We start from the raw sequence: 115,343 nt of genomic DNA on the forward strand, positions 1-115,343 counted from the left end.
TATTTTCAAATGATTCTAAGCCAGGTGGTAGCTGCAGCCAGTAATAATGCAATCGGAAAAAATAATCAGTTGCTTTGGACTTTGCCCAACGATATGAAATTTTTTAAAAATACCACCTGGGGTATGCCAGTGATTATGGGAAGAAAAACGTTTGAATCTCTCGGCAAACCGTTGGCAGGAAGAACCAATATCATTATCACCCGTCAACAGTATCAGGCAGCTGACGGAGTTTTTGTGGTGCACGATATCAAGGAAGCAATGGCTGCTGCAGCCGGAACCGATGCCAAAGAAGCATTTGTAATCGGCGGCGGAGAAATTTACCGTCAAACCCTTCCGTTAACACAACGCATTTACCTTACCCGCGTACATACTACGATAGAAGGCGATACTTATTTTCCTGAAATAAGCGAATCAGAATGGCAATTATTATCACAACTCGATTTTAATGCCGACGAAAAACATGCCTATGCGTATAGTTTTCAGGTGTGGCAGAGAAAGAATATCGAATATCGAATGTAGAATTTTGAATATTGAAATCTATTATTTGGTATTCAAGCGATTTTTACTTCGATATTCAACATTTATCATTCAATATTCAATATTTCCCAGTGTACTCCTCTTTTCACCTAACAAAAAAATATTGCACGTATTATCTCACGGCTTCCAATGGAAAGGGGCATGGCATTCATTCTCCGTTTGTATACGACTTTGTACGAAACGTCTTAAACGACAGGCGAAACTTTTATGCCTACAGTCTGGTAGAGGCTTTGCGAAAACAACTACTGCACGATAAATCGGTGATTGAAGTGGAGGATTTTGGTGCAGGATCAACAGTTAGTAAAACAAACCAGCGATCCATTGCTTCTATAGCTCGTTATGCCGCCAAATCAAAAAAATGGGCACAGTTGTTATTTCGCATCGTGAATTATTACCAGCCACAAAGTATTCTTGAGTTGGGTACTTCGCTTGGCATTAGTACTTCCTATATGGCTATGGCCAATCCTAATGCCCGCATTGTTACTGCCGAAGGCAGTGCTGCTATTGCCGCAAGGGCGCAAAAAAATTTCAGGGCATTACAATTGTCATCCATTCAGCAGGTAACCGGAAATTTCGATGAAACATTGCCTGGCATTATCGCAGCAGAGCCAAAGCTTGATCTGGCTTTTATCGACGGTAATCACCGCTATGAGCCTACCGTGCGTTATTTTAACCAGCTGTTGCCTTCACTGCACGCCAATTCAATGGTAATTTTCGACGATATACACTGGAGTGCCGATATGGAAAAGGCCTGGGATGAGGTAAAGGAACATAAATCGGTACGGTTATCGATCGATCTGTTTTTTATCGGACTGGTTTTTTTTAGCGATCAGTTTAAAGTAAAACAGCATTTTACCATCCGGTTTTAGGTTAAATGAATGTTAACCGTGGCGGTGGTGAACAGAATGGAAATCAGAAGCTGCGATCCTGCACCTCAGTGTCGCTGTGCACTCCGGCGTTTCAACGCTCAGCATCTCTGCGGTAAAATTGACACACAATAAAATCGCCGTTTGTACGTAGCACCTTTCATAACTTAAATTTTTCTTACCTTGAATCATCTAACTACTACCTGATTATGACGATTGGAGTTTTAAAAGAACCAACCGACGAAACCCGTGTATCATTTTTGCCCGAAGTTGTAACTGCCCTCACCAAAAAAGGGATTACTATTTTTGTTGAACAGGGCGCCGGTGAAAGAGCATTCAGTTCTGACCAGGATTATATCAATGCCGGTGCAGTCATTAAAAGCAGGGGCGAGGTTTTACAATCATCCGACATACTCGCATCTATTCAGCATTTTCCCGAAGCAGGTAGCCTGTCGTCAAAAATCATTATCGGCATTTATCAGCCTTTATATAATGTGCCATTGATGCAGCAATGGGCCAAACAGGGCGTTACTACCTTTAGTTTGGATATGCTGCCCCGCACTACCCGTGCGCAAAGCATGGATGTATTGAGCTCGCAGGCCAATATCGCCGGTTATAAGGCCGTATTGCTGGCAGCCAATACCTACAGCCGGTATTTCCCCATGTTTATGACAGCTGCCGGTAGCATTGCTCCGGCTAAATTGCTGATATTAGGTGCCGGCGTTGCAGGTTTGCAGGCGATTGCAACAGCACGCAGATTGGGCGCCGTGGTGGAAGTATTTGATACGCGTCCTGCTGTTAAGGAAGAAGTAATGAGTTTGGGTGCAAAGTTTGTTGAAGTCGAAGGTGCCGCCGATGCATCGAAGGCAGGCGGTTATGCGGTTGAGCAATCGGCCGATTATCAGCAACGCCAGCAGCAACGCATTGCCGAAAGCATTGCCAAAGCCGATATTGTAATTACAACCGCTCAGATCCCGGGTAAAAAAGCGCCGATATTAATTACTGAGCAAATGCTGCAGTCGATGCGCAAAGGATCGGTGATCATTGATATTGCGGCCGCAACGGGAGGCAATACGCCCTTTACAAAAAATAATGAAACCGTTCACTACAAGGGTGTAAATATTGTGGGCAATGGAAACCTGTCGGCCACCATGCCATCCGATGCCAGTAAACTGTATGGTAAAAACCTGTTGAACTTTTTACAACTGATCATTGATAAAGAAGGAAAGATCAACCTCAACTGGGAAGATGACCTGGTGAAAGGTTGTTGTATTACGTTTAACGGCACAGTAATGCATGAAAGAGTGAAATAATTTGAAAATTTGAAAATGTGCAAATTTGAAAATGTGAAAACGATGAACCCGGCTGCAGGAATACTATATGGCTTCAGTTGCGTCGCACACTTGTACTGCTGTACTCTTATTCAACTAATGAAACCTGTATTGTTACAATTAAATTGATTTATGGAAACTGTTTTAAACTGGATTGCCGAAAATCAGCAAATGATCTACATCGTTATACTCATGATTTTTGTGGGTATTGAGGTGATCGGCCGTGTTCCCAGCGTATTGCATACGCCGCTGATGAGTGGCGCCAATGCCATTCATGGCGTGGTGATCATCGGCGCCATTATTGTTATGGGCAAGGCAGAACACAGTAACTATGTTGCTTTAACACTCGGATTTCTGGCAGTGGTATTGGGAACGCTGAATGTGGTTGGCGGCTTTGTTGTGACCGATAGAATGTTGGAAATGTTTAAATCAAAAAAGAAGACTTCAAAATAGAGTAACCGTGCCACGGCTCAAGGCCGTGGCACGGTTTGTTTTCTTCGGAAAAAAATATTTATGCAGTTAAGTATACTCACCCTTTGCTATTTAATAGGTTCCGTTACATTTATCCTCGGCTTAAAAATGTTATCGAACCCTGCCACGGCACGAAATGGAAACCTCATTGCCGCCGCAGGAATGATCATCGCCATAATCGGAACCATTTTTTTGTATGAAGAAGATGGTAAAAAGCTGGGCAATTATCCCTGGATATTTGGTGGTTTGCTGATCGGCGGTGTTATTGGAACACTGGCCGCAAAAAAAGTGAAGATGACCGCCATGCCCGAAATGGTGAGCATGTTCAATGGTATGGGAGGCGCCTGCGCTGCATTGATCTCTATCGTGGAATTTGATCATATTTATCAATCGTACAAAGCTGATGGCAGCGCGCTGAGTGAACTTATTCAGCCCGGTCATTATTTAACCATCATCGCCGGCGCTATCATTGGTAGTGTGTCGTTTGCCGGTAGTATGATTGCCTGGGGCAAACTGAGCGGAAAAGTTAAAGATTTTTCCTTCCGTGGACAGCATATTGTGAACCTGCTGATGCTGCTGGTTGTATTGGCGGCAGCCGTGTTTACTTTTCAATATAACATCGGTTATTCTCATATCTTGTTTTATACCACCGTTGGTATGGCGTTGATTTATGGAGTACTGTTTGTAATGCCTATCGGTGGCGCCGATATGCCGGTGGTTATTTCGTTATTGAACTCATTTACCGGTGTGGCGGCAGCCTGCGGTGGCTTTTTATACAACAACAAAGTAATGTTAACAGGCGGTATTCTGGTTGGCGCTGCCGGTACATTGCTTACTATACTCATGTGTAAGGCCATGAACCGGTCGCTGAAAAATGTATTGATCGGGTCATTCGGAGGCGGTGCAACGGCAGCCGGCGTCAAAAAAGAACAGGGCGCTTACAAAGAAATTACATTGAGCGATACTGCCGTAGTTATGAGCTATGCCCATAAAGTGATGATTGTTCCGGGGTACGGACTGGCAGTAGCGCAGGCGCAACATGCCTGTCATGAACTCGAAAAATTACTCGAAAGCAAAGGTGTAACCGTAAAATATGCCATTCATCCCGTGGCCGGTCGTATGCCTGGGCATATGAATGTGCTGCTGGCCGAAGCCGATGTGAGCTACGATAAGCTGCTCGAAATGGAACAGGCTAATGATGAATTTTCAACTACCGATGTTGTGCTGATATTAGGAGCAAACGATGTGGTGAACCCCGCTGCCAAAACCGATCCCGCATCGCCCATATATGGTATGCCCATCCTCGATGTGGAGCTGGCTAAAAATGTAATCGTAAACAAACGCAGTATGAAGCCCGGTTATGCCGGTATCGAAAACGAGCTCTTCTTTCGACCCAAAACATCTATGCTGTTTGGCGATGCTAAAAAAGTATTGCAGGATTTGATTGGGGAAATTAAAAATCTTTAATTGTAAAACCGGCGCCGCAGTCGGGGTTTTGATAAATCCTGTTTGTATCATATCTTACTGGTATGAAGCCAAAGCCCTTTCTTGCTCCTGTATGGTTATTGTCGCTCGTTGGTTTATTTCAATGTATTTTAAATGTCATTGTTTTTAAAGTTCAATTAAAAGGGATTGTTTATACACCTGAATTAATATTTTTCCTGGTACTTTGGCCGTCCATTCTTTTCATTGAAGCGTTCGTGTACTGGCTCATCAGAAAAAGAATAACCGAACGAAGATGGGTGTGGACACATGTTGTTTTTTATTTTTTGCTTTTGTGGTGCTGAGGTTTCTGATTGCAGTAATTGTAGTTGTTGCTGGTTACAAAGAAAACGCTGTAGCAGTATTACGGTTAAGGAATAATTTAAATATTTATCTTTTTTGGGCATGCGTAATAATTGGTCACATTTTCTTTGTTGTTGCACTCGTAAAGAACCTCTCTGCCAAAAAAAATCCGCCCGATGATGAATTGTTTTTGGATATTCCGCATTAGTTTACAGTTTTATTCCCCTGATTGAATTGATTGCCCCCCATAATAAATAATGAATGACGAATAAAGAATATTGAATTTCGATATTCGATATTACTTAAAGGATAAAATACAGCACATGAGAAAATCCATTCTTTCACTATCGGTGATATTATCTGTTATTACCGGAGCAAAGGCCCAGAAGATCATGGGGTTTGCCGATTCCAGCGCTGCCCGGCAGCTTGGCTGGGAAAAACAATTCGATGCACAAATAAAAGCATCAAACATGGATGAATGGATGAAGTCGCTTACCGCGCATCCGCACCATGTAGGCTCACCGCACGACAAGGCCAATGCCGAATACATGGCCAACCTGTTTAAGCAATGGGGTTATCAAACCGAAATCGTTACCTATTACCCGTTATTCCCTACACCCAAAATAAGAGTGCTCGAACTGCTGGGCAGTAAGCCTTACAAAGCCAAACTCGAAGAGCCGGCTTTGAAAGAAGACAAAACTTCAGGCCAAAAAGCCGAACAATTGCCCACTTACAATGCTTATTCTGCCGATGGCGATGTTACGGCTGAACTGGTATTTGTAAACCGCGGTATTCCCGCCGATTATGAAGAGCTGGAACGCATGGGCATTAGCGTGAAAGGAAAAATTGTAATCGCCCGCTATGGTGGTTCATGGCGTGGTATTAAACCAAAAGTGGCAGCCGAACATGGTGCAATTGGCTGCCTTATATACTCCGACCCCCAGGATGATGGCTATGCACAGGGCGATGTATATCCCCAGGGCCCTTTTCGCCGCAGTGATGGCGTGCAGCGTGGATCAGTAATGGATATGCCGGTATATCCCGGCGACCCGCTTACACCGAACATCGGCGCCACCAAAGACGCGAAGCGGGTTGATAGAAAGGATGCCGTGACCATTATGAAAATACCGGTTCTGCCTGTTTCATACGAAGATGCATTGCCGTTATTGCAATCATTGGGCGGCCCAGTAGCCCCGCAAAGCTGGAGAGGTGCTTTGCCGATCACTTACCACGTTGGTCCGGGTAAAGAAAAAGTGCATTTGCAACTGGTGTTTAACTGGGACCTGAAACCTTTATATAATGTAATTGCCAAACTGCCCGGTTCGCAATATCCCGATGAATGGGTAATTCGTGGCAATCATCACGATGGATGGGTAAATGGCGCTGCCGATCCCATCAGCGGTATGGTGGCCGAACTGGAAGAAGCGCGTGCTATTGGCGAACTGGCCAAAAAAGGATTTCGTAACAAACGCACATTGGTGTATTGCGCCTGGGATGGTGAAGAGCCGGCTTTGTTAGGTTCTACCGAGTGGGTTGAAGATCATGCCGACGAATTAAAACAAAAAGCAGTAGCCTATATCAATTCAGATGGCAATAGTCGGGGTTTTATTGGCGCCGGCGGGTCGCATGCGCTGGAACCGTTTTTTAACGAAGTGATGAATGAAGTGATCGATCCGCAAACAGGTGTTACCATTAGTGAGCGCCGGTATGCGCAATCACTGGTTACGTCGCCCGAAGCTAATCGCAGTAAATTGATCGGCAATAAGAGCATCAAATTATCGGCGCTGGGATCGGGTTCAGACTATACACCTTTCTTACAGCATCTGGGCATCACCACGCTCGATCTGGGTTTTGGTGGTGAAGGAAGCGGCGGTGAATATCATTCTATTTTTGATTCATACGATTTGTTCACCCGTTTCAAAGACCCCGGTTTTCAATATGGTATGGCTTTATCAAAAACAGCAGGCAGGGCTACCATGCGACTGGCGAATGCCGATGTATTGCCGGTTGACTACAACAGTTTTTATAAAACCGTTGCCGATTACGCCGTCGAAATAAAAACGATGATCGAAAGCATGCGTACGCAAACAGAAATTCAAAATCGCATGATCAAAGAAAAAATGTTCGATCTGGCTAAGGATCCCCTAAAAACCTATCATGCACCAGCTGCCAGAGAGGAGGTGCCCTTTTTAAATTTCAGCGATCTGGAAAATGCATTGGTGCAATTAAAAAGCAGTGTTGAAGAATTTCAGAAACTATATGCGGGTGCAACCAAATTGCCTGCAGCCAAACAGCAGCAGCTGAATGCGATTTTATATAAATCAGAAAGAAAATTATTAAATGATAAAGGATTGCCGCGCCGCCCCTGGTACCAGCACCAGATTTATGCACCCGGATTTTATACCGGCTATGGTGTAAAAACATTGCCCGGCATTCGGGAGGGTATCGAAGAAAGGCACTGGCAGGAAGCGCAGGAAAATATTGAAAGTACAACACAGTCGTTGCAGGCTTACACACAACAGGTAAATGAAGCGATCGGTTTGCTAAAATAATCGAATAGATGGGTGCCCATTCGTTCATCACGCATGGGCACTCTTATTTTATAAAGTCAATGAACAACAATGGGGGCAATGCTTCAGGTAGCAGAAATTCCGTACGACACCGGTGAAATACAGTACAGATATATGAGATATTTATCACAGGATAAAACACAATGGATACGACATGGGCTGTTTTGCCGTTATCATAGAAACGGGAACCTGGCAAGCGAAGGTAATTATGAACATGGGGCCGAAGAGGGCCTGTGGATTGATTATCATGAAAATGGTGTAAAAGCGGCAGAAGGGCATTTTCGTAATGGCATCGAAACAGGTACCTGGAACTATTGGGGATCAGATGGTTCGGCCGAAGAACCGGAGATTTTTGAATAATTCCCCCAACTTGCATACACAAAAAAATGCTCTTATATTAGCGCAATTATCCGTTATACTATGATAGTAAAAACCACTTACTCAACACTGCTTATTGCAGTAGTTCTTCTTATTAGCTGCCAGATCACCAAAGGCCAGGGCGGTTCGATTCAGAAAGTCGACGACGCATCGAAGCCCAAACTGAACTTAACCTATGAGTATCAGTTTACTAATGCCGACTCCAGCGAAGGAGTTGAAAAAGCCTTCAAAGACGGCAAATTATATGTTGAAACTTTTTTTAAGAATAAGGGAGAATCACAATTTGTAAAACGATACAGTACCAAAACAGGTATTTTATTACAAACCGACTCTGTTGTTGATTTCAAAAAAATGGTAGGTAACAGTACCGTTTATTATCCCAACGGAAATATTAAGGAAATCACTCATCGCGATACGAGCGGGGATGTTGATATGTACAAAGGTTTTTTTGAAGGCGGCGGCACAAAAGTGGTGATTGCATACCGTGATGGAAAACGGAATGGTTTATATACGGAATACAATCCGAATGGTACCGTTAAGGAAACCGGCCGGTACCTGACTGATAAAAGAGAAGGGGAGTTTAAGTTTTATGATGTACGCGGTAATTTAATTACTAAAAGAAAATTCAAACAGGATAAAGTAATAAAATAAACAGCGTTACTGATAATGTAAACCCGCTCATATGAAAAACCTTCTTTTAGCACTGCTGTTTGCAGCAGGGCTGGTGCCTGCTAATGGCCAAACGCAGCTAAGTAACAAGTGGTATACTTTTTCGTTCGACCCCATTCTGGTTGTTGAATACAATTTCAGCAATAATATTTTTTCGAATAAGAAGTTAGACTATGCTTTGCACGATTTAACTTATGCCGATACCGCAACGGTTTTAAAGGTTATAAACAGGAACAACGCACTGTATTATATCTCGCAAAACAAGGATAATCCCGAAACAGTATCAGTTAATATATTTTATACGCTGCAACCTGGTGTATCGTTTGCCGAGCCCGATATGGCAGATGCAAATAGTCAATATGCTAACCTGAATGCAGCCCTGAAGTTTGTTGAAGGCGATACCATCAAAAGGCCGGGGTTAACTTATTTCTCGGCCAAAGAGCTTGACAGAATGAAATTGTTGCCGAATGTAAAAACCATCACAAAAGACAACTACAAAAAATATTTATTAACGGTAATTAAGTGCCGGGACCAGTTTGAACTGTATGCGCAGGCACACAAAAATGATTTCGGCGTAATGTTTCTGATGTCGTTTTTGAATAATCAAACAAGGGTTACGCTTGCACAACTGGGTTACAATCCATTAATACCCGATAATGAACTCGAAGACCTCGATAAAAAGTTTGCTGATGATGCCGAGCTGAAGAAATTGCGCAAACAGGCGTTTGAATTAGATTAAATACCTGTTTGTGGTTTGAGGTTTGTAGTTTGTGGTTCTTTCTGTGAATCTTCTTGTGTAATTTTAATCCTGTTAAACAGGTAAGGTGTTTGATCTTAATAATGAATTTCCAAAGCGCGGCAGCAACCACAAACCTCAAACTACAAACTACAAACCACAAACTGCTTTATTGTTTCGCCGCAACACCGCCGAACAGCGTATCGGCCAAAAAACTTAATTGATTTGCAGATAAACTGAATTCTTCTTCTGAAAAGATTTTATTTCCCATAGACCTCAAAATGAGGTTTACCATTTTGGCCCACAAGCTCATTTCGGCATTGTTCATCATTTTTACTTCATGCCGGCTGATGCCCAGTATAAGAATATCTTTTAAAAGTTCCTCAACGTATGAATCGCGTTGCTTAAGAATACTTTCAATCAGGAAATGGGTTTCGGTAATTTCGGCTTTCATAATGGAGAATTTGTTAGCCTTTTGTTTAATCCCCTCGAGCATGCTGATAATCAGCACACGAAACTTATCTGATGCCGATTCTTCTTTTTTCACTACTTCAACTGCCTGGGCCCGCTGGTCATCTACCTCATTCAGTACAACCGCCTCAAAAATATCTTCCTTTGTTTTATAATAATAGTATAAAGCACTTTTCGATTTGCCTATCTGGCGGGCAATATCTTCCATAGTGGTTTTTTTAAAACCAAAGCGCTCGAATAAATCCCTGGCGCCATTTAGTATCTCTTCTTTAATAGGGTCTTTCAAATCTTGACTATTCGACATATATGGTCGATTTTTTGTGTTTATACAAATATATGCAATCCTTCCGGGCCGACATACCCGGAAACCCCGGGCATTAATATCGTTTCAGGCGTATTGATAAGTATTTTATTATTTATCAGTTGTTTATGATGTATCTCGCTGCTCTCTTTTTATAAAACACCGGAATAACGCGACCCGCTTTCACAATTCTTTAACACTATTTTTCGACCAATTGTATTGTTTGGTCTAAAAGTCGCATTACTTTTGACCAATAAACCAAAATGGTCGAAAATTTAATGAGCGAAATCATTTTAAATACGGTCTTCGGGTTATTCACCAGCCAGGGCATTCAGCCATTTACCATGGATGACATTGCAGCCCGGATGGCGGTATCAAAGAAAACCTTATACCGCTTTTTCGATTCACGCCATCACCTGGTACAGCATGTATGTGAGCGGGTGGCGCACCAGTTCACCATCGATATGGCTAACGCTGATCATGGCGCCACAGACAACCTGCAACGGGTGCTTGCATACATGAACGTCAACATACACTTCTGCAAAAACATCAATCCGGTTTTTTTCACAGATCTGAATAAACATTACCCGGTTGATTACGCATACATACTGAATTCACTCAACAGCGTTATGCGGCAAAAACTGCTTGCAGTTCTTGAGCAGGGCATAGTAGAAGGAATTTTTCGCGGAAGTCTTCATCCGCAACTAATAGTGACCCTTTTACTACAACACATACAAAAGGATTTTGAATTCGCCGCCGAACTGGTGAACGATTACTCAAAAGATGAAGTGTTCAGGCAGGCAATGTACATGTTCTTATATGGAATTATCGCCCCCGGCGCCATTCCGCAGCTTGAAAATGAACTGAAGAAATACAGTTTTTCTACAGCCGAAAAAAACACACTGGTATAAACAAGTTAAACAGCTCAATAAAATTCTCAAATTCATGAAACACATTCAATCGCTTAGCAGTTTGACCAAACGTTTGGTTTTGCTTGTGGCGGGAGTAGGCGTTTTGTCGGTGACAAAAGCACAAACAGCGCCGCTTTCTCTGAAAGAAGCACTGCAATATGCGCTGAAAAACAAAGCAGCAGCCGTTAAGGCAAGGCTTGATGAAGAAAACAGTCAGAATAAAATTGACGAGGCCAAATCGCAGGCGCTTCCTCAAATAAACGGCAATGGCGGCCTTGCTTATAATCCTATTTTACAAAAAAGCGCTTTACCGGGCGAAATCGTAGGGCAGCCGGGCAAAACCCTTATGGTAGCATTCGGACAAAAATGGAACGCCTCTGCTTCGGTTTCAGTGTCGCAGACCCTGTTCGATAAATCGGTTTTCACCGCTTTGAAAGCCTCGAAAACCACGCAGCAATATTATCAGTTAGTAACTGGCTTAACCAATGAACAGGTAATTGAACAGGTGGCTACTCAATACTATGAGGTGTTGGTACAACGGCAGAAACTAACTGTTACCGACAGCAATATTGCCACCACTACCCGCATCAGAAATGTAATTGAAGGGCAATATAAAAACGGGTTGGCGAAAAAGATCGATCTCGACCGAACAACCGTAAACCTCTCTAACCTGCAGGCGCAACACCAGCAACTGATCAATGCAGTTGAGTTGCAGGAAAACACACTGAAGTTTTACATGGGTTTACCCATTGAAACGCCCATAACTATTCCGGTTTCGGTATTGGAAAGCATTCGTCCGCAGTTGTCGCTGGATGATCATGTTCCCGATGTAAAGAACCTGAGCGATTACAAAGTGCTGAAAAAACAGGAAGAGCTGTTGGTATTGCAGAAAGAAGCTACCCGCGCCGCTTATTATCCATCACTGTCGTTGAGCGGCAATTATGGTTACCAGGGAATCAGCAATTCTTTCCCTACCGGCAAAGCCGCTAACTGGTTCGATTACGCGAATGTTGGGTTGAACCTGAAAATTCCCCTGTTCAACGGGTTTTCGACCCGATCGAAAGTACGGCAGAACGAAATTGATATCAAAAAGCTTCATGAAGACATAAAGAATACCGAGCTGTCGCTGAACCTTACTTATCAAAATGCCCGAACACAGCTTCGCAACAGCATTATTACACTGAACAGTCAGAAAGATAATGTGGGACTGGCCGAAGAGGTATATCGCAATACACAAAATAACTATAACCAGGGGTTGGCTCCGTTAACCGACCTGCTCGATGCCGAAAACTCATTAACCACCGCTCAAAATAACTATTCCTCTGCTTTGCTTGATTATCGTTTGGCCGAAATTCAATTGATAAAAGCACAGGGGAATTTAAAATCACTCTTAAACTAACATACAATGAAATGAGACATAAAATTTTCGAGCTATTATCTGTGCAGCGATGAAAATTTTATGTCGAATTCCATGTGGCTAAAAAACAATAAAAATTAACACATGAAAAAGATCATCAGGATCATTGTAACAATCGTAGTAGTAATCGCCTCTTTCGGAGCTATCGCCATGGTGCTTTCGAACAACAAAAAGAAATCAGAAGAAAAAACAAAGATCGTAGCTCAAACAAACGCAACCGTTGCAGTTCGAATTGATACAACCATACGCGCCGTACCCGATCTGGATGTAGTAGCCAACGGAAATTTTGTGCCTGACCAGGAACTGAGCCTCGCTGCTGAAAAAGCGGGCCGCATTGTACAGGTATTGGCCGATGAAGGTACCTATGTGCAAAAAGGACAAACAGTAGCCACTATTCGTGTTGACCAATTATCTGTTGATATGCGCAATGCCGAAGCCGGTTATCAAACAGCGCAGGCCGATGTGCAACGATATGAAAATGCCTATAAAACCGGAGGTGTAACGCAGCAGCAGTTAGATCAGGCACGTTTGAACCTCGAAAATGCAAAGGCCAAGCTTGAGCAATCGCGCATCAACCTTGGCGATGCCAATATCAGGGCTACCATTAGCGGCATTGTAAACAAACGCCATATTGAGCCGGGAACTGTTGTGGCAGCCGGCACTGCTTTATTCGATATTGTAAATGTGTCGTCGCTTAAGCTCAATGTGACTGTGAACGAAGCGCAGGTACCTTACCTGCAAATCGGTAAAACGGTACAGGTAAAGGCAAGCGTATTTCCTGATAAAATATTTACAGGCAAAATCACCTTTATTGCACCGAAAGCCGATGAAGCATTGAACTTCCCTGTAGAAATTCTGATAACAAATAACAAGGCGAATCAACTGAAAGCCGGTATGTACGGAACGGCCGTATTTGATTTTCCCAATCAGAATGCTGTTATTATGGTGCCCCGTACCGCTTTTGTGGGTAGTGTAAACAGCAGGCAGGTATTTGTGAATGAAAGCGGTGTTGCCCGGTTAAAAATGGTTACCCCCGGCCGTGTTTTAGGCGAAAAGGTAGAAGTGCTGAATGGTTTGAACGAAGGTGAGCTGGTGATCACCAGTGGTCAGATTAATCTTGTTGACGGCAATAATGTGAGTGTAATTAAATAGTGCCCGAACACACATCAAAATTATTCAAAATGAAATTAGCTGAAATTTCCATAAAACGGCCATCCCTCGTGATCGTACTGTTTACGGTACTTATACTGGGCGGTTTGTTTAGTTATACTTTACTGGGGTATGAACTGATACCTAAGTTCGACAGCAATGCGGTAACCATTACCACGGTGTATCCGGGCGCTTCGCCGTCGGAAGTAGAAAATACCGTTACCAAAAAAATTGAAGATGCGGTGGCTTCGCTTGAGAATGTCAAAAAACTGGAATCGAAATCAATGGAAAATATTTCATTGGTTACGATTAATCTGAACAGCGGCGCCGATGCCGATTATGCGCTGAACGATGCACAACGCAAGATCAATGCGGTTTTAAAAGACCTGCCCGATGATATTGATCCGCCATCGCTGAATAAATTTTCGCTGAGCGATTTGCCTATATTAACGCTTTCTGCTTCGGCTAAAATGGATGAAACTTCTTTTTACGACCTTGTAGATAAACGCATCAGTCCGGCTTTATCGAGGGTAAACGGTGTGGCACAGGTGAACCTTGTAGGTGGTCAGGAAAGAGAGATACAGGTTAGTCTCGATGCCGACAAGCTCAAAGGATATGGTTTATCGGTTCCACAGGCCCAGCAAATGATCCTTGGTTCGAACCTCGATTTTCCTACCGGTAATGTACAAACACGGGAGCAAAATATTACGGTTCGTTTATCGGGCAAATATAAAAATGTAAACGAGCTACGAAACCTGGTGCTTACTTCACGTAACGGAATTTCCGTTCGGTTGTCGGATGTGGCTGATGTGCAGGATGCGCAAAAAGAGGTAGAGAAAATATCGCGTGTGAATCAAAAGAACTCTATTGCCATACAGATCGTAAAGCAATCTGATGCCAATGCGGTGGCAGTGGCCGAACAAATTAAAAAGAAGATACAAACCCTTGAAAAAGATTATGCGGCCAGTGATTTAAAGCTCGACATTGCGAATGACAGCACTGTATTTACACTCGAGGCCGCCGATTCAGTGGTGCACGACCTGTTGCTGGCGGTAGTGCTGGTGGCTTTTGTGATGCTGTTCTTTTTGCACAGCGTAAGAAACTCATTAATTGTAATGGTTTCTATTCCGGCTTCACTGATCGCTACATTTATTGGTATGGCGCTATTGGGTTACACGCTTAACCTGATGAGTTTGCTGGGGCTTTCGCTGGTGGTAGGTATTCTTGTAGACGATGCCATTGTGGTGCTCGAAAACATTTACCGCCATATGGAAATGGGTAAAAACCGGGTGCGCGCCGCTTACGACGCTACCAAAGAAATAGGATTTACCGTTACTGCCATCACCATGGTGATTGTGGTGGTGTTTTTGCCGATCGCTATGAGTACCGGCTTAGTATCGAACATCATTAAACAGTTTTGTGTAACCGTAATCATCGCCACGCTTCTTTCGTTGTTGTCGTCGTTCACTATTGTGCCCTGGCTTTCATCACGTTTCGGAAAACTGGAACACCTTACTTCAAAAAGCCTGTTTGGCAGAATTATTCTGGGTTTTGAAAAAGGGCTTACCTCTTTTACACACTGGATCAGCAGCATATTGGAGTGGTCGCTGAAACATAAACGCATCACATTGGCTATTGTGGTTGTACTGTTTGCAGGTTCGTTGTACATGCTGGCAGGCGGTTTTATTGGCGGTGAATTTTTTGCCAAGAGCGACAGGGGCGAATTTCTGGTGCAAATGGAGCTGCCAAAAGACGCCTCGATTGAACAAACAAATCAGATAACACAAAAAGCCGAAGCCTACCTGCGTAAAAAGCCCGAGGTGGTTGATATGATCACTACCGTAGGACAAACAAGTGATGGTATGGCTGGTAGTCAAAGCACCGCTTACAAATCGGAAATACGAATAAAGCTGGTCGACAGAAAATATCGTACAGACGATTCATACGTGTATGCAGCCAAAGTAAAAAGGGAATTGCAAAACGTATTGGTGGGCGCCAAAGTAAAAACAACACCGATCAACATATTAGGTACGGCCGATAACGCGCCGCTGGCCCTGGTAGTTATGGCGCCTGATTTAGACAGCGCGATGGCTTTTGCCAATGCAGCGCACGACGAGTTGAAAAAGATCAGAGGCGCTTCTGAAACAAAGCTCACCGTTGAATCGGGCAATCCCGAAATCAATGTGCAGGTCGACAGAGATAAAATGGCCAGTTTGGGTTTAACGCTTCAAACCGTAGGGGCTACCATGCAAACGGCTTTCAATGGTAATACCGATGGCAAGTACAGAGCAGGCGAATACGAATACGACATCAATATTCGCTATAATAGTTTCAACCGCTCGAACATTGATGATGTGCGAAACCTTGAATTTGTAAATGATAAGGGAGAAAATATCAAATTATCGCAGTTTGCCGACATTAAAGAATCATCGGGCCCAAGCCAGTTGGAGCGTAGAGATAAAAGTCCTTCGGTAACTATTCAGGGGCAAACAGTAGGCCGCCCTTCGGGTACCGTAGCTTCAGAATGGCAGGCCGCTTTTGAAAAATTACGCAAACCGGCCGGTGTAAGTTATGTGTGGAGCGGCGATATGGAAAATCAAAGCGAAGGGTTTGGTACGTTAGGCGTTGCGCTGCTGGCCGCCATTTTACTGGTATACCTCGTGATGGTGATATTGTACGACAGTTTTGTGTATCCTTTGGTGGTGTTGTTTTCAGTTCCGCTGTCGTTTATCGGCGCCCTGCTGGCACTGGCATTAACTGCCAACTCATTGAACATTTTTACCATTCTGGGTATCATCATGCTTATCGGGTTGGTGTGTAAGAATGCCATCATGCTGGTTGATTTTACCAACCACCGCAAAGCCGCCGGCGAATCAACTTTTAAAGCGCTTATACAGGCAAACCATGCAAGGCTTCGTCCGATTTTAATGACAACCATAGCGATGGTGTTTGGTATGCTGCCCATTGCGCTTGCTTCGGGTCCCGGTGCAGAATGGAAGAATGGTCTTGCCTGGGTAATTATCGGCGGATTGATCAGTTCGCTGTTCCTTACCCTGATCATTGTTCCTGTGATCTATGCCATTTTTGATCGCTGGATCGAACGGTCAAAACGCAGAAAAGAACAAAAAGGAACAATAGAAGAATTAATGGTAGAAAAATATGTTCCGGCCCTGAGCGAAGATGGATTTACGCCGGTACATGCAATTTAGTTTACAGGTTAATAAGTTTACAGGTTAACAAGTTTACAGGTTAACAAGTTAACTGATCAACTGGTCGACTTGTAAACTGAAAACAGGGTTAGTTACATTAGGTTGGTTATGTTCATGAATGGGGCAGGGCAGAGGAAAATAATCCTTTGTTCTGCCATTTTTTATGTTTATGGTTTGTAGTTGCTGCCGCGCTAAATTGTGTTTCTGGTTTGTAGTTTTTGGTTTATTGTTGCTGCCGCGATTTGGAGTTTCATTATTAAGATCAAACACCTTAATTGTTTAACAGGATCAAAACTGCACGACAAGATTCACCTAAAGAACCACAAACCACAAACCACAAACTTCAAACTGCAAACAGATATTACTTAGCTTTGCGCCGTGCAACTTCCTCAAAAATTTCTTGTTTCATTAACCGGCGTCAAAGGCTTTTCAAAAGAAGCATTTGTACAGGTGCATGAAAACGCAGAACAGGTGACCTCAGTTCGAATGAACCCGTTTAAGTCAATAGACAATAAGCAATTGACAACAGGCAATACTTCATTGCCAATTGCCCATTGCCAATTGCCCATTGATAAAAAAATCCCCTGGTCATCTTACGGCTACTACCTCACCGAACGTCCTTCGTTTATATTCGATCCTTTGTTACATGCCGGCGCCTATTATGTGCAGGAAGCATCGGGCATGTTTGTAGAGCAGGCGCTGAAGCAAACCGTTGATACAACCCAGCCGCTGCGCGTGCTTGATTTGTGTGCAGCGCCGGGAGGTAAATCGACCCTGCTGCAATCGCTCATCAGCGCCGATAGTCTGCTGGTGAGTAACGAAGTGATCAAGTCAAGGGCTGCCATACTCGAAGAAAATACCGTAAAATGGGGCGGTACCAATGTAATTGTTACTAATACCGATCCGGCATCTTTTGCACGCCTGCCCGGTTTTTTTGATGTGATTGTTATCGATGCGCCCTGTTCGGGATCGGGCCTGTTTCGCCGCGAGCCCGAAGCCATTGGTGAATGGAGTGAACAGAATGTGCAATTATGCTACCAGCGGCAACAACGCATACTCGCCGATGTTTGGCCTGCTTTAAAACAAGGTGGGATACTTATTTATTCTACCTGTTCCTATTCAAAAGAAGAAGACGAAGATATAGCCGACTGGCTGATGGAGACATTTGATACCGAAAGCATACAGCTAACAACCGATTCATCGTGGAATATTGTAGAAACGATCAGCCCTAAACGCCAGGCATTCGGCTATCGCTTTTTTCCTGATAAAATAAAGGGCGAAGGCTTTTTTATCAGCTGCTTTCGCAAACAGGAGGGAGATATTGCGGCTTTACGGCCTCCTAAAAAATCATTATTGCAAAAGATTTCAAAAAATGAAGCGGCCATTGTTCACCCCTGGTTGCAACAAACAAAACCGGTACAATTATGGAAGCAGCAGGATGAATTGCTGGCTTTTCCGGCCGCTTTGGAAAAAGAGTTGTTAACAATTGCAGATACAATTTATGTACGGCGGGCGGGAACTACCTTAGGCAAAATTGCCGGAAACGACCTGATACCCGATCATGCGCTGGCTGTAAGCAACATTATCAGCGATTCAATTGTTGCAGTATCGTTAAAAAAGGAACAGGCTATACAATATTTACGGAAAGACGAAGTTACCGTATCAACTGACCATAAGGGATGGACTTTAGTGCAGTACGGGCCTTATAACCTGGGATGGATAAAGGTGCTGCAGAACAGGATCAATAATTATTATCCGGCAGGCTGGCGGATACTGAAAAGGGCCACTGATAGCAATGAATAATCGTTGCTGCGTCCCGCCACAGGCGGGACCACTGATTACACAGATGAACACAGATGAAATACATTATTTTCGATGTTCAAAACTAATTTCTGTACAACTATGCATAAATGAATGACAGCTATTGGTTTTGGTGTCAAAACCGGAACTTATCTGTGTTCATCTGTGCAATCTGTGGCAAAAAAACTGGCCTGAGCGAAGCGAAGGCTTCTGTGGCCATCAATTAAAATATATTTTACATCTTTGCATCGAATAAGAAATGCATTACCTATGTTGAAGATCAAAGGCGTTTTTTTTACCGCGTTTATATTGCTCACACAATTCGTGTGGTCGCAATCTGACCTGACTGTGCAGGGAGCTTCTCCTGATCTTTACCTGATACATACAGTGCAACCCAAAGAAACCTGGTATTCAGTAGGGCGCATTTACAATGCGGCCCCAAAAGATATAGCCGCCCTGAGCAATGTGAAAATGGATAAGATGTACGTGGGGCAACAATTAAAAGTGCCCCTGAATGCATTGAATTTTTCGCAGGACGGAAAAGGAAAGCCCGATGAGGTTTTTGTTCCGGTGTATCACATTGTGCAGGAAAAGGAATGGATGTACCGCATCAGCCAGAACCATAATAAAATACCGGTTGAAACACTTGAAAAATGGAATAATGTCACCAACGACCAGTTGCAGCCGGGTATGAAGCTGATTGTAGGATACCTGAAAGTAAAAACCATGCATTCGCCGCTGGCTGCCAACGGATTAAAGAAAATAATCCCGGCTACCGGCACCCCGGTGGCTGTTACCGGTACCACTACACCGGCCAATTCCACAACGGCTCCTGTGGCTAAAAATGAAAAGCCGGCCGAAACCAAAGTCGAAAAGCCGGCTGAAACCAAAACCGATAAAGCGGTAGAAGCCAAAAAAGAGGAGCTGAAAAAAGAAGAGCCCAAAAAAGAAGAGGTTAAAAAAGATATAAATACACCTCCGCCCGCTACCGAAGAAATGCCCAAAACATCGTCAAAAACGTCAACAGCGGTCATTCAAACCAGTGCCGATGGAAATTATGGCGGTTATAAGGGTGGTTATTTCAAAACCATGTATGGCAGTACCGGTAAAAGCACCGCCGGTAATGCAGGTGTTTTCAGAAGCACCAGCGGATGGAAAGACGGTAAGTATTATGCCCTGATGAATAATGTTCCGGTGGGCACCATTGTAAAAGTTACGTACAGCTCTACCAATAAAAGCGTTTTTGCCAAAGTACTGGGCCAGTTGCCCGAAATGCGCGAAAGCGTTGGATTAACCGTTCGCCTCAGCGATGCTGCCGCTGCTGAACTGGGCGCAGAAACGGGGAAGTTTTATGTAGATGTTACTTATTGATGGGCGATTTTGCTAAATGGTAAATTAAGTAATTCCAATAAATTGTTACCGGTTACCAGGTACCGGATCCCGGCAACTGGTAACCGGCAACCGGTAACTGGCAACCTGCCTTACGGCCGGTATCCCTTCAAAAACTCCTCTACCGCCATCTTCTTTTTTCCTTCGAGTTGTAATTCGGTAATGTGAATATACCCGTTGGCGCAGGCGAGCTTCAGATATGTTTTTTTATCGGTATCGATGGTACCCGGTTCCTTTGATGTAGCCGTTTCTTCTTTTTTCGCTTTGTATATTTTAAGCACTTTATCGTTCAGATAAGTAAACGCGGCAGGGTAGGGCGATAACCCCCTGATCAGATTATAAATTTCTGCGGCCTGTTTATTCCAATTTATTTTACAGGTTTCGGTAAAGATCTTGGGCGCATGTTGTATTGTTTGCTCATTGCTTATTGCCGATTGCGGTATTTCCTTTAACGTACCATTCGCCAGGCCTTCTACTGTTTTTACCAGTAATTGTGCCCCGATCTCTTTCATGTTATCGTGTACTTCGCCGGCTGTTTCATCATCACCAATTGTAAAGCTTTCCTGCATCAGAATATCGCCGGTATCAATTTCGTGTTTCAGTTTAAAAGTGGTAACGCCGGTTTCTTTTTCGCCATTGATCACCGCCCAGTTGATAGGCGCTGCGCCCCGGTATTGCGGTAATAATGATCCATGCAAATTAATGGTTCCCATGGGCGGCATATCCCATACCACTTCGGGCAACATACGAAATGCAACTACTATCTGCAGATCGGCCTGTAATGCTTTTAGTGCTGATATAAACTCAGGGTCTTTCAGTTTTACCGGTTGCAATACCGGCAGCCCTTTTTCAACGGCATACTTCTTTACAGCGCTTTCGGTCATTTTCATGCCCCGGCCTGCCGGTTTATCGGCTGCAGTAACTACCGATACAATGTTACAGCCTGCATTTACCAATGCATTGAGCGATGCAACGGCAAATTCGGGGGTTCCCATGAATATAATACGTGGTTTGTTGTTTGTGGTTTGTTGTTTGTGGTTTTCTGACATTGTTAGGTTGCTGTTTGTTTTTTCTGAATCTCTAAAAATCGGAATACAATAAATACTTCTTCCTTTTCATCTTAAAATTACCAAGGGCCGGTTCCCAGCTTTTGCGTATGGCATCTTCACTCAATCCCTGTTTAATTTGTTTTATCAGCACATCATTGCCGGCAAGGCGATTGAACGAAGCGCCGTCTTTCAAAAAAAATGAATCCTTTTGCGGAAACAGGCGGTAGGCTTCGAGAATATACTTCAGCTGAATTTTGCCATCTGTTGTTTTCAATACTTCATCCGGTGTGCCGCTAACATCCCATCCGTAGCAAAGCTGGTCTTTTAATTTCGGATTGGTAGCTCCGGGTACACTATGCGGTGTAAAGGAAATTAATTGTTTTGGTAATAACGGATGTCCGAATAGCTGAAATGGTTTTGGCGTACCGCGGCCCTCGCTTAAAATGGTGCCTTCGAACCAGCAGGTGGATGGGTACCAGTAAACAGATTGTATGTTGGGCAGGTTGGGGCTGGGTTTTACCGGTAATAGGTATTTGCTTTTGTGGGTGTAGTTGGCGCATTTAACAATAGTGAGTGAAAATTGTTGCGGGGTAAACGTAGCCTTACTCACTCCGGCAATTTGCACAACCTGATTTTTGGTTTTTTTTGCCAGCCATCCTTCTTTTAATAACATGGTGGCGTATTCGCCCATCGTCATGCCATACACAATTGGTATAGGCTGCATGCCTACAAACGATTTGAATTTAGGGTCAAGCACGGGGCCATCAACATAAAAACCATTGGGGTTGGGCCGGTCGAGCAGCATCAGCGGTTTGTTATTTTCGATGGCTGCTTCCATATATTCCTGCATCGAGGAAATATAAGTATAAAAACGGGTGCCTACGTCCTGTATATCGAACAGCAGCACATCTACCTCTTTCAGGTCATCGGCCGATGGCTTGCGTTTGCTTCCGTATAACGATACTACCTGAATGCCTGTTTTGTCGTCGATGTAATTGCCCACTTTTTCGCCTGCATCGGCAGTGCCGCGAAAACCATGTTCGGGCCCGAAGATCACTTTAACGGCAATGCCTTTCTTTACCAGCGTGTCAACAAGGTTTACTGAATCTACCACCGATGTTTGATTGGCGAATATGCCTACACGTTTTCCCTTCAGCAACGGTAAATACACATCCATTCGTTCGGCGCCTGTAATGATCGGCATTCTGAATATCTTAGCCTTTGCATATGTTTTATCTAAATCCTGAGGCCTGGTCTTTTTTGGCTGTGTATAACCGGTAAAAGCAACAACCAATGCAACTGTTAATAACCATGGTAATTTGTACATAATGTGTTTTTTCTGTTGGGTAAAAAAATGGACAAAATCCCTCAGGGTTTATTACAATTTGACGGCAAATTTCACAAAAAAGTTTTATTGGTTGCCCCAAATTATTAATGTTACTTTGCAGCAACAGGGAATTGGGCTTCTTTTTCATCTCATTTATTCATTTTTTTCACGAAAGAAATGCCGTGATTTCCTCCCTAATTTTTTATATTTAAAACGTTTGTATGCAACAAGTAAAAAGCGGCGATACAGTAAAAGTTCATTATAGCGGCCGTTTAACTGATGGCACTTTGTTCGATTCATCTGCCGGCCGCGAGCCGTTACAATTTGAGGTAGGAAGCGGAATGGTGATTGCCGGTTTCGATAATGGCGTGATGGGTATGGTAGTGGGTGATAAAAAAACAATTCAGATTCCCGTAGCAGAAGCTTATGGTCCTAAAAATCCCGAAATGATCGTTGCCTTCCCTACCAGTGAATTTCCTGAAGATATGGAACTGGAAGTTGGTCAGCGTTTAAATATGACGAACTCTGAAGGACATGTTATTCCGGTTGTGATCACTGAAATCGGTGAAGAAACGGTGATGCTCGATGCCAATCATCCGCTCGCCGGCGAAGACCTCGTTTTTGATATTGAACTGGTTGAAATTGGCGCACCCGCTTCGCGGATTATTATGCCATAAAGTAGAATTTATAGCAGTTTTATAATATCTATACATACCTTTTTTCAAGTTGGCAGTTTGCAGTTGGCAGTTTCCATGGCCACCTGTTAGCTGCCAATTGCTTTTTAGCCCATTACAATTCAGATCCCCTTTTTAAATGTCAATTGCTACCTTTTTGCAGGTTTCTGCTGCCCATTCACCACTGCCTGCTGCCTATTTAGTAGTTTACCCGTATTGACCTGCCGCCAATTTTTTTTATTTTGTGCGCAAAGTCTATACCTTATGATAATAACCCCCAAACGCACTGTTGGGTGCGCACTATTTATTTGTTTGTTTGGAATAGTTCATGCTCAGGATCAGTCTGCAACAGGTTCTTCACAGGTACAAACCACAACGGCGCCTGCTCAGGAGCAGCCTTTACCCGAATCGGATTCAGCCATTGCAACAAAACAGGCGTTGAAATTTGCCGACAGTTTATTAAAAGCAAATTTTTATGCCGATTGGCCAACGTACATGGGCTTAACCTGCCCAAGCGCTATTAAGTATTATGGCGGAAAGAATGGTTTTCAGGAACACGTGACAACAATTCACTTCCACAATGAGCCTAAACCTGATGAACGGCCCGAAAAAACGGCCATGGTTACCCTACAGAATAAGGTTGATACATGGCAATGCGTAATTGAAAAAGTTCGGGAAACTTTTACAGAAGATCGCGGCAGAGCAAAAAGCTATTCGTATCTCGTAGGTGAATCAACCGACAACGGACTTACATGGAAGTTTATAGATGTAAGCCAAAATTCATTGGAAAATGTAATTAATATTTTACCAACCATTTTCGGCGACCTGCCTATTCCGGAAGCAAAAACAGTATATCCGGATGAAGTAGCTGCGCAGGAAGTTCAGCAACCGGCTGTAAAAAAGAAACCGGTGGCGAAGAAGCACGTTAAATGATGGTTATATGGTTAAATTGTTTGATGGTTGGGGCGTTGATTTTTGAACCTGTCGATTAAATATTAATAGGTTCAAAGTTCGGGATTCCAACCATCAAACAATCAAACCATCGGGCCATCAAACTTTCTTTCTGCTATACCACCATCCCAGCCATATTCCCACCAGGCCCCACGACACCAGGCTATCGATGAAATAAGCCATTAAATCGAAACCACGGAACCATATGTGGTTGGTGTAGGGCACGTTGAAGAAAACGATCATGCCCACGAATAAGGAAGAAATAAGTATAGCCGTAAAGTTCAATGCATTCATGCGGCTGATGATGGCGCAAAAAAAGGCTATTATCAGCATATCTACTATCAATCCACGTATAATGTTAGAGCCCATGTTATAGTTCATCGATGCATGATACATGACCACCGCGTTCGGTTTTCCCTGGGCTGCTTTCATGGCAGCTTCGTGTTCTTCGGAAGTGGAATTAGGAGGAAGGCTCGGCATAATATATTGCCCGTCTTTTTCAATTTGTGAGCTTAAAAAACTTAAAATGGCATCCTGCTTTGGAGTGTACTGATAGGCGTTGTTGTGAAGATTCATGACCGTCCATGAAAGAAATTGCCATAAAAACATAAGAATGCCGCCCACGAGGGCGCCGATAATTAATTTTTTCATGTAAGCAAAGCTTTAGTTAATTAAAAAGGTAGAAAGAATTAGCGGAATTTACAAATATGTTATTGTGTGTCAGCCACCGGTTTACCGTATTGCGCAGTATAAACGGTATAAAGAAGTACCAGCGACAGCATTAATAAACAGGTAGCAATGAACGAGCCTTCAAAGCCAAACGACCCACCGGTTAACCACCACGGGCCTTTCAGTTCGGGCTGTAATATACTTCGCAGGGGTAATCCGCTTACTTCGTAACCCAGTACAGGGCCCTGAAAAAAATTCCAGCCGAAATGAAAAAGAATGGCAAACCATAAATTACGGGTATAGATGTAGTTAATACCTAATAACAAACCGGCCAGAAACAAATTAATCACTGCAACCGAAGTGAAGCCCGGGTTGCTGCCATGGGCCACCGCAAAAAGCGCGGCAGAACAGGTGAGGGCCGGCCATGGATGCATGGATTGCATCAGGTTATTTAAAATATAACCCCTGAAAACCATTTCTTCGGCCAGGGCGATCAGACCCATTAAAACCAGTGCAATAAAAATATCCGAAGCAGGAAAACCAATATTGTTCCACTCAAGATTACCGGTAGCAAACAATACCAACGAGCCGGCGCCCAGCAGGGCCACTCCTAAACAAATGCCGGTTAATGCATGGTGCCGGTTGCCGCCCCATCGAAACCCCAGGCTGCTTACCGGTTGTTTGTTGATGGTTTTTGTAAATACAATGGTTAACAGAATGGCCGTTATAGCGGTAATGAACAACGAAATAATAACGGTGGACGAAGCAGGCGACCCCGTCAGCACTGTTACATAACCGGCAATAAATGCCGCCAGCAGCGCACACGCAAAAAAGGCCGGTAAAAAGATCACCGCACGCAGCCAGCCCTGTTTAACAAGCGGTGAAGTATTGGTTAATGCCATGCTGGTTTATTGTTTCTGGTTATTGTTTCCTTTTTAGGCTTAACGTTGAACGCTTAATGCTGAACGCACGCTAAACGCTGAACGCTTAATGCTTAACGCAGAATACCCATGCTAAGGGGTTTTGCGTTTTGCGTTCCGCGTTCAGCGTTGGGCATTCCGTGTTCCGCGTTTTGCGTTCAGCTTTTTTAGGCTAAACGCTGAACGCTTAATGCTTAACGCTTAACGCCAAATACCCATGCTAAGGAGTTCTGCGTTCCGCGTTCCGCTTTCAGCGTTGGGCGTTCCGCGTTCCGCGTTTTGCGTTCAGCTTTATAGTATATTGCCAAAAATACTGTTTACATGTTTACCAATTATAGTTTTACCGTAAAGGAAAGGTTTTTACGATATGTGCAAATAGATACGCAAAGCGATCCGCAATCGACCAGTTTTCCTTCTACTGAAAAACAAAAAGATTTAAGCCGTGTGCTGGTGCAGGAGTTACTGAATATGGGCATTGCCGATGCGCATTTGGATGAGTATGGTTATATATATGCTACCATACCTGCAAATACCGGCAAAAAAGTACCTGTTATTTGTTTTTGTTCGCATGTTGATACTGCTCCCGATTGTACCGGTACCGGTGTAAAACCGCTGGTGCATCATAAATACGATGGCGGCGATATTGTGTTGCCCGATGATCCCACACAGATCATTTCACCGGTTGATCATCCTTATTTGCGCAAAAAAGCAGGGGATGATATTATTACGGCATCGGGCACTACTTTACTGGGGGCCGATGATAAAGCCGGCGTGGCCGTGATCATGGACATGGCGAATTATTTTGTATCGAATCCCGATGTACCGCATGGCACTATAAAAATTTTGTTCACGCCAGATGAAGAGATCGGCAGAGGCGTTGATAAAGTTGACATCAAAAAACTGGGTGCCGATTTTGGTTATACGCTCGATGCCGGTGAGTTGGGAGCATATGAAGATGAAACATTTTCGGCCGATGGTGTAAAGATTACTTTTCATGGTGTTGCTGCCCATCCGGGTTATGCAAAGGATAAACTGGTTAATGCTATTAAAGTAGCCGCCGCTTTTCTGGATTCATTGCCAAAAGAATTGTCGCCCGAAACCACTGAAAAACGAAATGGTTTTGTGCATCCGGTTCGTATGGCAGGCATACCTGAAAAAATAACGGTTGAATTTATCATCCGCGATTTTATAACTGCAAAGCTTGCTGAATATGAAAACCTGCTTCGCGAAAAACTCGAAGCGGCGCTGAAGCGTTTTCCCGGCGCCAGGGCCGATTTTGAAGTGCGCGAGCAATACCGTAACATGAAAGAAGTGCTGGATAAATACCCGCATGTATCGGCCTATGCCAAGGAAGCTATAGCCCGGGCCGGTGTGCCGTTGGTTGAAATGAGCGCCCGTGGCGGAACCGACGGATCACGCTTATCGTTCATGGGATTGCCTTGTCCGAATGTTTTTACCGGCGAAATGGCCTTTCATGGCAAGCACGAATATGTAAGCGTACAGGATATGCAGAAGAGTGTGCAAACTATTGTGCATCTTGCCTGTGTTTGGGAGCAGAAAAGCTGAAAACTGAAGTCTGAAGTCGGAGGTCAGATGTCAGAAGATAGTAATTGAAGGGGGAAAGAAATAATTATTAGTTAAGAAAATCGGGTTCTTCCGACTTCCGACTTCAGGCTTCCGACTTCAGTTTTCCGACTTCCGACTTCGGTTTCAGTAATAACCGGTATTGAAAATGAAACTTATCCTTCTTAGTTGCATATTACTGCTGGGCCACATTGCTACCAATTCCCAAAACCTGCTTCCCAACAGCGGTTTTGAAGATGAAAACATATGCACCGAGTACACCAAAAACTGTGCGCCCGAAGCATGGATCGCTACCTCATTATACGCGAATTATTATTTTGATGCTACGTTAGGCGGCGCTGCCAAAGCGCATGAAGGAACGCATTTTATCGGGTTAACAGCCGGCAATCTTACTGTGCCCAATATTCGCAATTTTTTGCGCACACAATTGTTGTGCTCAATGCGAAAAGGCCACCAGTACCAACTGGAATTTTATGTTCGTTCGCTTCATCCCATACTCGACAGCATAGGCATTTATTTTTCAGCACAGGATTTTTTGTATGAAAGGAGATACTTTAAATTGCTTTCACCGCAATTATGGTCAATAAATGGTTTAGACAAGGGTATTGATCCTTCGGTTTGGCAAAAAGTGCATTTGATTTATACGGCCGATGGTACCGAAAATTTTATGACCATTGGTAATTTTAAAAAGAACGATTACACCGGTATTCAAAAGGGAGAATACAGGAATGATTATTATTTCTTTTTAGATGATGTATCGCTGGTTCCGGTTGATCCGAAAGAAAAAATATGTTCGCAGGCCGATAGCGTTCGCAAAGAGATCTATAGTCAGAATGAACGCCATTCGTATCTTGAGCGAAAAGTTTATTTATATCGCCGCAACCCGCCACCGGTAAAACCTTTGCCGGCAACCGAACAGGAAAAGAAACAGCGCATCGACACGCTTATTATTCCCGATATATTTTTTGCAACCGCCAGTTATGAATTGAGTAAAACGAGTTTTAATCTGCTCGACAGCTTTGCCAATAAAATTTCGATGGCTGCAGTAGATTCTATGATCGTGGAGGGACATACCGACAGCATCGGCAAGCTGGCCTACAATGAAGTGCTGTCATTAAATCGCGCGCAGTCGGTAAAGAATTATTTATCGGGTAAAGTAGCTGGTTTAGATGAAAAGTCTGTCACTCGTGGTTTTGCCTGGCATCGCCCCATAGCAAGTAACAAAACGCCTCATGGCAGGCAGCTTAACCGCAGGGTCGAAATCTTCCTATATAGGAGAGAGTAAAAAAAGTTACCTGTTACCAGTTACCAGTTACCGGAAACCGGAAACCGGGAACCGGCAACGAAAAAAAGCCATCGGAACGTATCCCGATGGCCTTTTTCATCCAATTCAAAATGCTGCTACGGCTTATTGTTTTAATACCGTTTTAGTGAATACATCCGAGCCGTTTCTGAAAATTACATGATACATTCCATTAGCTAATCCGCTCATGTCGATCGTAGAAATAACTGTGCTGGCAGGCACCCGAACATCTTTTATATACTGGCCACTGGCATTTACGATTTGTATATGGCCTTCGTTAATTACTTTGGGATGCTGAATTAACAGTCTGTCTTTAACCGGGTTGGGCGACAGTGAAATATTCAGACTCAGCTTGCTTTTCAGGCTTACGATATAGCTGTATTTGAATGATCCGTCGGTTTCCATCATTTTCAATCTGTAGTAGGAATAGTCTGAACCCGATTGAACATCTGTGAAGCTATAAGTTTTTTGATTGGCGGCAGTTACAGTTCCAATCGCATTGAAAGTTCTTCCATCAGCGCTTTTTTCTACCACATAACCAGTTATTCCGCTTTCTTCTGCAGTATTCCAAATCAGTTTAATGTTCAGGCCATCCTGTGCGGCATTAAAGCTGGTGAGTTGAACGGGGAGTGTTGTTTGAGAAGGGGCAAGGTTGCTCCAGGCTGTTGCTGAATTAGCACCCCAGGCCACACGAAATCCATCATAAGCTGCAATGGGAGATCCGGTACCGCTTTGAGAAATTTGTAATGCATCTATTGATGAACCATATGCCTGTTCGGTTCCGCTCAAATCCTGCGCGCCTGAGTTGCCGGTGGCAGAAGAAGTTGACGGTTCAGATGTAGTACTGGGATTTACCCATAAGTATGCATTGTCGTTGCTGGTGCCTCCGGTTGTTATGTCGTATCTTATTACAATAAGATAAGTTGTATTGGGTAAGAAAACTTCGTTTGTATACGCAGGAGTATTGGTTGAACCTACCGATACGCCGAACGCCAGATTGGTAGAACTACCATTTTTTTCTGCTATATAAAACCTCATAGGGGTAGTGCCTGTAGTGGTATCAAGCAGCGAAAGACAGTATACCGCATTATTCATTTTTGCTGCATTCGACACTCTTACAACAAACGACATATAAATAGATGCGTTCGATGTTGTGGGAATACCTGCAACTGTTGAAAAAGGTTTAAAGGGATCTGTACCGTTGGTTTGAGCAACTGTAATATATTCGGCGCCGCTGTTATAGGTGGGGCTGAATATAAGAAGCGGAGATGTATTGCTTACCTGTACATCAGTACCTGAACCGCGTTGCACCCAACCGCCTTTGGTACCCAGGCTACCTGTAGTATAACCTGTAAAATTTTCATTAATTACTAATTGTGCCTGAGAGGTTAGGGCAATAGCAGCCGCCATGAAGAGAGTGTAAATCTTTTTCATTTTCTTTTTGTTTGTGGATGAAAAATAAAGGGGTTGGCCCGCAGAGGATTTGGACAGATTGCTTTTCGTTAAACACTTTTAGAAAAGGCTAATCAACGCGGTCTTCAAAAGGATGAATGAAAAAGGAAATATTTTTATAATAGTAGCTATGAAAAATGGTGTGGAGATTTTCGAAGGATTATCAGAAGTAAGCTGGGGTAAAAGTATATACAAAAATTTCTATATGCAATAGGGTGAATTATTTGTTGATATAAATCAATTCAAGACTAATGTGTTTGGTTTGATGTTCTGCATATAAGATAACCGATCCTTATGACTACGCAAGGCTTTTTTAATTATCTTTAAAAGCCTACCTTATTAAGGATGGCTTGATGGCTATAACCGTCAAACCATTATTGTAGCAGGCATCCTTAACTATGAAATATATAAATAGATTCGTTCCCATTCTTTGTATACTGCTTTTTCAACATTTAACCGGGCATTCACAAAGCCTTGTAGCCAATGGCAGCTTCGAAGATGCCAATTTATGCACCGAATTTCATAAGTACTGTGCGCCTGAAGCCTGGGTGGCCACATCGGGGCAGGCCAATTATTATTTCGGCGATTTATCAATAGCATACGACGGCTATCATTATGTTGGTTTAACCGCTGGTAATGTAAACAAACGCGGCGTGCGCAATTTCATCCGAAGCCGTTTGTTATGCGGTTTGCGAAAAGGCTATCAATACAACATCGATTTTTATGTATCAGCCACTAACAAAGTGCTCGACAGCATTGGAGTTTATTTTTCAACCATTGATTTTTTATACGAAAAAAGAAATTTCAAAGATATACAGCCGGTATACTGGTATACGCGTAGCGGTAACAATGCTGCACAGGATAACCGTAAATGGCAAAAAGTACATTTTGTATATACGGCAACCGGTAATGAAAATTTTATAGTGATCGGATTATTTAAAAGAACAGATTACACAGGCAATATCAAACCCGATTTTCAGGATGATTATTTTTTTCTGCTCGATAAAGTATCATTAACACCCGTTGACCCCAATGAAAAGATCTGTTCTGATGCAGATCGCCAGAAATTGGAGATATACAACGAAGACGACCGCCATAATCAGTTAGATAAGCAGATTGCATACTATCAAAAAAATCCGCCTCCGCGTATACAGCTTCCATTAACGCGCATTCCGTATGTAAGGCATGTAGACACGCTCATCATACCCGATATTTATTTTGTGTCGGCCAGTTTTGAATTATCGAAAAAAAGCTTTGCACTGCTCGATAGCTTTTCACGGCAGTTAACCGGCCAAATGGATTCAGTTGTTGTGAATGGCCATACCGATAGTGTTGGCAATCTCGATTACAATAAGGAGTTGTCGTTAAACAGAGCAGTATCGGTTAAACAATACCTGATGACGAAGGTGGCCTCGCTGAACGTGAATTTTATTGCCCGCGGTTATGCATACCTGCAACCCATTGCCAGCAACCGTACTCCCTCGGGCAGGCGGCGGAATCGGAGGGTGGAGATCTTTGTTTATAGGAGGGAATAGTAATAGGCAATTGGCAATGGACAATAGGCAACAAGTAGGGGTTGCATATTGCATATTGTCTATTGCCTATTGCACATTGTTTGCTGCCTTTTTCTTCACCGACTTCATGATCAGCTCTGCATGTTCACGTGAGTTTTCGATAAACCAAACATGTGTATTCATGCCACCGCAAACTACACCGGCGAGGTATACATTGGGTAAATTGGTTTCCATGGTTTCGGGATTATAGGTCGGCTGCCGAACCTCATCGGTCGACAAATGCAAACCAATTTGTTCCAGAAAACTGAAGTTGGGTTTATAACCCGTCATGGCAATTACGTAATCATTGGGAATGGTTACTGGTCCGTCGGGTGTTTGAATATCTACTTCTTTTTCGCGAATGGCGGTCACCGTTGAATGCACATAAGCTTTAATGCTGCCTTCTTTAATCCGGTTTTCGATATCGGGTTTTACCCAGTATTTCACCCGTTCGCCGATACCGTTTTCGCGTATTACCATATGCACTTCGGCCCCTTTGCGCCAGGTTTCAAGGGCAGCATCAACCGCAGAGTTATTGGCGCCCACCACCACCACTTTTTGCATGGCATAAAAATGCGGGTCTTTATAATAGTGGGTTACTTTGGGCAGGTCTTCGCCGGGAATATTCATTTTTACCGGTATATCGTAAAAACCGGTTGCAATTACTATAAAGGTGGCTGTATACGATTGCTTATCGGTAGTAACCGTGTATTTGCCATTGATGGCGTTGATGGTTTTTACTTCTTCCTGCAGGTGAATATTCAGTTTATTGCTGGTAGCCACGCGGCGGTAATATTCAAGCGCTTCGGGCCTTGTGGGTTTTATATTGTTCGAAACAAAGGGAATGCCGCCGATTTCGAGTTTATCGGAGGTTGAAAAAAAGGTCATATTCAACGGGTAATTGTACAGGGAATTTACCAGACAGCCTTTTTCCAGTATGCAATAGTGTAAACCTGCTTTTTTCGCTTCCAGGGCGCAGGCCAGGCCAATAGGCCCGCCGCCTGCAATAATGATGTCGTATTGGTTGGGAGTACTCATTCTGTCAAAGTTAAGTAGTTACCAGTTACCGGTTACCAGTTACCGGTTACCAGTTACCGGTTACCAGGTACCCGGCAACCGGTAACATCATCCCATCATAAATCTCATGCCCCCTTGAATCCTGTGCCTTGTGCCTTGAGTCTTGTGCCTTGTTCCTTGTTCCCTGAGTCTTGTGCCTTGCTTTCTTTTCCGTACATTCATCATAAAATTATCAGTTATGGATTTGTTAGCGCATTATTGGTATGTAATAGTTATCATACTGTTTTTGTTTGCCGGTTTAAAAACTATTAATCAGGGATTTGTTGGCGTTGTTACCATGTTTGGTAAATACCGCCGCGTGCTGAACCCTGGCCTGAATTTTTTAGTACCCTTCCTGGAAACAATCAGCCGGAAGGTAAGTATACAGAACCGTTCGGTTGAAATGGAGTTTCAGGCAGTAACAGCCGACCAGGCGAATGTATATTTTAAAAGCATGCTGTTATACGCGGTTCAGAATGCCGATGAGGAAACCATTAAAAAAGTTGCGTTTAAGTTTTTAAGCGAACGCGATCTGATGCAGGCGCTTACGCGTACCATTGAAGGCACCATCCGTTCGTTTGTGGCTACTAAACGGCAGGCAGAAATATTGGCTCTGCGCAAAGAAATTGTGGAATATGTAAAAGAGCAGATAGATGTTTTACTGGAAACCTGGGGTTATCATTTGCTCGACCTGCAGATCAATGATATTACTTTTGATAAGGTTATTCTGGATAGCATGAGTAAAGTGGTAGCCAGTAATAACCTGAAGGCAGCTGCTGAAAACGAAGGACAGGCATTGCTGATCACAAAAACAAAAGCAGCCGAGGCCGAAGGAAATGCCATTAAAATTGCTGCTGAAGCAGAGCGTGTCGCTGCTCAGTTGCGCGGTCAGGGGGTAGCGTTGTTCCGTGAAGAAGTGGCCCATGGTATGAGCCAGGCAGCCGAGCAAATGAAACAGGCTAACCTCGATACCAACGTGATTTTATTCAGTATGTGGACGGAGGCCATTAAAAATTTTGCCGAAGTAGGAAAAGGCAATGTTATTTTTCTCGATGGCAGCAGTGAAAGCATGATGCGCAACATGCAGCAGATAATGGGCATGATGCAGATGACGAAGAACCCAAATTAGTCACCAGTTACCTGTTTCCGGTTTCCGGTAACTGGCAACCGGTAACTGGTAACAGATAACCTTGTAATTCGTAACAAACTTTTAAGAAATAATAAATCATTCGAAACGTTTTAGGCACACATTTGACTACATTTACACCATTAAAATAACTCCTGGATGAATTGGTTTTTTTTACAGGTTACCAATCCTGCCACTACCGCTGATACGCTGCAGAAAGCCACAACAACCGCTGCTCCCGGCGGTCAAACCATGAATATGATGGATTTGCTGGCCAATGGTGGTCCGCTGATGATTCCGCTTGGTTTGCTTTTTGTGCTGGCTGTATTTTTCTTTTTCGAGCGGCTTATTGCCATTAGCAGGGCCAGTAAAATTGATGCTAATTTTATGTACATGATACGCGATAATGTTATCAGCGGAAATGTATCGGCAGCCCGTTCACTGGCTAAAAATACACCCAATCCGGTGGCGCGCATCATCGACAAAGGATTGCAACGTATAGGCAAACCTATTGAAGCCATTGAAAGAAGCATGGAAAATGTGGGCAAGCTCGAAGTGTATAAAATGGAGCGTAACCTGTCGGTTTTGTCGCTGGTATATGGTATTGCACCGATGTTTGGTTTTTTGGGAACCATCTTTGGTATGCTGCAATTGTTTTATAACATCAACGCATCGGGCGAGTTTACACCGGCGCAGATAGCGGGTGGTATTTATACCAAAATGATTACCTCTGCATCGGGTTTGATCATCGGTTTGCTGGCCTATGTAGGATATAATTTTCTGAATGCGCAAATCGACAAAACCGTGAACCGCATGGAAGCCGCCAGCGCTGAGTTCCTTGATATTTTACAGGAGCCTACACGATAAACGTTACCAGTCACCAGTTACCGGTAACCGGTAACTGGCAACCGGGAACACCAACTTCTATTAAGATCATCATAAATAATCAGGTAAAATGAACCTCCGGAGAAGATTGAAAGCCCATCAGGAATTACATGCAGGAGCATTAAACGATATCCTGTTCATCCTGCTGTTCTTCTTCCTGATTGTATCTACACTGGCCAATCCCAATGTAATTAAACTATCGCAGCCCAAGGCCAAAAGCGATACCAAGGCCAAGCAAACGGTTATAGTGAATATTAAACCTTCGGGCGAATACATCATCAATGGCAAGCAAATTTCTATCGAAGAAATGAAGGCGTTTATTGAGCCTTATGTGCATAAAGATTCAACCCAGGCTACTGTGGCCATCAATGCCGATAAAACTGTTCCGCTCGAAAATGTAGTAGCTGTTATGCGCGTAGCCCGTGACCTGGGGGCAAGAAGTACGTTGCTGGTTGATACGAAAGTGCAGTAAAGTTCTAAGTTTTAAGTAATAAGTTTTAAGTTGCCCGCGATTCGAAAACGCTTACTATGACTTATTCCTGGATTTCATTTCTACATTCTACATTTAATATTCGATATTCAATATTGAGGAGGCTTCACTTTTTCATTTTTCATTTAACATTTCTCATTTTTAATTTCTAAATGCTTTAACCATCCGTTCCTTCCCCTGCATATCTTTTTTTAATTCTACTGAGGAAAACCCTTTCTCTATAAACAACGTTTTGGTTTGTTCGCCCAGGTCTTCATGAATTTCTGCAAAGATGCATCCGCCCGGTAGTAGTTTTTGTTGTGCAAAACCGGCTATGGCATTATAAAATAATAAGGGATCATTATCGGGTACAAACAGGGCCAGATGCGGTTCGTGTTCCAGCACATTCGGTTGCATGGACTGTTTATTGTTTTGCGGTATGTAAGGTGGATTGCTCACAATAATATCCACTGCAGGTAACTGTTGCCACGAAGCTGTATTCAGAAAGTCAACCTGAATAAAATGCACCGGGGTTTGCAACAGGGCGTTCGCATTTTTTGCAGCTACTGCCAGTGCCGCTTCACTTACATCGCAGGCATACACTTCGGCCTGTGGTAATTTCTTTTTGAGAGATATGGGAATGCATCCGCTTCCGGTGCCTATGTCGAGAATACTGAAGCCTGAGGTCTGAGGTCTGAGAATACTGAAGCCTGAGGTCTGAGGTCTGAGAATACTGAAGTCTGAAGTCNTGCCCGGTAGCTGAAACCGGCAACCCGGTAAAAGCCTTTTCCCGCTTGTCAAAAGGTACTTCCTGCCGGGTGTTTGACTTCGCCTGCCCGGTAGCTGAAACCGCTAACCGGGTAAAAGCCTTTTCCCGCTTGTCAAAAGATACTTCCTGCCGGATGTTTGACTTCACCTGCCTGGTAGCTGAAACCGCAAGCCGGTTTTATGGCGTCGCCTGCCTGGCAGTTGACTCCGTAAGTGCGGTAGCTGAAACCGCCAACCGGGTATTTGACTCCGCCAGCATAGTAAACGCTTCATCCCGTTCGGCAGTAACTTCAATCAGGGCGGCAAACACTTCAATTCGTGTGGCAAAAGCTTCAATCTGCATGGCGGCCATCGTAATTCATGTATCAGTCATTAAAACGGAGATGGTGAATGCCTCCCTTCATTTGGCGAACAGGGCAACGCAGGTTGCATAGCCGGAAAAACGCAAAACCTTGCCACTTTCCGCTCATGCACCGTGAATAAACATAAGGGAATTACGCTCCATTCGCCATTCCGGAATCAACTATATTTGCGGCCTTATTCACCATTTAGGATTCACCATTGACAATAACCCACCAACCATATATGCATCGGTGTCTGGAGCTGGCAAAAGCCGGAGCCGGTTTTGTGGCGCCAAACCCCATGGTGGGAGCCGTACTGGTATTTGAAAACCGTATCATTGGTGAGGGCTATCACCGGCAGTACGGCGGTCCGCATGCCGAGGTGAATTGTGTTAATTCGGTCAAAGACGAGCACAGGCATTTGATCGAACAATCAACGATGTATGTTTCGCTGGAGCCTTGTGCGCATTTTGGCAAAACGCCACCCTGTGCCGACCTCATCATCGAACAAAAAATTCCTCATGTGGTGATCGCCTGCCGCGATCCGTTTAAGCAGGTAGATGGAAAAGGAGTAGAAAAATTACAGGCTGCCGGTGTGCAGGTTACCATGGGAGTGCTTGAGCACGAAGCCCTGCATTTAAACAAACGCTTTATTACTTTTTTTACACAGCACCGTCCGTATATTATTTTAAAATGGGCGCAAACAGCCAATGGAAAAATAGCTCATGAAGCAGGGGGGAACCGTTTGCTGATCAGCAATGAATTTACCAACCGGCAGGTGCATAAATGGCGAAGTGAAGAAGCCGCAATTCTGGTAGGCACCAACACCGCCCTGTTCGATGATCCTTCATTAACTACCCGCTTATGGAATGGCCCCGATCCGGTACGGCTGGTCATTGATATGAACCTGCGATTGCCGGCGGAGCTGCAGTTGTTTAACCGGAAGGTAAAAACAATTGTGTTTAATAGTTTGCGTCACGAAGAACAGGAAAACCTGTTGTATTACCAGGTTACACACGATGTAAACATTGTTCACCAGGTAGTGCATGTATTGTATCAGTTAAAAATTCAAAGTGTGCTGGTCGAAGGCGGGGCGCAACTGCTGCAATCATTTATTGATGAAGGATTGTGGGATGAAATTCGAACGATCACCAATAACGAACTGATCGTTTCATCCGGTTTGGCTGCACCTCAAATAGCTGCCGGCCGGTTGCAAAAACAGGAGTCAATATTTTCCGACACCATCAACTATTTTGTGAACCCGCAAACCCAGGTGCATTGAGCAGTTTATTATTACTCATTGCCAGTATCTTCCTCACTGCCTGGCTTACCATTGCATTTAAGATCGCAGGCCGGTTGGGCATTAGCAACCTACAGGCAATAGTGTTTAATTATATGGTTTGTGTTATCACCGGATCGATCGTGAATGGAAGTTTTCCGGTGCAATCATCATTGTTGCAGCAACCCTGGCTGCCCTGGGCATTGGTTATGGGTTGTTGCTTTATTTCGTTGTTTAACCTGGCCGCATTCGTTGTACAAAAAATCGGTGTGGCGGTAACAACGGTAGCCTATAAATTATCACTGGTAATTCCGTTTGTATTTTCCATTTACCTGTATCACGAAAAAGCAACGACCTTAAAGATTGGTGGGGTAGGGCTGGCCCTGCTGGCAGTTTGGTTTACCACAAGACCGTCAAAAAATGCGCTGAAGAGCAAACATGTGTCGTGGACGTTGTGGTTAATGCCATTGTTATTATTTATAGGTAGTGGATTGCTCGATACCATGATAAAATATGTTGAGCAGGGTTTTATCAGTCAGGCTAACCAGGATGCTTATCTGATCACGGCGTTTTGTGTAGCAGCAACAGTAGGACTGCTGATCCTGTTATTCAGGCTCATCAGCGGTCGTGAGCAATTTTTGGGTAAAGCTGTTGTGGCCGGTATTGCCATAGGCGTGCCGAATTATTTTTCTATCTGGTGTTTGATGGGAGCATTAAAGGGATATGCCGGTAATAGTTCGGCTATTATTCCCATTAACAATATGGGCATTGTATTGGTAAGCGCCATAGTTGCCCTTTTCATATTTAAAGAAAAATTATCACCCACCAATTGGGTGGGAATAGTATTATCGCTGATTGCCATTGCATTGATTGCGTATGGATGAACATCCTGAACGTCCTGAGCGAAGTCGAAGGATGCTGTTAAAGCATCGAGCGAAGTCGAGATGCGATTAAAAGTTAAAACTCATGCCCGACCCCGAATTTTTTTATACAATCGACCGCACTACAACCGCAGAATTTAAAGACCGTGGCAGTAAATTTATTGCCTATACTTTTCCTATTGAATCTGCCGATGATTTCAAAAAGAATCTCGAAGCCATAAAGAAAGAACATCCAAAAGCAACCCATCATTGTTTTGCCTACCGCATCGGGTTAGATAATAATACTTTTCGGGTAAGCGACGACGGTGAACCATCGGGTACTGCCGGCAAACCCATATTGGGACAAATTGATAGCAAAAAGCTCACGAATGTACTGGTGATTGTAGTGCGTTATTTTGGAGGAACTTTATTGGGGGTGCCCGGTTTGATCAATGCCTACAAATCGGCCGCGGCTCTTGCGCTGCAGGTAACGCCTGTAATTCAAAAGCCTATTACTGTGTCCTATACATTGCAGTTTGATTATACCCAAATGAATGAAGTGATGATAGTGGTTAAACAATTAAACTGCACCATTCTTGAAAAAGATATGAATTTATTCTGCCATCTGGTGATCGGTATTCCCAAAGGCCGGGTCGACGAAGCGCTGTATAAGTTTAGGGAGATCAGGAATGTTGAAATTGTTAAGAATAGTTTATAGATTGGCTATTACAGGGGCTTAGAAAAGGAAAAAGCCATTTATTTGGGAGAGCATTGTGATGGCTTTTTTGGAAAATTCACCTGGAAAGATGGAAAACTGGTAAAGCAGGAAGAATATCTTTCAATTCCATGGATGCAACCCGATTCTGTAGTATCGAAGCCTACGCATAATATTTACCGCAATGGTAAAAAGATATCTTCAATAACATCTCCACGGGTTTCCCTGCCTGAAAAATGGGAAAAACAGTTTGGCTGGGCTGATTAGTTTAGAAAAATATCTTATATGAAAAAATTACCCAATCACAGGGTGGCTGTTTAATTGATAAAAAACTGTTATTTTGGAAAGCAGAAGTCCGAAGTCGGAAATCGGAAGTCCGAAGATTTTAATAGAAGGGGAAAAGAAATAGTCATGGGCCCGGCAATTCGGGTTCTTCAGACCTCAGACTTCAGACTTCAGACATCGGACCTCTGACCTCAGACCTCAGACCTCGATTTGATAGCGTATGAAACTTCTTATACCATTAATCATCCCTGTGATCGTGCTCATGGCCTGCAATTCGGAAAGCGGGCCCTGGGGCAAAAGCAAAGTGAAAGACACCTTGTCGGTACACGCTGTTCCGTATGAGGTTTTGTTAGATAGGGCAATGGATAGTACTGAAGAAATTGCGTTTTTAAAAGACTACTGTATTCGCAAACTCAATGGCCATAAAACTGAAAACCGCTTTTACACCCTCGCAGTTTTCGATGGCGATACCACCAAAATACAATTCTACCAGGGAAATATTTGTAGCGATCAAAAACAACACGCGCTGGCCGGTATTGAAAATAAAAACCTGTTTTTCTTCTTTTTAAAAGATAATGACTGGAACCTGAGGCAGGTAATGAAGGGATACGGCGTAATCAAAGACAGCGCTGTTCAGTTCTGCGATGTGAACTTCGACGGATATAAAGATGTATCCATCATCTGGAATTATTCTGCCGGCACCTGCAACTGCTCCGGTGCAGGCTGCAGGGATATCTATTTGTATAAAAACGATTCTGATAACCTGGTACAGGTACCCGAAATCAGATCGTTTTTTGATTTTGGTATTTCAGCCGAAGAAAAAGCAATTTACCTCGGTGAGCATTGCAAAGGCTTTTACGGTAAGTTTATATGGGAAGATGGACGATTGCAATTACAGGAAGAATTTGCATCGAATCAATGGAGTGAGCCCGATTCATCGCGGTGGCACCTTGAACATTTTATTTACTGCGATGGCGAAAAAGTTCCTGCCTATACAATACCCAATTTGCCTTTACCCGAAAAATGGCAGAAACAGTTTGGGTGGTAATAGGCTGAACGCTGAACGCTGAAGGCTTAACGCTGAACGCCCAATGCTTAACGCTGAACGCTGAAGGCTTAACGCTGAACGCCGAATGCTTAACGCTGAATACCCCCCAATTAAAGCGTTTTGCGTTAGGCGTTTCGCGTTCAGTGTTAAGGCGTTTTGCATTGAGCGTTTCGCGTTAGGCGTTTTGCGTTTCGCGTTTTGCGTTTTGCATTCAGCATTTCGCATTTTACGTTTATTTTTGTGTCTGATTGATTTAAATCTGACCCCTGAAAATGTTTTCTTTATATAAACGCCTTATTGTAACTATTGCTGCTGCGTTGCATCATTCCTGCCCGGCCATTTGTTTTATTTTTCTGTTAAATAGCTTCATCTTTTCTCAAGCCATAGCACAGGAATACAGCTATAAACATTATGACGTAAAAGACGGTCTGGCTGGTTCAACCGTTTATTGTATACACCAGGACAAAGAAGGATTTATATGGTTTGCTACAGAAACAGGATTAAGCCGTTTTGACGGAACTCATTTCACAAACTTTACTACCAAAGATGGTTTGCCCGATAATACCATTATTCGTATATATGAAGATTCTCAGGGACGGGTATGGTTTGTACCATTCAAAAATGCCATTTGCTATTACCGGAAAGGCAAAATATATAACAGGCAAAACGATTCGTTGCTGAAAAAAATACAACCAGAGGATGTTGTTTCAGGAATAGCGGAAAATAAAAAGGGAGAGATTTTATTTGCAGATCCTTCGCATCTATATTTAATCAATCCTTCCGGTGCAGTAACTACTATCGGGCAGGAAATAGTTCGTAAAAATTCCATAGTAAAAATAGGTACAATCGACTCTGGAAAATTCTTTATCCTCAATACTTACAAAATATATAACACAGATACAAAATCTTTCGTTCTGAAGGATACTTTAAATGTAGATAAAGGCGGAGCAGAGCATTTTATTATAAACGACCGTGTATTGTGCTGGATGAATATAGATAACACTATAAATGTAAAGTCTGCTTTCTACCACCTTGCATATTCGCGTACTGTACCTGCCATGAATACCATGTGTTACTTAAACGATTCCATTATTTGCCTGAATACAACAAATGGCACTTTGCTGTTTAATTTCCTCCGTGGCACCATAGAAAAACGTTTCCTCGAAAATAGTAATGTCAGCAGTTTTCTGGTCGATGAAGAAGGAGGCTATTGGTTTGCTACTTTAAATAACGGTGTATACAGGCTGAATTCTGCCGCTTTTAAAAATTTTAAAACGTCAACTGCCGGTGGGCAAAACCTGGGTGTGTACGATTTTCAAAAGGCGGCCAACGGTGATATTTGGGCAGCTTCCGACATGGGATACCTGCAGCACATAACCAGTAACTCTGTGCAATTGATTTCTTTGGGTAATGATGCTGTTGCAGAAAGCAGAGCCGCAGTTACCTCATTGCAAAAAAGAGGCAATCTGCTGGTAGCCGGATGTGGGCATCGTGTATATCTGAAACGGCTTTCTTCTTCATTCAGTTCATTTTCGGGATATGCCGGATATAATTCAATTAAACAGGTTGCATTTAAGAACGACAGCGAGCTGATCGTTGCAGGCTCCAATGCTTTATATACATCCAGGCTAACACAATTAGAACAGCACAAAATATTGTGGAAAGGCAGAACAACCTGTTTGCTTTACCGGAAGGGCGAAACGTATTTTGGAACATTGAATGGTGTTTATGTGCTAAAACCCGATACAACGGTTTACTACCTGGGTAATATCAGTGAGCTTTTACGAACACGAATAACGGCCATTAAAGAAGACAACAACGGAATTATTTGGGTTGTAACCGGTAGCGAAGGTGTGATTGGCTTAAAGGACAACCAGCTTAAATGGCATTTTGACGAAAGCAATGGCCTTAACAGTAATACCGGCCGATGCGTGACCATTGATACAGGTTGCATTTGGGTTGGCACCGATAAGGGGCTGAACAGGATAAGCATTCACAACAATGCCGCTTCCATAACGCAATATTCATCGTCGGATGGGCTGATTGCAGACATGATCAATACCGTATTAATTGATGGCAATATGGTATATGCCGGCACTCCGGAAGGCATTTCATATTTTGATAAAACGGTACAAACACCTTCATCGGTGTGCAAATTAAAATTGTTAAGTATTGCAATCAATGGAAAGAATACAGAAGCAGCCAATGCAATAAACTTACATTACGGAAATAACAGCATTCGCCTTGATTATGTAGCCATTTCCTATAAATCGGCAGGCAACAATGTATATTACTACCGGTTAAAAGGGTTCGACACAACCTGGAAAACTACTTCTCAAACATCCCTTGAACTCATTTCATTACCACCCGGACAATATAAACTGGAACTATTTGCCGTTAACAAATTCGGCGTCAAAAGCGGAGTGTATACCCTGCAACTATTGGTTCCTGCACCATACTGGCAAACAACCTGGTTTATTGTTGGATGTATATTGGTAAGTATGTTGGCTACCGCCTTTATCATTACACGAAGAAACCGGGTGATACGAAGCAGGGAGCTGGCCAGGCAACGGATAGAACAGCAATTACTGGAACTGGAACAAAAGGCTTTGCGCGCCCAAATGAATCCACACTTTATTTTTAATTGCATGAACTCTATACAGGCATTTATATTGGATCAGGATATTGTGAACGCCAATAAATATATCAGTAAATTTGCCAGTTTAATACGGCAAACGCTCAATAATTCTTTTCAGCCTTTTATATCTGTATCGAATGAAGTAAAATACATAACTACTTACGTGAACCTGGAGCAAATGCGATATAATAATATGTTTGGTTATGTCATACATGTTGACCAGGATATTATACAGGATGAAGTATTTATACCAGGCATGATGCTGCAGCCGTATATTGAAAATGCCATCCGGCATGGCATTCAACACCGGCAAGACGATCGTGGGCGCATTGATATCAGTTTAATCAAAAAAGAAAATTATATCATTTGTACTATCCGGGATAATGGCATCGGACGAAAAAATGCACAGATAATAAAATCAAGCCAACCACGCGAATACCAGTCGCATGGTATGCAATTAACTCAGGAAAGAATTGATTTAATAAATAAAAATGCGAAGCATAAAATAACCGTAGCAATAACCGATCATACCGATAATGAAGGAATGGCTGCCGGCACCGGGATAGTGATCCATTTCCCTATCTTTAATGCCGATAAACAGGAACTAAAGTTATGATACAATGTAATATTATAGACGACGAACCTAAAAATATTACCATTTTAAAAGAATTACTGAAAAAGCATTGCCCCGATGTAACGGTTACGGCAGAGGCAATGAACGCGACAGAAGCGATACAGGTGATCAGAAAAACGCAGCCGCATCTGGTATTCATGGATGTTGAAATGCCCGGAACAAATGCTTTTGAACTTTTAAACCAGTTGCTTCCTATAAATTTTGAAATCATATTTGTAACTGCTTTCGAAACCTATGCTGTTCAGGCTTTCAAATACAGCGCCCTTGATTACCTGTTAAAACCAATAGATATTGATGATCTTACCTTCGCAGTAGAAAAGGCAGTTACCCGCATCCGGGAAAAAAATACCAGCCGCAAGCCCGATTTCTTCCATAACCAGTTGCCTGGATATACTTTTTCTAAAATAGCGTTGTCTACTGCAGATGGATTAATCTTTTATCCCATTACCGATATAATCTGCTGCACGGCGAAAGGAGGATGTACAGAGATTGATTTTGTAAAAGATAAAAGCCTGGTAACTACAGGTACGCTCAAGGATTTTGAAGAAATGCTGCCGGCCGATGTTTTTTGCAGGGTACATCATTCGTACCTGGTGAACCTCAATTATATTAAAAAGTATTATAGGGGAAAAGGAGGATATATTGAATTGGTCAACGGCCAAACCATCGAAGTATCACAACGCAAACGGGATGAATTCCTCAGCCGTTTGGGTCATTAGCAACAATATATTTAAGGCGATGCTTCCCGCTTTTCTATTGCAGTTATTTGCAAAAACGCCGCAGTTATTACATAAAAGCATGCACCTGTTATTTTTCGGTTTACCAGATAAAGTTGTGTTTCTATTTTCATGAAGTAATAGGAATAAAAACTATTAAACCAAACACACTTTATGAAAAAAAGTACACTTTTTATTACAAGCTTATGCCTTGGCCTTTCAGTGATCAGCAGCCGATCACTTTTTGCACAAAGCTGGTCATTAACAGGAAATGCCGGCACCAATCCGTCTACCAATTTTTTAGGCACTACGGATAATAATTCACTAATATTCAGGACCAACAATCTGCAACGTATTGCGATTACATCGGGTACGTACGGCGGACTGGAAGCAGGTACGAGTAGCCAGCCAGGTTATATCGCTATTTCAGGCAGGGATGTGGTAGGTACGGTGATCCCGTTTACGATTACAGGGAATATACAATCTCAATCCTGGGGAAATAGCTCGGGGCAAACAATGGGCCGGCTGATCAGGTTAAACCAGGGGCCGTCGATTGCCAATGGAGGTGTAAACTGGTATGATATCGGTATTGGACAGGATACCTGCTTTTTTATTACTAATCAAAGCGTTCCACCCGCTTCAGGAAACGGTGCAATACGCAAAAGAATGATTGTAATAAGTCCGCAGGACCGTGTTGGCATTAACCTGCCCGGCAATGACAACATCGGCACAGGAGCTGTGCCAACAGCAAATTTTCATACCAATGGTACTGTAAGACTTCAGAACCTTCCATCCGGCGCCGGAAATGTACTGGTAATTGACAGTGCCGGCAATGTTTATCGCGGCGCTTCAACAGGCCGTGCAGCTTCCGACGTTGATCCCGAACTGGAAAAATTAAAAAATGAAGTAGCAGAATTAAAGTCAATGATCACTGCTTTGAAACAGGGATATATTCGAATATCGACTACTGCTGAAAAACAATTATTACAAAATTCACCCAATCCGTTCGCAGGCAGCACTACCATAAAATATTATCTGCCGTCTTCTTTTCAATCGGCCTTCATGTCTATTAAAGACCTGAACGGCAAGGTGGTTAAAACTTATAATTTATCATCACAAAACGGTAACGTTGTAATCAACGGAGGGGAATTGGCTGCCGGTGCTTATTTCTACAGCCTGGTTGTTGACGGAAAAACAATTGATACCAAAAAGATGGTGTTAAGCAAATAAACCTGCATCGATAACTTTAATGTTACACCCCATGGATTACTTACCCATGGGGTTGTTTTTTTATGATTATTATAAAAACCGCTCACTCACCACTAAATCTTTACTCCCCGCTTCATACTTATAAAATCCTTCACCGGTTTTTACACCGAGGTAACCGGCGGTGACCATATTGGTGAGCAGCGGACAGGGCGCATACTTGGGATTGCCGAAACCATCGTGCAATACATTCAAAATAGCATAGCAGGTATCCAAACCAATAAAATCGGCCAGCTGCAGCGGGCCCATCGGGTGGGCCATGCCCAGCTTCATAATGGTATCTATTTCTGCAACTCCGGCAATGCCTTCGTATAAACTGTATATGGCCTCATTGATCATCGGCATCAGAATACGGTTGGCTATAAAACCGGGATAATCGTTCACCACACAGGGAACTTTGCCCAGTTGTTTGCTTAAGGTAACAATTGTGTCGGTAACTGATTTCGAGGTGGCGTATCCGTTAATGATTTCAACGAGCTTCATTACCGGTACCGGGTTCATAAAATGCATGCCGATCACCTGGCTGGCGCGTTTGGTAACTGCCGCAATGCGGGTGATGGAGATGGAAGAGGTATTGGTGGCTAATATAGCATCGGCCGGAGCCAGTGCATCGAGTTGTTTAAAGATGTTTAGTTTCAGCTCAATATTTTCAGTAGCCGCTTCTACAATCAATGAAGTGTTTTTTACTCCCTGGCCGGGATCGGTAAATGTGGTAAGCTGTGCAAGTGCGTTTTTTTTCTGTTCTTCGGTAGCTAAGCCTTTGGCAATCTGACGGTCGAAGTTTTTTTGTATGGTTTGCAGTGCTTTTTCAAGCTGGGCGGCACTTACATCTATCAGGTTAACCGAATAACCATTTTGTGCAAAAACATGCGCAATGCCATTGCCCATGGTGCCCGCGCCGATAACGGCAACGTTTTTTAAATCCATAATCAGTAGTTTAAGAAAGCAATATGCTAATTAGCTAATGTGCTAATTAGCTGATGAAGATACGTACCTGAAAATAAAATATAAAAATTTTGAATATTGTGCCAATTTGATTTCGGGGGGTGGCCGCCATCAGCACATTAGCAAATTATCACATTAATTCTTGTTCTTAAAATCACCCCGTTTCCAGGCCTGAATAAACTCTGCCCAGGCTGCAGGGTTGAAGATATTCTGGGGAGGAGCCTGCCCGTTGTAATAATATCTTTGAGCATTATTACGTAAAAACATATTTGAGCTTTCGGTACCATCTCTGGGCAAGGTGCGGGCTAATACCCTGCGTTTTGATTCATCGGTATTTTTGCGGGCTATTTCAAGAGCATCGTCGGGAATAGCGGTATTCACAAAGTCGCGTTCAAACTGTTCTTTGGTGGGGCGGGGCCTGATGATGGTCGCCGGCAGGTAAACCGTGTCGGTCACCAGCAGTTGAATGAGGCTGTATTGATTGCCATCGATGTTGCGGGGAATTTCGGCTAATTTGGGTTTGTAACCGATCGACGAAAACTCAATAATATCACCTTTCATCACCACGATCGAAAAAACACCATGATCATTTGACATGGTACCACGATTTTGACCTTTTACCATTACGGTTACAGAGGGGATGGCTTTCAGGCTGTCGGCCGTCATTACAACACCATATAACTGCACAACGGAGTCTTTCAGCTTTTCAAACTGAGCTTTAGATGCATAGGGGATGGCAACCGCCAGCAAAAACAAAAAAAGTAAACGTCTTTTCATGCCCGTCAAATATATATATAAAGCCCAAAATACTTCAACAAAATACTCATGCCAATGGTTAATTTTGTGGACAAACTAATCTTTTTAACAAAACTCTTAGATGAATGACCCCTGAGAAAGTATTAGATGCATTGAGGAACGTACAGGAACCTGACTTGGGAAAGGATATTGTTACCCTGAACATGGTAAAAGATATAGTGATCGACGGAAATACCGTGTCTTTCACCGTAGTGCTTACTACACCTGCCTGTCCGTTAAAAGATATGATAGGCCGGGCATGCGAAAACGCAGTTCAGTTACTGGTTAATAAAGAGGCTGTTGTAAAGGTGAATTTTACAGCAAATACAAGCACCAATCGTAAAGATGCGGGCGCTGTATTGCCGAAAGTAAAAAATATAATTGCTGTCATAAGCGGAAAGGGTGGTGTTGGCAAAAGCACTGTGGCCGCCAATCTGGCACTTGCTTTTGCGCAGGGTGGGGCCAAAGTGGGGCTTATGGATGCTGATATTTATGGTCCCAGCGTTCCTATTATGTTCGGCGTTCGTGGCGAACGCCCCATGATGAAGAGTGTTGGTGAAAAAGGAATGATTGTACCGCTTGAGCGCTTTGGTATAAAACTGATGAGCATCGGCTTACTGGTAGATGAAAAAAATGCAGTTATCTGGCGCGGCCCCATGGCCAGCAGCGCCATTCGCCAGTTTGTGACCGATGTATTGTGGGATGAGCTCGATTATCTCGTAATTGATATGCCGCCCGGCACCGGCGATATACATTTAACACTTGTTCAAACAGTACCGGTAACCGGCGCAGTCATTGTTTCAACTCCCCAGGATGTGGCGCTGGCTGATGCTAAAAAAGCCATTGCCATGTTTAGCCAGGCACAGATAAAAGTGCCCATTGTGGGGCTGGTTGAAAATATGAGTTATTTTGTTCCTGCCGAATTGCCTGATAATAAGTATTATATATTTGGAAAAGAAGGTGGCAAGCGCCTTGCTGAAGAATATGATCTTCCGTTTCTGGGGCAAATTCCTTTGGTTCAATCTATTCGTGAAGGTGGCGATATCGGTGTTCCTATTATGATAAGTGACGATATGATCACAAAGAAAGCCTTTGAAGAATTTGCCGGAAATACCGCCCGCAGTATTGCCATGCGCAATGCCGAGTTAAGTGCAGCGAAAGTAGCAGAAGTGATTGAGTAAAGTTGACAGGTTAATAAAGTTGACAGGTTAACAGGTTAACAAGTTAACTGGTTAACTTGTCAACTGATCAACTTGTCAACCGATCAACATATCAACTGATCAACTATGATTAAAGTAAGGGAAGTAATAGAACTGGTTTTAATTGTTGGTCTGGTATTAGCATGTCATGTAGCCAAAAAAACAGAAGATCCATTGTTGCCTGCATTTGATATCGAAGGTCACCGCGGATGCCGGGGATTAATGCCCGAAAATACCGTTCCTGCCATGATGAAGGCCCTTGAACTGGGCGTCACCACGCTTGAAATGGATGCCGTGATCACTAAAGACAAACAGGTGATTCTGTCGCACGAACCCTTTTTTAATCATGAAATCACTACCAAACCAAACGGCGACTCTGTAACGGAACAGGAAGAACGAAACCTGAACATTTACCGCATGACGTATGCCGAAACGCAAACGTACGATGTTGGATTGAAGCCACACCCGCGGTTTCCCAACCAGCGCCGGTTAAAAGCTACCAAACCTTTATTGCGCGAAGTGATTGAGAATGCTGAAGCATATCGCAAATTAAAATCAGGCGTTTCTTTTTTTTATAATATTGAAACGAAAACGCAGCCCACAACCGATCATGTGTATCATCCTGCACCCGAAGAGTTTGTAAACGTGCTGATGAAGGTGATCAACAATGCGAAGATCACCAACCGGGTTATTATTCAGTCGTTCGATTTTCGCACCCTGCAGATATTGCATAAAAAATATCCGGCTGTTAAAACAGCTGCTTTAATTGAGGATGATGATAAACGCTCTATTGAAGAGCAGCTTCAGGTGTTAGGGTTTATGCCAACTATTTACAGTCCGGCTTATAGCCTTGTTACCAGAGAGCTGGTTGAAAAATGTCACGAAAGCAAAATAAAAATTATTCCCTGGACGGTAAATGACAAGGCCACTATTGATCAAATGAAAGCGATGGGGGTAGATGGTATTATTACCGATTATCCCGACATAATTAAATAGTTTGAGGTTTGTGGTTTATTGTTTCTTGTTCTTTAGTTCGGAAATGGTTCATGTTTGGCGACATACCTAACTTTAAAATGAAAGAAAGATAGATATACAAAACACTTTACAAATTTCAACGAAACCTCAAACTATAAACCAAAAACTATAAACATGCATCTTTCACTGGAAGGCAAAAACGCCCTTGTTTGCGGAAGCACACAGGGCATTGGACTGGCAATAGCCGAAGAGCTGGCTTTATTGGGCGCAAACTGTACACTGATCGCCAGAAATGAAGAGGCATTAAAAGCGGCTGTTCAAAATCTTGATATTGCATTACGTCAGCAACATAGTTACCTCGTAGCTGATTTTAGTGATGCACAGCAGGTAAAAAATATTGTTACACAACATGTACAGCAACATCCGGTTCATATACTGATCAATAACACCGGCGGCCCTGCGCCGGGTTCGGTGCTGGATGCAACGGAAGAAGAATTTTTAAAGGCATTCAATCAGCATCTTATCGTTAATCAGATACTCGCCAAAGCCGTTATTCCTTCTATGCAGGAGGCGCAATATGGCCGCATCATCAATGTTATTTCTACTTCTATACGTATACCCATTACCAATCTGGCTGTTTCGGGCACCGTGCGCGGAGCAGTGGCTATGTGGTCGAAGATCCTTGCCAACGAAGTTGGCCGGTTTAATATTACGGTAAATAATATATTGCCGGGTTTCACCAAAACACAGCGGTTGCAAAGCCTGATTCAGAACAATGCTCAAAAAAGAGGTGTTGCAACCGATGTGATTGAACAGGAAATGACGAAAGAAATTCCTATGAAAAGATTTGGCGATGCGTCGGAGCTGGCAGCAGTTGCTGCTTTTCTGGCTTCACCTGCTGCCTCTTACGTAAACGGGGTTAGCATTCCTGTAGATGGGGGTAAAACGGGTTCATTGTAATATTAAAAAACGTACTAATCATTTAATCCCATTCCATCGAGTATTTGCTGCATACATTTTTCAACCCTCGACTCCCGGGTTTTGGATTGTTTAGGGGCAGAAAAATAAAGAAGGTATGCCCTTTGCCGTCCCGGCGTCAATGCATCAAAAGCAGTTTTTAATGCAGGCATTTTATCTAATTTCTTTTGAAATTCTTCTGGAATGTTGAATGCTGTACTCTTTTTAAAATTTACTTTCAAGCCGGCTTTTTCCACTTCAATGGCTTCATAAATATAGGCCTTGATGATTGCCTGCTTCTTGACTATTTCCTGAAGTTGGGTGAACCTGATCTGGCGCGCCGCCTGCACATTTTCTGTTTGCTGAATCAGAATACCTTCGGGATCACTTAGCAAGGCGCCTTTGAAAAACAGTATCGCACAGTATTCTTTAAACACATGTATCAAAACCAGGTTACTGTTCTGAAACGTGTAACAGGGAACACCCCACTTCAATTCTTCAGTAAGCCCACAGTCAAGAACGATCGATCTCAATTTCTCTATTTCTTTCTGCCTCTTTTCGTTTTTATCGAAATACCAGTCAACTTCAGGATTCATGTTATTCATTTATTGATTAACTGAAATGATTTTTCTATCCGCTGGTCGCAAATACCACGACACTAAAGTTAGGATCAGTAATAATACCGGTCCAAAAAAATCTTTGGCGTCACTGCCACTGGCAAAGTGTGAAAATACAGCACCCGACATGGCAAAAAAGAAACCCGCATAAGCCCATTCTTTTAGTAAAGGAAATTTAGGAAGAAGCACGGTTACAACGCCCAACATTTTCCAGATGCCCAGTATGGTCAGGATATAGATCGGATAACCCAGATGTATCATCCTGGCAATTTCCTCTTTCGATTTTAATAATTGCACAATTCCCGTTGCCGTCATTCCCAATGAAAGCCAGATAGTAGCGATCCAATAAATAATTTTATTTCTCTTTTTCATGAAGTGTTATTTTAATTTGCTTACGATTTCCTGTAATCGGTTATGTGCCATGTTTATGCCCTGAGCAAAGGGCAGCTTCAGTAGCTGGTCTCTGAGTTCAACTGACTTGTATATTACATGCATTATGAGTTTGCTGGTGTCGTCGGTAAGTTTTTCAAATTGCAAAAACTCAAGCTGAGCGTCAAAAGGCGCATTCTCCATTTCGAACGTGCGGGTGATTTTCAGGTCAGGAACAAATTCATGAATGACCCCATTGGCCCTGAATACCACGTTTCCCTGATCATCTTTTGTTTCAAACTGCCAGCCGCCGTGCTTTTTATTTTCAAGTTTAAGCACTTTCGTTCCCATCCATTGCTCAACAATTTCGGGCTCAGCATACGCTTTAAAAAGTAATTCAACCGGCAAATCAAATTCCCTTGTTATCCACATTTCCTGCTTGCCGTCTTCGGCATTGATTTTTGTCTTTAGTCCCATATTTTTCTATTTATTGGATTTGTATTTTTTCATGATGCTTTCCAATTTATTGAATCTGTCATCCCACATTTTGCGGAATGGTTCAATGAAGTCTGCTATTTCTTTCATCTTTTTGGGATTTAAGTGATAGTAAATTTCTCTGCCGTTTTGCTCCTGTTCAAGCAGTTCGCATTCGGTGAGTATTTGCAAATGCTTTGAAACTGTGGGTCTGGCAGTGTCGAAGTTGGAGGCTATGGCCCCGGCCGTCATAGCCTGAGCAGCAACCAACAGAAGTATAGCCCTTCTTGTAGGGTCTGCTATGGCCTGAAATACGTCGCGTCTTAAATTCATTGCGTAGCTATTTGACTACAAATTTAAATGTAGTTATTTAACTACGCAAATTTTTGTGCGATTTTTTTTAAAAGGCCCCTTTTATGAGCAAAAAAGCCGGAATATATTGACTGTGGATGACTTTAAATTTTCCAAAATCACTAAATTTTATACTTTGTGGCTTTGTGCCTTTCCGGTGCCGCCGTGGCGGGGCACGGGCTTTGCGTAAAATTGCTCATTCCTAAAATAACCCGATGCATTTTGAAAACACCCTAACCTTTGCCTGTTCATTAGACAAAGAAGACGAACTACAGTCATTCCGCGATCAGTTTATCAAGCCTGTTATAGACGGCCGACAGCAAATTTATTTTTTGGGCAACTCGCTCGGATTGCAGCCTGTTCGCACAAAAGATTATTTGCAGCAGGTATTGAATAAATGGGCAAACTATGGTGTTGAAGGCTTTTTTATGGGCGAACAACCCTGGCTGCATTACCACGATCAGTTGATTCATCCGCTGGCGAAAATAACCGGTGCATTGCCACACGAAGTGGTGGCCATGAACCAGCTTACGGTAAATCTTCATTTGCTGCTGGTTACATTTTACCGGCCGAACCGCCGGCAAAATAAGATCATATGCGAAGCAAAGGCATTTCCCAGTGATCAGTACATGCTCGAAACACATGTAAAATACTATGGGCTTAATCCCAAAGAAGTGATCATTGAAGTGGCGCCGCGGCCGGGTGAACATACCATCAGGCAGGAAGATATTCTGCAAACTATTGAGCAGCATAAAGAGGAGCTGGCGCTGGTGCTGTGGGGCGGTGTAAACTATTACACCGGGCAGGTTTTTGATATGGAGGCTATTACCAAAGCGGCGCAGGCAGCAGGCGCCAAAGTAGGTTTCGACCTGGCCCATGCTGCCGGTAATATTCCTTTGCAATTACATGAATGGAATGTTGATTTTGCTGCCTGGTGCAGCTACAAATACCTGAACTCGGGCCCAGGTGGTATTGGCGGTGCCTTTATACATGAACGTTATCATAACGATGCTTCATTGCCCCGTTTTGCCGGCTGGTGGGGATACGATAAAAGCACCCGGTTTTTGATGCAGAAAGGATTTAATCCTATTCGTTCGGCCGAAGGATGGCAGTTGAGCACGCCTTCGCCGCTCATGTATGCCGCACACAGGGCGGCGCTTGAAATTGTTGAAGAAGCCGGGTTTGAAAGGATACAAAAAAAGAGAAAACTGTTAAACAGCTGGTTATGGTTTTTGCTCGATGAACTGAATATTAACCGGCAAAAGCCGGTAATCGAGTTTATAACTCCCCGCGGAGAAGCCGAAAAAGGATGCCAGGTATCGATGCTGATGCTGCAACATGGCAAAATGGTTTTCGACGAGCTGGCAAAGGCCGGTGTAATCGTTGACTGGCGCGAACCGAATGTGATCAGGCTGGCCCCGGTACCTTTGTACAATACTTTTGAGGAAGTATGGCAATTCACTAATATCTTGCGGCAAATTTTACAACTTCAACAAGCATGACACGTCAGCAACTGGTTGAGCAAATTCGCAGTAAACAATCGTACCTGATTGTAGGACTGGATACAGATATCACTAAGATCCCGAAACATTTGTTATCGGGCCCCGATCCGGTATTTGAATTTAATAAACAGATCATCGATGCTACCAAAGATTACTGCGTAGGTTATAAAGTGAATACTGCTTTTTATGAAGCTATGGGAAAGCAGGGGTGGGAGATCATGGAAAAAACAGCATTGTATATTCCTGATACACATTTTAAGATAGCCGATGCAAAACGCGGCGATATAGGCAATACTTCTTCACAATATGCCAAAGCGTTTTTTGAAGCTCTGCAGTTCGATGCCATTACAGTGGCGCCTTACATGGGGGCCGACAGTGTATTACCCTTCCTTGAATATAAAAATAAATGGACGATCGTATTGGGATTAACTTCCAATTCAGGTGCACGTGATTTTGAATTACAGCCCGCTGGGAATGAGTTATTGTACGAAAAAGTGTTACGAACCGCTGCACAATGGGGAACGGCCGATCAGCTGATGTTCGTTGTAGGCGCCACACAGGCCAATGAGTTTGTAAACATTCGTTCTATCACACCCAATCATTTTTATCTTGTTCCCGGAGTAGGGGCGCAGGGAGGCAGCCTGAAAGAAATTTCAGAAAAAGCAATGAATAAAGAAATTGGCTTACTGGTAAATGCCAGCCGGGCAATTATTTATGCTTCGAACGGTGAAGATTTTGCTGATAAAGCAATGCTGATTGCAAAAGAATACCAGCAGGAGATGGCGCTGTATTTGTAAGAAGTTATATAAATTCTTTTGCTCTTTTTGTCCCGCTTTGCGGGACTTCTTTTTTGGGGGCAGTCATGAATGGTTGGCTGCAAAGCGAAGGCCACTGTAAAAATATCATGAGCGGTAATGTAACGGAAATGGGTGTTGGCCGGGATGGCAATTACTGGACACAAATTTTTGCAACTAAATATTAGCCGCGAACTTCGCCATCTGCACACGCAACTGGTTAGCAATAATAGCATATTGTTTAACGTTTATTAGAAACCGTTGTATGTATTTTAAATGGTGATTTAGTTATATATAATAATTCTTATATCCTGTAGAAATTCAAATCCAATAATCTGCTATGCAAAAAAAATTGCGCGGCTTCGTATTTCCTAAAGCATTCCTGTTCATCCTATGTTTTGGTTTGTTTTTCTATACAACATGTGCGCAGGTCAGTGGTACCTTCACCATTAATTCGGCTTTGCCTGCAAGCGAATCAAATTTCCGAACGTTTAATGATGCGGTTGCTTTTTTGGCAGGTGGTGTAAAAGGCCCTGTTGTATTTAATGTTGCACCAGGAAGCGGCCCTTATAATGAGCAGGTTATCATTAATAGTATAACCGGTACCAGCGCCACCAATACAATTACCTTTAATGGCAATGGCGATACACTTGCTTTTGAAGCGACCGATATTTATGAAAGTGCAGTGTTGAAACTGAATGGTGCACACTATGTAACCATCGATAGTTTAAATGTAAAAGTGCTCGGCACTTCCTTTGGCTTTGGTATACAAATGATCAACGATGCCGATCACAATACGGTAAAACGTTGTAAAATTATTTCAACTACTTCATCTGTTGCAAACGGGTATGCCGGTATCGTTATTAATGGAAGTGCCAATGATCCCAGGGATTATATTTTTCCGAGTTACTGCGATAGTAATACCATTACCCATAATACCGTTATCGGTGGTTTTAGCGGTATTACCTGTACGTCATGGGCAACTGATACCTCTGGTAGTCCGGGAGTAACCTGGTGTGATGGAAATATTATTACAAATAATGTTATTGAAGATGCCTGTGCATATGGTATTTATGTTACAGGTTCCACAAATACTTTAATCGAATATAACGATATCAGTCAGCCTACACGTACAGCTGTTGTTGTTTTTTATGGCGTGTACTCATTTTATTCAAATTATGGCTTACGGATTTCAAAAAATAAGATCCATAATTTATTAGATAAAACCAGGCTAACCAATGTGCAGTTAAACGGAATATATATTGAAAAAACTTTTTGTTTGGCCGGTACTCCAAATATGGTTTGTAATAATCTGATGTATAATTTTTATGGAACTGGTTATCAGTATGGAATTTATTCCATTACGTCGAATTATGTGAAGTTTTATCACAATACGGTTTTGCTCGAAGATACTGCCTCTAAAGCCACATCCGCAATCATTACACGCGGATTTGGTTTGTTCGGAGTAGAACCAACCGGCACTGAATTTAAAAACAACAATGTTATTATCAGAAGAGGCGGCGACGGTACGCGCACCTGCATTTATTTAGGTATTAACAACAGTGCAATGGTTTCGGATTATAACAATTTGCTCATTGAAGGGTCAACCGGTACCATTTACACTGGCCACAGGGGCACATCGAGTGGTTCTAATAATTATAACACTTTGGCCAGTTGGGTAAGTACCGGAAAGGATTTGAACTCGATATCAATGGACCCTGTGTATAAAGACCCGTTGAATGCCGATTTTACGCCCACGCGAATTCCATTCGATAACAAAGGCACAGGTGTAGGCATTACCAGTGATATTCTCGATGAAAGCCGCGATGCTTCCAGGCCCGATATCGGCGCTTTTGAATTTACCATATGTAAAGAACTTAACACCCCCGTTTTGTCGGTTGATTCGTCAGGATCGTATATGGTACGCTTTGCCTGGACGGCAGTGCCCAATACACCTGCCTATCTTGTTTCGCGCGATGGTGTTAACTGGATAACTCCCTCTTCGGGCCCGCTTGGTCTTACTCATACGGTTACCGGTTTAAATGCCCGCGATACGGTTGGCCTTATGGTTAAAGCAATCGGTACAAGATGGGATTGTCCGGTTGTTTATTCAAACAGGCTGAAAGTACAAACCGTATCGGATCAGGTATTTATTCCCAACACCTTTACACCCAATGGCAACGGACAGAATGATGTATTCATGGTGTACAGTAACATTGTGAAAAGCCTTCATTTAATGGTATTCAACCAGTGGGGTGAAAAAGTGTTTGAAACCACCGATGTAAAGGGCCGCTGGGATGGAATGTATAAGGGCAAGCCGCAGCCGGTAGGGGTATACGTTTATGTAGCATCTATGGAACTGGCCGATAAAAGTAAAGTAACACATAAGGGAACATTTAATCTTATAAGGTAATGTTGTACGTTGTTTATCAATACTTAAGCAAATTTTTAATGAGAAATTTTTCCCCATAAGTGTATAAGTATATTATGTAAACTGTTTCATTTCAACACAATTGGATTACCGGTAAAGCGTTTCTATGTAAGACGAAAACTTTACCGGCACGTATCAGAAAAATTGTTGATACAACGCAATAATACGGTAGGGTTTAACGTTTGGCGGATTGTAAATTCACGATGCATGTACTGCCCGACCCTGTTTGGATAACATCCTGGCATGGGTCGTTGTGCCGGATGCAAACCATTAACCAATAACCCACGAATAGTGGTAATTGGTTTTTAATCGTAATTCTGAACCCTATAGAAATTTAAAATCCAATAATCTGCTATGCGAAAAATTTTACGCGGGCACGTAATTGATAAAGCATTTCTGTTTATCCTTTGTTTTGGTTTGTCTTTCTATACAACACAGGGGCAAATGAACGGTACATACACCATTAATTCGGCCCTGCCCACAAGTGGTTCAAATTTCCAGACATTTTCCGCAGCAGTATCTTCTTTAAGCAGTAGCGGCATAAACGGCGCCGTAACTTTTAATGTGGCAGCCGGCAGCGGCCCCTACAATGAGCAGGTTATCATTAATAGTATTACAGGATCAAGCGCTGTTAACACCATTACCTTTAATGGCAATGGCGTAACCCTTCGCTATTTAAGTACCAGCAACACCCAGCGCGCCTGTATTAAACTGAATAATGCCGATTATATAACATTTAATAACCTCACTGTTACACCGCTTGCGGTAAATAACGGTGAATATGGATACGGTTTTCAATTGATCAATGATGCTGATAATAATACCATCAGCAATTGCACCATTACTGTTCAATCTAATATGAACACCGCCGGAAATAACGAGGGCATCGTTATTAACGGCGCTGATGACAATGCCCTTACACCGGGATACAGCTATTGCGATAACAACCTGATTCAGCAATGTGTTATCTCGGGTGGCAACGACGGAATTTCCATAACCTCTGTACCGGTTACAGGCAATCCTATAAGATATATAAGTGGTAACAGAATTTTGAATAACACCATTTCCGATGCATACAATGCCGGTATTCAGTTGTATTATAACGACGGCACTGTTGTAGATGGCAACGATATCTCAGGCGGTGCGCACGCCATTACCAATGTGTTTGGTATATACATGGGCGAATATAACCAGGATGTTAAGATCACCAATAATAAGATACATCACTTTGTAATTCCTAATTCGATTACCGGCAGTATCGTTTATGGCATTATGAATTCGTCGCTGGGTACGTCGGGAAAAGTGAACCTGTTGGCGAACAACCTCATTTATGCATTTAGCTCAAACAACAGCCAGTATGGTATTGCATCGAGGTATGCACCGGCTTCGTATTTTAATATCTATCATAATACCATTTCGCTCGATGATCAAAGCATTCCGGGCACAGAAACAAACGGTTTTTATTTTGAAAATATCAGCGATGTAAATGTGCTGAATAACATTGTTACAGTTACGCGTTTAACAAGCGACTGGAACTATGGTATCAACTTCGAACAACAACCAACCCGGTTTGCCGGCAACCGAAATGTTTATTACGTACCAACCACTACTGCGTATATCTGTGCGGTTGGATATTATGCAACAAATCCGTACTACACCATCAATGCATGGAAAAAAGGTACCGGGTTTGATTATCACTCCGTTTCGTTGGATCCCGGCTACACCAATATAGCAGCCTTTAATTTTAAACCAACTACACAGGCCATCGATAATATGGGTTTGCCTGTAAATATCACTACCGATATAGCAGGGGTTATACGCAGCACGCTTAACCCCGATCCCGGCGTATTGGAATTTGTATCGGCTGCCTGTCAAACACCGGTAACACCCGGTGCTACGGAGGTATTACCCGATACCGTATTGTGTTATGGTCCGCAGATTGCCTTAGGTTTAACCGGCAACTCATGGGGAGTAGGGCAAACCTATGTATGGCAATCGTCGACGAGTTTAAGCGGCCCTTATACCGATATCAGTACAGCCGAGGCGTATCCTGCGTTTGATGTAACACCGAATACCACCTTGTATTACAGGGCATCTGTAACCTGTATTACCAATACAGCTTATTCAACACCGCAACGGGTTATCATTCACACCATGTTACCCGCCGGAACCTATACTATTAATAAGGCGCAGGCTACAGGCGGTACAAATTTCGCATCCTTTAGCGATGCTGTACTGGCCATGCAATGCGGTATCACCGGCAATGTGGTGTTTAATGTAACGCCCGGCAGCGGTCCTTATAACGAACAGGTAACCATACCGGCATTAAATACATCGCCCACCCGAACAATCACTTTTAACGGCAATGGCGATACGCTGGCTTACGCAGTTACCGATAATGATGAAAGAGCGCTCATAAAACTGAATGGTGCCGATTATGTTACCATCGATAGCCTAAACATGAAGGTGCAGGGCGCATCATTTGGCTATGGCATACAAATGATCAACGATGCCGACTACAATACCGTAAAGCGTTGTACCATTATATCAAGCAATACCGTTACCACACCGGGCTATGCAGGCATAGTGATCAACCCTTCGACCAGTGATGCAAAAGCATATACTACACCAAGTTATTGCGATAGCAACCTCATTACCAATAACACCATTAAAGGTGGTTATTATGGCATTACCTGTACTTCAACCTCGGGCTTTGTGGGAGCTTCGTCGGCTGTAGGCAATATCATTTCGCACAATACCATACTCGATCCCTGCGCGTTCGGCATTTATGTGGCAGGTACTGCAAATACCCTGGTCGACAGTAACGATATCAGTCAGCCAACCCGTACCAATTACCTTACATTTTATGGTATTTATTCATGGCAGTCGAACTTTGGTTTAACCGTTTCAAAAAATAAGATCCATAATTTATTAGATAGCAACAAGGTGAGCACGGTTCAAATTGAAGGCATTCACTTTGAAAAGACCACCGCCTTGATCAGTGCGCCAAATATCGTTTGCAACAACCTGATGTATAATTTCAAAGGCGACGGATGGCAATACGGGTTATACACCATTACGTCGAATTACCTGAAATTTTATCACAACACGGTTTCGCTCGAAGATTCTGCCTCTAAAGCCACCGCCTCAGTGGTTACGCGCGGATTTGGTTTATTCGGCGTGGCTTCTACCGGAACTGAATTCAGAAACAACAATATTATCATTAGAAGAAGCGGAGCAGGGGTGCGCCACTGTATATTTTTGAATATTATTGACAATAACCTGATTTCGAACAATAATAACTTATTGATTGTAGCCTCAACCGGTACCAGTTACACCGGCCGTATGGGAGCAACGAATTATGCCACATTAAGCAACTGGCAAGGTACCGGAAAAGATGCCGCTTCAATATCTATGGACCCGGTGTATAAAGATCCCCTGAACGCCGACTTTACACCTACCAGAATACCATTCGATAACAAGGGTACAGGCGTAGGCGTTGCCAGGGATATTATAGATACAAGCCGCAGTGCTACAACACCCGATATCGGCGCTTTTGAATTTACTATATGTAAAGATCTTAACACCCCCGTTCTGTCGATTGATTCGGTGGGATCGTATACAGTACGGTTTACCTGGACGGCAGTACCCAACACACCCGCTTATCTCGTTTCGCGCGATGGCGTTACCTGGGTAACTCCTTCATCGGGACCGCTTGGCCTTACCCATACCATCAACGGTTTAAATGCCCGCGATACGGTTGGCCTGATGGTTAAAGCAATTGGTACAAGGTATGATTGCCCGCCGGTGTATTCAAATTGGGTAACCGCAACAACCGTTACCGATCAGATATTTATTCCAAACACCTTTAGCCCCAATGGCAACGGACAAAATGAAGTATTCAGAGTATACAGCAACATCGTGAAGAGCCTTCATTTAATGGTGTTCAATCAATGGGGTGAAAAAGTGTATGAAACAACCGAAGTAAACGGCGCCTGGGATGGCTCGTATAAAGGCAAGCCGCAACCGGTTGGTGTATACGTTTATGTAGCGGTTATGGAACTGGCCGATAAAAGTAAAGTAACCCATAAAGGAACATTTAACCTTATCCGTTAATCAAATCCCTAAAACTGTTTGTAATGAGAAATATTCTAAAAGCTGGTTTTTTACTGCTGGCATTGATGGCTGGAGTAGCGGGACATTCTCAAACAGACCCTCATTTTTCTCAATATTATTCGTATCCGTTATGGTTGAATCCTGCTTTAACAGGCGCCATTGATGGTAATTACCGCGTTACTGCAATGTATCGCAGCCAGTGGGGGGGCATCAGTAATCCTTTTTCAACAGCAGGCGTTTCGGCCGATATCATCACCAATAAAAATGTAAGCCTTGGATTGAACATTATGAACCAGCGGGCCGGCAATATTGGCTATAATTATTTAACCGGATATGCTTCCATGGCCTATAATGGCGTACGGTTCGGATATCACCAGATATCGATGGGTATGGCCTTTGGTGTAATTAACCGCCGTTTTGATCCGTCGAAGTTTCAGGGAGGCGATCAATGGAACGGTACTACAGGAATCGATCCAAACAGCACCTTCACCGAAGGCTTAACCAAAACATCGGCCATTGCATTCGATGCAGGCGCCGGTGCTGTGTATTATGATGGAACTCCCGGTAAAAAAGCCAATTTGTTTTTGGGAATTTCAGCCTATCATTTAACACAACCGCAGGACCCGTTTATATCGGGTGGCGACGCCAAAAGCAAAATGCCCATGCGTTTAACGGCGCACGGTGGTTTGAAATTAACAGTTAACGAAGACCTGAGCATTACGCCTAACGTGTTGTACATGCAGCAGGGCAAATCGCAGGAAAAAATGGCCGGCGCCTATGCCCAGATGCGGGTGAATGATATGACCGACTTTATGCTCGGAGCCAACTACCGGTTTAAGGACGCCGTATCGCCGTATGCCGCTGTTTACTATAAAAATTTTATGATTGGTGTAAGCTATGATGTGAATATGTCGGAGCTGGGAAAGGTGGCCGGCAACGCCAATAACTTTGAAATATCATTAACCCTGTTCGGCCGCAAACCGATTCAGGCCGAAAATATGCCGTTTGTGTGTCCGAGATTGTAGGAGCAGGAATTAAGAAGTACGAATTAAGAATTACGAATTAAGGAGGAGAAAGCAAGAGGGCGATTGACCATTCACTACTGACCATTCACCACTGACCATTTGAACCATTCACCAAATTTTTTGCAATGATCAAGCATCTTATAATAATTGCCGGTTTAATAATAATGATGCCAGCTGCGCATGCCCAGGGGGTTACCAACTATAAAAGGGTAGCCGAACAGTTTTATGCCAAAGGCGATTATTATTCTGCCACACAATATTATGAAAGGTACTTAAGCGGAAAAACGCCGCCGCACTCGGGATATAATGCCTATATCATACAAAAACAGGGAACCGGTGTTGCCAGGCATGGCGATTTAGGAGGTATTGATGTTGACCTGTTATACCGCATGGGCGAGTGCTATTTTCATTTGAATGATTTTATTCATGCCGAACAATGGTATAAGCTGCTGGTAAATAAAGATACCGCTACTTATCCGCAGGCCCGCTATCTGTATGCCGTGTGTATGCGCGCTAATGGCAATTCGGGCGGTGCATTAAACGAGCTGGAAAAATTTATACAGTCGTATCACAAGGTCGACAATTACAGTAAACAGGCACAGCAGGAGCTGGATAACTGCCAGTTTATTCAGGACCAGTTGAAAGGCGGTACCGGCGGTATTAAAGTTGAAAAGGCAAACAGCAATATCAATAAGGAAGGTGCCAATTACGCAGCAAGCTGGGTGAACAACTCTACCATCGCATTTACTTCAACCCGTTCGGAAGGATATAACAATGCGCTGTACACGGCGCCCGTGCAAAGCGGCGGATTTGGTAAAGCCGAAAAAATAAACGTAACGTTTCCGAAATCCAACCAGCTGGGAACACCTGCGTTTACACCCGATGGCAATAAAATGTTTTTTACCGCCTGGGTGGTTAAAGGCAATAAAAAGTTTTCGGCCATTTATATGAGCGAGCGTAGTGGCGACGACAGGTGGAGCACGCCGGTTTTAATTGATGGCAACCTCGATGAAAAAGGATATAACTCGCGCCAGCCCCAGGTTACGCCCGATGGTAAATACCTGTTATTTGCCAGCGACCGTTCAGACGGTATTGGCGGATTTGACATATGGTATGCTACCCTCGATAGTAAAGGCGTTCCCAGCAAGATATTAAATATGGGCCCCGGTATAAATACCACGGAAGATGAAGAAGCCCCCTTTTATCATGCAGGCAGTAACACCCTTGTGTTTGCCTCAAAAGGCCGCACAGGCATGGGCGGTTTTGACCTGTATTATTCCAATGGCACTTTCGATGGTTCATGGGGCGTAGCATTGAATCTTGGATATCCCGTTAACTCCGAAAAAGACGATCTATACTTTGTAGGCCGTGGTAAAAACCTGCTCGAAGATGCCATGATCAGCAGTGACCGGTTTTCGGTTTGCTGTCTTGAATTATATACTATACATAAGAGCTACAACCAGGTATTCAGTGGTATGGTGGTCGATTGCGAAACCAAAGAACCGTTGAATGGTGCTGTTGTTACTGCCGTTGACCCTCGCGGTGTGCAGATTGCTGAAGTAAAAACAACATCGAACGGAAAATATACCATTAAGGCCGATGCCGGCATAGCCGTTCAGATAAGCGGAAAGGTGGATGATTATCAGAACGGACTGCTTACGGCTTCTCCTTCGAAAAGCGATACGGTTTATGCTCCTGCGTTGTGTTTGAGCAAAAAGCCCAATCCGTTTAAAAAAGAGAAAGAGGTTACCTACCAGATCGTATTTGAGTTAAAAACCGAAATAGCCCAGGAATCTTACCCATATCTCGACCTGATTGCCGCTTACCTGAAAAACAATCCAACGGTTGTGCTGGAGATAGATGTGCATACCGACGGTATCGGATCGGTGAAATCGAATCAGTTCCTGTCGCAGGGACGTGCCAACGCCTGTGCTGAATACCTGATAAAAGCCGGTATATCGCCCGATCAGCTGATGCCTAAAGGATTCGGAGAGTGCTGTCCGCTCGAAAAAGAAACCTTCCCCGACGGAAAAGATAACCCCGCAGCAAGAGAAAAGAACAGGCGTGTGGTGTTTAAAATGATTAAGTAAGGCCCAAGGTTCAAGGTAGAAGGAACAAGTAAAGACATAAAATTCAAGGCACAAGGAGCAGGCATAACAGCTTGTACCTTGTGCCTTTTTTCTTTCCTGTGCCTTGAATCTTGTGTTTTGTGGCTTAAAAAGAGAAACCTGTCGACGTTTTTGCACGTATTATCGGATATATCATATTAATTACCATACAGTTTAAAAATCCTTAAATTGCAATATACCCAGCCTTTGTGGGCTTTTTCCCGTACTTATAAGCTTAGATCATCTCAATAATCAAAATTTACATTTTATGAAACACATCTTCTCTGTCTTCTCTATTGCATGTGTCGCGTTTTTTACGATTTTCTTATCCACAACGAATTCGAGCTGTAAAAAGGCCAAAGATGGTGCGAAAGGCGATACCGGAACGGCCAACGTAATGTTTTCGGCCTGGCTGGATGTACCGTATACTGTGGTAAAAAACTCAGCCGGTGATACCGTAGCGTGGACTGCAACAATTACTGCTGCCAAAATAACCAAACCGATTTTAGATTCAGGAACAGTAAAAGTATACGTTAACGTAAACACTGCTGCCGACCCCGCTGTATACCCTTTACCTCTTGCTGACTTTTTTTATGGTTTAAGCGGAGTACAAAATATAAATCTATACTTCACTATAGGGAAAATAAATCTGTATGCTTCTCAGGATGGCGGAACCATCGGTTCAGGCACCTCTAAATCATGGCAATACCGCTATGTGATTATACCTGGTGGCGTACGAACAGGGCGGTCGGCTGTTAACTGGAACAGTTATGCAGCGGTAAAACAATTCTACAATATACCTGATTGAGTGTTTTAACAATTGCCTTATCTGAACAACTAATCCTTTTGAAACCCTTCTTTTATTCCGCAGCAATGCGGCATAAAACAGAACTAACGTATTGTACCTTTCTGTTCGCTGTTTAATAAGATGAACAACCTGGTTCATTTTATTAAACAGCCTGCAGATGGGGATTCGCATATTACAGGCAAACGTAAGTACGCTGTTAACCTAACATTCAGTTAATCAAAAAACTAATTTGCTATGCGTTTTACTCAAAACGCTTCCCGCGCCTGTGGGCTGCACCTAAGCTACAAAACTGTACTGCTTGTGGCTACTGTACTTTGTGTGTGCTCCGCTGCTGCTAACACCAACTATCTCCCCAACAATAAAAAAAGCGGTAACTTTTTTCAGGATACTGTATTGGTCAGAGGTAAAGTTACAGGTGCCGAGGAAGGAATTGTACTGCCGCAGGTTTCTATCGAAAACCTTGTATCTCACCGGGGAACCTTTACAAATACAAATGGCGAGTTTGCTATTGCTGCACACCGGGGCGATAGCATCAGGTTTACCTACGCCGGTAAAGCGCCCCGCACTATTATTTTCCGTGGCGAAAAATTTATCGATTTGCAGATGGCCGAAAGCGACCGCGCTTTGTCTGAAGTGGTTGTTACCGGATACCAAACGATTGAAAAAAAGAAATTTTCCGGAGCCGCAGCCACTGTGAAAATGGATGATGCCAAACTGAGCGGACAAACCGATGTAAGCCGTATGCTCGAAGGACGTGCCGCCGGTGTTTCGGTTCAAAACGTATCTGGCACATTCGGTACCGCGCCAAAGATCCGCGTACGCGGCGCTACCTCTATCAATGGCGATAACAAGCCGCTGTGGGTGGTTGATAATGTAATTCTCGAAGACGTTGTAAACATATCAAACGATCAGTTATCGAGCGGCGACCCTACCACCTTGCTGGGTTCGGCCGTAGCCGGTTTAAATGCCAACGATATTGAAAGCTTTCAGATTTTGAAAGATGCTTCCGCTACCGCCATGTACGGCGCCCGCGCCATGAACGGCGTAGTAGTGATCACCACCAAACGCGGAAAGGCCGGAAAGCCTACAGTAAGTTATACCGGCAACTACAGCTCCTACCTGAAACCAACCTACCGCGATTTTAATATCATGAACTCGGCCCAGCAAATGTCGATACTCGCCGAGCTGGAGCGAAAAGGCAGTTTGAATGCCAACATTCTCGACCGCGCCGATATTGGCGTGTATGGAAAAATGTATGAGTTATTGAATGATCTTCAGGCCAACGGCACTTTTACGTTGCAGAACACACAGGCTGCCAGAAAGAATTTTTTAATACGCTATGCCAAAGCCAATACCGACTGGTTCGATCTGTTATTCCGCAATAACTTTATGCAGGAACATTCTTTAAATATTTCGTCGGGTACCGACCGTTCCCAATCTTATTTTTCTACCAGTTATTACGGCGATAACGGATGGACGATCGCCGATAAAGTGAGCAGGTATACATTGAACTTCAGAAACAATTATAAATTCAGCGACCGGTTATCGGCCGACTTCACAACAGTAGGTTCGGTGCGGCAACAAAGAGCGCCCGGCGCCCTGTCGCGCAACAGCAACCCGGTAGAAGGCAGCTACGACCGCGATTTTGATATCAATCCGTTCAGCTATGCACTTAATTCGAGCCGTACATTAACGGCTTATGATGAAAAGGGGAACCGCGAATCTTTCAGAAGAAATTATGCGCCCTTCAATATTCTCACCGAACTTGAAAATAACTACATCGATCTGAAGGTGATCGATCTGCGCCTGCAGGGAGGTTTAAATTATAAGATCACACCCGATCTGAAATATGAGTTTGTAGGCGCCATACGCTATGTGAAATCGAGCCGTGAGCACCAGATCACCGAAAACTCAAACATGGCCAACGCCTACCGCGCTGCCGGAACAACAACCATTAAAGCCAATAACCGGTTTTTGTACCGCGATCCCGATAATCCCGATGCCGAACCGCAGGTGGTATTGCCCTATGGCGGTTTTTATAATCGCATCGAAAACCTGCTGGTGAGCTACGATTTCAGGAACAACATCAGTTACAATAAAACTTTCAACGAAGTACATGCTATCAGTTTACTGGCTGGTCAGCAGGTGAAATATGCCGACAGGCAGGAGTTTTCGAATACCGGTTACGGATACCAGTATGGTAACGGCGGCGTGCCTTTTATCGATTACCGTATTTTAAAACAAACCATCGAGCTGAACTTCCCTTACTATGGAATGACGAAAGATTACGACCGGTTTGTGGCCTTTTACGGATCGGGCACTTATACCTACAATTCAAAGTATAACTTAACCGGAACCGTTCGTTACGACGGATCGAACCGGCTGGGTCAATCACGCCGCGCCCGCTGGCTGCCAACCTGGAGCGTGGCCGGTTCCTGGAACGTAGAGCAGGAACCGTTTATGCATGATGTAAGTTGGGTTGATGCCCTTACACTGCGCGCCAGTTATGGTTTAACCGCCAGCATGGGACCTGCCGCCAGTTCGAACATCGTGTTAAAGAATATCAATACCAACAGAACCTATTTAACCGAAAGGGAATCGGTAATACAACTGGCCAATCTCGAAAATTCAGAACTTACCTGGGAAAAATTATATACAGCCAACCTTGGTGTAGATGCTACCTTGTTCAACAAATTCCTGAATGTAAGTGTCGATGTATACCATCGCAACAGCTTCGATTTGATCAGTCTTGTTAAAACATCGGGTGTTGGCGGTGAGCCTTATAAAGCTGCTAATTATGCCGATATGGAATCGCAGGGCGCCGAACTGCTGGTGGGCGCTTTGCTGGTAAATACTAAAACATTCAAGTGGCGTACCAACATCACGGCCGGTTACAATACCAATAAAATAACCAACGCGCAGAACATACCCATCATCTTCGACCTCGTTGCTGCCGAAGGTGGCAATAAACAGGGATATCCGGTGCGCAGTTTGTTTTCACTACAGTTCAAAGGATTAGAGCATTTTACAGGTAAACCTGAGTTTATTGATGAAACCGGTAAAACCAATTCGGCTGTATATCTTCAGGATCAAAACACCAGCTACCTTAAATATGAAGGGCCGGTTGATCCTACACTCACAGGAGGTTTGTTGAACAGCGTGCAATACAAAGACTTCACATTGTCGGTATTCATTACTTATCAGGCCGGCAATAAGATCAGATTATACCCTGCCTTCAAAAACAATTACAGCGACCTCGATGCCATGCCAAAGGAATTTTATGATCGCTGGTTATTTCCGTTTGATGAAAAGTACACCAATGTGCCGTCGATACTGGGCGCCTTTGAACAATCGCAGTTAGCCGGATCAACACCTTATAATAATTACAATTATTCAACCGAACGGGTGGCACGCGGCGATATGGTTCGTTTGAAGAACGTTTCACTCGCCTGGCAGGTGCCTCTTAAGATCGTAAAGAAAATAGGCGTAAACAGTTTGAATGTACAGGCAGTGGCCAACAATCCCTGGTTGATTTATTCTGATAAAAAATTAAAAGGGCAGGACCCTGAATTTTTTAACACAGGCGGTGTTGCCCAGCCCGTTCAAAAGCAATTTACTTTATCGGTGAAGCTGGGAATTTGAAACGGTTACCAGTTACCGGATACCGGGTAACCGGGGCCAGGTAACAGTAAACTAAATTTTAAAAACATGCAAAGAGTACTATCATATACCTCATATTTACTTCTGCTTGTTTCGCTTGCAGGTTGTAAAAAGTTTCTGGAAAAGAACCCCGATAACCGGGCGTCGCTGAATACACCCGGGCAGGTGTCGCAGTTATTGGGTACTGCTTATCCGCAGGCAAACTATATGGCATTTACCGAATCTATATCAGATAATGTGACCGATAAAGGTAAAGGAGGGCAGGAAAAAACAAATATAGATCCCTACTTTTTCAGAGATGTAACCGATAACCAGCAGGACTCCCCCGAGTTTTACTGGGATGCCTGTTATACGGCCATTGCAGCCGCCAACCAGGCGCTCGAAACCATCAGCAATGCTTCAGACACCTCGTTGTACAGTGCGCAAAAAGGCGAAGCACTGGTAGCAAGGGCGTATGCGCATTTTATGCTGGTGACCTTCTTTTCGAAAGTATACAATCCCAATACAGCCGCTACCGACTTGGGTATACCGTATGTTACCGTGCCCGAAAAAGTAGTGTTTAAACAATACGATCGCAAAACGGTAAGCTATGTTTATCAGATGATCGAAAAAGACCTCACTACAGGTTTGCCTCTGCTGAACGATAGTAAATACACCGTGCCCCGTTATCATTTCACCAAAGCAGCGGCCCATGCATTTGCAGCCCGTTTTTATTTATTTAAACAGGACTATGCCAATGTAATTACACATGCCAACGCCGTTTTTGCTTCGGGCAACGTTACCAGCATGCTGCGGCCCTGGAACACCACCTACCGCACTATGACGCCGGCCGAGCTGTTTGCTATTTATGAAAAAGCTACCGAGCCCGCTAATTTGCTGCTGGTAGAAACCGGCTCGTTATGGGCGCGTAATTATTATACCGTTCGGTATGGTTTGAATGCCACTTTACGCGATGAAATACTGGGCGATAATGTAACCGGCGGCGATTGGGCCTTCCGCTTCCAGCTATACACAGCCGGTGAAGGCAATTATGTTATTCCAAAGATCAACGAATATTTTGTTCGTTCATCGGTGAACGCCACCATCGGATTACCCTATGTAATGGTGCCTTTATTTACAACAGAAGAAGTTTTGTTTAACAGGGCCGAAGCGTATTTGTATGTGAACAATGCCAATGCGGCCATTGCCGATCTGAACACTTATGCCAGCACCCGCATTGTTGGTTATGATGCTACAGCCAATGCTATTACCCCGGCTAAATTGCAGACCTGGTATTCAACAACCAATACCCGGTATGCCGCATTGCTGGCCATTTTGGATTTTAAACGGGCCGAATATGTGCAGGAGGGCATGCGCTGGTTCGATCTGCTTCGTTACGGATTATCGGTTACCCACACTACTACCGACGGGCAAACGATGACCCTGGCAGCAGATAATCCTCAAAGAGTGTTTCAGTTACCTGAATCGGTAAAATCATCGGGCATGCCGTTGAATCCAAGATAAAAGCAAAAGGCACAAGGCACAAGAAACAAGGCACAAGTGAAATACAAACAACAAATTACAAACAACAAACTATACACATGAACATAACAAACCTTAGAATATGTGTCGTCGTTATGGTGTTGGGCGTCATGGCGTCGTGTAAAAAAGAAGATGCGCTGGGCGATGTGAGCAACATACCCGGGCTCGGTGGCGATACCTGGGCAGCTACATCTATTGATAAATGGATTGCCGATACATTGACCACTCCGTATAATATAGCGGCCAAATACAAATGGGACCAGAGCGAACTGGAGTTCGATAAAACGCTTACTCCGCCCAAAGAAGAAAAGATCATTCCGGTGCTCAGCTCTATAAAAAAAGTATGGATCGATAATTATGTGGCCGAAGCAGGCAAAACCTTTATGCAAACTTATGTTCCCAAGTTCTTTGTACTGGTAGGAAGCGCCAGCTGGAATATAGATGGCACCATTACGCTGGGAACAGCCGAAGGCGGAAGACGCATTGTGTTGTACGTGCTGAATGATTTCAGAATTAAAGGCATGACAGGTTATGTGTCGTCGGATTCATTCACTATTAAAATGATGTTTCATACCATAGAGCACGAATTTGGTCACATTCTGCATCAGACAGTTTACTACCCGGTAGATTTTAAACACATTTCGGTGGGCGACTATACTTCCAACTGGAATAATATCAGTGATAAAGCGGCCAATGAAAAAGGGTTTATCAGCGCTTACGCCCAATCGGCTCCGGATGAAGATTTTGTAGAAACGATATCGATCATGCTAACCGAAGGAAAGGCCCAGTACGATGCCCTTGTAAACAGCCTTTCAAGTACAGATGCGCAAAGCAAGCTGCGACAAAAAGAAGCTATTGTGGTTAATTATTTTAAAGATGTATGGGGCATCAGCTTTTACAGCTTGCAAACACGTACCCGTAATTCGATTGAAGCATTGATAAAGTAGAAGCAGGAAGTAAGATGTAAGAAGTTCACATGTTGAAAAGTTGACAAGTTGAAAGGTTAAAAGGTTAAAAAGTTATTGGGTTCACGATTGACCATTGACCATTCACCATTCACCAAAAAAATCGTTCAGATGAAAAAGACTGTTTTATATTGTTTACTCGCAATTACCTTCGTTGCTTCGTGCCGCCGCGATGATGATCATGTATTTGATAAATCGCCCGACGAACGGATCAATGAAACCCTGAAAGCATACCAGGCTGCGATAAGCGGTTCTACCTACGGGTGGAATGCCACACTGGTTACCGGCGGTGGCAGTTCGTTCAGGTTTTACTTTAGTTTTAACGACAGCAACCGCGTACTGATGTACAGCGATTTCGACAGTAGCACTGCATCGGTTATAAAAGAAAGCAGCTACCGGTTAAAAGCTTTGCAGCAGCCTGCACTTATTTTCGATACCTATTCATACATCCATATTCTTTCAGACCCCGATGCCAGTGTAAACGGCGGTACGTACGGACAGGGTTTGAAATCAGACTTTGAATTTCGTATCGATACCGTTACTGCCGACAGCATCAGTTTAACCGGCAGGTTAAATGGCAGTAAAATGGTTTTGCGAAAAGCCACCCAGGCCGACCGGGCCGGTTGGGATAGTAAACAGGTTATGAATGGTATTATATCATTCCGCAACTATTTTAAATTTTTGAAATACTGGAAACGGTTAAATTTCGGCAGCGCACAGTACGATATGATGTTTGATACTACAGTGAGAAAGGTAACTGTTTCGTGGACTGCCGGCGGACAAACACAATCTGTTACCCGCGGTTACTACTATTGGGCAAACGGTGTTTACTTTTCAGACCCTGTTGTAAATGGCTCGGCAACGGTGCCCGGTTTCAGCATTCAGAGTTTTAATGCGGGAACACAGATCATGAACGTAACGGTAAATGCGTCTGCCGCTACCATTACCGGTTATGATGTGCCTTTGAATCCTGATGTGGCTGTTGCTGCCGGGCGATGGGCCAACGTTAGCCTTAATAGTGATTATTACTGGATATCTGTCGACGGTTTTCACGTAAGCGGAGTAGACGATGCGTATAATATAAAATCGCTCAAAACAGATTCGTCGGAATACTATTATCTGTTGTATAAGTCCAATACAAATGGGCTCGATGCCTTCATTCCTATTTTTCTGCAAACGGCGCAAAACACACTGATCGCCACCTATGGCTCGTGGTTGCAAATGAATACCAACAATTCGGGTGGCCGTGCCGTATTTTGGGAATATGCTCAAAGATCAACGCCCTATCCTGCAACAGGACCGGCTGCAAATACCCGTACGCAGATGTTAGAGGGTAAAGGTTATTATTTTGCACAAACAAGTGCTATTACATACGATATGGTAAGCGCCGCCGACTCAAAAGTGTGGCTCACGTGGTATTGGATATGGTGATCTGAAGCCCGAAGCCCGAAGTCTGAAGTCTGAAGTCGGAAGACCCTGAGTGTTTGAACAGTTTCACTGCTGGTCAAATACTCAGGGTCTTTGGTTTGAAAAAATCATCTGTTTACAAAATAACGGGGTGTGGGATTAATAGGGCATGTAAATTTCCCAAGACTCTTTTTTCTCTTTTTACTCTTTGATGCTCTTAGTCAAAAAACGGGTCCTCATTGCTGAGGAATCCCGTCGTAGAGAGTCTCGACTCTGCTGACTGCAAATTTGAAGTCGGATGTCGGATGTCAGAAGATAGAAACTGATGGGGAAATGAAATAATCATGGGCCAGGCGAATCGGGTTCTTCAGACCTCAGACCTCAGACCTCAGACCTCAGACTTCAGTTTTATGACTCCCGACATCCGACTTCGGACATCATATTTTCACCGTCTTCTTATCTTTCTCTTTGTCCTTGTCCTTCTTTTCGTCTTTATTGATGTTAATATCAAGGTTATGGCCCAACGTTACCTGGCCGTATTCTGATTTAATTTTCATGGCTATACTTCCGTTACCGCTTTTGCCGGTATACCGTTTGCTAAAGCGCGGACCGTGGCGGTTGTCGCCGTCTCCTTCTTCTTTGATATCGATATTGGTTTTGTTTTTCAGATCGCTGAAATTGGTGCTGATGTCGAAACTGGCCGAAATATTCGTATTAACATCGAGGTACAGGTTCGAAAAACTGTTTTTTACAGTCAGTTGCTTGGTGTCGTTGTCGATATGCAATTTGGCCACATCGCAATATTCAAACACTGCATTAACCGAACCGTCGAGATTGTCGATGGCTATTTTTGAAAACTTAACCACCAGGCTGCCATTACTTATGCTACCGATTGTTCCCTTGCCAAATTCGATCAGTACTTTGTTTACATTGGTCAGTTTACCTGTAGTAAGACTTCCGAATTTACTTTCAAAAAATGCTTCACCGCTGAAGTCGCCAATGCTCATGGGGCCAAACTGGTTCTTTGCAGTTAACGGGTTGCGGGCAGGAACGTATACTACATAGTCGATATGAAACCCCTGCTTTTCGCCTTTTTCCCATTTCTGATTACGGTCTTTGATCAATTTTGTTTTGAAATATACGCCATCGCCGCTTTTGCCATCTTCAATGCTGATGCCGTCGAGAATAAGCTGTGCTTTATCTTCAGTGCTTGCTTCGGCTGTGATCGTTACGTCGGCTTTTACCTCGTTCTTATCCCAGATATTTATTTTCAGTTCACCGAACTGGTTTTCGAACGAAATTTTATCATTGCTGCTTACCGTATAGGATTTGGAGTAAGTTTTCTTTTTTTCAGCCAGCGGGTTGCCTGCTGCTTTTGCGGTTAACGACGTCAGCAGGCATATAAAAGTTAGTGTAACGATACCGGTAAAGAGTAAGGTGTTATTATATCTTTTTAAAATTACTTTCATGACTGTTGCTTTTAGATGCTTTGATTTGATTAATAATGTCTAACTGCTGATTCAGAATCTCAGTCTGCAGCCTTAAATTCTCAATCATTGCCTGTAATAATTGCTCACGGTTTGGATTAGCCGGCAATTCCCTTCTCAACGCGTTGTAGGAGCTATCCAGTTTATTGATATCCGATACAAACTTTTTATACAAATCGGGATGTTCTTTTTCGATCTCTTTCAGTTCGTTTTGCTTGAGTTCTATCAGTTGTGTAAAATGATATACTTCCTTTGCATAGGTTGGGTTAATGTCTTTCAGTATAGCATCGCCGGCTGGTGCAGGTGAATCCACGGCAGGCTGTTGACGTTGTGCCACATCGGGCCCTGTAGTGGCAGGTTTGTTAAGCAGCGAGTAAACCCCAATGCCTGCCAGTATCAATACGGCAGCCGCTGCGCTCCAGCGCAACATCGTAAACACAATGACCTTTTGGCTTTTCTGCGATTTGGGTTTTGTGTTTTGATTCGTTTCAGCTAATTGCTGCTCCAGTTTTTTCCAAACCTGTTCGCCCGGTTCCTCACTGTCGAACTGATCGCGATTATCATTAATAAATTGTTCTAAGCGGTTACCCATTTCAATCTCCTTGTTTTATTATTGATAGCAGTTTTTGTTTTGCCCGCACATATTGGGTGCGTACCGTGTTATGCGAAATTTGCAATATTTGCGATATTTCTTCATGATCGTACCCCTCGAGCAGGTACAGGCTCAGCACGGTACGGTATCCGTCGGGCAGTTTCCTGATCATTCTTTTCACTTCTTCAACCTTATAATGAAGGTCATCCTCGTTTACCGGTTCATCATCCGATACATCCTGTAAATCGGTTGCTTCCATATCAACCCAGCTTATTTTGCGGGTGCGCAGCACATTGATCGATTTATTGATCACGATCTTTTTCAGCCATGCTCCGAACGTGCTGCGGTAATGAAAGTCGTGCAGTGTACGAAACGCATCAAGGAACGCTTCCTGTAGCACATCCTCTGCATCTGCCGGATTGTTTACAATTCGTAAACTGGTGTTATACATTGCTTTGGAATATTGCCGGTACAACGCTTCATAACTGTGGGCATCGCCCTGTTTACAGCGTTCTACCAATTCATCCCGGATGATGTTTGCAGTCAGCTCCAAAATGATTTGTTTAAAATGTTGTTTGATAAAGAGACAATGGTTTTTGCACCATGTTGCATCACGGGACGATCTGCGGCCTGTTTTTGTTACATTTTGTTATTCTGATGGTTAAATGGTTGAATGGTATGATGGCTGGTACCTGAACTTCAAAGAGCCGGCAAATTATTCGGATTGCCGGAAATTTCGGGGTTCCAACAATCAAACAATTAAACCATCAAACAATCAAACCATCCATTTTTCTTACTTTAGCTTATAATCAATCAGTTTAGTCATGGCTACCAGAACCGATCTGTTCACCAGCCCGGATTATTTTTCGCTCGACGATTTATTGACAGACGAACAAAAGCTGGTTCGCGAGTCTGTTCGTAACTACGTAAAAAGAGAAATTTCACCCATCATTGAAGATTATGCTCAAAAGGCCGAGTTTCCCGAGCAAATCGTTCAACAAATGGGTGAGCTGGGATGTTTTGGGCCTACCATACCAGTAGAATATGGAGGGGGAGGCCTCGATTACATCAGTTACGGACTGATGATGCAGGAACTGGAAAGGGGCGACAGCGGCGTGCGTTCTACCGCCTCGGTACAAGGGTCGCTGGTTATGTTCCCGATTTATGAATATGGCAGTGAAGACCAGCGTCGAAAATATTTGCCCAAACTGGGTAATGGCGAATGGCTCGGCTGTTTCGGGCTTACCGAACCCAATCACGGATCAGATCCCGGCGGCATGACCACCAATATAAAAGACGCCGGCGACTATGTGCTATTGAACGGCGCCAAAATGTGGATCAGTAATGCGCCCTACGCCAAAATAGCCATTGTTTGGGCCAAAGATGAGGAGGGTGAAATACGCGGACTGATCGTTGAACGGGGTATGAAAGGTTTTACGGCCCCTATGACGCATAATAAATGGAGCCTGCGTGCTTCAGCTACCGGCGAACTGGTTTTTGACAATGTAAAAGTGCCCAAAGAAAATATGCTGCCCAATGTAAAAGGATTGAAAGGCCCGTTGAGCTGTCTCACCAAGGCACGGTACGGAATAGCCTGGGGCTCGGTAGGGGCGGCCATGGATTGTTATGATACCGCCTTGCGGTACTCGAAAGAACGGGAGCAGTTTGATAAACCTATCGGGGCATTTCAACTGCAGCAAAAAAAGCTGGCCGAAATGATCACCGAAATCACCAAGGCACAGTTACTGAACTGGCGTTTAGGTGTTTTGATGAACGACGCAAAGGCAACGCCGCAGCAGGTAAGCATGGCAAAGCGTAATGGATGCGAAATAGCTTCAAAAATTGCCCGCGATGCGCGCCAGATGCTGGGCGGCATGGGCATCACCGGTGAATATTCGATTATGCGACATATGATGAATATGGAAAGTGTAATTACCTACGAAGGCACACATGACATACATTTGCTGATCACTGGCATGGATGTAACAGGGTTTAATGCTTTTAAGTAATTTGAAAATGTGGAAATTTGAAAATTTGAAAATGAAGGGTCGTTTAATTACAATTACCCGGCCGGAGTGGCAATGCTATTTTCAATTCATAAATTTCCAAATTTGCATTTTGCCATTTTCAAATTTTCAAATTGTTTAATTTTCAAATTAATAAATGAGGATTTTCTTAATCGGTTTCATGGGTTCCGGAAAAACACACTGGGGTAAACAGGTGGCGCTACGGCTTAGTTTACCTTTTTTTGATTTGGATGAAGTGATCGTGGGGGCAGAACAACGTAACATTCCCGACATATTCGGCGAATCGGGCGAAGAATATTTTCGCAGCAGAGAAAGAGCAACGCTCGAAGATCTGGTCGACAAAAATACCAACATGGTGCTGTCGTGCGGTGGCGGCACACCCTGCTTTTTCAATAACATCGAGTTTATGAAAAAATACGGCACCGTGGTTTGGCTCAATACCCATGTTGATGTATTGTTGCACCGGTTAATGAAGGAGCGGGTACAGCGGCCTTTGCTGAAAGATATTGCCGATGACGACCTGAAACATTTTATCATTCGCAAGCTCAATGAACGCCGTATGTATTACGAGCTGGCCGATGTAGTGATCGATAAGGAAGATGCCATATCCATGAACGACTTTATTCAAACCGTATTACATGCATAAAGGATTTCTTCGCACTGCCGCGGTATTGGGTTTGCTGGCAGTTGCACTGGGTGCGTTTGGTGCACACGGGTTAAAGCAAATTGTTTCGCCCGAAGCCGTAAGCACTTTCGAAACCGGTGTACGTTATCAGTTTTATCATGCATTTGCTTTACTGGCTGTAGCTATTTTGTTTGAGAAATTTCCCGTTCGCAGCATGCGCTATGCCGGTATTTGCTTTATTACCGGTGTTGTATTATTCTCCGGATCATTATACGCGCTTACTGCCATGCAGGCCACCGGCAACGTTGGTTTGCGCAGCATTGGCATTGTTACCCCCATTGGCGGGTTGTTTTTTATAGCAGGATGGTTGTGCCTGTTTTTGGGAGTTGGAAAGAAGTAATTCAGATACCGGTTACCGGTTTCCAGGTCCCCGGTATCTGGTAACAGGTAACCGGCAACCACAAACTACAAACCACAAACCAGAAACTATAATGGCGCTTCGAACGTAAGCACACAGTTTTTACCTGGTTCAATTTTGAAATTTCCGTCGATGCTTTCCATTCTGCGGCGCATATTGCTGAGCCCGTTTCCAAAACGGCGCAGTTTATCGGCATCTATGCCCACACCATTATCGGCTACTCGTATGACCAGGCGGTTATCGGTGGCTGAAATAATGATCGATATCTGTGTTGCCTGCGAATGCTTCATGGCATTGTTCAGCGATTCTTTAATGCTGAGGAAAATATTTCTTCTTTTTTCTCCGCTTACATCTGTTTGTGGTATTACTGCAGGCACCTGCACTTTACATTCAATGGGGGTTGAGTCGAAATATTCAATGGCATGGGCCCTGATGTAGGCCACCAGGCTTTCGAGCGTGTCGTTGCTGCTTTTCATGGTCCAGATGATCGTGTTCATCTTACCCAGCAGCTCATTGGCCGAGTTGGAAATTTTTTCCAGCTCAGGCACCACATCGCCCTGTAAACGGCTTTTCATGATCTCACTCATCAGGCGAATAGCTGTTACGCCCGATCCCAGTTCATCATGCATATCGGCCGAAATGCGGTTTCTTTCTTCCTGTTTGGCAGCCATTACCGCCATTTGTTTTTCAAACTCTTTTCGCTCATTCTCCAGTTTAAGTCTTTCGCGTTCTTTTACCCGTTCAATGATATCGCGCCTGTTTTTATAGGCAAGTCCGCTCAAAAAGAAGCCTAACTCAAACACCAGTCCTATTTCATAATAAAACATGGCGCGGTTAAAAACCGAGTTGGTGTCATTTTTAATCGGTTTCCACCCGGTGATCAAAATAATGAATGAAATAATTGAGAACAGCATCAGCGAAAAATTACCGGCAGCGAGGTAGTTCAGCAGCATATTTTTCTTTTTAATGCTGTAAACGATAAAGTACACGCCGGTTAAAAAGAAGAATTGTTTTATTACATAATTCTCCATTATGTTCAGTACGATGTACCAGTCGGTAAAAAAGTAAAAAACCGAAAAAACTATAAAGGCGCCGATGAGCAATATGAAAGCAATATGCAGGAATTTATCAAGGGTAGGATGATTTTCGCGGCTGTTGATGAATTTGCGCATGAATGCCTGATAGGCGATTACGCTGCCGGTCATTATCATCATATCGAGGTACTCTTCGTAAAAATAATTGAATGCTGTAGCACTCAGGTTCAGATACGATTTAAGGAACATCAGCCCACAGGTAAGAAAAGTATAGTAGGCGTAATAAATAAATTCTTTATTTCTGCTTTGCAGATAAACCGCCAGCGAATAAAAGATCATGAACAGCATCACGCCTGAAATAGTATAGGTAAACACTTCCAGCATGTGGTCGCGATCGCGCTGCAGTGTTCGCCATTGTAACAGGTTGTCTGAAGCTATTATTTTTGGTATCAGCCAGTTTATATTGGTGCGTGCAAAATTAAACCGGCAAAAATATACAGCCGCTTCATGAGGCTGCATCGTAATTTGTTTTACGCCCTCAAAACGGCTATCCGCTGTAAGGCTATCGGGCAATTTTCTGAAACTGCCCTGTATGTTATAAGCGCTGGCTTTAAACAGGGATATATTTCTGCAAAGAAAACCCGGCAAAAAGCAAATGGTAACTACTGTATCAGCATTATTTTTCAGAGCAAACTGTAAAAAGCAATCCTGTTCAATCAGTTTGCCCGGAAGTTCGTGGGGCAGGTATGTGCTTAAGTTCTGTTTAAACGATAAACCGGGAATGGCAGCATCAGGAACCTGGTGTTTGGGCTGCGAGGCAAAAAGGCATTGTTTATAAATTAATTTCTGGTAATACACATTCGAAACCTCAACGATCATGGAGTCGGCTAACTGTGAATAACTGTTTAGGGTGAGGCCGCAAATGAGTATAAAAAGAAATATGCGCTTCAACGCCCTGAAAAAAGGATAACAATCAGGATAACCAGGAATAAGTTGGTTTTTTGTGGTCATATAGTGCCTTGTAAAACCGGGGGCGTTTGTTTCTTAGGGTGAAAATACAAAAATTAAGGCATAATGATCAAGGTACAAGAATCAAGGTACAAGGCACAAGGTCTTGCGGTTTAGTCAGGTTGACTAAATTTAAACGGCTTGTGCCTTGTACCTTGAGCCTTGATTCTTGTTCCTTGTGCCTTAAACTTATTATCTTTGCCACCATGGCCAATCGCTTAAAAACCGAAAAGAAAAAGCCTGCTAATCCGGAAAAATTCAAACCTGAAAAAGAAGAACAGGTTTCGGTAAAACAATTGGTAAAAGACGAACGTACCCATAAAATTGCCGGTGCTTTCGCTTTATTGATCAGCCTTTTTTTATTTATTGCCTTCGCATCGTATTTGTTTACCTGGAAGGAAGACCAGGATAAGGTTTTCAAAGGCGCTTCGATTTTACTGCCGGGCGAAGAAGTAAAAACCACCAACCTGCTGGGTAACCTCGGCGCCTATATCTCTCATTTATTTTTCTTCAAAGGTTTTGGCGCTGCTTCCTTTATGTTCTGTACCCTGTTTTTTGTGATCGGGGTAAACGCATTACTTACAAAAAAGATATTCTCGATATGGCGCAATGTGCGCTACGTACTGGTTGGGTTATTGTTTTTTAGTGTAACCCTGTCGTTTTTTGCGCGCAACAGTGCGTTTGCATGGGGCGGTGCAGTGGGTGATATGTGTCGCGACTGGCTGGTGCGAATGATCGGCAATGTGGGTACCGGCGCTTTATTGCTGGTAGGCTGTTTGGCATATGTTATCTGGCGCTTTAATCCGGTTTTCAAAGCGCCTTCGTTCAATAAACCAAAAGTTGCTGACAAATCAAAAGAAGATGGGCCAATACTTATTGTTGACGAAGAACTGGCCGAAACCAAACCAGCAGGCAATAAACTGAAAGAAGGAGTGGGGGTGCTTAAAAAAACTCCCAAAACTTCCAAAACCGACGAGCCTGAACCTGAGTTAACGCTGGTTGAAAAAGAGGAGCCCGACGTTGAGGCAATGGAAGATGAGGAGGAAGAAACAGCGCCTTTTGAAGAACCGGTTGAACAACCCTCAGCAATACCTCAGGCAGCTGAAATGCCAATAATTCCTGCAAAAGGAAAAGGCAGAAAAGAAATACCAGCCCTTGAACTTGAAATAAAATCATTGCCCGAAGTTGATCCTGTTGAGCCACCGGTTGAGGAAAAGGTTGAGCAAAAGCCAATACCACTTGAGCCGTATGAGCCAACGCTCGATTTGCGCGATTATAAATTTCCATCGCTCGAATTGCTCGAATTACACGGCAGTGAGCGCATCATTCAGGACCCCGCTGAGCTGGAAACGAACAAGAACCAGATCATCAATACGCTTAAGAACTACGATATCGATATTCAAAAAATCAGTGCTACCGTAGGACCTACAGTAACGCTGTATGAAATTGTTCCCGCTGCCGGTGTGCGTATTTCGCGTATCAAAAACCTCGAGGACGATATTGCGTTAAGTCTTGCGGCTTTGGGTATACGTATTATCGCCCCCATACCGGGTAAAGGAACCATTGGTATTGAAGTGCCGAACGTAAAGAAAACAGTGGTGAGTATGCGCAGCATGTTGTCGTCGGAAAAATTTCAGCACAACAGTTTCAGTTTGCCGGTAGCCATTGGTAAAAAGATCGATAACGAAAACTTTATAGTTGATTTAACCACCATGCCCCACCTGCTGATGGCGGGTGCTACTGGTCAGGGTAAATCGGTTGGCTTAAATGCCATTCTTGTTTCGTTGTTGTATAAAAAACATCCGTCGCAGTTAAAGCTGGTGCTGGTTGACCCCAAGAAAGTAGAGTTAAGTTTATACCGCCATATCGAAAACCATTTTCTGGCCAAATTACCGGGCGAAGAAGAGGCCATCATTACCGATACCAAAAAAGTAATTCATACACTGAACGCATTGTGTATTGAAATGGATAACCGGTACGATTTGCTGAAAGAAGCCGGCGCCCGTAACATTCGCGAATACAATGAAAAATTTATAAAGCGCCGGTTGAATCCGCAAAAAGGCCACCAGTTTCTGCCGTTTATTGTATTGGTGGTTGATGAGTTTGCCGACCTGATCATGACGGCCGGTAAAGAAGTGGAGATGCCTATTGCCAGGCTGGCTCAGCTGGCGCGTGCCGTAGGTATACATTTGATCATTGCTACCCAGCGCCCGTCGGTGAATATCATTACCGGTACCATTAAAGCCAACTTCCCTGTACGTATTGCCTTTAAGGTATCGTCGAAGGTCGACTCCCGCACCATCCTCGACACCGGTGGCGCCGAGCAATTGATAGGGAAGGGGGATATGCTTATTTCGTACAATGGTGAAATTACCCGTTTGCAGTGCGCCTTTGTTGATACACCTGAAGTTGATGGTGTTTGTGAGCACATAGCGAACCAGCAGGGTTATCCCCAGGCATTTTTATTGCCTGAATATGTTGATGAAAAACAATTTGAAGGCAAGGAGCTCGATCTCGACGACCGCGATGCGTTATTTGAAGATGCCGCCCGTATGATTGTAACAAGCCAGATGGGTTCTACCTCGTTGCTGCAACGCCGGATGAAACTGGGTTATAACCGGGCAGGCCGGCTGATGGACCAGTTGGAGGCTGCAGGTATTGTAGGCCCCAGCCAGGGCAGCAAGGCGCGTGATGTACTGATTAAAACAGAGGCCGACCTTGAAAGGCTTCTGGCAGATTTAATATAGGTTATATATCGGTTAGAATTTTGTTAATCCGTTTTTAATACACAACCATCCTTAACAAATCCCGTCTTATAATTGCCGTAAAATGATATATCCAATATCTTTGCGGCCTTTACACAATGCATTCATTTAAATGAATATAATGAAAAGCCTAATTTTAGTAATTTCTGTTTTCTTTATTACAGCAATCAGTAAAGCACAGCAAAGCGACCCCGCCGCTAAAAAAGTACTGGATGCTGTAAGCACCAAATTCAAATCTTACAAATCTGTTCAAGCCGCATTTACCCTGCGCAATGAAGATACCAAAGGAAGCCTGCTGGGAACAAAAAAAGGTACCGTATCAATGAAAGGTAGCCGCTACCGGGTTAGTGTTGCCGGCACAGGCCAGGAAATTTTTTGTGATGGAGTTAATATCTGGACATACGATAAAGGAGCCAATGAAGTGACCATTACCAAACTCGACCCCTCAGCTAACTCTATAACACCGCAAAAATTATTCACCAACTTTTACGATAAAGATTTTTTGTACAAGCTGAATGGCGATAAAACCGTGAATAAAAAAGCGTTGCAGGAAATTGAGATGACACCGGTTGATAAAACCCGCCAATTCCATAAAGTATATCTTTTGATCGATAAACAAAGCAAATCGATCTACAGCACCCGCATATTGGATAAATCGGGCAATGTATTGGTTTATACCGTTAACAGCATGAACGGCACCGCCAATTTACCCGACAACTTATTTGTGTTTGATAAGGCTAAGTATCCCGGAGTAGAAGTAATTGATCTGCGATAGAGGGTAATTTTTAAAATATTGAAAGGGATTGTTTCACAACGATCCCTTTTTAATATCGAATATCGAACGCCCAACGCCCAATGTCGAAGTGCTTCAATAAGCTGTGTTTACTTCTACATTCGACATTCGTTATTTGACATTTGATATTATTTGTTCTCATTTCCCCACCTATAGGTAGTAATATCAAGCCCTGCCAAATCAAGCACCCTGTCGGTAACGGTAGCTACGGCTTCTTCAATAGTGGCGGGCCGGCTGTAAAACGATGGGGTAGCAGGGCAAATGATACCGCCTGCCAGCGTAACGGTTTCCATATTACGTATATGAACCAGGTTATAGGGAGTATCTCTCACTACGCAAATCAGTTTTCGGCGTTCTTTTAAAACCACATCTGCCGCCCGGCTGATCAGGTCGCTCGAAACACCCGATGCAATACGGCCCAGGGTGCCCATTGAACAGGGGGCAATGATCATGGTATTGTAACGGCCCGAACCCGAGGCAAACGGTGCCATAAAATCTTTGGTATTATAAAAACTCACCGGGTATTTGGTGTAATCTTCATTCCCAAGTTCGGTATTCCATACCTGTTTGGCATTATCGGTCATTACTACTGCTACATCCTGCCATTGCTCTTTAATGGTAAGCAATTTTTCGATCAGCAGCCGGGCATAAATACTTCCACTGGCGCCTGTTATAGCCAACACAATTTTGTGCATGGAAAAAGAGTTAATTTTAGAGATATTAAAAACAAAAATACACATGCAAGCACTGAAAATATCGGTTTTGTTTTGCTGGATAGTGGTTTTTTCGTGTGCACAACGGCCTGCTATAACAGCCGAAAAGCTGCAATGGATGACTTTGGAAGATGTAGCCACAAGCCTGAAGAAGGAAAAACGCCCGGTATTGATTGACCTGTATACCGGCTGGTGCGGTTGGTGTAAAGTGATGGATAAAAAAACATACTCCAATAAAAATGTAACCAGTTATGTGCAGCAGAAGTTTTACCCGGTGAAATTCGATGCCGAAGGCCGCAAAAACATAACCTGGAACGGTAAAACCTATTCGTTCAACGCCAATTATAAAACCCACGATTTTGCCGTGTACCTAACCAACGGGCAGTTGTCGTATCCTACTACAGTTATAATTCCTGTTAATGGCGAACCACAGGCCATACCCGGTTACCTGGCTCCCGGTGAATTTGAACTAATAGCCAAATACTTTGGCGAAGGCAAATTTGGCAAAGTTCCTTTTGATGAATATCAGAAAAATTTTAAATCTGACTGGTGATCATGTTAAGTTTATAAAAGAGTGATTATCACGTATAAAAAATCACATATACGATTTGGTAATATGTTTACGCAACCGGTTGCACAGGTTATCCAGATGTAATTAAAGCGGGAAAAAATTGATTTATCTTTGTATTGATCTAAGTCAATTATATGCCTCCATATACAAAATTTTTGCACGAAACGCCCTATCCTATGAGATATTCATGTATATTTGAATTTTCATAGGATAAGGTTTAATGGTTAATGGTATTTGATTAGTGCAGCCTCCCCTCCGGGAGGCTATTTTTTTGTATATGTTTATGATATTTAATTAGTTATAGAAACCGAACCAGGAAAGAAATAATCTACTCTTAAAGCATCAAAAAAGCCCCTTTTTAACGGACCTCATCACGAAAATTTACCGCACCAGGAACGATTTAAAATTGGTAATGGCCAGGTTGGAAAAGTCGATATCTATAACGGGTGAAAACCTGCCGGGCACATATTCTTCTGACTGACTTAATTTATATTGAAGATTATTATTATGTCTTTTATTTATAAAGGTGAGGTCATTAAAATTTTCGCGGTGAACACCCAAACAATAGATGCTGATATAATACCTGCCTTCAGGCACGCGGGGAATAGAAATTTGATTATCAGTGGGATAAAAAACTCTTTTAATGATACCGGCGCCGGTATGGTCGAACCGGTCGAAGATGACCAATACAGAGTCGACCCGGGGATTTGCAGGTTGCCGGGTATGTAAGCGTATAACTACATCTACGCTATCATTGATTCTTTTTCTTTGTGCAGTTGCCTTATTTGCTGAGAATAGCATTACAAGCAACAAAAGCACAAGAGCCGCTTTCATAGAGATATTGATTTAGAGACCGGAATAAAATTCAATACATGTAATAGGGGTTTTTCGTCGGCAAAATGTTATCTGAAATCATTGACCACTAATAAGTATTAACGCTTATCGTGATATTTTCTTATTTTTTATGTAATGTGTTTTTTGATTTGTGGATAAAAAAATCCCGGAGCGCCGCTCCGGGATTGTATATCAAGATGTTAAGCATCTGAAATTTGAGGTACTGAAGTCAGAGGTCTGAAATCTGAAGTCTGAAGAACCCGATTTGCAGGCCCTTTGACTATTTCTTTCTTTCCCCCTTCAAGCTTTATCTTCGGACATCCGACTTCCGATATCCGACTTCGGTGGGCCTAAGCTTCGGCCATATCAGGAATAGCAGATACTTTGTAAGCACCTGCATCCAGCTTTTGCTTGGTTTCCTGAAAAGCGGTCAGCGTTCTTAAAATATCTTCATCGGTATGGGTGGCGGTAGGTATCAGCCTGTAAATGATATGGCCCTTTGGTATTACCGGGTATACCACAATTGAACAGAAAATACCGTAATTCTCGCGCAGGTCCATTACCATAGCGGTAGCTTCTTCAACACCCCCTTTCATATACACCGGTGTAACCACTGAATCGGTTTTACCAATATCGAACCCTCTTTCTTTCAAACCGTTTTGCAGTTTCAGCGCATTTTCCCACAGCTTTTCCTTTAACTCGGGGCGTGTGCACAGCAGTTCAAGGCGTTTCAGGTTGCCGATCACCAGCGGCATGGGCAAACTTTTCGCAAAGATCTGACTGCGGATATTGTAACGGATGTAATCGATAATAGATTTGGGACCGGCAATAAAGGCGCCGATAGAAGCCATTGATTTGGCAAAAGTTGAGAAATACAGGTCTATTTTATCCTGCACACCCTGCGCTTCACCGGCACCGGCACCTGTTTTACCCAATGTTCCAAAACCATGGGCATCATCAACCAGTAACCTGAATTCGTATTTCTTTTTCAGGGCCGAAATTTCTTTTAACTTACCCTGATCGCCTGCCATTCCAAACACCCCTTCGGTAATAACCAGAATGCCACCGGCTTTTTGTTTTTCGATAAGGGTGGTAGCGCGCTGCAATTGTTTTTCAAAATCTTCAATATCATTATGCTTATACACGTAACGGTGACCGGGGTGTAAACGAACACCATCGATAATGCAGGCGTGGCTTTCGGCATCATATACAATTACGTCATGGCGGCCGCACAAGGCATCGATCAGGCTCACCATACCCTGGTATCCAAAATTCAATAAAATCGAATCTTCTTTTCCTTCAAATTCAGCCAGCTTTTTTTCGAGTAATTCGTGGTTATTCGAGTTTCCGCTCATCATACGGGCGCCCATAGGAGTGGCCAAACCATATTGAGCGGCGCCTTCTGCGTCGGCTTTACGTACTTCGGGGTGGTTTGCTAAACCCAGATAATTGTTAAGACTCCACACAATCATTTCCTTTCCTCTGAACTTCATTCTGCTTCCGATCTCGCCTTCAAGTTTAGGAAATGCAAAATAACCATGGGCCCTTTCACGATGTTGGCCTATAGGGCCGGCGTTCTTTAGTAATCTTTCAAAAATATCTGCCATATTATGGATTTTATTAAAGGGATGCTTAGTTAAAAGGCGAACCGCGCAAAGGTAACTATTTTTTAATGTTTTAATTGTTTGATTGTTCGACGATTGGACCCCCTTTTGCCCAAACTGCAGCCTGGTCAGAACCATCACCAATTCAAAATCAGGGCGCTATAACAATCCAACTATTTAACGGTGAAACCAACAAATTCTTTCTTTACTAAATTTTAATGTTACGCTAATTTCATCCGGCTATCTTTGCCAAAATTTATTTTTAATGCGCTTTCTATTAGTAAGCATTTGTTTTTTGCTGTATTGTTTTAATTCACCCGCCCAAACTAAAACAGCTAAAACAAACACTCCCGCCTCCCCAACGGTTGCCCGACCCAAATTAGTAGTAGGTATTGTGATTGATCAAATGCGATGGGATTACCTGTATCGCTATTATGACCGTTTTGCTGCCGACGGTGGTTTTAAACGTTTTTTGAACCAGGGCTACTCCTGCGAAAATACCCTGGTACCCTATGTACCCACTATTACGGCCTGCGGTCATACCTGTATTTACACCGGCAGCGTACCGGCTATACACGGCATTGTTGGCAATGGCTGGTTCGATCCGCAAAAAATGCGCAACGTGTATTGTACAGAAGATTCGTTGGTGGCCACTGTAGGTGCCGAAGCCGGTGCAGCGGGATCGATGAGTCCGCGTAATTTGCTGGTTACCACTGTGTGCGATGAATTGAAACTGGCTACCAATTTCAGAAGTAAGGTAATTGGTGTGGCGTTGAAAGACCGGGGTGGTATTTTACCGGCCGGCCATACAGCCAATGCGGCTTACTGGTACGATTCGCGCAACGGCAAATGGATCACCAGCACTTATTACATGAAAGAAATGCCCAAATGGGTTCAGGATTTCAATGACCAGAAGCTGGTTGATAAATACTATGCCCTCGGATGGAATACCTTATACCCCTCCAATACATATGTTCAAAGTACGGCCGATGAAAAGTCGTACGAAGGAACGCCTTTCGGGGCCGATCAAAAAGGTTTTCCCTATAACCTGAAACAGTTCAGCACCACCAATTATGGCGCCATTGCCAGCACGCCCTATGGTAATTCATTAACCATCGACATGGCAAAGGCAGCCGTAAACAATGAACAACTGGGCGCTGATGATATCACCGATATTTTAGCGGTAAGCTTTTCTTCACCCGATTATATTGGACATGCTTTTGGCCCCAACTCTGTTGAACAGGAAGATGACTACCTGCGCCTCGATAAAGACCTCGGCAGTTTTTTCAATTTTCTCGATTCAAAAATTGGTAAAAATCAATACCTCGTATTTTTATCGGCCGACCATGCTGTAGCGCACGTGCCCGGCTTTATGAAAGAACATAACTTACCCGGTGGCGTTGCAAACATCAGTAAATGGAACCAGGACCTGGGGAAAATTCTGCAGGATAAATTCGGCAGTTCAAAACTGATCCTCGGCAATTATAATCATCAGCTATACCTTAATCATCCATTGATGGATTCACTGAAGCTGGATGAAGCCGCTGTTAAAAAATCAATTATTCAATACCTCAGCCGCCAGCCCGAAGTAGGGCAGGTGTTTGACCTTGATAAACTGATGGAAGTACCTTTAACAGCCCGGCAAAGAGATATGGTAGCTAATGGGTACAACCAGCACCTGAGCGGAGATATTGAAGTAATGCTGCAATCGAATTACATGGAAGGCGGAGCTACCGGCACCACCCACAGCGCCTGGAACCCTTACGATGCCCACATTCCTTTACTGTTTTATGGCTGGCATATAACGCCCGGTAAAACCAACCGCGAAACCTATATGACAGATATCGCCCCCACCGTGGCGGCCATACTTCATATTCAAATGCCCAGCGGATGCGTTGGAAAGGTGATTGAAGAAGTAACAAAATAACATATAGCCTCAGGGCAAATAAAAGGTCTGGTATTTAGGTGCCAGGCCTTTTTTGTTGCCTGCAGGCAGGGTGTTTACAGGCCCCTGAAGCCATTTGTAAACTATATTTAGTAAGTATCATATAGTTATATTATTTGTACTATATCCATATATATAACTGTGTTCGCACGCTCTTCGCACGGTGATGGTACGGAGAAAAGTTTATGTAAAACGCTTGTAAGGGTGTTTACGCTGGCCTGATTTCCTGTATCTTGTTGCCTTCATTTTTTACGAACGGCCGTTATTATCAACCGGCTACCAATATTTTTGTATTCCAAAAACTACAACTATCATGATAAAATCATCTTTTGTCAGGGCCCGATGGATACTGCTGCTGATAAGTGTTTTAATTGTTGAATGCACCACAGCTCAATCAAATGCGACCGACAAATTACCGGTTGATCCGAAAGTGAAAATCGGAAGGCTGAGCAATGGCCTTACCTATTATATACGTCAGAATAAAAAGCCCGAACAAAAAGTTGAGCTTCGGCTGGCGCTCAATGCGGGTTCAATTCTCGAAGATGATGATCAACAGGGCCTGGCCCATATGGCCGAACATATGGCTTTTAACGGCACCACGCATTTTAAAAAGAACGACATCGTTTCTTTTTTGCAGAATATCGGCGTTGGTTTTGGCAACGACCTGAATGCCTATACCAGCTTCGACGAAACAATTTATATTTTGCCTATTCCCACCGATAAACCCGGCAACCTCGAAAAAGGGTTCCAGGTGCTTGAAGATTGGGCACACAATGTTACTTACCTCGATGATGATATTAACGGTGAGCGACCTATTATTCTCGAAGAAAGCCGCATGGGTAAAGGAGCAAACGATCGCATATTTAAAAAGATATATCCGCACTTATTCGAAGGATCGAAATATGCCAAACGCCTGCCGATTGGGGTAGACAGTATCATTAAAAATTTTCCGGCCGATAACATTCGCAGGTTCTATAAAGAATGGTACAGACCCGAGCTGATGGCGGTGATTGTGGTAGGCGATATTGATCCTGCCAAAGCCGAAGAAATGGTTAAAAAACATTTTGCCGGTTTAACCAATCCTGCTACGTCTCGTAAAAGAGACTTTACTGTTGTGCCTCCCTATACATCGAACCAGGCTATGGTGGTAACCGATAAAGAGGCAACCGGATACCGGGTTTCTATCAATTACCCCGCTGTAAAAAATGATGCTGCAGTTACAGTTGGCGATTACCGCAAAGACCTGATACAACAAATGTTTGTATCGCTGCTGAACCAGCGTTTACAGGAGCTTACTCAAAAAGAAAATCCACCGTTCATATATGGCGGAGCCGATTTTGATTCCTATGCACGTGGCTACGAAGCATTTAATGCAATGGCCTCGGCAGGCACCGGTGATGTTAATAAAGCAATGAATGCCCTTGCCGAAGAAATTGAGCGGGTTAAACGCTTTGGTTTTACTGCGGCCGAACTGGACCGTGCTAAAAAAAGTACACTTGCCCGTTATGAAAGAGCTTTTAACGACCGTACTAAAACCGAATCATCTGATTATGTTGAAGAGTATATTTCAAATTTTCTCAGCCAGGAACCAATTCCGGGTATCGAAAAAGAATTTGAATATGTAAAAACGCTGGTGCCGGCTATTAGTATCGATGAAGTAAATGCCGTGTCGAAAAAATTAAAAGATCAGAAAAACCTGTTTGTATACCTGAGTGGCCCTGAACCCAAAGACACCGACAAACTGCCCAGCGATAAAGACCTGCTGGCCATAATAGATGCAAAAGCCAATGCCGATATTAAACCATACGAGGAAAAAGCTATTGCTTCTACTTTATTAAGTAAAGAACCCAAACCCGGAAAAATTACTGCTGTTACAAAAAATGTTTTACTGGGTACAACAGAACTTACCTTAAGTAACGGCGTAAAAGTAACGCTGAAGCCTACTGATTTTAAAAACGATCAGATTGTTATGGGCGCCAGCCGGGCAGGGGGTAAAAACGGTTATAGCCTGTTGGATAAATACAGTGCAGAGTATGCCGTACAAAGCGTAACTTCTATGGGAATCGGTGATTTTTCACCTACTGATTTACGTAAGGCAATGGCTGGTAAAACAGTACAGGTGACGCCTGGTTTTTCTTCTATCAGCGATAACATCAGAGGCAACAGTAGTGTGAAAGATCTTGAAACCCTGTTTCAGTTAACTTATTTGTATTGCACGGCGCCACGTAAGGATACGGCCTTGTTCAGGTCATTTATTCAAAGAAATAAACTGCAGTTTGCCAACATCAGCGCCAATCCGCAGGCGGCGTTTATTGATACGATGTACAAAACCCTGTACGACAACAATCCGCTTGCGCCTGTTGCTGTGCCTAACAGCGCTTTTTTTGATCAGATCAATATCGACAAAAGCCTGGCGATTTATAAAGAACATTTTGGTGATGCAAGTGGAATGAACTTTGTGTTTGCAGGCAGCTTTAAGGAAAATGAAATAAAACCACTGATTGAAAAATATATCGCCAGTTTGCCTTCGACGGGTAAAAAGTTCAGTTTCACAGATAATAAAGTGCGTCCTGTGGCCGGTAAAAAAACATTGACGATAAATAAAGGCAAAGAAGAAAAAAGTTTGATCCTTGCTTTTTACACCGGCGAAACACCTTATAACGAAGAAATGGAATTGAAAACACAGGCAATGAGCGAAGTGCTGAACATTCGCATCATTGAGGAACTGCGTGAAAAAATTCAGGGCATTTACGGTGGCAGAACATTTGCTGAAATAGAAAAATACCCATATTCCAATTACAATTTTGTGGTTCAATTGCCTTGCGGCCCGCAGAAAGTTGACACTTTGATCAAAGCAATGAAAAAAGAGTTCAGTGATATTGCACAGAACGGTCCCGATACATCGTATCTGAATAAAGTGAAAAGACAGTGGATCGAGCAGTATAAAACCTCTATTAAAGAAAACGGTACATGGGTTGAACAAATTCTGCAATACAAATTACAGGGTGGTAATCCCGAACGGTTTGTTCACTATGAAAAATATGTGCAGCAATTAACGCCCAAAGATGTACAACAGGCGGCTAAACTGGTGCTCACGGGTAATAATGAGTTCATTGCCGTTCAAATGCCCGAAAGTGCTAAAGGTACAGGAGGCGAAGAGCCGAAGAAAGGATTTTAGTCGATTTACAGGTTGCAATTTTTTGTCAATACTTCTACAAAAACTGCAACAACTAAATGTAATGAAGTTAAAATCAGCTCACAACATTCTTATATAACGTAACAGCCAGCCACAACCTATTGGGTGCCGGCATAACTAAAAAAGCCCTGACAAATTGGTGACAATTGTCGGGGCTTTTACTATAACGGACAGGTGTTTTCAGAATAAAATCAACTGTAATTAACTGTTACAGAACGTCATGTTTAGCCCCTAAAAAAATATTGTTAAAACAGCGGCCCAACAAGCAATTCGGTTATATTTTGCTCATTCGTTTTTATATTAAAAATGGCTAAAAAAATTTTTTTATTTTCTTTTTACCACTAACTTGCAGGAACAAACGGATATAGCAAAAGATAGCAAACTCCTCCCTATTAGATCTCGTACTTCGTACTTATGGCATTAAAGGATTGTTAGTGCTTTTTTAAGAGATAATGCATGGCGCAGTTTCACAGAATGAAATAACATATTTGGGTATGTAATGCTGTTGATATTTTCAGATTTTTTAAGTCTGATATATTATGATTCGCTTTTCAATTTTATTAACCCACTGGTATAAAGATGAACCAGTATTAAATAATTATTAAGATATCCCGGAGGTGGAGAGTTGTCTTAGTACCGGCTTGAATTAGTAGCGGGTAAAGCTTTGTTCATAAAAGCATCGGTAAAGTTGCTCTGTAAAAATTACCCGTTTAACGTTTTCGCTGGTTTAGGGGTTGCTAGATCACGACAGTCGGCCATTTGGCTGGCTGTCTTTTTTTTGGCTAAGAGTTTAAAAGAGTAGAAAGAGAAAAAAGAGATGCCCTCAATATACCTTCCCAATTGCCTGTCTAACACCTTAAGAATAAAAAAGAAATTTCCTGAATTTACCGACTGCTTTTTCACAAACCGGGAAGAGGCTGGGATAAGCTGAATGGTTGAGGCCTCCGATTTTGATAAAACTTGCCGGCAATCAGGCCATTGCAATGGAGGTTTTCAACAATTAAACAATCAAACCATTTAGCCATCTAATTATTAGGTTTTTAAATATAATTACCTGCAGGCAATCTGTTAAAAATGCCTTCGTTTTAGTAGTAATCCATTGGCTGAACAAGTTTCACTATATTTATATTTACACCAGTTATATTTATACAGTTTACAACCCTCCGTATGAAATTCCGCACGCTTATTTTTCCGGTACTCATTTGTGTTGCCTGCAGCATTCAGTCGATTTATGGCCAATGTTTATATTACCCCGTTTCGCTGGAGCAACGTGTAAGCAAAGCGCAATACATTGTAGTGGGTTCGGTAACCCAAAAAGAAACCTATGTTGATGAAACAACCGGTAACATTCAAACCCTGAACCGGTTACAAATAACAGCCTGGTTAAAAAACAGGCAGCAAACCCAGGACATTTACATTATTACTCAGGGCGGTGTTCTCGGAAACAGGGCAACCAAAGTGTGGCCTTCACTGCAACTGGAGCAGCAAATGGAGTATATGCTGTTTCTGGATAAGGAAAATCCTCAAACCGGCAACAAGGCGACGCGCATGGCTAATCCCGCATCCATACAGGTAACGGCTTATGCCGATGCCGAAGGCGCAATGCCCCTGCAAAACGGTTTGTACCACGATTTACTGGTTGAGCCGCCAATGACCGAAGAACAGCTTTTTAATAAAGTGCAGTTACTTACCGGCCAGCCGGTTGAAACACCGGCAGGCGCCCGTTTTGCACCACGCGTGACCGCACCGGTGGCAACCGGTACAACGGCAAGAATAGAAGGAGTTGCCGCTGTAACCACTTTTTCGCCGGGAATGGCCAATGCGGGTACTATCGTAGCGGGAGATTATTTAACCATTACCGGTTCGGGTTTTGGAACCACCCGCGGCAATGTATATTTCAGCAATGCCGATAATGGAGGCGGCACATTAATTACACCTCAGTATGCTTCGGATTACCTGTCATGGAGCGATAACAGCATTACGGTTAAGGTACCTGAAAATGCAGGTACCGGTAAATTTTTTGTAAACGGAAGCATTTCATCGGTAAGTCCGCTTACCGTTCCTTATGCACATTTAAGCATTTACAATGCATCGGTAAACTTTGCCAGTGTAACGCGGCAACGCTATTATTTGCGTAATAAAAATGGAAATGGCGGTTATACTTTTTTATACAATACCGCCTTTTATAACAATTCTGCCGCCGTTGCTGCTTTTGAAAGAGCGTTAGGTACCTGGCGTTGTGCAACAGGTGTAAACTTTACCTCAGGCGGCACTACTACTGTTGCCACAACGGCCAATGATGGAATAAATACCGTTTTTTTCGATAACACGCTGGCGCTTCCTGCCATAGGGCAAACCACCACCAATTTTTTGGGTTCAGGCATTTCGGGTTCGTGCGATCAGGAAAATACCGTATGGTGGGCAACAGATATTGATATGCGCTTCAGGCCCGATCCGCCTACAGGCAGCGCTACCTGGAATTATGGACCGGGTGCGCCAACTTCTTCCCAAATTGATTTTGAAAGTGTGCTTTTACATGAATTAGGGCATGCCCATGGCCTTGGCCATGTAATTGCGCCCGGGCAGGTTATGCATTATGCCACGATTATAGGAAGCAATAACCGAACACCTTCGGCCAATGATATTGCAGGCGCCAACGCAAAAATGGCTTACTCCACGGTTCCCACCTGTTTTAATCCCGGCGGCTCGGGAACACCCATGACAGCAATTGCCGCAGCCGGTTGCGCTGCCATGCCTTTTTTATTGGTAAAGTTCGAAGGAAACCGGAAAAACGATAACACCAATACATTGGTATGGACAACGGCCCAGGAAAGCACCAATGCAGGGTTTTATATTCAGCGCAGTATTAACGGACAGGTTTATGATGATATAGGTTTGGTACCATCGAACGGCCCTTCGTTGCAAAAATTGGATTATACCTTTGATGATACACAGGCAGGTTCCAAAGGCTGGTACTATCGGTTGAAACAGGTAGAGGCAGGTGGTAAAACAGTTGTATCATCGGCCATTTATATCAGCGGTATTGGTGCAGCCGCATGGCGTGTATGGAGCAATACTTCGGGTACTACATTGTATGTGTCGGGATCATCGGATGGAGCAATAAGTTTATTTTCCACGTCGGGGCAGCTAATATATACCGGCCATGTTCAAACGGGTGTTACGCCTATTTCATTGAACGGCCTGGCTACGGGCGTTTATTTTTGCCGCATTGTTACTCCTTCTTCAACTATAACTCAAAAAGTGCTGATAAGATAATCAGGTGTTTATTTCCGTTATTAATGATCGTGATCAATTTTTTATCTGCTGTTATTTATTGATCTTTTTTGCGGTACCTGGTTTTACATTTTTAACAAGGTTATAAACGGTTAACAATCAGTTGTTGGCTGGTTGTACCTGTGTAAAATCTATGTACAGGGCATGTTATTTGAATCAATACCTGCATATAACTAAATCAATTAATTATGAAACGGTTGCTATGCGTATTGGTTTTAACAGGCGTTTTACTGCTTTCGCAATCTTCCGCGAAAGCGCAGGTTAATGTAAATGTTAATATTGGTTCACAGCCATTGTGGGGACCTGTAGGATATGATGTGGCAGAATATTATTATCTGCCCGATCTGCAGATGTATTACTATGTGCCCTCGCATCAGTTCATTTATCTGAGCAATGGTAATTGGGTTTTTGTGAATAGTTTGCCCGCCCGTTACCGCGGCTATGACTTGTATTCAGGATATAAAGTAGTGATCAACGAACCAAAGCCTTATTTGCACTTCAACAACCACAGAATGGAATATTCCAAATACAAAGGATGGAGAGGAAAGCAGGTTGTGATTCGCGATAGCCGCGAGCCGAAATACTATGTTGTGAAAGGGCATCCCGGAAATAAGGGCGGCAATAAGAAAGGGTACGGGAATGATGATAGAGACCATGGGAATGATGATAGAGGGCATGAAGGGCATGGTAAAGGGGATAACGGGCATGGAGGCGGTCATGGTAATGGAAATAAGCATTAAGGAAAAGATACAAGGCACAAGGAAATTCATATGTCTGCCTGATAACCGGCCACGTTTAATGACCAGATGTCAAAAATTTGCTAAAGTGGTGATTGCTAAAAATTTACAATTTGTTAATTATCCTATTTTAACGGAAAACGATCAATAAAAAAATCAGAAAGGCATATTATTTGGATTTAACAGGGTAACCAAATCAGTAATTTATGAAACAGGTTCTATCTATTTTTTCAGCTATAATTCTTTTAACTACAGCCTCGGTTTCATCGGCAAAGGCACAGGTGAGTGTGAATGTAAACATAGGCGCTCAGCCAATGTGGGGACCTGTTGGGTATAGTGATGTGGATTATTATTATCTGCCCGATATTGAATGTTATTATTATGTTCCGCGCCATCAGTTTGTTTATCTGAGCGGCCCCAACTGGGTGTTCTCGTATAATTTGCCATCCCGTTGTCGTGGATATGATTTATACAGCGGTTATAAAGTAGTTTGTCATGAACCGCGGCCTTATATGAATTTTTATCACGATCGCGAAGTGTATGCAAGATACAGAGGATGCCATGGCAGACAGGAGGTATGGCGCGACTATCACGGTCATGGTGGCGGTTATGGTGGTGGTGATTATTATGTAGAAGAACGTCATCATGGCAATGGCTGGGGACACTATAAACATGACGGTGAACATGGTCATGGACATGGACATGGGCATGGTCATCACGATGATGATGACAGGTAGTAACCAAACCCTGAAATTCAGAAGTCTGATGTCGGATGTCTGAAGTCCGATGATATCTAAAAGAAAGGTGAGCTTTCCCTAAAAGAAAAACTCACCTTTTTTGCATTTCCGACTTCCGACTTCCGACTTCGGTTTTCCGACTTCGTTCTTTATGCTACCGTAATATCTTTGTCAAGATACACATCCTGTGTAGCATGCAGCAGATCAACTCCTTCTTTAAACGGACGCTGAAATGCTTTACGGCCCAGGATCAATCCCATGCCACCGGCTCTTTTATTAATAACAGCTGTATAAACTGAATCGGCCAGGTCGCTCTGACCTTTACTTTCACCGCCGCTGTTTATCAATCCTACACGGCCACTGTAACAATTCAACACCTGGTAACGGCACAAATCGATGGGGTGATCGGTGGTAAGCTTTTCATAAACGAGGTTAGATGTTTTACCATGTTTGGTAGCAAGGTAACCGCCGTTATTGGTAGGTAATTTTTGTTTAATGATGTCGGCCTGAAGTGTAACGCCCAAATGGTTGGCCTGTCCGGTAAAGTCGGCTGCCGTATGGTAATCTACGCCATCTACTTTAAAACCGTTGTTGCGCGTATAGCACCATAAAATAGTTGCCATACCCAGCTCATGCGCATATTCAAATGCTTCGGCAACTTCTTTTAACTGGCGGGCGCTTTCGGCCGAACCCCAGTAAATAGTTGCGCCTACTGCTACAGCGCCCATGTTCCACGCACTTTTAATGGTGCCGAACATAGTTTGATCGTATTTATTAGGCAGGCTCAGAAATTCGTTGTGATTGATCTTTACTACAAACGGAATGCGGTGTGCATATTTACGGCTCATAATTCCCAGCACGCCAAAAGTACTGGCCACACCATTACAACCGCCTTCAATAGCGAGTTTGATGATATTTTCAGGATCGAAGTAAATGGGATTGGGCGAAAACGCCGAACCGCCGCTGTGTTCAATACCCTGATCAACCGGAAAAATGCTGCAAAAGCCGGTGTTGGCCAAACGGCCATGGCCCAGCAAACTTTGCAGACTGCGCAATACCTGGTTGTTACGGTTGCTGTTCAACCATATTTCCTCGATGTGATTCGGAGAAGGCAGTGTGATCGTTGATTTGTCAATGGCTTTGCTTTTGTGCTCTAACAAAAAGGAGGCTTTATCGCCAAGCAGATCGATAATTTTTTTTGAAGGCATAAATACTTTTTTAAGTCTGAAAGACCGAAAGTCGGAAAGACCGAAAGAATCATTTTGATGGAGCATTTTTCTTTCGGACTTCCGGACTTCCCGACTTTCGGACTGGTTTTACGATGCGGCAAAGATAGGCCGTACCGGATTGACACACAACGAAAGTGCCGGCGCTAAGGCCGGCACTAACAATATGATCCTTTAATCTTATGGGATATAAAGAAATGAAATTCTAATCTTTATGCATTTCTATTGATACAGTTCAAATCTTCAAATGCAATTTCTAAACGTTTTATAAAAGTTTCTTCGCCTTTGCGCAACCATGAACGGGGATCGTAGAATTTTTTGTTTGGTTTATCGGCTCCTTCAGGATTGCCCAGCTGTGCCTGCAGGTATGCTTCGTTCTTTTTGTAGTAACCTAAAATGCCTTCCCAGAAAGCCCATTGCAGGTCGGTATCGAGGTTCATTTTAATGGCGCCATAGCCGATGGCTTCGCGGATCTGGTGCTGAGGTGAACCACTGCCGCCGTGGAATACGAAATACACAGGCTTGGGGCCGGTTTTGAATTCTTTTTGAATATAGTCCTGGCTGTTCTTTAAAATTACGGGACGTAATTCAACATTACCCGGGCTGTACACGCCATGTACATTTCCGAAGGCAGCTGCTACAGTGAACAAACGGCCAACTTTACCTAATTCTTTATAAGCATAGGCCACGTGTTGCGGCTGTGTATATAATTTGTCGTTTTCAACACCGCTGTTATCAACGCCGTCTTCTTCACCGCCTGTAACACCCAGCTCAATTTCGATACCCATACCCAGCGGTTCCATTCTTTTGAAAAACGCAACAGAGGTTTCGATGTTTTCTTCAATACTTTCCTCGCTCAGGTCAAGCATATGTGAGCTGAACAGGGGTTGTTGTTTTTCTTTGAAGTATTGTGCGCCGGCATCGATCAGTCCGCTGATCCATGGTAACCATTTTTTAGCGGCATGGTCGGTATGCAGCACAACAGGCACACCATAATATTTTGCCACATTATGTATATGTAAAGCACCTGATACAGCGCCTGAGATATTTCCCTGCAGGTTATCATTAGGCATGCCTTTACCGGCAATGAATTGAGCACCGCCATTTGAGAATTGAATAATAACCGGAGAATTTACTTTAGCAGCTGTTTCAAGAGTTGCGTTAATGTTATTGGTACCAATGGTATTTACAGCGGGTAGCGCAAACTGATTTTCTTTAGCATCTTTATATAAAGCTTCCAGTTCTTCACCGAACAATACACCTGGTTTGTATTTTTTCATGTTTTTATATTTTTTACTTATTTCTTATTTAATTGAAAATCAGAAGTATTGAAATTTATTCAACAGATTGATGATTTTTTTAACGCGCCGCGAAGATAAGAATTTGGAAGGGAAAATAGTCCTGATTGCTGTCATTAAGAAGAATGATTGTATGATTGTTGGAACAAATCAGTCTTCAAACTTTCCGAGATTCTTCTGTATTAGTTTCAGATTCTTTTGAAGTGTTTGCTTTAGTTGCCTTTTTACAAGCTGACCCATAGAGCTGCATTTATAAAACTGCGCATTGTGAAAGTAATCGCCCAGTTCGGTTTTCAGCTGGAGTAATTTTTCAGGAACCGAAATGTGGTCTTTTGCCATTATGTTCAACAATTCCATCAACCGAAAGCGCGACGAAGCCACGCGAAAGGCCATCATGGTACGCTCTTCGGTTTGATATTGGTGAATGCTTTCTTTATTCAGGTGTTTGGCACAAAGATCAACCAGTATTTTATTTTCTTTAAAGAACTGCGGCATGTACAAATTCTTACGGCCTTCGTACGATTGCTGGTCGAAATCGATAGCGCGAATGCGATACTGGTAATCTTCAATATCAGGCGTAATATCTACCACAAAATTATATGAGCGCATATCGCCCAGCAAACGAACAAAACATCGTTCGTTGAACTTTACAAATTCCTTTGCCAGCCTGATCTTATTAGTAAAAGGATCGTTGAGGTGATTGGTCAAAAACACATCGCCGGGAATGCCTGGAATATGTTCTTCGACCAATGTATTTTGATTGGTGAGATAGGTAATACGGTTGGGCGACAATATATGTTCCAGTTCAAGTCCGTAAATACGGGAAGCATCGGCGATTTTGATATAATAATGATCGTAGTTGTCGTTGTACTTGTTTACTATACGGATACGGAAGGGATTTGAATTACCGAAACTGCAGTAATCGATACGTGCCACATCGAGGTGTTTGGTAAACGTAAGATCACCTTCGGTTTTCAGAATAGCATACATCTGTACCAGTCCGCCACGGATAAATTCCCAGTCGCGCATATCGTATACCACGGTTTCCCATAAAGTGTCGTTACCATTTTTATCTTTTAAAGGAATGGAATAGGTAATTCGTAACAGGTCGTTATACGAAACGGGCAGTTTTACTTCGCGGCCATGATTCTTCAGATAGGCACGTAACCGGTCGTGCACGGGAAACATGGGCTTTTTTCGTGAAGGTTTATTAGGCTCGGTGGTATCGTTGATTGAAAACATCTGTTAGATTGTTGGATTGTTTTTATTGTTTGATTGTTGTGGAACCCGTTAACCAAACAGGTTGCTAACAATCAATCCATCAAACCATTTAATCGGCTCAAAGTTAACCGATCTGCTGTAACTGCCGTAACAAACCCATAAACCAGGAGGGGGCGTGCAAAAGCCGGCTGCCGTACCAGCTGAATAATTCACCATCGACCAGTTCAATTCTGGTATCGGGCAGCAGTGGCTGCAGTTCGATGATATGTTTTTGTGCGAATGGAAATGGTTCTGAAGAAAGCAGCAGCAGTTCGCAGCCGGCTCCGGTTAGCGACTGCGATTGCAATTGTTCAATAGTTATAGTTGGATAGCGTGTTTGATGCCCGAATATATTTTCAAAACCACAGCGTTTCAACATATCATGAATAAAGGTATCGCCGCCAATGGTCATATATGGTTCGCGCCAGATGAGGTAACAGGTTTTAACCGGTTTTTGTTGATTTGTAAGTACCGATTGTTGCAGGGAAAGTTCATTGAAGCCGCTCCGGATGCGGTTAATTAAATCTGATGCTTTATCGATCGTTCCGGTGATCATACCAATATTATTGATCATATCAATTGCATCGGTAAGATTGTTCACATCGCTTATCCAAACCGGATACTGTTTTGCCAGTTCTTCAATTTGCTCTTTTACGTTTTCTTCTTTATTGGCCAGAATAAGATCGGGCTGTAACTTTTGAATAATATCAGCTTTTACTGTTTTGGTGCCGCCAATCCTTGTTTTGGTCCTGAACCAGGTTTGGGGATGAACGCAAAATTTGGTAATGCCAATCACCTGTTCATCGAGCTGTAATGAGTATAATAATTCGGTTATTGATGGAACGAGCGAAATAATACGACGCGGCGTGTTTTGTAATTCAATAGTTCGGCCCAGGTAGTCGGTATAAGCAGGCATTTTTGAGTAAAGGTACAAGGTGCAAGGCACAAGGCAGAAGAATCAGGGCGCAAGGCTCCTTCCTTCGCTAAAGCTTCGGCAGGCAGGCAGGCTCAGGGTTTGAAAGAAGGGATAAGGTTCAAGGTTAATGGTACAAGGGAAGGTAATGGCCATTAGGTAATTGACAAGGGATAGAAAAGTTATAAGCTAAGGCGCAGGTAAGGCGAAGTTTGAATTTGAAGGCGATTAAGGAAAGCGGGTTTGTACTTGAAATGGGTGTTTTTTGGAAGGACCGCTGCTGCCTCCTGCTAAAAACAAAGGTGGTTTTAGCAGGAGGGGTTATTGGAGTTAAGCAGACGGTTTTTAACACACAGGAATTGGAACTACCTCGGTCTTGTTTGGACGTTGGATTTTAATTTGGACGGTTAATCATAAGGATACGTCTATTAGTTTTCACGGACATGGATCGATTTGTCACGGACATTGGATCTGAATATTGGATTTTATAAATGATATTGGATTGTAAAAAAAGAACAAAAAAAGGAAGTTGACTGATACTGGATTTTTCTGGATTTTTTATTGGATATTGAACAGTAAACGGTTTTCCCTGAGATATTGGACAGATTGATATAGTAATCAATCAACTTCTTACCACAAAGTTAAGTGAGAATGAAATGTTAACAAGAGCAGAAATTCTCGATTTAAAATCTTCAGTATTTACTGCAATAGTAGTAGGTGTCCAGTAGTAATGCACGTAGTATTGCAATAACAGGCAGGTAGTATTACGAGATTAGATGAAAATAAGGCAATTTTCATTGATCGCGGTCAATTGATTGATAAATGTCAACGGCTGAAATGAGCCACCAGTAAGGGTTTCACGAGATTTATGGTTAAACGGTGATTTCTTTGCATTGACCGATAAAGGGATTCCTTTGATCGAATAAAATTCACATGCCGTAAAAGGTTTTTAATCTTTGTAGTGTTAAAACGCTGTTGACGTACCCTGAGAATCCGTAACCCGAATCAACAAGCGACCTTATTCCCTGAACACGTAGAATTAACCCCTAAACCCTAAGTTTCATAATAGTCGTTTTTTTTAGATTGATCCGTACCCTGTATCCAATATCGTAAAAACCAGAAATCTATCAGCAAACCTTTAAGTCCTTGTGTAAAGCCGTCCAAAAGTACCTGAACAAGATTTCACAAAAGCGTTCTGTTAAAAGCAGGGCGCTTTTTTTTTAAGGCACAAGGCACAAGGCACAAGTTACAAGGCACAAGACGTTCAGATTTAATCAGCCTGACTAAACCGCAAGACCTTGTGCCTTGTAACTTGGGTCTTGTACCTTTTATTAACTCAACGCCTGTATCACGTCGTATTTGGTAACAATATGATAATTGCCGGCTTCGTCTTTGCTTAATACAGCGCCATTATCTTTATTGATCAGGTTCCTCAGCTTTTCGATAGGAGTATTATAATCAACCACGGGAAAAGCCGGTTCCATTACTGCTTCAATTTTCGCATTCTTTATATCCGGATCCGAAAATACTTTTTGAAATAACCCGCTTTCGCTGATAGCGCCAACAAGACCATTGCCATTGATCACGGGTATGTGCTCAATATCGTATTTACGCATAAGGTCAACCGCTTCAGCAACGGTATGGCCAGGTTCAATGGTTACTAATTTTTGTTTGGCAGCACGGCCATTTACAATGTCTTTAAAGGTTTTAACATCCAGAAAACCGCGTTCCATCATCCACTGGTCGTTATAAATTTTGGCTACATAGCGGCTACCATGATCATGAAAGATGCAAACCACGAGGTCGTCTTTTTTCAATGCAAATTTTTCGTTGCCTGCAATTTGCAGTAAACCCTGCAAACAACTGCCGGCGCTGTATCCGCAAAATATACCTTCATCTTTGGCCAGTCTACGCGCCATGATGGCGCCGTCTTTATCGGTTACCTGTTCAAAGTGGTCAATCACGCTCATGTTGTAATTCTCAGGAACGAAATCTTCGCCAAAACCTTCCGATATATACGGATGCACTTCGTTCATATCTATTTCGCCCGTACGAAAATATTTGGTAAGTAAAGAACCATACACATCAATGGCCCAAACCTGTATAGCGGGATTTTTTTCTTTAAGATACATAGCCGTACCTGTTACAGTGCCGCCGGTACCTGCCGTACACACAAGGTGGGTGATCTTTCCTTCGGTTTGTTTCCATATTTCGGGGCCTGTGGTTTCGTAATGGGCCAGGCGGTTGGCGAGGTTGTCGTATTGATTACAGTGAAACGAGTTCGGAATTTCTTTGGCCAACCGGCGTGCAACAGAATAATAACTGTGCGGATCGTCGGGTTCAACATTTGTAGGACATACGATCACTTCGGCCCCAACTGCTTTCAGTATATCCACTTTTTCTTTTGACTGTTTGTCGGTAGTGGTAAAAATGCATTTGTATCCTTTAACACAGGCTGCCAGGGCAAGGCCCATACCGGTATTACCGCTGGTACATTCAATGATGGTTCCTCCGGGTTTCAGTTTGCCTTCTTTTTCTGCTACTTCTATCATTTTAACCGCCATGCGATCTTTAATTGAATTGCCGGGGTTAAAATAATCTACTTTGGCCGCAACGGTACAGGGAAGGTTTTTGGTGATTTTGTTCAGTTTTATAAGTGGCGTATTACCAATCGTTTCGAGAATATTATTTTTAATATCCATTGCGTAGTTTTTGTTAAGTGCAAAGGTACGTTTTAATAGGCAGTAGGCAGTAGGCAGTAGGCAAGGGGCAGTGGGCAGCCGTCACCCCCTTCGGCTGCGCTCAGGGCGTCGACACCCCTTCGACTACGCTCAGGATCGGGTGCCCTTCGACTTCGCTCAGGGTCAGCAGACATTCCTTCGACTGCGCTCAGGGAATGTAAAGAAGTTATTAATTTTTTGACTGTACTTTCATTACAGGTCCGGTTATTGTATATTTAAACGCTATGCTTTGATGAAGGGTGCGCCCGATTCGAAGCGAATTGAAATTCATTTTTTAAATTTGTAGCGGGGGATTTTGAGTATGAAAGTTTATTTTATCAGTGGCCTTGCTGCCGATAAAAGAGTATTCAGGGATATACAATTACCTGAGGGTTTTGAAGCCGTATACCTTGACTGGATTCAACCTGAAAAAGATGAATCCTTGCCGCAATATGCATTGCGGCTGGCTGCCAACATCAACAAAGAAGAACCCTTTGCTTTGGTGGGATTGTCGTTTGGTGGCATGCTTGCCACCGAAATAGCCAAACAATATCAGCCTGCCGTTACCATTCTTATTTCCAGCGTTCCTGTATCGAACCAGTTACCGGTGTATTATCGTATTGCCGGCAAACTGGGGCTTCATAAAATTGTACCTGTTTCGCTGATAAAAACATCTGCTTCTGTAAAGCGGTTTGTGAGCCGTGAACAATCTGAAGTGAAAAAAGTATTATGGCAGATCATTCATGAAAGTGATATCGGTTTAATAAAATGGAGCATGAATGCCATTCTGAACTGGCATAATGAAACCATACCACAACCTGTTTGGCATATTCATGGTACAAAAGATGAAATACTGCCGGTTCGTTATACAAATCCTACACATACTATTCCAAAAGAAGGGCATATGCTGGTAATGACTCGCCCCGATGCCGTAAATGCATTTTTAAAAAATGCGCTGATGCCTGCTACAGCAAATGCATAATGTTTTTTATTAACAACACCGGTTTTTGGCTGCAAATTGGCAGTCGGGGATCCATCAGTTTTTTATTGCATAAGGTTTAAAAAAAGCGCGTAAAAAATTAAAATTTTATGCAATAAAAATGTTCCGGAGGCCAACGCTTATAAAATCATAATTTTGAACAGGCACGGCAAAGACTATCAGGCATTTTACAGGCTGTTTTAAAGAAAAAATGTTGTTAGTAAAAACAAGTATTTTTCTTTCGCGTCATGCCTTACATTTGCTGCCCCTTTGACGGAAGTCGGAAGTCTGAAGTCGGAAGTCTGAAGTCAGATGTCGGAAGTTGGATCCAGGATTGAAAAAGAATAAATCAGGGGATGTTGTGTAAGCAGGAAATGAAAGAGAAAAGACCTTCCCCTCATAGGGACGCAATGTAGTAGTAGAAGAAAATTTTAAAAAACACTGCAAATTCTAATAGATGGAAGTAAAGTACATTCAGAAGATAGCTGAAAAGTTATCATTCAACTTAAAGCAGATCAATAATATTCATCAGTTGCAAAGCGAAGGAGCCACTATTCCGTTTATGGCCCGTTATCGTAAAGAGGCAACCGGTAATATGGATGAGGTTGGCATTGCTCAGGTGGTTGAGCAGATCGCTTATTTTAACGAACTGGATAAGCGTAAAGAAACAGTTGTTAAAACCATTGAAGGCCTGGGCAAATTAACGCCCGAATTAAAAGATCGTATCGAAAATTGTTATGATGCCACCGAACTGGAGGATATTTATCTTCCCTACAAGCCAAAACGTAAAACCAGGGCTACGCAGGCTATTGAAAAAGGATTGGAGCCTTTGGCGAAACTGATCTTTGAGCAGGGTAATGAGAACATTGATGAGGAAGCCGCTAAATTTTTGAACGAACAGGTAAAAGATAATAAAGAAGCCCTGCAGGGTGCAAGGGATATCATTGCCGAGTGGGTGAGTGAACACGAACAGGCCCGTAATAAAGTGCGCCAGTTGTTTACCGAAAGCGCTAAGTTATCGGCCAAAGTATTAAGCAGTAAAAAAGAAGAAGAGGAAGCGCAGAAATACCGCGATTACTTTGAATTTAACGAATCGCTGGCCGATAGTCCTTCGCACCGCATTCTGGCTATACGCCGCGCCGAAAAAGAAGGCTACCTGGTAATGGATATCAACATCGAAAAACAAACCGCTGTTGATGATCTGGACCGCATTTTTGTAAAAAGTTCAAGTCCGCTTGCAGGTGAAGTGAAAAAAGCGATAGACGATTCGTTCGATCGCCTGCTGAAACCTTCTATTGAAAATGAGTTCAGGTTACAAAGTAAAAATAAAGCCGACGAAGAAGCCATTCATGTGTTTACCGAAAACCTGCGGCAATTATTACTGGCTTCGCCGTTAGGATCTAAAAAAGTACTGGCGCTTGACCCTGGTTTTCGTACCGGTTGTAAACTGGTTTGTTTGGATGCACAGGGCAACCTGGTATATAACACTGCCATTTATCCGCATCCGCCACAAAACGAATGGCAAAAAAGTGTTGCTGAACTTAAGCACCTGGTCGATAAGTACGAAATTGAAGCCATCGGTGTAGGTAATGGTACCGCAGGCCGCGAAACCGAACAACTGGTTCGCAGTATTGATTTTGGAAAGCCGGTAAGCGTGTTCCAGGTAAATGAAAGCGGTGCTTCGATTTACTCGGCTTCGGAAGTGGCGCGCGAAGAATTTCCCGATCATGATGTAACTGTGCGCGGCGCCGTGAGTATCGGCCGTCGTTTGCTCGACCCGCTGAGCGAACTGGTAAAAATTGATGCCAAATCGATCGGTGTGGGACAGTATCAGCATGATGTAAATCAAACCCGCTTAAAAGAAGCCCTTGACAGGGTGGTTGAAAGCGCGGTGAACTTCGTAGGCGTTGATGTGAACACGGCTTCAAAACACCTGCTGGCATATGTTTCAGGTATCAGTGGTACGCTGGCTAAGAATATTGTTGAACACCGTGCTAAGAATGGTCCGTTCAAAACCCGCGACGAATTGAAAAAAGTGCCGATGATGGGACCCAAATCATTTGAACAGTGCGCCGGTTTCTTACGCATACCCGGTGCCGATAATCCGCTTGACAATTCATCGGTTCACCCGGAGAGTTACCATGTGGTAGAAAATATGGCAAAAGACTTACAGGCTTCGCTGGAAGACCTGATCAAAAAAGCCGATCTGCGTAAAAAGATCAATAAAAAACAATATATCAGTGAAAGCATTGGTGAGTACACCATCGATGATATATTGAAAGAACTGGAAAAACCTGGTCGTGACCCCCGTGCTCAGATCGAGGAATTTCGTTTTGATGAAACCATCAAAGCCATCGAAGATGTAAAACCAGGTATGACGGTACCAGGTATTGTTACCAATATTACCAACTTTGGCGTGTTTGTAGATATTGGCGTAAAGCAGGATGGACTGGTACATATATCGCAACTGAGCAATACCTATGTATCGGACCCCAATGAGGTAGTGAAACTGCAACAAAAAGTAATGGTAACCGTAACCGAAGTTGATGTGCCGCGCAAAAGAATTTCGCTAACCATGAAAGACCAGCAGAAAGGTGGCGGCGGCGAAAAACGTGGAGGTGGTAATACCGATCGTAAACCATCGGGCGGCGGTGCAGGCAAAAATCAGTCAAAGAAACAGGAACCGCTGAATCCCTTCCAGGCGAAGCTGGAGGAGTTAAGAAAGAAGTTTAATGACTAAATAAATAACGAATATTGAATGTTCAATGTTGAATATTGAAATGAATTCCGGTATCGGTTTTTACTTCAATATTCAACATTCATTATTCGTTATTCGATATTATTCTCTTTTTCTTTCTGCCGAGATACATATCCAGCAGCATCAGACCCAGCACTACATTGACCATCATGAAAATGTTGGTCGAGGTATTGTTCACGATTTTACTGAAATCGATTTTACTGAAATCTAATTTATTGAGGTTGACTATTGAGCTTCCGGTGCCGGCGCCGGACCAATTAATCTGTCCCATAGTATAGATTAAAAAACCGGTAATGCTGAGTATGAAAAAAGCAGCTATACCCCATATTATTCGTTTGTTGATATACGATTTGGCAGCCGGAGCAATGTAGTGTTTGCTAATCTCTTCCATAACGTTTTGGGTAAAACGCATTGAAGGTTCATCGAGCTCAAGGTGGTTGCCCAGCAACTGATGCACCTCAAGCAACTCCTCGTATTTGGCCTTCCATTCAAGGTTGGTGGCAACCAGTTGTTCAATAAACAACCTTTCTTCGGCACTGCAGGCGCCATCGATATAATCCCACAAACGCTCTTCCATATTTTGTTGCCTGTTCATACTTCTTGTTTTTACTTGTTAACTTTTCAACTAATCAACCGGTTAACTAATTAACCATATCCTTTACTTCCTCACTAAAATATTTTTCCATCTTTTCTTTCAGCCGTTGCCGGGCACGGTGCAGTTTTACTTTTACGGTATTGGGCTCGGCGCCAATAATACGACCAATTTCTTCGAGGCTTTGTTCGCCTTGGTAAAATAAGGTGATTATTCTGGCATCATCAACACTCAATAATTTAATAGCCTCATTGATCATCTGCACTTTCGACTTTTGTTCAACCTGGTTCGCCCTGAAAGATGAGTTCTGATTGTCGGCCACTTCAAATACTTTTTCATTATCCAGCGAATGAACATCAAGCTTTTTCTTACGCAAAAAAGTAATGCAGGTTGTAGTAACGATGGTATACAACCAGGTGCTGAACTTCGATTCGCCGCGAAAATCGGCCAGGCTGCGATATGCTTTTACAAATACATCCTGAGCTATTTCTTCTGCATCCTCGCGGTTGGGTGTATAACGCAGTGTAATGGTAAAAACGAAATTCTGGTATCGCTTTACCAAATCACTATACAATGCCTGCTCGCCGCGCAGCACTCTGGTAATGATCTCATTATCACTCGTTCCGATTTGCATTATAGTAAGTATGACGTTGGTTTACTGGAAAAGGTTACAGAGGCACAGGAAACAAGGCACAAGAGTCAGGAAACAAGGCTCAAACCGATCAGGTTTAGTCAGGCTGATTAAATCGCAAGACCTTGTGCCTTGTACCTTGTGCCTTGGGGCTTAACTTTTTCATGGCTGTACTTTTCATCCGGTTATTATGAACACTTCTTCAATATGTATGCCCCGGATAAGCATCATTTGCCAGTATACTCCACCCACATGCCGGAATTTATGGGTATTGATTTTCAGGTGTTTATTAAATTGGGGCATACAAACAGTGTACGGTTTTGATACTTTTCTGTTCATTAATGAACCGGGGGTGTAACTTGTTTTGAGCTGTGGTAGTCATAGTAAGTGTATCGGCACTATAAAAAGTTTGTCAAAAGCTGTAACCCGGGATGAACAACTGTAGTCTGATACGTACACCTAATAAACAATCAATAAAAAATATAAAGTATGGAAACTTCTCAATTAGCGATAATCTGGTTACTGATGGGCACATTGGCATTGTTTGCAATGATATTTGGCCTGGGGTATTTGCGCAACCGGGAAAATATGTCGATGATTGAAAAAGGATTGAACCCCCGGTTACAAAAAAGTCGTCCGGCTCCTTATACAAATTTAAAGTGGGGATTATTGCTTGTAGGGGCGGGAGCAGGATTACTGGTGGCATTTATATTAAGTGAGTACGTGTTGGTAAGGCAGGATAAATTCGGTAGCTATTCCAATGATAATCCGGCAGTTTATTTTGCTTTAATAGCCATTGGTGGCGGTTTGGGTTTGATTGCCTCTTATCGTGTTGAAAAGAAAGAGCTGTTAAATAAAGACAACGAAAGTGTTTAGTTCGCCCCTTAACAACCAACAACCGGAATCTGAAGCCATGATCAGATTCCGGTTGTTGGTGCATTTTAAGTACTATTTTTTCATCACACTCAATGCCTTTGAAATAGCCGTATCGTCGGCATTGCTCACTTCATAATAGCCTTCCATGCGCCATATCTGGCGGGCCAGCCAGGTTTTGATGCGTTTTTCAATATCAAGTTTATCGCGTTCGGGAATGTTTTGAACATGTACCGAATTTTGGGCAGCATAGCTCATCAAACTGTTCCAGGCTGTATGTGTGTCGGTATACCGGCGGGCGAAGTCGGCCGGATCTTTAAACTGGTCAAAATAAGCTTTATTCTGCTGGTAGTATACGTATATGAATTTGCTGAAGAGCTGGTTATCGAACAATACATATACATTGCTTGAAAAGGTGGCTGTGTCGAAAGGAACAAAAATATCGGGAGTAATGCCGCCGCCACCATAAACGATTCTACCGCTTTTGGTTTTAAAGGCCGGTCCGGTATGGTTGCTTACGGTATCGCCATTTACCAGTTCGCCGTTTTCGAACCGATCGGCCAGTTCCTCATTGTATGCTTCGCGACCCTTGTTATAGGGTTTTTGAATATTTCGGCCGATGGGTGTATAATAACGGGCAACAGTTAACCGCAATGCCGAACCATCGCTTAAGTCGTACTGTTCCTGAACAAGACCTTTTCCAAATGTTCTGCGGCCGATGATGGTAGCCCGGTCCCAGTCCTGTAAGGCGCCAGCCACTACTTCACTGGCCGAAGCCGAGCTTTCATCTACCAGTAAAACCAGTTTTCCTTTTTCGAACAAACCGGGGCGTTTGCAATGGTATTCGTTTTTTTCCTGCTTTTCGCCCTGGGTATATACGATTAGCCGTTCGTCATCTAAAAATTCATCTACTATATCAGTTGCTTCGGTTAAAATACCGCCGCCATTGCCGCGCAAATCGAATATGAGTTTTTTCATTCCTTTTTGCTGCAGGGCTTCCATGGCTTTCATAAATTCTTCGTAGGTAGTGCCTGAGAATTTATTCAAATGAATATAACCGGTTGTTGTGTCGATCATGTACGAAGCATCTACCGAGTACAGGGGTATGGTACCGCGTGTAATAAGTGTTTGCACCTTTTTATTATTGCGCAGCACGGTAACCTGCACCTTGCTGCCGCCTTCGCCCCGTAACAGATTTTTTATTTTATCGGCTGTAATGCTTTTACCGGCAACGGCGGTATCGCCTACAAGCAAAAATTTATCACCTACCTGTAAACCGGCTTTATCGCTGGGACCGCCTGAGAGTACATTAGTAACATGAACCGTATCGTTGATAATAAAGAATTCAACCCCTATACCTTCAAAATTGCCCTGCAGGTCTTCATTGATTTCCTCTACGTTCGAAGCAGGTATATAAACTGAATGGGGGTCGAGGTGAGCCAGCATGGCCTGAATAGCGTCTTCGGTAAGGGTGTCGGTATTAACTTTATCTACATATTTCATGTTCACAAGGTCAACCACTTCCTGTAAAACCGACCGCTTACCACTATTAAAAATGCCACGTGAAGAAGGTACATTTTGCCGCAAAGCCGAACCAATAAACATGCCCACTATTAATACTATCGAAAATAACAGCGGCATCCATACTTGTAGTCTTTTCATCTGGAAAAAATAATAAAAATTGTTTTAATAAGGCAAGGTGTTAGTTGATAAGTTAACAAGTTGATAAGTTAACAAGTTGATCAGTTGACAAGTTGAATTGTTAATCACCTTGTTAACTTGTCAACTTTTTAACTTGTAAACTCGTCAGTTAAGTCGCGTGAATTTGCCGGGGTGGCAAAAAAATGGCAACTCATGCTATTGAATTTTTCAAATTTCCGGCGAAGTTCATAATTAATTTGCAAGTAACGTTTTTTTGTTTTTTAATGGTTACAGGCCGCATTATACGGGCACTTTGTATAAATAAACGGCAAATTTGTGCATAATCACCCGATGCAAATTGCGTGTTTGTGCAGGATGTTGTTCCTTGTTTCTGCATGGTTGTTTCACCTGTGCTTCTTACCTTCGTTACACGGCTATGTTTAAAAATGAGCCAGTTATACAAATTTCTTAAGTACCGTACATACCGGTGCGAATATACAGCCCGACCGTATCCATGCGGGGCCTTTTGGCGTTAGTTTTGGGTAAACAGTTCGGAATTATTACAATTAAACGGAAACTTATGGCAATACTGCTGGCAGACAGTGGGGCAACAAAATGTGAATGGTATTTGGCAGAATCAAAAAAAAGCACCAAAACTGTTTTTACTCAGGGCATTAGCCCTTATTTTTTAAATGAAGAAAAAACCATTGCTTTATTAAAGCAAGAGCTGCTGCCCCAAATTGCTGATGCCGCAGGTATTACAGAAATACACTATTACGGCACCGGCATGCGCAACCCGGGCAATGTAAATATGGTTAAAACAGCCCTTACTACTGTTTTCAGTAATGCTGTTACTGAAGTGAGCGACGATATGCTGGCGGCAGCCAGGGCATTGAATGGCCATAATAAAGGCCTGGCCTGCAACCTGGGCACCGGTTCTTTTGCGGTATATTATGATGGAAACAGCATTACCAAACAGGCGCCCGGCATTGGTTATATTCTGGGTGATGAAGGAAGCGGCGCTTACCTGGGTAAAAAAGTACTGCAATATTATTTGTACAATACCTTTGACGAGGAACTGCGTTATAAATTCGAAGACAGGTATAATACAACGGCTGTTGATATATTGGAAAATGTTTACCGCAAACCACTTGCAAACAGATATCTGGCTTCCTATGCCCTTTTCCTGTCGGAAAACCGGGGGCATTACATGATTGAAAATATTATTGAAGACGGATTGAATGATTTTTTCTTTACCCATCTGTGCAAATTTTCCGAAAGCTGGAATTTTCCAATACACTTTGTAGGCGGCGTGGCATTTGCGTTTAATGACATCGTAAAAGAGTTGTGTCAATCATACGAGTTTGAGCAAGGCCACATTTTAAAGGGAGCTATGGAAGGGTTAATTGAATACCATGTATCATGAAAAACAAACTTGTACCCAATATCAATCAAACATTGAACAATAGCAACATGGCGGATTTTAACAGGATAACGGAACAGCCGAGTGATTACCGGGACCTCGAAAAAATGAGTATTCACGAGTTGCTTACCAACATGAATACCGAGGACAAAAAGGTTCCGTTTGCTGTAGAAAAAGCCATTCCCCAAATAGAAAAACTCGTAGCAGCCATAGCCGATAAAATGCTTGCCGGTGGCCGGCTTTTTTACATAGGCGCCGGAACCAGCGGTCGCCTGGGCATTCTGGATGCCAGTGAAATTCCACCCACATATGGATTGCCGCACGGACTGGTGATTGGCATTATTGCCGGGGGCGATATTGCTATTCAGCGGCCGGTTGAGCAGGCCGAAGACAGCTGGGAGCAGGGCTGGGCCGATTTAATGAAACATGCCATTGATGAAAAAGACGTAGTGATTGGTATTGCCGCCAGCGGCACTACGCCCTATGTGATCGGCGCATTGAACGAAGCCCGCAAAAAAGGCATTATCACAGGCTGTATAACCTGTAATGCAGGTTCACCGCTGGCTGCAGCATCTGAGCTACCGGTTGAAGTAGTGGTAGGCCCCGAATTTGTTACCGGCAGCACCCGCATGAAAAGCGGTACCGCACAAAAGCTGGTGCTGAACATGATCAGCACAGCCGTAATGATACAAATAGGCAGGGTAGAGGATAATAAAATGGTAAACATGCAGCTTACCAACAGCAAGCTGGTTGACCGCGGCACTAAAATGGTGATGGAAAAAACCGGCATCAGCGATTACCATAAAGCCCTCGAATTGTTGCTTAAATATGGCAGTGTGAAAAAGGCAGTGGATTCATTGAAGAAGTAAAAATCAAATTAGTCAATCACTCAAATAAGTCAAATTGTTTCTGACCCCGGCCTGTCTTAATTAAGAAGAGAGGTTCGGGGTCAGATGTTTTTTACGACCTGTTTGACATTTATCATACAGGACAACTTCTTTCATTTTCTTAATGAACTAACGTTGGCAGGCTGCGCAAAAAGCTGTAACTTTTAAGTAACATATCATTAAACTTATACTTATGAGGTACAGAATTTTACCTGCCACTTTTATTGCAATGTGTTCGCTGCTGACTGTGAATGCACAACAAAAACAAACTACTACAGCTTTTGCTATTACCAGCACAGAGAAAGGAAACTTTAACTGGACCGATGTAAAGCAAATTGATTTTACAACCGGTAATGTTACCCGCTCCGTTTTCGATTCAAAGCAAACCAATTTCACAGTATACAATGCACGAACCGGAAAAGAAATAAAAACAACCAGTGTACAAAATGGTGTAACCAGCACGTCGCCGGTTGCTTCTTTATCGGCTGCCTGCGCATACGACCAGCGGCATAACCGCCTGTATTATGCGCCTTTGTTCATGAACCAGCTGCGGTATATTGACCTCGATGCTGCTTCACCAAAAATTTATTATTTCGAAAACGAACCCTTTACACCGGCTGCCGATTTAAATAACGAAGCCAATCATATTACCCGCATGGTTATTGCCGCCGATGGCAATGGATATGCGCTCAGTAACGATGGCAATCATCTGCTACGTTTTACCACAAGCCGCAAGCCGGTTATTACCGACCTGGGGGCTGTTCAGGATGATGCCTTGAACGGACAATTATCCATTCACGCCAAAACAACCGGCTGGGGTGGCGATATGGTGGCCGATGCTGCCGATAACCTGTATGTGGTGACGGCTTACCGGCATGTTTTCAAAATAAACATTCAAAGCAAAATAGCTACTTATGTTGCTGAAATACAGGGATTGTCTGCGAACTTTACTACCAATGGGGCAGTGGTTGATAATGAAGGCAACTTAATTGTAAGCAGCGCCAACACTACTGAGGGCTATTATAAAGTAGATGTTCATACATGGCAGGCCACCCGCATCGATATCAAAGGCACCGTTTTCAATGCTTCGGACCTGGCCAATGGCAACTTCGTATTTGCCAATGATAAAAACACCATATCGTTAATAAACAGAACTGTTATTCGCAATGATAAAATTGCTGTATA

Annotated in this window: 94 protein-coding genes (1 of these 94 cut by a window edge); 64 read left to right on the forward strand and 30 right to left on the reverse strand. The window is 43.2% G+C overall.

Going from position 1 to position 115,343, the window contains the following annotated elements; translation table 11 throughout:
* Positions 1–9: 9 nt before the first annotated feature.
* The 9 genes from AC59IL_RS23210 (at position 10) to AC59IL_RS23250 (ending at position 9,346) form a co-directional block, all read left to right on the forward strand.
* On the forward strand, positions 10–519 hold the full coding sequence (locus tag AC59IL_RS23210) for a dihydrofolate reductase (RefSeq protein ID WP_496554588.1): 510 nt from the start codon (positions 10–12) through the stop codon (positions 517–519).
* Between the two features lie 11 nt (positions 520–530).
* On the forward strand, positions 531–1,406 hold the full coding sequence (locus AC59IL_RS23215; RefSeq protein WP_496554589.1) for an O-methyltransferase: 876 nt from the start codon (positions 531–533) through the stop codon (positions 1,404–1,406).
* Positions 1,407–1,612: 206 nt separating this feature from the next.
* Positions 1,613–2,716: a Re/Si-specific NAD(P)(+) transhydrogenase subunit alpha gene (locus AC59IL_RS23220; protein WP_496554590.1), complete on the forward strand. Its 1,104-nt coding sequence runs from the start codon at positions 1,613–1,615 to the stop codon at positions 2,714–2,716.
* 150 nt (positions 2,717–2,866) lie between these two features.
* Positions 2,867–3,187 carry an NAD(P) transhydrogenase subunit alpha part 2 gene (locus AC59IL_RS23225; protein WP_496554591.1) on the forward strand — a complete coding sequence of 107 codons (321 nt, stop codon included), beginning with the start codon at positions 2,867–2,869 and terminating at the stop codon, positions 3,185–3,187.
* Between the two features lie 60 nt (positions 3,188–3,247).
* Complete coding sequence (locus AC59IL_RS23230) at positions 3,248–4,672, forward strand: NAD(P)(+) transhydrogenase (Re/Si-specific) subunit beta (RefSeq protein WP_496554592.1); 1,425 nt, start codon at positions 3,248–3,250, stop codon at positions 4,670–4,672.
* Between the two features lie 641 nt (positions 4,673–5,313).
* Positions 5,314–7,542: a transferrin receptor-like dimerization domain-containing protein gene (locus AC59IL_RS23235; protein WP_496554593.1), complete on the forward strand. Its 2,229-nt coding sequence runs from the start codon at positions 5,314–5,316 to the stop codon at positions 7,540–7,542.
* Positions 7,543–7,611: 69 nt separating this feature from the next.
* Entirely contained in the window at positions 7,612–7,920 is a 309-nt protein-coding gene (locus tag AC59IL_RS23240) for a toxin-antitoxin system YwqK family antitoxin (RefSeq protein WP_496554594.1), read from the forward strand.
* Between the two features lie 60 nt (positions 7,921–7,980).
* A complete protein-coding gene (locus AC59IL_RS23245) occupies positions 7,981–8,589 on the forward strand; it encodes a toxin-antitoxin system YwqK family antitoxin (RefSeq protein ID WP_496554595.1) in 609 nt (202 codons plus the stop codon).
* 31 nt (positions 8,590–8,620) lie between these two features.
* Positions 8,621–9,346 carry a hypothetical protein gene (locus AC59IL_RS23250; RefSeq protein WP_496554596.1) on the forward strand — a complete coding sequence of 242 codons (726 nt, stop codon included), beginning with the start codon at positions 8,621–8,623 and terminating at the stop codon, positions 9,344–9,346.
* Positions 9,347–9,512: 166 nt separating this feature from the next.
* On the opposite strand, the gene AC59IL_RS23255 is transcribed toward AC59IL_RS23250, so the two are convergent.
* Positions 9,513–10,118: a TetR/AcrR family transcriptional regulator gene (locus AC59IL_RS23255; protein WP_496554597.1), complete on the reverse strand. Its 606-nt coding sequence runs from the start codon at positions 10,116–10,118 to the stop codon at positions 9,513–9,515.
* Between the two features lie 275 nt (positions 10,119–10,393).
* Between AC59IL_RS23255 and AC59IL_RS23260 the strand changes: the two genes are divergently transcribed.
* The 6 genes from AC59IL_RS23260 (at position 10,394) to AC59IL_RS23285 (ending at position 19,972) form a co-directional block, all read left to right on the forward strand.
* Complete coding sequence (locus AC59IL_RS23260; RefSeq protein WP_496554598.1) at positions 10,394–11,026, forward strand: TetR/AcrR family transcriptional regulator; 633 nt, start codon at positions 10,394–10,396, stop codon at positions 11,024–11,026.
* 34 nt (positions 11,027–11,060) lie between these two features.
* Positions 11,061–12,425, forward strand: a complete 1,365-nt coding sequence (locus AC59IL_RS23265; protein ID WP_496554599.1) for a TolC family protein — start codon at positions 11,061–11,063, stop codon at positions 12,423–12,425.
* Between the two features lie 102 nt (positions 12,426–12,527).
* Positions 12,528–13,595, forward strand: a complete 1,068-nt coding sequence (locus tag AC59IL_RS23270; RefSeq protein ID WP_496554600.1) for an efflux RND transporter periplasmic adaptor subunit — start codon at positions 12,528–12,530, stop codon at positions 13,593–13,595.
* A gap of 29 nt (positions 13,596–13,624) precedes the next feature.
* Positions 13,625–16,801: an efflux RND transporter permease subunit gene (locus AC59IL_RS23275; RefSeq protein ID WP_496554601.1), complete on the forward strand. Its 3,177-nt coding sequence runs from the start codon at positions 13,625–13,627 to the stop codon at positions 16,799–16,801.
* A gap of 378 nt (positions 16,802–17,179) precedes the next feature.
* Complete coding sequence (locus tag AC59IL_RS23280; protein ID WP_496554602.1) at positions 17,180–18,604, forward strand: methyltransferase RsmF C-terminal domain-like protein; 1,425 nt, start codon at positions 17,180–17,182, stop codon at positions 18,602–18,604.
* A 267-nt stretch (positions 18,605–18,871) separates the two neighbouring features.
* Positions 18,872–19,972, forward strand: a complete 1,101-nt coding sequence (locus AC59IL_RS23285; RefSeq protein WP_496554603.1) for a LysM peptidoglycan-binding domain-containing protein — start codon at positions 18,872–18,874, stop codon at positions 19,970–19,972.
* A 110-nt stretch (positions 19,973–20,082) separates the two neighbouring features.
* Here AC59IL_RS23285 and fmt read toward each other — a convergent pair whose 3' ends face one another.
* Both fmt and AC59IL_RS23295 read right to left on the reverse strand, forming a co-directional pair.
* Positions 20,083–21,039: a methionyl-tRNA formyltransferase gene (gene fmt, locus AC59IL_RS23290; protein ID WP_496554604.1), complete on the reverse strand. Its 957-nt coding sequence runs from the start codon at positions 21,037–21,039 to the stop codon at positions 20,083–20,085.
* 31 nt (positions 21,040–21,070) lie between these two features.
* On the reverse strand, positions 21,071–22,366 hold the full coding sequence (locus tag AC59IL_RS23295; RefSeq protein WP_496554605.1) for an exo-beta-N-acetylmuramidase NamZ family protein: 1,296 nt from the start codon (positions 22,364–22,366) through the stop codon (positions 21,071–21,073).
* A 221-nt stretch (positions 22,367–22,587) separates the two neighbouring features.
* Here AC59IL_RS23295 and AC59IL_RS23300 point away from each other — a divergent pair, with 221 nt between their 5' ends.
* Complete coding sequence (locus AC59IL_RS23300) at positions 22,588–23,043, forward strand: FKBP-type peptidyl-prolyl cis-trans isomerase (protein ID WP_496554606.1); 456 nt, start codon at positions 22,588–22,590, stop codon at positions 23,041–23,043.
* Positions 23,044–23,304: 261 nt separating this feature from the next.
* Positions 23,305–23,973 (forward strand): hypothetical protein, encoded by a 669-nt coding sequence (locus AC59IL_RS23305; RefSeq protein ID WP_496554607.1) that lies wholly within the window; start codon positions 23,305–23,307, stop codon positions 23,971–23,973.
* Positions 23,974–24,090: 117 nt separating this feature from the next.
* On the opposite strand, the gene AC59IL_RS23310 is transcribed toward AC59IL_RS23305, so the two are convergent.
* Positions 24,091–24,642 (reverse strand): hypothetical protein, encoded by a 552-nt coding sequence (locus AC59IL_RS23310; RefSeq protein WP_496554608.1) that lies wholly within the window; start codon positions 24,640–24,642, stop codon positions 24,091–24,093.
* A 59-nt stretch (positions 24,643–24,701) separates the two neighbouring features.
* Positions 24,702–25,562, reverse strand: coding sequence for a CPBP family intramembrane glutamic endopeptidase (locus tag AC59IL_RS23315; RefSeq protein WP_496554609.1), 861 nt, complete (start codon positions 25,560–25,562; stop codon positions 24,702–24,704).
* Positions 25,563–25,901: 339 nt separating this feature from the next.
* On the opposite strand from AC59IL_RS23315, the gene pepT reads away from it, so the two are divergent.
* A complete protein-coding gene (gene pepT / locus AC59IL_RS23320; RefSeq protein ID WP_496554610.1) occupies positions 25,902–27,146 on the forward strand; it encodes a peptidase T in 1,245 nt (414 codons plus the stop codon).
* 166 nt (positions 27,147–27,312) lie between these two features.
* The gene (locus AC59IL_RS23325; RefSeq protein ID WP_496554611.1) at positions 27,313–28,449 is read left to right on the forward strand and encodes an OmpA family protein; all 1,137 of its coding nucleotides are present in this window, start codon (positions 27,313–27,315) and stop codon (positions 28,447–28,449) included.
* Positions 28,450–28,572: 123 nt separating this feature from the next.
* On the opposite strand, the gene AC59IL_RS23330 is transcribed toward AC59IL_RS23325, so the two are convergent.
* Complete coding sequence (locus AC59IL_RS23330) at positions 28,573–29,901, reverse strand: T9SS type A sorting domain-containing protein (RefSeq protein ID WP_496554612.1); 1,329 nt, start codon at positions 29,899–29,901, stop codon at positions 28,573–28,575.
* 416 nt (positions 29,902–30,317) lie between these two features.
* Between AC59IL_RS23330 and AC59IL_RS23335 the strand changes: the two genes are divergently transcribed.
* Positions 30,318–31,454 carry an OmpA family protein gene (locus AC59IL_RS23335; protein ID WP_496554613.1) on the forward strand — a complete coding sequence of 379 codons (1,137 nt, stop codon included), beginning with the start codon at positions 30,318–30,320 and terminating at the stop codon, positions 31,452–31,454.
* 66 nt (positions 31,455–31,520) lie between these two features.
* Here AC59IL_RS23335 and AC59IL_RS23340 read toward each other — a convergent pair whose 3' ends face one another.
* Positions 31,521–32,510, reverse strand: coding sequence for a YpdA family putative bacillithiol disulfide reductase (locus AC59IL_RS23340; RefSeq protein ID WP_496554614.1), 990 nt, complete (start codon positions 32,508–32,510; stop codon positions 31,521–31,523).
* A 217-nt stretch (positions 32,511–32,727) separates the two neighbouring features.
* Between AC59IL_RS23340 and AC59IL_RS23345 the strand changes: the two genes are divergently transcribed.
* From AC59IL_RS23345 to AC59IL_RS23355, 3 genes are all read left to right on the forward strand, one after another.
* A complete protein-coding gene (locus AC59IL_RS23345) occupies positions 32,728–33,657 on the forward strand; it encodes an SPFH domain-containing protein (protein WP_496554615.1) in 930 nt (309 codons plus the stop codon).
* A gap of 156 nt (positions 33,658–33,813) precedes the next feature.
* The gene (locus AC59IL_RS23350; protein WP_496554616.1) at positions 33,814–34,521 is read left to right on the forward strand and encodes a MotA/TolQ/ExbB proton channel family protein; all 708 of its coding nucleotides are present in this window, start codon (positions 33,814–33,816) and stop codon (positions 34,519–34,521) included.
* A gap of 88 nt (positions 34,522–34,609) precedes the next feature.
* Positions 34,610–35,011, forward strand: coding sequence for an ExbD/TolR family protein (locus tag AC59IL_RS23355; protein ID WP_496554617.1), 402 nt, complete (start codon positions 34,610–34,612; stop codon positions 35,009–35,011).
* Positions 35,012–35,170: 159 nt separating this feature from the next.
* On the opposite strand, the gene AC59IL_RS23360 is transcribed toward AC59IL_RS23355, so the two are convergent.
* Positions 35,171–35,809, reverse strand: a complete 639-nt coding sequence (locus AC59IL_RS23360; RefSeq protein ID WP_496554618.1) for a N5-glutamine methyltransferase family protein — start codon at positions 35,807–35,809, stop codon at positions 35,171–35,173.
* On the opposite strand from AC59IL_RS23360, the gene AC59IL_RS23365 reads away from it, so the two are divergent.
* The 9 genes from AC59IL_RS23365 (at position 35,803) to AC59IL_RS23405 (ending at position 45,522) form a co-directional block, all read left to right on the forward strand.
* Positions 35,803–36,210: a hypothetical protein gene (locus tag AC59IL_RS23365; RefSeq protein WP_496554619.1), complete on the forward strand. Its 408-nt coding sequence runs from the start codon at positions 35,803–35,805 to the stop codon at positions 36,208–36,210. The two genes, AC59IL_RS23360 and AC59IL_RS23365, sit on opposite strands and share 7 nt — an antisense overlap.
* A gap of 151 nt (positions 36,211–36,361) precedes the next feature.
* Positions 36,362–37,399, forward strand: a complete 1,038-nt coding sequence (gene ribD, locus AC59IL_RS23370; RefSeq protein WP_496554620.1) for a bifunctional diaminohydroxyphosphoribosylaminopyrimidine deaminase/5-amino-6-(5-phosphoribosylamino)uracil reductase RibD — start codon at positions 36,362–36,364, stop codon at positions 37,397–37,399.
* Positions 37,396–38,280 (forward strand): hypothetical protein, encoded by an 885-nt coding sequence (locus tag AC59IL_RS23375; RefSeq protein WP_496554621.1) that lies wholly within the window; start codon positions 37,396–37,398, stop codon positions 38,278–38,280. The genes ribD and AC59IL_RS23375 overlap by 4 nt, the downstream gene beginning before the upstream one ends.
* 82 nt (positions 38,281–38,362) lie before the next feature.
* The gene (locus AC59IL_RS23380) at positions 38,363–38,974 is read left to right on the forward strand and encodes a YigZ family protein (RefSeq protein WP_496554622.1); all 612 of its coding nucleotides are present in this window, start codon (positions 38,363–38,365) and stop codon (positions 38,972–38,974) included.
* 42 nt (positions 38,975–39,016) lie between these two features.
* Positions 39,017–39,238 (forward strand): hypothetical protein, encoded by a 222-nt coding sequence (locus AC59IL_RS23385; RefSeq protein WP_496554623.1) that lies wholly within the window; start codon positions 39,017–39,019, stop codon positions 39,236–39,238.
* Between the two features lie 238 nt (positions 39,239–39,476).
* A complete protein-coding gene (locus AC59IL_RS23390) occupies positions 39,477–40,304 on the forward strand; it encodes an XAC2610-related protein (RefSeq protein WP_496554624.1) in 828 nt (275 codons plus the stop codon).
* A gap of 272 nt (positions 40,305–40,576) precedes the next feature.
* Positions 40,577–43,558, forward strand: a complete 2,982-nt coding sequence (locus AC59IL_RS23395; protein ID WP_496554625.1) for a sensor histidine kinase — start codon at positions 40,577–40,579, stop codon at positions 43,556–43,558.
* Positions 43,555–44,295: a LytR/AlgR family response regulator transcription factor gene (locus AC59IL_RS23400; protein WP_496554626.1), complete on the forward strand. Its 741-nt coding sequence runs from the start codon at positions 43,555–43,557 to the stop codon at positions 44,293–44,295. Before AC59IL_RS23395 ends, AC59IL_RS23400 begins: the two co-directional genes overlap by 4 nt.
* A gap of 171 nt (positions 44,296–44,466) precedes the next feature.
* Complete coding sequence (locus AC59IL_RS23405; protein ID WP_496554627.1) at positions 44,467–45,522, forward strand: T9SS type A sorting domain-containing protein; 1,056 nt, start codon at positions 44,467–44,469, stop codon at positions 45,520–45,522.
* Between the two features lie 69 nt (positions 45,523–45,591).
* Here the strand turns inward: AC59IL_RS23405 and AC59IL_RS23410 are convergent, their stop codons facing one another.
* Positions 45,592–46,485 (reverse strand): 3-hydroxyacyl-CoA dehydrogenase family protein, encoded by an 894-nt coding sequence (locus AC59IL_RS23410; protein WP_496554628.1) that lies wholly within the window; start codon positions 46,483–46,485, stop codon positions 45,592–45,594.
* Between the two features lie 153 nt (positions 46,486–46,638).
* Positions 46,639–47,280: a carboxypeptidase-like regulatory domain-containing protein gene (locus AC59IL_RS23415; RefSeq protein ID WP_496554629.1), complete on the reverse strand. Its 642-nt coding sequence runs from the start codon at positions 47,278–47,280 to the stop codon at positions 46,639–46,641.
* 104 nt (positions 47,281–47,384) lie between these two features.
* Between AC59IL_RS23415 and AC59IL_RS23420 the strand changes: the two genes are divergently transcribed.
* The 3 genes from AC59IL_RS23420 (at position 47,385) to AC59IL_RS23430 (ending at position 50,432) form a co-directional block, all read left to right on the forward strand.
* Entirely contained in the window at positions 47,385–48,479 is a 1,095-nt protein-coding gene (locus tag AC59IL_RS23420; protein WP_496554630.1) for an Mrp/NBP35 family ATP-binding protein, read from the forward strand.
* 105 nt (positions 48,480–48,584) lie between these two features.
* On the forward strand, positions 48,585–49,493 hold the full coding sequence (locus tag AC59IL_RS23425; protein ID WP_496554631.1) for a glycerophosphodiester phosphodiesterase: 909 nt from the start codon (positions 48,585–48,587) through the stop codon (positions 49,491–49,493).
* 153 nt (positions 49,494–49,646) lie between these two features.
* Complete coding sequence (locus AC59IL_RS23430; RefSeq protein ID WP_496554632.1) at positions 49,647–50,432, forward strand: SDR family oxidoreductase; 786 nt, start codon at positions 49,647–49,649, stop codon at positions 50,430–50,432.
* 14 nt (positions 50,433–50,446) lie between these two features.
* Here AC59IL_RS23430 and AC59IL_RS23435 read toward each other — a convergent pair whose 3' ends face one another.
* From AC59IL_RS23435 to AC59IL_RS23450, 4 genes are read right to left on the reverse strand one after another with little or no spacing between them, the layout of a single operon-like run.
* A complete protein-coding gene (locus AC59IL_RS23435; protein ID WP_496554633.1) occupies positions 50,447–51,025 on the reverse strand; it encodes a YdeI/OmpD-associated family protein in 579 nt (192 codons plus the stop codon).
* A 9-nt stretch (positions 51,026–51,034) separates the two neighbouring features.
* Positions 51,035–51,418 (reverse strand): DoxX family protein, encoded by a 384-nt coding sequence (locus AC59IL_RS23440; protein ID WP_496554634.1) that lies wholly within the window; start codon positions 51,416–51,418, stop codon positions 51,035–51,037.
* A 6-nt stretch (positions 51,419–51,424) separates the two neighbouring features.
* Complete coding sequence (locus tag AC59IL_RS23445; protein WP_496554635.1) at positions 51,425–51,892, reverse strand: SRPBCC domain-containing protein; 468 nt, start codon at positions 51,890–51,892, stop codon at positions 51,425–51,427.
* 6 nt (positions 51,893–51,898) lie between these two features.
* Entirely contained in the window at positions 51,899–52,222 is a 324-nt protein-coding gene (locus tag AC59IL_RS23450; protein ID WP_496554636.1) for an ArsR/SmtB family transcription factor, read from the reverse strand.
* Positions 52,223–52,455: 233 nt separating this feature from the next.
* On the opposite strand from AC59IL_RS23450, the gene kynU reads away from it, so the two are divergent.
* From kynU to AC59IL_RS23510, 12 genes are all read left to right on the forward strand, one after another.
* A complete protein-coding gene (gene kynU, locus AC59IL_RS23455) occupies positions 52,456–53,742 on the forward strand; it encodes a kynureninase (protein WP_496554637.1) in 1,287 nt (428 codons plus the stop codon).
* Complete coding sequence (gene pyrF / locus AC59IL_RS23460) at positions 53,739–54,539, forward strand: orotidine-5'-phosphate decarboxylase (protein ID WP_496554638.1); 801 nt, start codon at positions 53,739–53,741, stop codon at positions 54,537–54,539. Before kynU ends, pyrF begins: the two co-directional genes overlap by 4 nt.
* A gap of 53 nt (positions 54,540–54,592) precedes the next feature.
* Positions 54,593–54,724, forward strand: coding sequence for a CAP domain-containing protein (locus tag AC59IL_RS23465; RefSeq protein WP_496554639.1), 132 nt, complete (start codon positions 54,593–54,595; stop codon positions 54,722–54,724).
* 152 nt (positions 54,725–54,876) lie between these two features.
* Positions 54,877–56,949: a T9SS type B sorting domain-containing protein gene (locus tag AC59IL_RS23470; protein ID WP_496554640.1), complete on the forward strand. Its 2,073-nt coding sequence runs from the start codon at positions 54,877–54,879 to the stop codon at positions 56,947–56,949.
* A gap of 372 nt (positions 56,950–57,321) precedes the next feature.
* Positions 57,322–61,083 (forward strand): right-handed parallel beta-helix repeat-containing protein, encoded by a 3,762-nt coding sequence (locus AC59IL_RS23475; protein ID WP_496554641.1) that lies wholly within the window; start codon positions 57,322–57,324, stop codon positions 61,081–61,083.
* Between the two features lie 23 nt (positions 61,084–61,106).
* Positions 61,107–62,108 carry a PorP/SprF family type IX secretion system membrane protein gene (locus tag AC59IL_RS23480; RefSeq protein WP_496554642.1) on the forward strand — a complete coding sequence of 334 codons (1,002 nt, stop codon included), beginning with the start codon at positions 61,107–61,109 and terminating at the stop codon, positions 62,106–62,108.
* A gap of 125 nt (positions 62,109–62,233) precedes the next feature.
* Entirely contained in the window at positions 62,234–64,198 is a 1,965-nt protein-coding gene (locus AC59IL_RS23485) for an OmpA family protein (RefSeq protein ID WP_496554643.1), read from the forward strand.
* Between the two features lie 286 nt (positions 64,199–64,484).
* On the forward strand, positions 64,485–65,024 hold the full coding sequence (locus AC59IL_RS23490) for a hypothetical protein (RefSeq protein ID WP_496554644.1): 540 nt from the start codon (positions 64,485–64,487) through the stop codon (positions 65,022–65,024).
* Between the two features lie 234 nt (positions 65,025–65,258).
* Positions 65,259–68,666, forward strand: coding sequence for a SusC/RagA family TonB-linked outer membrane protein (locus tag AC59IL_RS23495; RefSeq protein ID WP_496554645.1), 3,408 nt, complete (start codon positions 65,259–65,261; stop codon positions 68,664–68,666).
* Between the two features lie 66 nt (positions 68,667–68,732).
* Positions 68,733–70,187, forward strand: coding sequence for a RagB/SusD family nutrient uptake outer membrane protein (locus AC59IL_RS23500; RefSeq protein WP_496554646.1), 1,455 nt, complete (start codon positions 68,733–68,735; stop codon positions 70,185–70,187).
* 77 nt (positions 70,188–70,264) lie between these two features.
* Entirely contained in the window at positions 70,265–71,152 is an 888-nt protein-coding gene (locus AC59IL_RS23505) for a zinc-binding metallopeptidase (RefSeq protein WP_496554647.1), read from the forward strand.
* Positions 71,153–71,281: 129 nt separating this feature from the next.
* A complete protein-coding gene (locus tag AC59IL_RS23510; RefSeq protein ID WP_496554648.1) occupies positions 71,282–72,601 on the forward strand; it encodes a DUF4302 domain-containing protein in 1,320 nt (439 codons plus the stop codon).
* Positions 72,602–73,014: 413 nt separating this feature from the next.
* Here AC59IL_RS23510 and AC59IL_RS23515 read toward each other — a convergent pair whose 3' ends face one another.
* The 3 genes from AC59IL_RS23515 to AC59IL_RS23525 are packed head-to-tail and all read right to left on the reverse strand — an operon-like array spanning position 73,015 to position 75,209.
* Positions 73,015–74,046 carry a hypothetical protein gene (locus AC59IL_RS23515; RefSeq protein WP_496554649.1) on the reverse strand — a complete coding sequence of 344 codons (1,032 nt, stop codon included), beginning with the start codon at positions 74,044–74,046 and terminating at the stop codon, positions 73,015–73,017.
* The gene (locus tag AC59IL_RS23520; protein ID WP_496554650.1) at positions 74,021–74,656 is read right to left on the reverse strand and encodes a hypothetical protein; all 636 of its coding nucleotides are present in this window, start codon (positions 74,654–74,656) and stop codon (positions 74,021–74,023) included. Before AC59IL_RS23520 ends, AC59IL_RS23515 begins: the two co-directional genes overlap by 26 nt.
* Before the next feature lies 1 nt (position 74,657).
* Positions 74,658–75,209 (reverse strand): RNA polymerase sigma factor, encoded by a 552-nt coding sequence (locus AC59IL_RS23525; RefSeq protein ID WP_496554651.1) that lies wholly within the window; start codon positions 75,207–75,209, stop codon positions 74,658–74,660.
* Positions 75,210–75,480: 271 nt separating this feature from the next.
* On the opposite strand from AC59IL_RS23525, the gene AC59IL_RS23530 reads away from it, so the two are divergent.
* The 3 genes from AC59IL_RS23530 to AC59IL_RS23540 all read left to right on the forward strand — a co-directional run bounded on the left by AC59IL_RS23530 (position 75,481) and on the right by AC59IL_RS23540 (position 77,708).
* The gene (locus AC59IL_RS23530; RefSeq protein WP_496554652.1) at positions 75,481–76,665 is read left to right on the forward strand and encodes an acyl-CoA dehydrogenase family protein; all 1,185 of its coding nucleotides are present in this window, start codon (positions 75,481–75,483) and stop codon (positions 76,663–76,665) included.
* A gap of 154 nt (positions 76,666–76,819) precedes the next feature.
* On the forward strand, positions 76,820–77,329 hold the full coding sequence (locus AC59IL_RS23535; protein WP_496554653.1) for a shikimate kinase: 510 nt from the start codon (positions 76,820–76,822) through the stop codon (positions 77,327–77,329).
* Positions 77,322–77,708, forward strand: coding sequence for a DUF423 domain-containing protein (locus AC59IL_RS23540; RefSeq protein WP_496554654.1), 387 nt, complete (start codon positions 77,322–77,324; stop codon positions 77,706–77,708). Before AC59IL_RS23535 ends, AC59IL_RS23540 begins: the two co-directional genes overlap by 8 nt.
* Before the next feature lie 86 nt (positions 77,709–77,794).
* On the opposite strand, the gene AC59IL_RS23545 is transcribed toward AC59IL_RS23540, so the two are convergent.
* Positions 77,795–79,771 (reverse strand): sensor histidine kinase, encoded by a 1,977-nt coding sequence (locus tag AC59IL_RS23545; protein ID WP_496554655.1) that lies wholly within the window; start codon positions 79,769–79,771, stop codon positions 77,795–77,797.
* Positions 79,772–79,974: 203 nt separating this feature from the next.
* Between AC59IL_RS23545 and AC59IL_RS23550 the strand changes: the two genes are divergently transcribed.
* The gene (locus tag AC59IL_RS23550; RefSeq protein ID WP_496554656.1) at positions 79,975–82,515 is read left to right on the forward strand and encodes an FtsK/SpoIIIE family DNA translocase; all 2,541 of its coding nucleotides are present in this window, start codon (positions 79,975–79,977) and stop codon (positions 82,513–82,515) included.
* A 139-nt stretch (positions 82,516–82,654) separates the two neighbouring features.
* Positions 82,655–83,308 carry an outer membrane lipoprotein periplasmic chaperone LolA1 gene (gene lolA1 / locus AC59IL_RS23555; RefSeq protein ID WP_496554657.1) on the forward strand — a complete coding sequence of 218 codons (654 nt, stop codon included), beginning with the start codon at positions 82,655–82,657 and terminating at the stop codon, positions 83,306–83,308.
* Between the two features lie 146 nt (positions 83,309–83,454).
* On the opposite strand, the gene AC59IL_RS23560 is transcribed toward lolA1, so the two are convergent.
* On the reverse strand, positions 83,455–84,021 hold the full coding sequence (locus tag AC59IL_RS23560; RefSeq protein WP_496554658.1) for a UbiX family flavin prenyltransferase: 567 nt from the start codon (positions 84,019–84,021) through the stop codon (positions 83,455–83,457).
* Positions 84,022–84,064: 43 nt separating this feature from the next.
* Here AC59IL_RS23560 and AC59IL_RS23565 point away from each other — a divergent pair, with 43 nt between their 5' ends.
* Positions 84,065–84,592 (forward strand): thioredoxin family protein, encoded by a 528-nt coding sequence (locus AC59IL_RS23565; RefSeq protein WP_496554659.1) that lies wholly within the window; start codon positions 84,065–84,067, stop codon positions 84,590–84,592.
* A 399-nt stretch (positions 84,593–84,991) separates the two neighbouring features.
* On the opposite strand, the gene AC59IL_RS23570 is transcribed toward AC59IL_RS23565, so the two are convergent.
* Together AC59IL_RS23570 and AC59IL_RS23575 are read right to left on the reverse strand one after the other, a co-directional pair.
* Positions 84,992–85,444: a hypothetical protein gene (locus tag AC59IL_RS23570; protein ID WP_496554660.1), complete on the reverse strand. Its 453-nt coding sequence runs from the start codon at positions 85,442–85,444 to the stop codon at positions 84,992–84,994.
* A gap of 350 nt (positions 85,445–85,794) precedes the next feature.
* Positions 85,795–87,051, reverse strand: coding sequence for an aminotransferase class I/II-fold pyridoxal phosphate-dependent enzyme (locus tag AC59IL_RS23575; RefSeq protein WP_496554661.1), 1,257 nt, complete (start codon positions 87,049–87,051; stop codon positions 85,795–85,797).
* Between the two features lie 262 nt (positions 87,052–87,313).
* Here AC59IL_RS23575 and pafA point away from each other — a divergent pair, with 262 nt between their 5' ends.
* The 5 genes from pafA (at position 87,314) to AC59IL_RS23600 (ending at position 96,957) form a co-directional block, all read left to right on the forward strand.
* A complete protein-coding gene (pafA, locus tag AC59IL_RS23580) occupies positions 87,314–88,975 on the forward strand; it encodes an alkaline phosphatase PafA (RefSeq protein ID WP_496554662.1) in 1,662 nt (553 codons plus the stop codon).
* Between the two features lie 331 nt (positions 88,976–89,306).
* The gene (locus AC59IL_RS23585; protein ID WP_496554663.1) at positions 89,307–92,171 is read left to right on the forward strand and encodes a M16 family metallopeptidase; all 2,865 of its coding nucleotides are present in this window, start codon (positions 89,307–89,309) and stop codon (positions 92,169–92,171) included.
* Positions 92,172–93,356: 1,185 nt separating this feature from the next.
* On the forward strand, positions 93,357–95,465 hold the full coding sequence (locus AC59IL_RS23590; RefSeq protein WP_496554664.1) for a matrixin family metalloprotease: 2,109 nt from the start codon (positions 93,357–93,359) through the stop codon (positions 95,463–95,465).
* Positions 95,466–95,671: 206 nt separating this feature from the next.
* The gene (locus tag AC59IL_RS23595; RefSeq protein WP_496554665.1) at positions 95,672–96,223 is read left to right on the forward strand and encodes a hypothetical protein; all 552 of its coding nucleotides are present in this window, start codon (positions 95,672–95,674) and stop codon (positions 96,221–96,223) included.
* A gap of 203 nt (positions 96,224–96,426) precedes the next feature.
* The gene (locus tag AC59IL_RS23600; protein ID WP_496554666.1) at positions 96,427–96,957 is read left to right on the forward strand and encodes a hypothetical protein; all 531 of its coding nucleotides are present in this window, start codon (positions 96,427–96,429) and stop codon (positions 96,955–96,957) included.
* A gap of 149 nt (positions 96,958–97,106) precedes the next feature.
* Here the strand turns inward: AC59IL_RS23600 and AC59IL_RS23605 are convergent, their stop codons facing one another.
* From AC59IL_RS23605 to AC59IL_RS23625, 5 genes are all read right to left on the reverse strand, one after another.
* Positions 97,107–98,165 (reverse strand): class I fructose-bisphosphate aldolase, encoded by a 1,059-nt coding sequence (locus AC59IL_RS23605; protein WP_496554667.1) that lies wholly within the window; start codon positions 98,163–98,165, stop codon positions 97,107–97,109.
* Positions 98,166–98,395: 230 nt separating this feature from the next.
* Complete coding sequence (fbaA, locus tag AC59IL_RS23610) at positions 98,396–99,463, reverse strand: class II fructose-bisphosphate aldolase (RefSeq protein WP_496554668.1); 1,068 nt, start codon at positions 99,461–99,463, stop codon at positions 98,396–98,398.
* A 168-nt stretch (positions 99,464–99,631) separates the two neighbouring features.
* On the reverse strand, positions 99,632–100,723 hold the full coding sequence (locus AC59IL_RS23615; protein WP_496554669.1) for a hypothetical protein: 1,092 nt from the start codon (positions 100,721–100,723) through the stop codon (positions 99,632–99,634).
* A 103-nt stretch (positions 100,724–100,826) separates the two neighbouring features.
* Positions 100,827–101,657: a helical backbone metal receptor gene (locus AC59IL_RS23620; protein WP_496554670.1), complete on the reverse strand. Its 831-nt coding sequence runs from the start codon at positions 101,655–101,657 to the stop codon at positions 100,827–100,829.
* Between the two features lie 1,328 nt (positions 101,658–102,985).
* A complete protein-coding gene (locus AC59IL_RS23625) occupies positions 102,986–104,356 on the reverse strand; it encodes a pyridoxal-phosphate dependent enzyme (protein ID WP_496554671.1) in 1,371 nt (456 codons plus the stop codon).
* Positions 104,357–104,696: 340 nt separating this feature from the next.
* On the opposite strand from AC59IL_RS23625, the gene AC59IL_RS23630 reads away from it, so the two are divergent.
* Positions 104,697–105,356, forward strand: coding sequence for an alpha/beta fold hydrolase (locus AC59IL_RS23630; RefSeq protein ID WP_496554871.1), 660 nt, complete (start codon positions 104,697–104,699; stop codon positions 105,354–105,356).
* Between the two features lie 454 nt (positions 105,357–105,810).
* Positions 105,811–108,093 (forward strand): Tex family protein, encoded by a 2,283-nt coding sequence (locus AC59IL_RS23635; RefSeq protein ID WP_496554672.1) that lies wholly within the window; start codon positions 105,811–105,813, stop codon positions 108,091–108,093.
* Positions 108,094–108,175: 82 nt separating this feature from the next.
* On the opposite strand, the gene AC59IL_RS23640 is transcribed toward AC59IL_RS23635, so the two are convergent.
* The 3 genes from AC59IL_RS23640 to AC59IL_RS23650 all read right to left on the reverse strand — a co-directional run bounded on the left by AC59IL_RS23640 (position 108,176) and on the right by AC59IL_RS23650 (position 109,637).
* Positions 108,176–108,706, reverse strand: a complete 531-nt coding sequence (locus AC59IL_RS23640) for an anti-sigma factor family protein (protein ID WP_496554673.1) — start codon at positions 108,704–108,706, stop codon at positions 108,176–108,178.
* Between the two features lie 46 nt (positions 108,707–108,752).
* Complete coding sequence (locus AC59IL_RS23645) at positions 108,753–109,337, reverse strand: RNA polymerase sigma factor (protein ID WP_496554674.1); 585 nt, start codon at positions 109,335–109,337, stop codon at positions 108,753–108,755.
* Positions 109,338–109,511: 174 nt separating this feature from the next.
* Positions 109,512–109,637, reverse strand: a complete 126-nt coding sequence (locus AC59IL_RS23650) for a hypothetical protein (protein ID WP_496554675.1) — start codon at positions 109,635–109,637, stop codon at positions 109,512–109,514.
* A 186-nt stretch (positions 109,638–109,823) separates the two neighbouring features.
* Here AC59IL_RS23650 and AC59IL_RS23655 point away from each other — a divergent pair, with 186 nt between their 5' ends.
* Complete coding sequence (locus tag AC59IL_RS23655) at positions 109,824–110,210, forward strand: DUF6249 domain-containing protein (RefSeq protein ID WP_496554676.1); 387 nt, start codon at positions 109,824–109,826, stop codon at positions 110,208–110,210.
* Between the two features lie 72 nt (positions 110,211–110,282).
* Here AC59IL_RS23655 and AC59IL_RS23660 read toward each other — a convergent pair whose 3' ends face one another.
* Positions 110,283–111,869 (reverse strand): S41 family peptidase, encoded by a 1,587-nt coding sequence (locus tag AC59IL_RS23660; RefSeq protein WP_496554677.1) that lies wholly within the window; start codon positions 111,867–111,869, stop codon positions 110,283–110,285.
* Positions 111,870–112,428: 559 nt separating this feature from the next.
* Between AC59IL_RS23660 and AC59IL_RS23665 the strand changes: the two genes are divergently transcribed.
* From AC59IL_RS23665 to AC59IL_RS23675, 3 genes are all read left to right on the forward strand, one after another.
* A complete protein-coding gene (locus tag AC59IL_RS23665) occupies positions 112,429–113,274 on the forward strand; it encodes an N-acetylglucosamine kinase (RefSeq protein WP_496554678.1) in 846 nt (281 codons plus the stop codon).
* A gap of 47 nt (positions 113,275–113,321) precedes the next feature.
* Positions 113,322–114,140 (forward strand): N-acetylmuramic acid 6-phosphate etherase, encoded by an 819-nt coding sequence (murQ, locus tag AC59IL_RS23670; protein ID WP_496554872.1) that lies wholly within the window; start codon positions 113,322–113,324, stop codon positions 114,138–114,140.
* A gap of 211 nt (positions 114,141–114,351) precedes the next feature.
* Positions 114,352–115,343, forward strand: the 5' portion of a protein-coding gene (locus tag AC59IL_RS23675) for a T9SS type A sorting domain-containing protein (RefSeq protein WP_496554679.1). 244 nt of this gene lie beyond the right edge of the window; 992 of the gene's 1,236 nt are visible here — the first part of the coding sequence; the start codon lies at positions 114,352–114,354; its stop codon lies beyond the right edge, outside the window.

Source organism: Niastella sp. sgz303648 (genome assembly GCF_059587045.1).

What these genes read in the sequence shown, in the direction of transcription:
- AC59IL_RS23210 (WP_496554588.1), top strand. Translation starts at nt 10, where the DNA reads ATGATTCTAAGCCAGGTGGTAGCTGCAGCCAGTAATAATGCAATCGGA.
- AC59IL_RS23220 (WP_496554590.1), top strand. Translation starts at nt 1,613, where the DNA reads ATGACGATTGGAGTTTTAAAAGAACCAACCGACGAAACCCGTGTATCA.
- AC59IL_RS23225 (WP_496554591.1), top strand. Translation starts at nt 2,867, where the DNA reads ATGGAAACTGTTTTAAACTGGATTGCCGAAAATCAGCAAATGATCTAC.
- AC59IL_RS23230 (WP_496554592.1), top strand. Translation starts at nt 3,248, where the DNA reads ATGCAGTTAAGTATACTCACCCTTTGCTATTTAATAGGTTCCGTTACA.
- AC59IL_RS23235 (WP_496554593.1), top strand. Translation starts at nt 5,314, where the DNA reads ATGAGAAAATCCATTCTTTCACTATCGGTGATATTATCTGTTATTACC.
- AC59IL_RS23240 (WP_496554594.1), top strand. Translation starts at nt 7,612, where the DNA reads ATGGGGGCAATGCTTCAGGTAGCAGAAATTCCGTACGACACCGGTGAA.
- AC59IL_RS23245 (WP_496554595.1), top strand. Translation starts at nt 7,981, where the DNA reads ATGATAGTAAAAACCACTTACTCAACACTGCTTATTGCAGTAGTTCTT.
- AC59IL_RS23250 (WP_496554596.1), top strand. Translation starts at nt 8,621, where the DNA reads ATGAAAAACCTTCTTTTAGCACTGCTGTTTGCAGCAGGGCTGGTGCCT.
- AC59IL_RS23255 (WP_496554597.1), bottom strand. Translation starts at nt 10,118, where the DNA reads ATGTCGAATAGTCAAGATTTGAAAGACCCTATTAAAGAAGAGATACTA.
- AC59IL_RS23260 (WP_496554598.1), top strand. Translation starts at nt 10,394, where the DNA reads ATGAGCGAAATCATTTTAAATACGGTCTTCGGGTTATTCACCAGCCAG.
- AC59IL_RS23265 (WP_496554599.1), top strand. Translation starts at nt 11,061, where the DNA reads ATGAAACACATTCAATCGCTTAGCAGTTTGACCAAACGTTTGGTTTTG.
- AC59IL_RS23270 (WP_496554600.1), top strand. Translation starts at nt 12,528, where the DNA reads ATGAAAAAGATCATCAGGATCATTGTAACAATCGTAGTAGTAATCGCC.
- AC59IL_RS23275 (WP_496554601.1), top strand. Translation starts at nt 13,625, where the DNA reads ATGAAATTAGCTGAAATTTCCATAAAACGGCCATCCCTCGTGATCGTA.
- AC59IL_RS23285 (WP_496554603.1), top strand. Translation starts at nt 18,872, where the DNA reads ATGTTGAAGATCAAAGGCGTTTTTTTTACCGCGTTTATATTGCTCACA.
- fmt (WP_496554604.1), bottom strand. Translation starts at nt 21,039, where the DNA reads ATGTCAGAAAACCACAAACAACAAACCACAAACAACAAACCACGTATT.
- AC59IL_RS23295 (WP_496554605.1), bottom strand. Translation starts at nt 22,366, where the DNA reads ATGTACAAATTACCATGGTTATTAACAGTTGCATTGGTTGTTGCTTTT.
- AC59IL_RS23300 (WP_496554606.1), top strand. Translation starts at nt 22,588, where the DNA reads ATGCAACAAGTAAAAAGCGGCGATACAGTAAAAGTTCATTATAGCGGC.
- AC59IL_RS23305 (WP_496554607.1), top strand. Translation starts at nt 23,305, where the DNA reads ATGATAATAACCCCCAAACGCACTGTTGGGTGCGCACTATTTATTTGT.
- AC59IL_RS23310 (WP_496554608.1), bottom strand. Translation starts at nt 24,642, where the DNA reads ATGAAAAAATTAATTATCGGCGCCCTCGTGGGCGGCATTCTTATGTTT.
- AC59IL_RS23315 (WP_496554609.1), bottom strand. Translation starts at nt 25,562, where the DNA reads ATGGCATTAACCAATACTTCACCGCTTGTTAAACAGGGCTGGCTGCGT.
- pepT (WP_496554610.1), top strand. Translation starts at nt 25,902, where the DNA reads ATGTTTACCAATTATAGTTTTACCGTAAAGGAAAGGTTTTTACGATAT.
- AC59IL_RS23325 (WP_496554611.1), top strand. Translation starts at nt 27,313, where the DNA reads ATGAAACTTATCCTTCTTAGTTGCATATTACTGCTGGGCCACATTGCT.
- AC59IL_RS23330 (WP_496554612.1), bottom strand. Translation starts at nt 29,901, where the DNA reads ATGAAAAAGATTTACACTCTCTTCATGGCGGCTGCTATTGCCCTAACC.
- AC59IL_RS23335 (WP_496554613.1), top strand. Translation starts at nt 30,318, where the DNA reads ATGAAATATATAAATAGATTCGTTCCCATTCTTTGTATACTGCTTTTT.
- AC59IL_RS23340 (WP_496554614.1), bottom strand. Translation starts at nt 32,510, where the DNA reads ATGAGTACTCCCAACCAATACGACATCATTATTGCAGGCGGCGGGCCT.
- AC59IL_RS23345 (WP_496554615.1), top strand. Translation starts at nt 32,728, where the DNA reads ATGGATTTGTTAGCGCATTATTGGTATGTAATAGTTATCATACTGTTT.
- AC59IL_RS23350 (WP_496554616.1), top strand. Translation starts at nt 33,814, where the DNA reads ATGAATTGGTTTTTTTTACAGGTTACCAATCCTGCCACTACCGCTGAT.
- AC59IL_RS23355 (WP_496554617.1), top strand. Translation starts at nt 34,610, where the DNA reads ATGAACCTCCGGAGAAGATTGAAAGCCCATCAGGAATTACATGCAGGA.
- ribD (WP_496554620.1), top strand. Translation starts at nt 36,362, where the DNA reads ATGCATCGGTGTCTGGAGCTGGCAAAAGCCGGAGCCGGTTTTGTGGCG.
- AC59IL_RS23380 (WP_496554622.1), top strand. Translation starts at nt 38,363, where the DNA reads ATGCCCGACCCCGAATTTTTTTATACAATCGACCGCACTACAACCGCA.
- AC59IL_RS23390 (WP_496554624.1), top strand. Translation starts at nt 39,477, where the DNA reads ATGAAACTTCTTATACCATTAATCATCCCTGTGATCGTGCTCATGGCC.
- AC59IL_RS23395 (WP_496554625.1), top strand. Translation starts at nt 40,577, where the DNA reads ATGTTTTCTTTATATAAACGCCTTATTGTAACTATTGCTGCTGCGTTG.
- AC59IL_RS23400 (WP_496554626.1), top strand. Translation starts at nt 43,555, where the DNA reads ATGATACAATGTAATATTATAGACGACGAACCTAAAAATATTACCATT.
- AC59IL_RS23405 (WP_496554627.1), top strand. Translation starts at nt 44,467, where the DNA reads ATGAAAAAAAGTACACTTTTTATTACAAGCTTATGCCTTGGCCTTTCA.
- AC59IL_RS23410 (WP_496554628.1), bottom strand. Translation starts at nt 46,485, where the DNA reads ATGGATTTAAAAAACGTTGCCGTTATCGGCGCGGGCACCATGGGCAAT.
- AC59IL_RS23415 (WP_496554629.1), bottom strand. Translation starts at nt 47,280, where the DNA reads ATGAAAAGACGTTTACTTTTTTTGTTTTTGCTGGCGGTTGCCATCCCC.
- AC59IL_RS23420 (WP_496554630.1), top strand. Translation starts at nt 47,385, where the DNA reads ATGACCCCTGAGAAAGTATTAGATGCATTGAGGAACGTACAGGAACCT.
- AC59IL_RS23425 (WP_496554631.1), top strand. Translation starts at nt 48,585, where the DNA reads ATGATTAAAGTAAGGGAAGTAATAGAACTGGTTTTAATTGTTGGTCTG.
- AC59IL_RS23430 (WP_496554632.1), top strand. Translation starts at nt 49,647, where the DNA reads ATGCATCTTTCACTGGAAGGCAAAAACGCCCTTGTTTGCGGAAGCACA.
- AC59IL_RS23435 (WP_496554633.1), bottom strand. Translation starts at nt 51,025, where the DNA reads ATGAATCCTGAAGTTGACTGGTATTTCGATAAAAACGAAAAGAGGCAG.
- AC59IL_RS23440 (WP_496554634.1), bottom strand. Translation starts at nt 51,418, where the DNA reads ATGAAAAAGAGAAATAAAATTATTTATTGGATCGCTACTATCTGGCTT.
- AC59IL_RS23445 (WP_496554635.1), bottom strand. Translation starts at nt 51,892, where the DNA reads ATGGGACTAAAGACAAAAATCAATGCCGAAGACGGCAAGCAGGAAATG.
- AC59IL_RS23450 (WP_496554636.1), bottom strand. Translation starts at nt 52,222, where the DNA reads ATGAATTTAAGACGCGACGTATTTCAGGCCATAGCAGACCCTACAAGA.
- kynU (WP_496554637.1), top strand. Translation starts at nt 52,456, where the DNA reads ATGCATTTTGAAAACACCCTAACCTTTGCCTGTTCATTAGACAAAGAA.
- pyrF (WP_496554638.1), top strand. Translation starts at nt 53,739, where the DNA reads ATGACACGTCAGCAACTGGTTGAGCAAATTCGCAGTAAACAATCGTAC.
- AC59IL_RS23470 (WP_496554640.1), top strand. Translation starts at nt 54,877, where the DNA reads ATGCAAAAAAAATTGCGCGGCTTCGTATTTCCTAAAGCATTCCTGTTC.
- AC59IL_RS23475 (WP_496554641.1), top strand. Translation starts at nt 57,322, where the DNA reads ATGCGAAAAATTTTACGCGGGCACGTAATTGATAAAGCATTTCTGTTT.
- AC59IL_RS23480 (WP_496554642.1), top strand. Translation starts at nt 61,107, where the DNA reads ATGAGAAATATTCTAAAAGCTGGTTTTTTACTGCTGGCATTGATGGCT.
- AC59IL_RS23485 (WP_496554643.1), top strand. Translation starts at nt 62,234, where the DNA reads ATGATCAAGCATCTTATAATAATTGCCGGTTTAATAATAATGATGCCA.
- AC59IL_RS23490 (WP_496554644.1), top strand. Translation starts at nt 64,485, where the DNA reads ATGAAACACATCTTCTCTGTCTTCTCTATTGCATGTGTCGCGTTTTTT.
- AC59IL_RS23495 (WP_496554645.1), top strand. Translation starts at nt 65,259, where the DNA reads ATGCGTTTTACTCAAAACGCTTCCCGCGCCTGTGGGCTGCACCTAAGC.
- AC59IL_RS23500 (WP_496554646.1), top strand. Translation starts at nt 68,733, where the DNA reads ATGCAAAGAGTACTATCATATACCTCATATTTACTTCTGCTTGTTTCG.
- AC59IL_RS23505 (WP_496554647.1), top strand. Translation starts at nt 70,265, where the DNA reads ATGAACATAACAAACCTTAGAATATGTGTCGTCGTTATGGTGTTGGGC.
- AC59IL_RS23510 (WP_496554648.1), top strand. Translation starts at nt 71,282, where the DNA reads ATGAAAAAGACTGTTTTATATTGTTTACTCGCAATTACCTTCGTTGCT.
- AC59IL_RS23515 (WP_496554649.1), bottom strand. Translation starts at nt 74,046, where the DNA reads ATGAAAGTAATTTTAAAAAGATATAATAACACCTTACTCTTTACCGGT.
- AC59IL_RS23520 (WP_496554650.1), bottom strand. Translation starts at nt 74,656, where the DNA reads ATGGGTAACCGCTTAGAACAATTTATTAATGATAATCGCGATCAGTTC.
- AC59IL_RS23530 (WP_496554652.1), top strand. Translation starts at nt 75,481, where the DNA reads ATGGCTACCAGAACCGATCTGTTCACCAGCCCGGATTATTTTTCGCTC.
- AC59IL_RS23535 (WP_496554653.1), top strand. Translation starts at nt 76,820, where the DNA reads ATGAGGATTTTCTTAATCGGTTTCATGGGTTCCGGAAAAACACACTGG.
- AC59IL_RS23540 (WP_496554654.1), top strand. Translation starts at nt 77,322, where the DNA reads ATGCATAAAGGATTTCTTCGCACTGCCGCGGTATTGGGTTTGCTGGCA.
- AC59IL_RS23545 (WP_496554655.1), bottom strand. Translation starts at nt 79,771, where the DNA reads ATGACCACAAAAAACCAACTTATTCCTGGTTATCCTGATTGTTATCCT.
- AC59IL_RS23550 (WP_496554656.1), top strand. Translation starts at nt 79,975, where the DNA reads ATGGCCAATCGCTTAAAAACCGAAAAGAAAAAGCCTGCTAATCCGGAA.
- lolA1 (WP_496554657.1), top strand. Translation starts at nt 82,655, where the DNA reads ATGAAAAGCCTAATTTTAGTAATTTCTGTTTTCTTTATTACAGCAATC.
- AC59IL_RS23560 (WP_496554658.1), bottom strand. Translation starts at nt 84,021, where the DNA reads ATGCACAAAATTGTGTTGGCTATAACAGGCGCCAGTGGAAGTATTTAT.
- AC59IL_RS23565 (WP_496554659.1), top strand. Translation starts at nt 84,065, where the DNA reads ATGCAAGCACTGAAAATATCGGTTTTGTTTTGCTGGATAGTGGTTTTT.
- AC59IL_RS23570 (WP_496554660.1), bottom strand. Translation starts at nt 85,444, where the DNA reads ATGAAAGCGGCTCTTGTGCTTTTGTTGCTTGTAATGCTATTCTCAGCA.
- AC59IL_RS23575 (WP_496554661.1), bottom strand. Translation starts at nt 87,051, where the DNA reads ATGGCAGATATTTTTGAAAGATTACTAAAGAACGCCGGCCCTATAGGC.
- pafA (WP_496554662.1), top strand. Translation starts at nt 87,314, where the DNA reads ATGCGCTTTCTATTAGTAAGCATTTGTTTTTTGCTGTATTGTTTTAAT.
- AC59IL_RS23585 (WP_496554663.1), top strand. Translation starts at nt 89,307, where the DNA reads ATGATAAAATCATCTTTTGTCAGGGCCCGATGGATACTGCTGCTGATA.
- AC59IL_RS23590 (WP_496554664.1), top strand. Translation starts at nt 93,357, where the DNA reads ATGAAATTCCGCACGCTTATTTTTCCGGTACTCATTTGTGTTGCCTGC.
- AC59IL_RS23595 (WP_496554665.1), top strand. Translation starts at nt 95,672, where the DNA reads ATGAAACGGTTGCTATGCGTATTGGTTTTAACAGGCGTTTTACTGCTT.
- AC59IL_RS23600 (WP_496554666.1), top strand. Translation starts at nt 96,427, where the DNA reads ATGAAACAGGTTCTATCTATTTTTTCAGCTATAATTCTTTTAACTACA.
- AC59IL_RS23605 (WP_496554667.1), bottom strand. Translation starts at nt 98,165, where the DNA reads ATGCCTTCAAAAAAAATTATCGATCTGCTTGGCGATAAAGCCTCCTTT.
- fbaA (WP_496554668.1), bottom strand. Translation starts at nt 99,463, where the DNA reads ATGAAAAAATACAAACCAGGTGTATTGTTCGGTGAAGAACTGGAAGCT.
- AC59IL_RS23615 (WP_496554669.1), bottom strand. Translation starts at nt 100,723, where the DNA reads ATGTTTTCAATCAACGATACCACCGAGCCTAATAAACCTTCACGAAAA.
- AC59IL_RS23620 (WP_496554670.1), bottom strand. Translation starts at nt 101,657, where the DNA reads ATGCCTGCTTATACCGACTACCTGGGCCGAACTATTGAATTACAAAAC.
- AC59IL_RS23625 (WP_496554671.1), bottom strand. Translation starts at nt 104,356, where the DNA reads ATGGATATTAAAAATAATATTCTCGAAACGATTGGTAATACGCCACTT.
- AC59IL_RS23630 (WP_496554871.1), top strand. Translation starts at nt 104,697, where the DNA reads ATGAAAGTTTATTTTATCAGTGGCCTTGCTGCCGATAAAAGAGTATTC.
- AC59IL_RS23635 (WP_496554672.1), top strand. Translation starts at nt 105,811, where the DNA reads ATGGAAGTAAAGTACATTCAGAAGATAGCTGAAAAGTTATCATTCAAC.
- AC59IL_RS23640 (WP_496554673.1), bottom strand. Translation starts at nt 108,706, where the DNA reads ATGAACAGGCAACAAAATATGGAAGAGCGTTTGTGGGATTATATCGAT.
- AC59IL_RS23645 (WP_496554674.1), bottom strand. Translation starts at nt 109,337, where the DNA reads ATGCAAATCGGAACGAGTGATAATGAGATCATTACCAGAGTGCTGCGC.
- AC59IL_RS23650 (WP_496554675.1), bottom strand. Translation starts at nt 109,637, where the DNA reads ATGCCCCAATTTAATAAACACCTGAAAATCAATACCCATAAATTCCGG.
- AC59IL_RS23655 (WP_496554676.1), top strand. Translation starts at nt 109,824, where the DNA reads ATGGAAACTTCTCAATTAGCGATAATCTGGTTACTGATGGGCACATTG.
- AC59IL_RS23660 (WP_496554677.1), bottom strand. Translation starts at nt 111,869, where the DNA reads ATGAAAAGACTACAAGTATGGATGCCGCTGTTATTTTCGATAGTATTA.
- AC59IL_RS23665 (WP_496554678.1), top strand. Translation starts at nt 112,429, where the DNA reads ATGGCAATACTGCTGGCAGACAGTGGGGCAACAAAATGTGAATGGTAT.
- murQ (WP_496554872.1), top strand. Translation starts at nt 113,322, where the DNA reads ATGGCGGATTTTAACAGGATAACGGAACAGCCGAGTGATTACCGGGAC.